Origin of the sequence: Flavobacterium flavipallidum, from assembly GCF_038289905.1 — a bacterium.
Classification (GTDB): Bacteria; Bacteroidota; Bacteroidia; order Flavobacteriales; family Flavobacteriaceae; genus Flavobacterium; species Flavobacterium flavipallidum.
In genome coordinates this window covers 115,343-224,338 of sequence record NZ_JBBYHU010000002.1, presented here as the reverse complement: position 1 = coordinate 224,338, position 108,996 = coordinate 115,343, and the positions used below count along the sequence as shown (strand labels likewise).

General features: G+C 34.0%; 75 protein-coding genes (1 of these 75 running past the window's edge). 54 read left to right on the top strand and 21 right to left on the bottom strand.

What is annotated here, in order from left to right; translation table 11 throughout:
- Positions 1-36: 36 nt before the first annotated feature.
- The gene (locus tag AAEO59_RS02240) at positions 37-336 is read right to left on the bottom strand and encodes a transposase (protein WP_341699118.1); all 300 of its coding nucleotides are present in this window, start codon (positions 334-336) and stop codon (positions 37-39) included.
- Between the two features lie 220 nt (positions 337-556).
- Between AAEO59_RS02240 and xrtF the strand changes: the two genes are divergently transcribed.
- The 8 genes from xrtF to AAEO59_RS02200 all read left to right on the top strand — a co-directional run bounded on the left by xrtF (position 557) and on the right by AAEO59_RS02200 (position 7,524).
- Positions 557-1,093, top strand: a complete 537-nt coding sequence (gene xrtF, locus AAEO59_RS02235) for an exosortase family protein XrtF (RefSeq protein WP_341699117.1) — start codon at positions 557-559, stop codon at positions 1,091-1,093.
- The gene (locus AAEO59_RS02230; RefSeq protein WP_341699116.1) at positions 1,083-1,529 is read left to right on the top strand and encodes an exosortase F system-associated membrane protein; all 447 of its coding nucleotides are present in this window, start codon (positions 1,083-1,085) and stop codon (positions 1,527-1,529) included. Before xrtF ends, AAEO59_RS02230 begins: the two co-directional genes overlap by 11 nt.
- Positions 1,530-1,583: 54 nt before the next feature.
- On the top strand, positions 1,584-2,414 hold the full coding sequence (locus AAEO59_RS02225) for a restriction endonuclease (protein WP_341699115.1): 831 nt from the start codon (positions 1,584-1,586) through the stop codon (positions 2,412-2,414).
- 16 nt (positions 2,415-2,430) lie between these two features.
- Positions 2,431-3,786 (top strand): MBL fold metallo-hydrolase, encoded by a 1,356-nt coding sequence (locus tag AAEO59_RS02220; protein ID WP_341699114.1) that lies wholly within the window; start codon positions 2,431-2,433, stop codon positions 3,784-3,786.
- Between the two features lie 51 nt (positions 3,787-3,837).
- Positions 3,838-4,239 (top strand): HYC_CC_PP family protein, encoded by a 402-nt coding sequence (locus tag AAEO59_RS02215; protein WP_341699113.1) that lies wholly within the window; start codon positions 3,838-3,840, stop codon positions 4,237-4,239.
- Positions 4,240-4,330: 91 nt separating this feature from the next.
- The gene (locus AAEO59_RS02210) at positions 4,331-6,340 is read left to right on the top strand and encodes a TonB-dependent receptor plug domain-containing protein (protein ID WP_341699112.1); all 2,010 of its coding nucleotides are present in this window, start codon (positions 4,331-4,333) and stop codon (positions 6,338-6,340) included.
- 19 nt (positions 6,341-6,359) lie between these two features.
- Entirely contained in the window at positions 6,360-6,704 is a 345-nt protein-coding gene (locus AAEO59_RS02205) for a heavy-metal-associated domain-containing protein (RefSeq protein WP_341699111.1), read from the top strand.
- Between the two features lie 136 nt (positions 6,705-6,840).
- The gene (locus AAEO59_RS02200) at positions 6,841-7,524 is read left to right on the top strand and encodes a DedA family protein (RefSeq protein ID WP_341699110.1); all 684 of its coding nucleotides are present in this window, start codon (positions 6,841-6,843) and stop codon (positions 7,522-7,524) included.
- 62 nt (positions 7,525-7,586) lie between these two features.
- Here AAEO59_RS02200 and AAEO59_RS02195 read toward each other — a convergent pair whose 3' ends face one another.
- From AAEO59_RS02195 to miaB, 10 genes are all read right to left on the bottom strand, one after another.
- Positions 7,587-9,947: a hypothetical protein gene (locus AAEO59_RS02195; RefSeq protein ID WP_341699109.1), complete on the bottom strand. Its 2,361-nt coding sequence runs from the start codon at positions 9,945-9,947 to the stop codon at positions 7,587-7,589.
- Between the two features lie 138 nt (positions 9,948-10,085).
- The gene (gene groL, locus AAEO59_RS02190; RefSeq protein WP_341699108.1) at positions 10,086-11,717 is read right to left on the bottom strand and encodes a chaperonin GroEL; all 1,632 of its coding nucleotides are present in this window, start codon (positions 11,715-11,717) and stop codon (positions 10,086-10,088) included.
- Positions 11,718-11,790: 73 nt separating this feature from the next.
- On the bottom strand, positions 11,791-12,066 hold the full coding sequence (locus AAEO59_RS02185; RefSeq protein WP_341699107.1) for a co-chaperone GroES: 276 nt from the start codon (positions 12,064-12,066) through the stop codon (positions 11,791-11,793).
- A gap of 143 nt (positions 12,067-12,209) precedes the next feature.
- Entirely contained in the window at positions 12,210-12,551 is a 342-nt protein-coding gene (secG, locus tag AAEO59_RS02180; RefSeq protein ID WP_341699106.1) for a preprotein translocase subunit SecG, read from the bottom strand.
- A 6-nt stretch (positions 12,552-12,557) separates the two neighbouring features.
- On the bottom strand, positions 12,558-13,400 hold the full coding sequence (locus AAEO59_RS02175; protein ID WP_341699105.1) for a tetratricopeptide repeat protein: 843 nt from the start codon (positions 13,398-13,400) through the stop codon (positions 12,558-12,560).
- A 66-nt stretch (positions 13,401-13,466) separates the two neighbouring features.
- Entirely contained in the window at positions 13,467-13,970 is a 504-nt protein-coding gene (locus AAEO59_RS02170) for an LptE family protein (RefSeq protein ID WP_341699104.1), read from the bottom strand.
- A gap of 115 nt (positions 13,971-14,085) precedes the next feature.
- Entirely contained in the window at positions 14,086-15,339 is a 1,254-nt protein-coding gene (locus AAEO59_RS02165) for a sigma-54 interaction domain-containing protein (protein WP_341699103.1), read from the bottom strand.
- A 55-nt stretch (positions 15,340-15,394) separates the two neighbouring features.
- Positions 15,395-15,541 (bottom strand): hypothetical protein, encoded by a 147-nt coding sequence (locus AAEO59_RS02160; RefSeq protein WP_341699102.1) that lies wholly within the window; start codon positions 15,539-15,541, stop codon positions 15,395-15,397.
- A 44-nt stretch (positions 15,542-15,585) separates the two neighbouring features.
- A complete protein-coding gene (locus tag AAEO59_RS02155; RefSeq protein ID WP_341699101.1) occupies positions 15,586-15,957 on the bottom strand; it encodes a GxxExxY protein in 372 nt (123 codons plus the stop codon).
- A gap of 57 nt (positions 15,958-16,014) precedes the next feature.
- Entirely contained in the window at positions 16,015-17,460 is a 1,446-nt protein-coding gene (gene miaB / locus AAEO59_RS02150; RefSeq protein ID WP_341699100.1) for a tRNA (N6-isopentenyl adenosine(37)-C2)-methylthiotransferase MiaB, read from the bottom strand.
- Positions 17,461-17,787: 327 nt separating this feature from the next.
- Between miaB and topA the strand changes: the two genes are divergently transcribed.
- From topA to AAEO59_RS02115, 7 genes are all read left to right on the top strand, one after another.
- The gene (gene topA, locus AAEO59_RS02145; protein WP_341699099.1) at positions 17,788-20,289 is read left to right on the top strand and encodes a type I DNA topoisomerase; all 2,502 of its coding nucleotides are present in this window, start codon (positions 17,788-17,790) and stop codon (positions 20,287-20,289) included.
- A gap of 50 nt (positions 20,290-20,339) precedes the next feature.
- Positions 20,340-21,494 carry a formimidoylglutamase gene (locus AAEO59_RS02140; protein WP_341699122.1) on the top strand — a complete coding sequence of 385 codons (1,155 nt, stop codon included), beginning with the start codon at positions 20,340-20,342 and terminating at the stop codon, positions 21,492-21,494.
- Between the two features lie 254 nt (positions 21,495-21,748).
- Positions 21,749-23,164, top strand: coding sequence for a T9SS ring complex lipoprotein PorK/GldK (porK, locus tag AAEO59_RS02135; RefSeq protein WP_341699098.1), 1,416 nt, complete (start codon positions 21,749-21,751; stop codon positions 23,162-23,164).
- Positions 23,165-23,221: 57 nt separating this feature from the next.
- The gene (gene porL, locus AAEO59_RS02130) at positions 23,222-23,872 is read left to right on the top strand and encodes a type IX secretion system motor protein PorL/GldL (RefSeq protein WP_341699097.1); all 651 of its coding nucleotides are present in this window, start codon (positions 23,222-23,224) and stop codon (positions 23,870-23,872) included.
- Positions 23,873-23,928: 56 nt separating this feature from the next.
- The gene (porM, locus tag AAEO59_RS02125) at positions 23,929-25,467 is read left to right on the top strand and encodes a type IX secretion system motor protein PorM/GldM (protein WP_341699096.1); all 1,539 of its coding nucleotides are present in this window, start codon (positions 23,929-23,931) and stop codon (positions 25,465-25,467) included.
- 48 nt (positions 25,468-25,515) lie between these two features.
- A complete protein-coding gene (gene porN / locus AAEO59_RS02120; protein WP_341699095.1) occupies positions 25,516-26,406 on the top strand; it encodes a type IX secretion system ring subunit PorN/GldN in 891 nt (296 codons plus the stop codon).
- 247 nt (positions 26,407-26,653) lie between these two features.
- Entirely contained in the window at positions 26,654-27,703 is a 1,050-nt protein-coding gene (locus AAEO59_RS02115) for an NAD(P)/FAD-dependent oxidoreductase (protein WP_341699094.1), read from the top strand.
- A gap of 2 nt (positions 27,704-27,705) precedes the next feature.
- Here the strand turns inward: AAEO59_RS02115 and AAEO59_RS02110 are convergent, their stop codons facing one another.
- Positions 27,706-28,086: a DUF983 domain-containing protein gene (locus tag AAEO59_RS02110; RefSeq protein WP_341699093.1), complete on the bottom strand. Its 381-nt coding sequence runs from the start codon at positions 28,084-28,086 to the stop codon at positions 27,706-27,708.
- 65 nt (positions 28,087-28,151) lie between these two features.
- Here AAEO59_RS02110 and AAEO59_RS02105 point away from each other — a divergent pair, with 65 nt between their 5' ends.
- A complete protein-coding gene (locus AAEO59_RS02105) occupies positions 28,152-30,059 on the top strand; it encodes an ABC-F family ATP-binding cassette domain-containing protein (RefSeq protein ID WP_341699092.1) in 1,908 nt (635 codons plus the stop codon).
- 15 nt (positions 30,060-30,074) lie between these two features.
- On the opposite strand, the gene AAEO59_RS02100 is transcribed toward AAEO59_RS02105, so the two are convergent.
- Complete coding sequence (locus AAEO59_RS02100) at positions 30,075-31,040, bottom strand: App1 family protein (RefSeq protein WP_341699091.1); 966 nt, start codon at positions 31,038-31,040, stop codon at positions 30,075-30,077.
- 65 nt (positions 31,041-31,105) lie between these two features.
- On the opposite strand from AAEO59_RS02100, the gene AAEO59_RS02095 reads away from it, so the two are divergent.
- Positions 31,106-31,987, top strand: coding sequence for a diacylglycerol/lipid kinase family protein (locus tag AAEO59_RS02095; protein ID WP_341699090.1), 882 nt, complete (start codon positions 31,106-31,108; stop codon positions 31,985-31,987).
- Here AAEO59_RS02095 and AAEO59_RS02090 read toward each other — a convergent pair.
- On the bottom strand, positions 31,980-33,137 hold the full coding sequence (locus tag AAEO59_RS02090; protein WP_341699089.1) for a peptidogalycan biosysnthesis protein: 1,158 nt from the start codon (positions 33,135-33,137) through the stop codon (positions 31,980-31,982). The two genes, AAEO59_RS02095 and AAEO59_RS02090, sit on opposite strands and share 8 nt — an antisense overlap.
- A 95-nt stretch (positions 33,138-33,232) precedes the next feature.
- On the opposite strand from AAEO59_RS02090, the gene AAEO59_RS02085 reads away from it, so the two are divergent.
- Positions 33,233-33,511: a 4a-hydroxytetrahydrobiopterin dehydratase gene (locus tag AAEO59_RS02085; protein ID WP_341699088.1), complete on the top strand. Its 279-nt coding sequence runs from the start codon at positions 33,233-33,235 to the stop codon at positions 33,509-33,511.
- A gap of 44 nt (positions 33,512-33,555) precedes the next feature.
- Here the strand turns inward: AAEO59_RS02085 and AAEO59_RS02080 are convergent, their stop codons facing one another.
- Complete coding sequence (locus AAEO59_RS02080; RefSeq protein ID WP_341699087.1) at positions 33,556-34,041, bottom strand: DUF1761 domain-containing protein; 486 nt, start codon at positions 34,039-34,041, stop codon at positions 33,556-33,558.
- A gap of 180 nt (positions 34,042-34,221) precedes the next feature.
- Between AAEO59_RS02080 and AAEO59_RS02075 the strand changes: the two genes are divergently transcribed.
- A complete protein-coding gene (locus AAEO59_RS02075) occupies positions 34,222-35,079 on the top strand; it encodes a leucine-rich repeat domain-containing protein (protein WP_341699086.1) in 858 nt (285 codons plus the stop codon).
- A gap of 97 nt (positions 35,080-35,176) precedes the next feature.
- Here AAEO59_RS02075 and AAEO59_RS02070 read toward each other — a convergent pair whose 3' ends face one another.
- The 4 genes from AAEO59_RS02070 to AAEO59_RS02055 form a co-directional block, all read right to left on the bottom strand.
- On the bottom strand, positions 35,177-35,989 hold the full coding sequence (locus AAEO59_RS02070; RefSeq protein WP_341699085.1) for an SDR family oxidoreductase: 813 nt from the start codon (positions 35,987-35,989) through the stop codon (positions 35,177-35,179).
- 91 nt (positions 35,990-36,080) lie between these two features.
- Positions 36,081-38,009 carry a glucosamine-6-phosphate deaminase gene (gene nagB / locus AAEO59_RS02065; protein WP_341699084.1) on the bottom strand — a complete coding sequence of 643 codons (1,929 nt, stop codon included), beginning with the start codon at positions 38,007-38,009 and terminating at the stop codon, positions 36,081-36,083.
- Between the two features lie 12 nt (positions 38,010-38,021).
- A complete protein-coding gene (locus AAEO59_RS02060; RefSeq protein ID WP_341699083.1) occupies positions 38,022-39,602 on the bottom strand; it encodes a solute:sodium symporter family transporter in 1,581 nt (526 codons plus the stop codon).
- Positions 39,603-39,634: 32 nt separating this feature from the next.
- Positions 39,635-40,516: an inositol oxygenase family protein gene (locus tag AAEO59_RS02055; RefSeq protein ID WP_341699082.1), complete on the bottom strand. Its 882-nt coding sequence runs from the start codon at positions 40,514-40,516 to the stop codon at positions 39,635-39,637.
- 613 nt (positions 40,517-41,129) lie between these two features.
- Between AAEO59_RS02055 and AAEO59_RS02050 the strand changes: the two genes are divergently transcribed.
- From AAEO59_RS02050 to AAEO59_RS01945, 22 genes are all read left to right on the top strand, one after another.
- Positions 41,130-44,195, top strand: coding sequence for a SusC/RagA family TonB-linked outer membrane protein (locus AAEO59_RS02050; RefSeq protein WP_341699081.1), 3,066 nt, complete (start codon positions 41,130-41,132; stop codon positions 44,193-44,195).
- A 24-nt stretch (positions 44,196-44,219) separates the two neighbouring features.
- Entirely contained in the window at positions 44,220-45,857 is a 1,638-nt protein-coding gene (locus AAEO59_RS02045; protein WP_341699080.1) for a RagB/SusD family nutrient uptake outer membrane protein, read from the top strand.
- 389 nt (positions 45,858-46,246) lie between these two features.
- Positions 46,247-48,559, top strand: a complete 2,313-nt coding sequence (locus AAEO59_RS02040) for a GH92 family glycosyl hydrolase (protein WP_341699079.1) — start codon at positions 46,247-46,249, stop codon at positions 48,557-48,559.
- Positions 48,560-48,571: 12 nt separating this feature from the next.
- Positions 48,572-50,353 (top strand): hypothetical protein, encoded by a 1,782-nt coding sequence (locus AAEO59_RS02035; protein ID WP_341699078.1) that lies wholly within the window; start codon positions 48,572-48,574, stop codon positions 50,351-50,353.
- Between the two features lie 81 nt (positions 50,354-50,434).
- Positions 50,435-51,283, top strand: a complete 849-nt coding sequence (locus AAEO59_RS02030) for a DUF4861 family protein (protein WP_188219638.1) — start codon at positions 50,435-50,437, stop codon at positions 51,281-51,283.
- Between the two features lie 176 nt (positions 51,284-51,459).
- Positions 51,460-53,037 carry a glycoside hydrolase family 28 protein gene (locus AAEO59_RS02025; RefSeq protein ID WP_341699077.1) on the top strand — a complete coding sequence of 526 codons (1,578 nt, stop codon included), beginning with the start codon at positions 51,460-51,462 and terminating at the stop codon, positions 53,035-53,037.
- Positions 53,038-53,121: 84 nt separating this feature from the next.
- Complete coding sequence (locus tag AAEO59_RS02020) at positions 53,122-55,416, top strand: GH92 family glycosyl hydrolase (RefSeq protein ID WP_341699076.1); 2,295 nt, start codon at positions 53,122-53,124, stop codon at positions 55,414-55,416.
- Between the two features lie 26 nt (positions 55,417-55,442).
- Positions 55,443-56,429, top strand: coding sequence for a family 43 glycosylhydrolase (locus AAEO59_RS02015; protein ID WP_341699075.1), 987 nt, complete (start codon positions 55,443-55,445; stop codon positions 56,427-56,429).
- A gap of 24 nt (positions 56,430-56,453) precedes the next feature.
- Positions 56,454-58,688 (top strand): alpha-N-acetylglucosaminidase, encoded by a 2,235-nt coding sequence (locus tag AAEO59_RS02010; protein WP_341699074.1) that lies wholly within the window; start codon positions 56,454-56,456, stop codon positions 58,686-58,688.
- Between the two features lie 2 nt (positions 58,689-58,690).
- Positions 58,691-59,833, top strand: coding sequence for an acyltransferase family protein (locus AAEO59_RS02005; protein WP_341699073.1), 1,143 nt, complete (start codon positions 58,691-58,693; stop codon positions 59,831-59,833).
- Between the two features lie 8 nt (positions 59,834-59,841).
- A complete protein-coding gene (locus tag AAEO59_RS02000; protein WP_341699072.1) occupies positions 59,842-60,918 on the top strand; it encodes a phosphatidylinositol-specific phospholipase C1-like protein in 1,077 nt (358 codons plus the stop codon).
- A gap of 4 nt (positions 60,919-60,922) precedes the next feature.
- Complete coding sequence (locus AAEO59_RS01995; protein WP_341699071.1) at positions 60,923-63,886, top strand: glycosyl hydrolase 115 family protein; 2,964 nt, start codon at positions 60,923-60,925, stop codon at positions 63,884-63,886.
- A gap of 26 nt (positions 63,887-63,912) precedes the next feature.
- Positions 63,913-65,739: a metallophosphoesterase gene (locus tag AAEO59_RS01990; RefSeq protein WP_341699070.1), complete on the top strand. Its 1,827-nt coding sequence runs from the start codon at positions 63,913-63,915 to the stop codon at positions 65,737-65,739.
- A 22-nt stretch (positions 65,740-65,761) separates the two neighbouring features.
- Positions 65,762-69,793, top strand: a complete 4,032-nt coding sequence (locus AAEO59_RS01985) for a two-component regulator propeller domain-containing protein (RefSeq protein WP_341699069.1) — start codon at positions 65,762-65,764, stop codon at positions 69,791-69,793.
- 440 nt (positions 69,794-70,233) lie between these two features.
- Positions 70,234-71,805: an MFS transporter gene (locus AAEO59_RS01980; protein WP_341699068.1), complete on the top strand. Its 1,572-nt coding sequence runs from the start codon at positions 70,234-70,236 to the stop codon at positions 71,803-71,805.
- 151 nt (positions 71,806-71,956) lie between these two features.
- Positions 71,957-72,796 (top strand): 5-dehydro-4-deoxy-D-glucuronate isomerase, encoded by an 840-nt coding sequence (gene kduI, locus AAEO59_RS01975; RefSeq protein ID WP_341699067.1) that lies wholly within the window; start codon positions 71,957-71,959, stop codon positions 72,794-72,796.
- Between the two features lie 4 nt (positions 72,797-72,800).
- Positions 72,801-73,592, top strand: a complete 792-nt coding sequence (locus AAEO59_RS01970; RefSeq protein WP_341699066.1) for a gluconate 5-dehydrogenase — start codon at positions 72,801-72,803, stop codon at positions 73,590-73,592.
- A gap of 18 nt (positions 73,593-73,610) precedes the next feature.
- Positions 73,611-75,020, top strand: a complete 1,410-nt coding sequence (gene uxaC / locus AAEO59_RS01965) for a glucuronate isomerase (protein ID WP_341699065.1) — start codon at positions 73,611-73,613, stop codon at positions 75,018-75,020.
- A gap of 115 nt (positions 75,021-75,135) precedes the next feature.
- A complete protein-coding gene (locus AAEO59_RS01960; RefSeq protein ID WP_341699064.1) occupies positions 75,136-76,158 on the top strand; it encodes a sugar kinase in 1,023 nt (340 codons plus the stop codon).
- An 11-nt stretch (positions 76,159-76,169) separates the two neighbouring features.
- A complete protein-coding gene (locus tag AAEO59_RS01955; RefSeq protein ID WP_341699063.1) occupies positions 76,170-76,841 on the top strand; it encodes a bifunctional 4-hydroxy-2-oxoglutarate aldolase/2-dehydro-3-deoxy-phosphogluconate aldolase in 672 nt (223 codons plus the stop codon).
- Between the two features lie 140 nt (positions 76,842-76,981).
- Positions 76,982-78,424: a tagaturonate reductase gene (locus tag AAEO59_RS01950; RefSeq protein WP_341699062.1), complete on the top strand. Its 1,443-nt coding sequence runs from the start codon at positions 76,982-76,984 to the stop codon at positions 78,422-78,424.
- A gap of 24 nt (positions 78,425-78,448) precedes the next feature.
- Positions 78,449-80,062: a UxaA family hydrolase gene (locus AAEO59_RS01945; protein ID WP_341699061.1), complete on the top strand. Its 1,614-nt coding sequence runs from the start codon at positions 78,449-78,451 to the stop codon at positions 80,060-80,062.
- Positions 80,063-80,264: 202 nt separating this feature from the next.
- Here the strand turns inward: AAEO59_RS01945 and AAEO59_RS01940 are convergent, their stop codons facing one another.
- A complete protein-coding gene (locus tag AAEO59_RS01940) occupies positions 80,265-81,290 on the bottom strand; it encodes a LacI family DNA-binding transcriptional regulator (RefSeq protein ID WP_341699060.1) in 1,026 nt (341 codons plus the stop codon).
- Positions 81,291-81,621: 331 nt separating this feature from the next.
- Between AAEO59_RS01940 and AAEO59_RS01935 the strand changes: the two genes are divergently transcribed.
- From AAEO59_RS01935 to AAEO59_RS01905, 7 genes are all read left to right on the top strand, one after another.
- On the top strand, positions 81,622-83,052 hold the full coding sequence (locus AAEO59_RS01935; RefSeq protein WP_341699059.1) for a glycoside hydrolase family 28 protein: 1,431 nt from the start codon (positions 81,622-81,624) through the stop codon (positions 83,050-83,052).
- Positions 83,053-83,125: 73 nt separating this feature from the next.
- Positions 83,126-84,358, top strand: a complete 1,233-nt coding sequence (locus tag AAEO59_RS01930) for a glycoside hydrolase family 88/105 protein (protein WP_341699058.1) — start codon at positions 83,126-83,128, stop codon at positions 84,356-84,358.
- A gap of 27 nt (positions 84,359-84,385) precedes the next feature.
- Positions 84,386-85,609, top strand: a complete 1,224-nt coding sequence (locus AAEO59_RS01925; RefSeq protein ID WP_407934912.1) for a glycoside hydrolase family 88/105 protein — start codon at positions 84,386-84,388, stop codon at positions 85,607-85,609.
- Between the two features lie 207 nt (positions 85,610-85,816).
- Positions 85,817-87,442: a glycoside hydrolase family 43 protein gene (locus tag AAEO59_RS01920; protein WP_341699057.1), complete on the top strand. Its 1,626-nt coding sequence runs from the start codon at positions 85,817-85,819 to the stop codon at positions 87,440-87,442.
- 7 nt (positions 87,443-87,449) lie between these two features.
- Positions 87,450-89,483, top strand: coding sequence for a pectate lyase (gene pelA / locus AAEO59_RS01915; RefSeq protein WP_341699056.1), 2,034 nt, complete (start codon positions 87,450-87,452; stop codon positions 89,481-89,483).
- Between the two features lie 2 nt (positions 89,484-89,485).
- Positions 89,486-90,217 (top strand): rhamnogalacturonan acetylesterase, encoded by a 732-nt coding sequence (locus AAEO59_RS01910; RefSeq protein ID WP_341699055.1) that lies wholly within the window; start codon positions 89,486-89,488, stop codon positions 90,215-90,217.
- 18 nt (positions 90,218-90,235) lie between these two features.
- Complete coding sequence (locus AAEO59_RS01905; protein ID WP_341699054.1) at positions 90,236-91,597, top strand: glycoside hydrolase family 28 protein; 1,362 nt, start codon at positions 90,236-90,238, stop codon at positions 91,595-91,597.
- Between the two features lie 86 nt (positions 91,598-91,683).
- Here the strand turns inward: AAEO59_RS01905 and AAEO59_RS01900 are convergent, their stop codons facing one another.
- Positions 91,684-92,226 (bottom strand): sigma-70 family RNA polymerase sigma factor, encoded by a 543-nt coding sequence (locus AAEO59_RS01900; protein WP_341699053.1) that lies wholly within the window; start codon positions 92,224-92,226, stop codon positions 91,684-91,686.
- Between the two features lie 351 nt (positions 92,227-92,577).
- Between AAEO59_RS01900 and AAEO59_RS01895 the strand changes: the two genes are divergently transcribed.
- From AAEO59_RS01895 to AAEO59_RS01870, 6 genes are all read left to right on the top strand, one after another.
- On the top strand, positions 92,578-100,485 hold the full coding sequence (locus AAEO59_RS01895) for a pectate lyase family protein (RefSeq protein WP_341699052.1): 7,908 nt from the start codon (positions 92,578-92,580) through the stop codon (positions 100,483-100,485).
- The gene (locus AAEO59_RS01890; RefSeq protein WP_341699051.1) at positions 100,482-101,186 is read left to right on the top strand and encodes a hypothetical protein; all 705 of its coding nucleotides are present in this window, start codon (positions 100,482-100,484) and stop codon (positions 101,184-101,186) included. The genes AAEO59_RS01895 and AAEO59_RS01890 overlap by 4 nt, the downstream gene beginning before the upstream one ends.
- A 208-nt stretch (positions 101,187-101,394) precedes the next feature.
- Positions 101,395-102,534: a FecR family protein gene (locus AAEO59_RS01885; protein ID WP_341699050.1), complete on the top strand. Its 1,140-nt coding sequence runs from the start codon at positions 101,395-101,397 to the stop codon at positions 102,532-102,534.
- A gap of 163 nt (positions 102,535-102,697) precedes the next feature.
- The gene (locus AAEO59_RS01880; RefSeq protein ID WP_341699049.1) at positions 102,698-106,222 is read left to right on the top strand and encodes a TonB-dependent receptor; all 3,525 of its coding nucleotides are present in this window, start codon (positions 102,698-102,700) and stop codon (positions 106,220-106,222) included.
- A 10-nt stretch (positions 106,223-106,232) separates the two neighbouring features.
- Positions 106,233-108,032, top strand: coding sequence for a RagB/SusD family nutrient uptake outer membrane protein (locus AAEO59_RS01875; RefSeq protein WP_341699048.1), 1,800 nt, complete (start codon positions 106,233-106,235; stop codon positions 108,030-108,032).
- An 89-nt stretch (positions 108,033-108,121) separates the two neighbouring features.
- Positions 108,122-108,996: the 5' portion of a DUF5123 domain-containing protein gene (locus AAEO59_RS01870; protein WP_341699047.1), read on the top strand. The gene runs 670 nt beyond the window's last position; only the first 875 of its 1,545 coding nucleotides appear in the window; its start codon is at positions 108,122-108,124; the stop codon falls past the right edge of the window.

Below are 108,996 nucleotides of genomic sequence, written 5' to 3'. Positions count from 1 at the left end.
GAAATTGGCTTTCATGATTCTTAACGAATCGGTATTTCATCGACCGCTCTTGGAGAAAATGCTGATTGCTTTTTTTAATATATCTCGTTCCATTTCAGCATCTTTTAATTTCTTCTCCAATTCGTGAATACGTTCCTGTTCAGGCGTTAGTTTTAAATTCCCTTTACCAGGAAAACTACCCTCACCATATTCCTGGTAATCTTTACGCCATTTATATAATAAAGAAACTTTAATACCAAGTTCTCTGGCTAGTTCTGAAAGATTGCTTCGCTCTTCACTCAATTGAACGGCTTTAATTTTGAATTCTGGATCGTAAATTTTTCTTTCTTGTTTCATGTGTTAAAATTAAGATTTTAGTCTTAACTTAAACTGTACGCTAAATTAGTATATCCAAATGGCTAAAAGTTTTTCGTCTCTATTAAGGTTTGTGTTTTCAATTATCGAAGTGATATCAGGTTGTAGTTTTGATAAATCCATTTTTACGGTTTTAAAGTTTTGGTAAAATTATTTCAAAATAGCATTTGAAAAAGTTATAGTTTTGATAAAAATCATACAATTGAAAAAATACTTTATTCTATATCGTCCTTTTTTAGTTTTTCTGGCCAAATTTTTCCTGACGTATTTAGTTTTGAGTTTGGTTTATCAAGGTTTTTTGTATCGTTTTAGTCAACATTCCGTAGATGCAATAACTCAATTTGTGGCGGCTAACACGGTTCAAATGTTGAAGTTTTTTGGGTTAGATTTTGATAATCAGGTGATGCCTGATGCTTCTTTTGTTATGCTTTTTTATAAACAACAACCTATTGCACGAATGATTGAAGGTTGTAATGCTATTAGCGTAATTATTTTGTTTGTTTCGTTTGTAGTTGCTTTTTCGGGAAAATTAAAGGCTACTTTGTTGTTTATTTTGGGCGGAAGTGTACTGATTTATATTTTAAATCTTGTGCGTATTGCTTTACTATGTCTTGCTTTGTATCATTTTCCGGAACAACAGGAATTACTGCATACGATAATTTTTCCTTTGTTTATTTACGGAGTTGTTTTTTTGTTGTGGGTAATTTGGGTGAATAAATTTTCATTGTATGCAAAATAGATTTTTTCCTTATGTATTGAAGTTATTCGTTGTTGCAGCCTTAGTGCTTTGCTTTATTATGATTCGCTATTATGAGAATGTCTTGTTTTACGATCCTTTTTTAGACTATTTTAAAGGTGATTTCAATAGTATGCCTTTGCCTGAATATAACCCCTTTCGATTCACTTTAGGTTTGTTTTTAAGGTATACTTTGAATACAATTATTTCTTTAGGATTGCTTTATGTGATTTTTAGAGATGTATTGATGTTGAAGTTTTCTCTACTATTATATTCAATAGCTTTTGTGTTTTTTTTGGTAGCATTGTTTTTAGTTATTCAAATCTACGGTTCACAGAATAATTTTCTACTGTTTTATATTCGTCGCTTTCTTATTCAGCCCATTTTTGTTTTGCTTTTTATACCAGCATTTTACTTTCAAAAACGTAATTCCGGATAATTTTTTGTAACTTTAAGTAAGTGATTTCAGTTTGTAATTAGTTATTAAGGTGATATGAAAATAATAAAACATTCCGGTGCCGTTGTTAATTTTAATCCCGAGAAACTTACAGCATCATTGTTAAAATCTGGTGCTGATGCTTTTACGGCTGAATCTATTATGAAAGAGATTGCTGGAGAAATATACGACGGAATTTCAACTAAAAATATCTACAAAAAAGCATTTGCTTTACTAAAAAAGCATACTCATTCACATGCAGCCCGTTACAATTTACGTGCTGCTATAGAAATGCTGGGGCCTGAAGGTTTTTATTTTGAGAAATATATTGCTCGCCTTTTTGAAGCCGAAAAGTATGAAACTAAAACTAATATCGTTTTACAAGGCAATTGTGTCATGCATGAGGTAGATATTTTGATAAAGAAAAATAATCAGATTGCAATGGTGGAATGTAAATTTCACGGTGGAAAGGAAGCTGCTTCGGATGTCAAAGTGCCTTTGTATGTTTTTTCCAGATTTAATGATTTGAGAGAAAATAGTTATTCACTTTTTTTAAATAAGGAGAAAATTAATAGTTGCTGGATTGTTACCAATACTCGTTTTACAGCAGATGCAATAGCTTTTGCAGAGTGTTCCGGAATTCATTTGTTAAGTTGGGATTATCCTGAAAAACACAGTTTGAAGTCCCGGAATAATCATGATTGTTTGTATCCTGTTACTTGTTTAACGACTTTGACCAAAGCAGAAAAAGAAAAGTTATTGTTGCTTGATGTTATTTTGGTAAAAGAATTAATTGAAAATAGGGCTGATTTAAAAGAGATAGGTATCAGTGCGGGACGAATAAAGAATGTACTAAAAGAAGTCGCTGAGTTGTGTAAGTGTTATTAATTAAAAAGACTGCTTTATGAAAATTAAATTTATTGGAGCGGCGGGAACCGTTACGGGCTCGAAGACATTAGTTGAGACAGAAGAAGTTCGTTTTTTGATTGATTGTGGTTTGTTTCAAGGAATAAAACCTTTGCGCGAACTCAATTGGGGGCCGATTCCTGTTTTGGCTTCAACTATTGATTTTGTATTGTTAACTCATGGGCATCTGGATCATTGTGGTTGGTTACCAAGGCTAGTTGAGCAAGGATTTACAGGCAAGATTTATTGTACAGCACCTACAATGGAAATAACCAAATTGATTTTAATAGATAGTGCTAAAATTCAGGAAGAGGACGCTTTGAAGGCTAATCAGGAAAATAGTTCTAAACACGAATTGGCAGAACCTTTGTATACTGTAGATCAGGCTAAGGATGTTTTTCCTTTATTAACGGTTGTTCAGCCCAATACAATAGTGAAGCTGGAAGGCGGAATAGAAGCTACTTTTTTTCTGGCAGGACATATTATTGGGGCTTGTAGTATTAGTGTTCAGGTGGAAGGAAAAACATTAGTTTTTTCAGGAGATATTGGTCGGGATAATGATGTTTTGTTAGCGCCTCCGGTTAAACCTCAAAAAGCCGATCTGGTTTTTTTAGAAAGTACTTATGGCGACCGATTGCATCCAGAAACCGACCCCAAATTAGAATTAGAAAACTATATTAAAGAAACTTATAGAAAAGGAGGGACGGTTATTATTCCCAGTTTTGCTGTAGAAAGGGCACAAAGTATTATGTTTTTACTGTGGGAATTAAAAAAAGAAGGCAGACTGCCGGAAATTCCTTTTATAGTTGATTCGCCTATGGGTGTTGGTGCTTTTGAAGTTTTTTTTAATAATACCCAATGGCATAAATTAAAGTTTGCCGATTGTCAGGAAATGAGTAAAATGTTTATCATTAATTCTGATTATGAGGCAACTTTAGCTGCAATAAATAATAAAGGTCCCAAAGTTGTTATTGCCGCAAGTGGAATGATTACCGGAGGTAGGGTTTTAAGTTATTTGGAAAATTATATCGGTATTCCTGAAACTACCATTCTTATTGTAGGTTATCAGGCTGAAGGAACCCGGGGAAGAAAATTAATTGAAGGAGCAAAATCAATTAAAATTTTTGGTGAATATTATACTGTTAGAGCCAGGGTTTTTGAAATAAATGGATTGTCGGCTCATGGTGATCAGGCTGACTTGATTGACTGGCTGTCGGAATTAAAAAATAGACCGTATAAGGTGTTTTTAGTTCACGGAGAATCGGCAGCAGCTGATGAGTTGCGGATAAAAATGAAAGAACATTACGGTTTTAAGTGTTCGGTACCATTAATGGGGCAGGAATTTGAATTTTAGTTTTAACATACTTTTGATGTTTTAGTCCGTATTAATTTTTACTTTTGCAAAATGATAACAAGAAAATGCATCGGTTTGATTTTGGCTTTTCTACTATTGGTTTCCAATGTAGGTTTAGCTTTTGAGGTGCATTATTGTGGTAATAAAATTGCCAATGTAGAGGTTAAACTAGCTAATTCTAATTTCAAACATTCGAAAAAATGTTGTGAAAAAAAGTTAAAAGTTGCTTCTTGTTGTTCTAATAAGGTAATTAATTTTGAAAAAAAATCAGAAGATGCTACTGTAAAAACATTCTTTTTTCATTTTGATGCTCCCTTAATTATCACCGAAAATCCAAGTTTTGTTTTTAAATCTGTTTCCAATTTTAAAAACAAACAAATTATTTCTTACCACTGTGAGGCAAATGCCCCGCCATTGTTTAAGTTATATAATCAATACCTTTTTTACGCCTGATTTTAATGTTAATAATTGAATCGTCTTAACGATTCAAAAGTTCTATTTGTGTTTTTTCAAATAGTTTATTTAAACATTAAAATCATTTTTTATGCAAAAAAATATCATATCCTTGGTACTTTTTTTACTAAGTTTTACACTGTTTTCTCAAGAAAATTTGAAGGAGGTAAAATTGGTTAAGAAGAAAAGAGGAATTCAAAAATCGTTTACTGTAACAGCGAATACTTCATTGATTACCAGTAAAGAGTTGCTTAAAGCAGCTTGTTGTAATTTAGCTGAAAGTTTTGAGACTAATCCGTCAATTGATGTCAATTTTTCGGATGCAATAACAGGAACCAAACAAATTAAAATGTTAGGTTTGACTAGTCCTTATTTAATGATAACCGAAGAAAATATTCCTTCTGTAAGAGGTGCTTCTCAGGCCTATGGTTTGTCTTTTACGCCCGGAACTTGGGTTGAAAGTATTCAGGTTACTAAAGGGGCTGGTAGTGTAGTGAATGGTTATGAAAGTATATCAGGACAAATTAATGCTGAGCTACTTAAACCATTCAACGATATCCCGTTTTTCTTAAATATGTACGGGTCTACTGATTCTCGATTTGAATTGAATACACATTTTACAAAACAACTTTCGGATAAGTGGGCAACCAGTTTATTGCTGCACGGAAATGCCAGAGTGGCTAAAAACGACATGAATAATGACGGTTTTTTAGACGGGCCTTTAGGAAAGCAAATTAATGTAATGAATCGTTATCAGTATAATAATGCTGAAAAAGGTTTGGTGAGTTTTATCAATTTCAGATACATGAATGATAAAAAACAAGGAGGTGAAGTTGCTTTTGATAAAGATAGAGATAAAGGAACGATGAATCATTGGGGGTCAGAAATTAATACAGAACGTTTTGATGTATCAACAAAAATAGGTTATGTTTTTCCTGAAATGCCTTTTCAAAGTATCGGTTTTCAAAATGCCTTTAATAGTCATAATCAAGAGTCTTATTATGGTTTGAATTTATATAATATCAAGCAAAATAGCTACTATTCTAATTTGATTTTTAATTCCATCATAAATAATACAAAGAATAAGTTTGCTGCAGGTTTGAATTTTACTTACGATAATTATCAGGAATTTCTAAATGCAACTGATTATAGTCGAAATGATAACTCAGTGGGTGCTTTTTTTGAATATACTTATGATAATGCTGATAATTTTAGTTTGATATTAGGTGCCAGAGTAGATAATCACAACAGATTAGGAACTTTTGTTACTCCAAGATTACATGCTCGATACAATCCTTGGGAAAAAGCAGTTATACGTTTCTCTGCCGGTAGAGGAAAGCGTTCGGCTAATGTTTTTGCAGAAAATCAACAATTATTGGCTAGTTCTAGAAGTTTTACATTCTTAGATTCAACGGGTAAAATTTATGGATTGAATCCTGAAATTGCTTGGAATTATGGTTTGAGTTTTTCTCAAAAATTCCAATTTTTAAATAGAAATGTCGAAGTTGTCTTGGATTTATACCGAACAGATTTTACAAATCAGGCGGTTGTTGATGTTATGCAAAGTCCACAAGCTGTTTTATTTTATAATTTAGAAGGAAAATCATATGCTAATAGTTTGCAATTTGAGTTTAATTACGAGTTACTGAATAGTCTGAATTTGCGTACGGCTTATAAATTTTATGATACACAAACACAGTATTTGTCAGGCAATTTTCAAAGACCTTTTCAGGCAAAACACCGTTTTTTTAGTAATTTAGAGTACGAAACGCCACTTACTGAAAAAGGAAGTCAATGGAAAATGGATTTTACTTTCAATTGGATTGGTCAACAACAATTACCAACAACGGCAACCAATCCAGAAGCGAATCGTTTGCCAGATTTCTCGCCAAGTTATGCTTTAATGAATGCACAACTTACTCGTGTTTTTTCAGATACTTTCGAAGTGTATGTAGGGGGAGAAAATATTGGGAATTATAGACAAATGAAGGCAGTATTAGGTAGCGATGACCCTTTTGGAACTAATTTTGATGCTTCTATGTTGTATGCTCCAGTTTTTGGACAAATGTATTATGCCGGATTACGATTTAAAATAAAATAACTTAAAAATTAAAAAAAAGATGAAAAATATTATTATCACTATTGCATTTCTAATCATTGGATTGTCGACACAAGCCCAAGAGAAAAAAAATAAAAATTTAAAATATTCTACAGAAGTAAATGGAAATTGTGAGCAGTGCAAAAAAAGAATTGAAAAAGCAGCTTATGGAGTTCCTGGGGTAAAATCAGCTAGTTGGAATATTGGTACGCACCAATTATCAGTTATCATGAATGAAGAGAAAAGTTCTGCTTTTGATTTAAAGAAAGCCGTTGCTAAGGCAGGTCATGATACTGATGCTATAAAAGCAACTAAGGAAGATTATGATAATTTACATTCTTGCTGTAAATATGACAGAAAGGAGTAAGAAGGATAAAATTTTAAGAATCTAATTCGAAGCTGTTTTTTTCGTTAATTAAACTTTAAATGAATTGAATAAATTGTAGTTAAAGTAATTTATTCTTACTTTCACGCTCAAAATATTTCTAATAAAATCCGTAGGAATGAACAACTTTGATTGGAAGAATTTAATTGATCCTCTTTTTTATATACACTTTGATGTAAATGGAATAAAACTGGGAATCTTTATAGTATTATTTATTGTTTTTGCCGAAACAGGTTTATTTGCGGGTTTCTTTTTGCCGGGAGATAGTTTGCTTTTTCTTGCCGGAATTTATAATAGAGAATTGATTGAGAATATATTGTTTATTGATAGTGATTTTGTCAATGTAACTTTGCTTTCAACATTGGTAGCTTTCGCTGGAATTTTGGGTAATATGATTGGTTATTGGTTTGGTGCTAAGAGTGGTTACTATTTGTATAATCGAGAAGATAGTTTCTGGTTTAAAAAGCATTATCTCATCCAGTCTAAAGATTTTTTTGAAAGACATGGTGGAAGAGCAATCATTTTTGCACGTTTTTTACCAATTTTCAGAACTTTTGCTCCTATAGTTGCAGGTATTGTTACCATGGAAAAAAAGAAATTCATGTTTTATAATATTCTGAGTTCTTTCCTTTGGTCGTTTACCTTGATATTTTCCGGACATTATTTGTATGGTTTCCTTCTAAATAATTACGGAATAGATTTAAAAGAGCATATTGAAGTGATTGTTATTGGATTAGTGGTAGTTACTTTATCACCGGTAATTCTTAAGTTGACGAAGAAAACAGTTGCCCCTAAAGATTAGTTTTCTTTAAAAATGATAATATAAAAGGTCTTGTTAAAATGTTAATAAGACCTTTTTTTTTGTTAAGGAGTTTCAGTGGTAGTCAGGTGTTTGATTTCTGAAATTAACTGACCATCATTCGAATAGCCTTCAATTTGTACTATTACTTCCTTTTGATTTTCTTTTGCAAATTTAATTTCAAAGTTAGAATTGTCTTTTAAAATAATATTTGGTGACCAATCAAGAGTTCCAAAATAATCAAATTCTTTTTTGGTGCTAAATTTTGAATTTTTGTATAGTAATACTTTTGAAAAACCATTGGTCAAAATGAAAGTATTAAGTTTTGATTTTAAATAATCTTTGTTTGTTCCAGGTTTAAGATAGATTTTTATAATGCCATTTCCTCCATTAGAAAAGCCTGACGAACCCATTTTGTCAATATATATTTCATCAACTTCTTCTATGCTGTAATTGTTTATTAAATTCAAATCAAGAAGTATTATATCATCAATAAAAACATCGGGTGAATTATCCGTATTTCTAACAATATCACCTAAACGATTTTTTATAAATACAGAGTTATCTGTAGGGTTAAAGCCGGTTCTATAGCCATTTCGTCCTAAGAAATCTAAAAGGCTTCCAAATTCTTTATCGCTTATTTTAAAAGCGGTTGCAAAATTATTTCCCTCTTTGTGGATGAGCTTTGTTTTTTTGTAGTTGTTTTGAATCACCACATTGTCAAGGTTGATAGCGTTTTTGTTTGAGCTACTAAAAGTAATTACCTCTTCACTATTTTGAGATGGAGAGCAAATGATGTTGGTCCAGCTTTTAGCAAAGTTATTGTCTGTTTTGGGATTGAAAACATTTACAGATATTTTTGAAAAAACAGCTTCGTTTTTTTCATTCATCAATTGAATAAAAAAAGTGGTTGAGTCTGTAGCGAATATGTTTTCGAATTTATATTCGTTTTTGTCATTAAGAGTTGTTTCTAAAAAGATTTTGTCTTTTAAGGACATTAATGAGACTTTATATTTAGAAGGAGTGTTTATTTTTTTTTCAACAATTCCACTTATAGTTGTACCTTTTAAAGAAGGGTAGAGAAGTTTTGGTGGATGCATTTTGATGTTGTCCCATTTGTACTTATTTTCGGCTTGATTTAACATTAATAGCTCTAAATCTTGTTTTTGAGTCTTGTTTTCAGAATCGAAATAAAGATAAGTTTCGGTTTCAGGCTTTGCTAGATAAGAGTTTAAGGAAAATGTTCCAATGATGGAATTGCTTTGAGTTGTTTTTATGTTGTCTTTTGGAAGAATACTAACGCTAAGGCTGGCATTATTTAAATTAATTGTACCAGTCAAACTCAAGCTGTCGTTTTTTATGGGTTTTAATTCAAGGTTTGTGATTGGTTTTGTTGAAGTGTTGATGTAAATTAATCTTTGACACACTTCATTTAAATCTTCGTCAATAACACGAATGGTATTTACACCATTTGATAAATTAAGTTTGCTAAAACGGATTAATTGTTCTGGTTGATTGTTTTCGAAAGTAAACTCTTTTTGAATTAAGTTTTTGTTTTGGTGGACAATAAGATTGAATTTCTTGTTTTGATATAATTTAAGGCCGTTTTCATTTGTTTTTACAACAATGGCTAGTGTGTTGTTGTTGAGGTTGTTATTGTATCCAATAGTTATTCCGGAGTTTTGAATAGGCGGTAGTGGTTTTGAAAGGTTTTTATTGTCGACTTTAATGTTTACAGTGTATTTTTCATTGGCAACCGGTATAAAGTAAAAGAAACCATTTCCCATTGTATTTGTGTTGAATCGGGAAATGATGTTTGATTTAGAATCGGTTAGAGTGCCATCGGTGATTTGAATGCCTTTTTGGTGACAATCGGTTATTCTGATACCAATTTTGTTGCTAGTTTCATTAATAATTATTCCGCTTTCTGGAAATAAATCGATCTTTGCTGTTTCAAAATTTGGTTTGTTTGTCTTTATTTGATAAGGTTCATCTTTATTGATTATTTCGATTGTTTGTACAAAAGATTCATCTTCAACGAAATTGTTCATCCAGTTGGTGTAGAAATGAAAATAGTAATTTCCTGAAGTGAATTTGTCGTTTAATCGCATCCCGCCTTCAAAATAACCATTATAGGCAAAGAGCAGTTGTTTTTGTATAATTTCTTTTTTATCATTATAGATGACAACTTGTATGTTAGTTGTTTTAGTATTTGGTAGCTGAGTTGTTTTATTGGATACGTATCCTTTGAAAACCAATTGTTCATCATTAACATAGATTGATTTGTTGAATTGGACATGAATATTTTCTCTGTCGTAATTAAAATAGTTTTCTATGACTTCGGTGATCTTGTTTTGGCTAGCTGATGTTTGTGCTAAAGATGTAAATAAGGATAATAAACAATAAAGGGATAGGTTAAATTTCATTTTTTAATAAGTTGGTTGGTTATGAGAAAAGCAAATATAAGTTTTTTTAAGTTTTTTCTTAGTTACAACTAGAGGGATTGTAAAAAAAAACGTCCCACTTTTAAGTGAGACGTTTTTTTTATTCAAAATAGAATGATATTACATCATTCCAGGCATTCCACCACCCATTGGCATTCCGCCTCCGGCATTTTCTTCTTTAACATCGATTAAAGCACATTCAGTGGTTAAGATCATTCCTGAAACTGAAGCAGCGTTTTCTAAAGCTACACGAGTTACTTTCTTAGGATCAATAATACCTGCTTTTAACATGTCAACGTATTCGTTAGTTTTTGCATTGTAACCAAAGTCGGCTTGTCCTTCAGCAACTTTTGCAACTACAACTGAACCTTCAAGTCCTGCATTTTCAACAATAGTTCTTAATGGAGCTTCAACAGCACGGGAAACGATTTGGATTCCGGTAGCTTCATCAGCATTGTCAGCAACAAGGCTTCCTAAAACCGATTTTGCTCTTAATAAAGCAACACCACCTCCAGCAACAATTCCTTCTTCAACTGCTGCGCGAGTTGCGTGGAGAGCATCATCCACACGGTCTTTTTTCTCTTTCATTTCTACCTCAGAAGCAGCTCCTACATAAAGAACAGCAACACCTCCGGCTAATTTAGCCAAACGCTCTTGAAGTTTTTCCTTGTCATAATCAGAAGTGGTTACTTCCATTTGACCTTTGATTTGGTTCACACGGTTTTTGATCATTTCAGCATCACCAGAACCGCTTACGATTGTTGTATTATCTTTGTCGATAGCTACTCTTTTAGCTTGACCTAACATTTCGATAGTAGTGTTTTCAAGAGTGTATCCTCTTTCTTCAGAGATAACTGTTCCGCCAGTTAAGATAGCAATATCTTCAAGCATTGCTTTTCTTCTGTCTCCAAAACCAGGTGCTTTTACAGCAGCAATTTTTAATGCACCACGTAATTTGTTTACTACCAAAGTTGATAAGGCTTCACCATCAACATCTTCAGCGATAATTAATAATGGTTTTCCTGATTGAGCCACTGGCTCAAGAACCGGTAGTAATTCTTTTAATGAAGAAACTTTTTTATCGTATAATAAAATGTATGGGCTGTCTAATTCCACTTCCATTTTTTCAGAGTTGGTAACAAAATATGGAGAAAGATATCCTCTGTCAAATTGCATTCCTTCAACTACGTCAACAAATGTATCAGTCCCTTTTGCTTCTTCTACAGTGATAACTCCTTCTTTTCCTACTTTTGCGAAAGCAGTAGCAATTAATTCACCGATAACTTCGTCATTGTTAGCAGAGATAGAAGCGATTTGTTTGATCTTGTCAGAGTCACTTCCTACTACTTGAGATTGTTTTGCAAGATCTGTAACAATAGCATCAACAGCTTTATCGATACCGCGTTTTAAGTCCATAGGATTTGCTCCTGCAGCTACGTTTTTCAAACCTTCTTTTACGATAGCTTGTGCTAAAACAGTTGCAGTAGTAGTTCCGTCACCCGCTAAATCATTAGTTTTAGAAGCCACTTCTTTTACCATTTGAGCTCCCATATTTTCTAATGGGTCTTTCAATTCTACTTCTTTTGCAACTGAAACTCCGTCTTTAGTTACTGTAGGTCCACCAAAAGTTTTTCCAATGATAACATTACGACCTTTAGGTCCTAAAGTTACTTTTACTGCATTAGCTAATGCATCAACTCCACGTTTTAATCCGTCACGTGCTTCAATATCGAATTTAATATCTTTTGCCATTTTAATTTCTTACTTTTTATTGTTGAGTTTTAAAAATTTGAATACTTTGTACTTAATTCTTAATACGTTTTTTTTAGATGATTGCAAGAATATCGTCTTCACGCATAATCAAATAATCTTTTCCTTCTAATTTTAATTCGGTACCTGCATATTTTCCATAAAGTACAGTGTCACCTACTTTTACAGTTATTTCATGATCTTTTGTGCCATTTCCTACGGCTACAACGGTTCCTTTTTGTGGTTTTTCTTTGGCAGTATCTGGAATAAAAATCCCTGACGCTGTCTTAGTTTCTGCTGCAACTGGTTCAATCAGAACTCGGTCTGAAAGTGGTTTAATGTTTAATGCCATGATTTTTTATTTTTATAATTGAGTTAAATTAAATTTTGCATTGTTTATTCAGAAATTGTGCCAGTCCAATTTTACTGCCATTTTTTCTTAATAAAAATGCCAGCTTTGACAGGCTGGCATTTTATATAAATTTCTATGAAGAATTATTTTGCTGGTGCAGGAGCTACAGGTGCAGCTGGTTGAGCAGGTGCAGTTGGAGCTGCAGGAGTTGCGGCTTCAGTTTGATCAATAATTTTAGAACTATTGTCGCTTGTTGATCCAGTAAAGCTTAAGCTAGATAATAAAATTAATGCGATTAAAACGATACCTAAAGTCCAGGTACTTTTGTCTAAAAAGTCGGTTGTTTTTTGTACACCACCCATGTGAGTTGATCCACCTAATGAAGAAGATAAACCTCCACCTTTAGGGTTTTGAACCATGATTACTACAATCAGTAGGAAACAAACTATAGTTATTAAAACTAAAAAAATTGAAAATGTGCTCATTATTACTTAATTATTGTTTTGTTGTAAAATCTTAATATCCGCTATGCGGTCTGCAAAGAAACTACTTTTTTCCGGATATTTCAAAATTAATATTTCATAAGCTTGAATTGCTTTTTGATATTTTTTTTGTTCCAAATATACTTTGGCCAAAGTTTCAGTCATTAGCGAAGTAGTATCGTCTTTGTTGATGTCAATACTAAAGTTAGAACTAGTTCCTTGTTTAACTGGTGAGATCTTGGGATTGTTTTCTATAAATCGATCAATGATTGCCTCTTTTTTCTTTTTTGATACTTCTTCAGTATTTAAAATGCTAACTGATTCTTTGGTTTCAGATTCTCTTACAATCGGTTGAATTCTGGATAGTTGTAACCATTCCTGGAACGAATGGGTTTCGTTTTTAGAAAAAGCCAACGGTTTACCTATTTCAAGGTTTTCCTCGGCTGTTATATGGGTTTCATTTTCTTGTGTGGCTACTTCAGAAATAGTGGTTTCCGTTTGAAAATCATTCGAGACGGTTTCTAATTTAGGTGGAATAATTTCAATACTGTCTACTACATTGATAGCCAGTAATTCATTTGTTTTCTTTTCAAATAATCCTTTTTGAATAGCATTAAATTCATCTGAACTAATAAAATCAAATAAAACAGTTCTATCAGTTGTATGTGCCGCAGTGATTTTAAGTGCCGCATTATATTTAAAACTGCTTTCGTTGTATAATCCTTTTAAGCGTAAGGCTCTGGCACTTTGAAAATAAGGAAACTCATCCAATACTTTTTCTAAAGCTATTGTTTGCTTTTCAGAAATTGTTCCTGGATGGTTGATTAAATAAGTATAATCGGTTACATTCATAAGTTAGTTTGGTTATTTGGTTATTGTTAAATGAATTTGCGAATCAACAAATAACCGAATCAATATTTACCATTTAGCTAGCGATTCATTGAAAATATCCTGAGTGATACGGTCAAAAATTTCTTTTAAAGCAGTGCTTAAAGTGGCTCCCTGCAATTGTGTAGTTGCGGGATAATCATAATAGAATTCGAATGTTTTTTCAAAATCATCCGATTCTTTGTTTTTGTTTGTGAAACGAACGTTAACTCTTATTTTTAAACGGTTTTGTGCGGCCTGTTGATCGGCGGTAGCTGTCATTGGGCTTATTCGATAATCTACAATTTCTCCTTCGTAAGTTAAATCAGCTCCGTTTTTAACCAAATTTAAATTGGTTTGATTTTGTAGAATATCCTGCAAGGCAAGGGTGAAAGTTCTGTCAATTCCAGGTTCTACAAGATCGGCATTGTTTTGAAAGAAATTAACCTGAAAGGTTTTAGCATCAATTTTTCCGGTTCCTGTAAAGTTGTAAATACCGCAACTGCTCAACATTAAAAGGCAAATTAATGCAAAAAGAGAATGTGTTTTTTTCATAAAATTTGTAGTAAATCCCAATTTTTTAAATTCCAAATTCCAATAATCGAAATTCAAAAAGTCTATCAAAGATAGTAAAATTGGAATTTAGGATTTTAATATTGTTTTTTTCTTTTTAAAGGTCGAATTGTTTAATTTTTCGGTAAAGTGTTCTTTCCGAAATTCCTAATTCATCAGCGGCTGCTTTTCTTTTGCCTTTATTTTTCTCTAAGGATTTTTTAATCATTTCGATTTCTTTTTGCTCTAATCGCAATATTTCTTCCTCTTCGATGGTTTCTGCAAAAAGATAATTGTCATCAGAATTGCTGTAAGTTTCCGTGTGAGTTGGTGTCACCACTGTACTTACGGGTTGTTCTTCAAATTCTATTTCGCTATCTTCTTTAGAGCCGTATATTTTTTGAATCAAATTCGGGTTAATATCCTGTGTTTTTGCAGCGCCACTTTTCATAAGTTCAAGCGTAAGTTTCTTTAAGTCATTCAAATCACTTTTCATGTCAAAAAGTACTTTGTACAAAATGTCCCTTTCAGTACTAAAATCACTTTCACTTTTACCGCTGTTTATTACCGAAGGAAGATTGCTTCCTTCTGTAGGTGGTAAATATGATTGTAGTGTTACACCCGAAATGTCACGATTGGTTTCTAATACAGAAATTTGTTCGGCTACGTTTCTTAATTGACGAATGTTTCCGCTCCAACGGTATTTTTGTAAAAGCTGTACGGCATTATCGTCTAATTTTAATGGAGGCATTTTGTATTTATGAGCAAAATCGGCAGCAAATTTTCTAAACAATAAATGGATATCTTCTTTTCTTTCTCTTAGTGGGGGTAAAGCAATTTCTACGGTGCTCAAACGGTAATATAAATCCTCACGAAATTTGCCTTTTTCAATAGCATTGAACAAATTGACATTCGTAGCAGCTACAATTCTCACATCGGTTTTTTGAACTTGAGAGGAACCTACTTTTAGGAATTCTCCATTTTCAAGAATTCTTAACAAACGAACTTGAGTCGTTAGGGGTAGTTCACCAACTTCATCCAGAAAAATAGTTCCGCCGTTAGCTACTTCAAAATAACCTTCACGCGTACTTGTTGCTCCGGTAAAAGCGCCTTTTTCGTGACCAAAAAGTTCACTGTCAATAGTTCCTTCCGGAATAGCTCCACAGTTTACGGCAATGTATTTACCGTGTTTTCTGTGGGATAGGGAATGAATGATTTTTGGGATATTTTCTTTCCCAACACCACTTTCACCTGTAACCAAAACGGATATATCGGTCGGTGCTACCTGAATGGCTTTTTCTATCGCACGATTAAGCTTTGGGTCATTCCCAATAATCTCAAATCGTTGTTTTATATTTTGAACTGTTTCCATGATTTTATTGCGAGGCACGAAGCAATCTCATTATTGTTAAACGTAAATTCGCAGTTTATTCTTTATCGTTTGTCAAAGTATCTTTGGCGGTATTGCTGTTTTCTACTTTATGTTTTGGAAAATAAGTCTTAATAACATAGAATGTTACTCCAAAACCAAGTATGAATGTCGCTATTTCTATATATAATTGTCGTCTAGTCATAGTTTTTTTGCCACAGATTAAAAAGATTAACACAGATTTATTTTTTATAAAGTATATCTTTTGTACTGTAGAGATTTGGTTTGAAAATTAATTAATAATCCAATTTCTGAATTAGCTAGTTTTAAATAATTTAATATTTGTGCCGTGTGTTCGGTTGTAAATTCTTTTACAGCTTTTACTTCAAGAATAATATCTTCATTCACAATAAAATCAGCGTAAAACTTATGAGGTAAAATTTTACCTTTATATTCAATCGAAAATTCTTTTTCCCTAATAAAGGGGATGTTGTTTTCTTTAAATTCAATTTCTAAAGCATCTTTATAAACTATTTCTAATAAACCTGGACCAAGATTTCTGTGAACTTCCATACATATTCCAATGATTTTGTATGTTTCTTCCTCACGGTATCCTTCCATAATTTTTGAATAAGTAAATAAAATCCTTTAAATCTTTTTAATCTGTGGCCATTAAAATTAATTCATATCACTCAAACCTACCGCTTCACCAATTAAAGTTCCGCTAGTACAAGAAGTGATTTTTACATTGACAAAATCACCGATTTGATAGTTTTCTTTAGGGAAAACAACCGTCATATTTTGTGAATTTCTTCCTGAAAATTCATTAGCTGATTTTTTGGAAATTTTATCAACTAATACTTCAACTGTTTTTCCTATAAATTCCTGACAAGTTATTAAAGAGTGTTTTTGTTGTAAGTCTACAATTTCCTGAAGACGTCTCAATTTTGTTTCTTCTGGAACGTCATCTTCCATTTTTCTCTCAGCTAAAGTTCCCGGTCTTTCAGAATAAGCAAACATATAACCGAAATTGTATTTTACATATTCCATTAAACTCAAAGTATCCTGGTGATCCTCTTCTGTTTCTGTAGGGAAACCAGTAATCATATCTTGTGTAATAGCACAACCAGGAATGATATTGTAAATTTTGTCAACAAGTTCCATGTATTCTTGGCGGGTATGCAAACGATTCATTTCTTTCAAAATACGATCGCTTCCTGACTGAACCGGTAAGTGGATGTGTTTACAAATGTTAGGATATTTAGCAATTACGTGTAAAACGCTTTCGTGCATATCCTGTGGATTTGAAGTAGAAAAACGAATTCTCATCTTAGGGAAAGCCTGCGCAACCATTTCTAATAATTGATCAAAATTTACCGCAGTAGCTTTTTGCATTTCGGATGCTTTGTCGAAGTCTTTTTTCAAACCTCCGCCATACCATAAATAACTATCTACATTTTGACCTAACAAGGTAACTTCTTTAAAACCTTTTTCATGCAAATCCTGAATCTCTGCCATGATACTTTGAGGTTCACGACTTCTTTCACGACCTCTGGTAAAAGGGACTACACAAAAAGTACACATATTGTCGCAACCACGAGTGATCGAAACCAAAGCGGTAATTCCGTTACTCATTAATCGAACTGGTGAAATATCACCATAGGTTTCTTCTTTGGATAAAATAACGTTTATGGCATCCCGGCCTTCTTCTACTTCGCTCAATAAGTTTGGTAAATCTTTATATGCATCGGGCCCAACCACCAAATCAACAATTTTTTCCTGTTCCAAAAATTGACTTTTTAAACGTTCAGCCATACAACCTAAAACGCCCACTTTCATTTTAGTGTTTTTACGTTTTACTGCATTGTATTTTTCTAATCGTTTACGGATAGTTTGTTCGGCTTTGTCACGAATCGAGCAGGTATTAACCAATACTAAATCTGCTTCTTCCAGAACTTGAGTAGTGTTGTATCCATTAGTAGATAAGATGGAAGCAACGATTTCACTGTCTGAGAAGTTCATGGCACAGCCGTAGCTTTCTATGTATAATTTTTTATTGTTTTCAGGTTTATTTTCTAAAACAAGGCTTTCTCCTTGTTTACTCTCAACGATAATCTTTTCCATTCTTTGTTATTTCAGACTACAAAGATAAGTGAAATCAAACAGATATGACAAGATGTCAGATGAAGAATTAACAGTATTTTTTGAATTTGAATATCCTTAGTTGTTAGCTGTTTACTTAAGGAATAATTTTATTCTTCATTTCTAAAGATGCTTCCTTTAATAATATGTCATAGATGTTTGGTTTTTTAGGCCTATATTTTGGAGTTTGTTCACTGAATTGGTTTTGTTGATTGAATCAGAAAGTTTGAGTTGAATACTTTTAAAAAAAAAATCTAAATTCTTTGTATTTAAAAAAAATAGATACTTTTGTCTGAGAAAAATTAAGTAATGGCAAAGAATTTAGTAATAGTTGAGTCACCTGCAAAGGCGAAAACAATAGAGAAATTTTTAGGAAGTGATTTCCAGGTGGAGTCAAGTTATGGGCATATTGCCGACTTGCCATCAAAGGAAATAGGAGTAGATGTAGAACATGGATTTAAACCTAAATATGAAGTTTCTCCTGATAAGAAAGCCCTAGTAAGTAAACTCAAAACCTTATCTAAAAATGCCGAAACGGTTTGGTTGGCTTCCGATGAGGACCGCGAGGGAGAGGCTATTTCATGGCACTTAGCGGAAGAACTAAAATTAGATAAAAAGAAAACTAAAAGAATTGTTTTTCATGAGATTACAAAGAACGCTATTTTAAAAGCTATTGATAATCCACGTGAAATTGATTTTAATTTAGTAAATGCACAACAGGCGCGCCGTGTATTAGACCGTTTAGTGGGGTATGAATTGTCTCCGGTATTATGGCGAAAAATAAAAGGAGGGCTTTCTGCAGGACGTGTACAGTCGGTTTCTGTACGTTTAATTGTAGAGCGTGAACGTGAAATTCAGGATTTTAAAGCTGTTGCTTCTTATTCGGTTGTGGCAGAATTTACCACAGAAGCTGGAAAAACATTCAAGGCTAAATTGCCTAAAAACTTTAATACAAAAAAAGAAGCCGAAGATTTTTTAAATAAAAACATCGGTTCCACATATAAGGTTTCAGATTTAGAAACGAAACCAACAAAAAAATCACCTACAGCTCCGTTTACCACTTCTACTTTACAACAAGAGGCTGCACGTAAATTGTATTTGCCTGTTGGTATCACCATGCAATTAGCGCAACGTTTGTATGAGGCGGGATTGATAACCTATATGAGAACGGACAGTGTGAACTTATCTAAAGAAGCAATGGATGCCGCTCAGGCTGAAATTATTAAATCTTATGGTAAGGAGTTTTCTAATCCAAGAACTTTTGCTAATAAAAGCAAAGGAGCGCAGGAAGCACACGAGGCAATTCGTCCTACGGATATGTCACGTCATACGGTAGATATTGACAGAGATCAGGCGCGTTTGTATGATTTGATTTGGAAAAGAACTTTGGCTTCTCAAATGAGTGATGCTCAATTAGAGCGTACCAATGTTAAAATTGCAGCGAATAATCATAATGAATTGTTTACGGCTTCAGGTGAAGTGTTGCTTTTTGAAGGTTTCTTAAAAGTATATTTAGAAGGGCATGATGATGACGAGGAAGAGCAGGAGGGTATGTTGCCAGCTTTGAAAGTGAATGAAAATTTACAAAATAATTACATCACTGCAACTGAGCGTTATTCACGTCCCGCTGCAAGATATACTGAAGCTTCATTGGTTAAAAAATTGGAAGAATTAGGTATTGGACGTCCATCTACTTATGCGCCAACAATTTCTACAATTATCAATAGAAATTATGTGGAGAAAGGCAACCTGGACGGGCAAGAGCGAAATTATACGCAATTGACATTGCAATCCGGAAAAGTAGGTGAGAAATTGTTGAAAGAAAATACCGGTTCAGATAAAGGAAAATTAGTACCAACAGACATTGGGACTATTGTAACGGACTTTTTGGTGAAAAATTTCGGGAATATTCTTGATTACAATTTTACTGCGAAAGTAGAACAGGATTTTGATGAAATTGCCGAAGGAAATATTGAGTGGGCTAAGATGATGCAGGAGTTTTACGATCAGTTTCATCCAACAGTTAAAGATGTTGAAGCCAATGCTGACAGAGAAAGCGGAGAGCGAATTTTAGGGGTTGATCCTGCAACGGGCAAACAGGTTTCTGTTCGTTTAGGGAAATTTGGTCCTATGGCTCAAATTGGTGACGCAGAAGATGAGGATAAGAAATTTGCCAGTTTGATGAAGGAGCAAAACATTGGTAATATCACCTTGGAAGATGCTTTGAATTTGTTTTTGTTACCAAAAGCTTTAGGGACTTATAAAAATGAGGAAGTTGAAGTAAATAATGGTCGTTTTGGTCCATATGTGCGTCACGGAAGTGTTTTTATTTCATTGCCAAAAGGGGAAGATCCACTAGCTGTTACTAAAGAAAGAGCGCAGGAATTAATCGATGAAAAATTAAAAGCCGATGCTCCAATTGCAAGTTATAAAGGAGAACCTGTTCAAAAAGGAACCGGACGTTTTGGTCCATTTATCAAATGGGACGGTATTTTTATTAATGTGAGTAAAAAATATGATTTTGACAATTTATCTCAAGCTGATATTGAGACTTTAATTGAAGATAAGTTGCAGAAAAATATTGACAAAGTTATTCATAACTGGGAAGAAGAAGGCATTGTTGTGGAGAAAGCAAGATGGGGACGATCGGTAATCTTGAAAGGAAAAATCAAAATTGAATTGAGTAAAGATGTTGATGCTTCTAAATTAACATTGGCTGAAGTTCAGGAAATGATTGCTCAAAAAACGCCAGCTAAAAAAGCGCCAGCAAAGAAAACTGCAGCCAAAAAAACGACAACTAAAAAGAAATAATATTTTTCCTTTGATTCTAAGGGAGAATATAGTAAGCATAACTGAATATGATAGGATTTGATTTTCTGGAACCTATAAATGATGAATTGTTAGCGGTTATCCGATCGTTAAGTAGTCAGCAGCTTGGGAGTAAAGTGGTTTTTCATACTAAGGATGAATTTCCGGATTTAAATAGGGTAAAAATTGCTTTAATAGGAGTTTTAGAAAATCGAGGTAGTGTTTTAGAAACCGAAAACATAGGAGATTTATCGGGTGTAAGAAAAGAATTGTATAATATGTTTCCCGGAAACTGGGATGCTACAATTGCAGATTTAGGTGATATTTTACCAGGAAATTCTAAAGAAGATACTTATTTTGCTTTACGTAAAGTAGCATCTGATTTAATCAAACAAAAAGTAATTCCCATAGTTATTGGTGGTTCACAGGACTTGACTTATAGTTTGTACCGTGCTTATGATGAGTTGGAACAAATGGTAAACTTGGTTGCTATTGATAGCAGATTTGATTTTGGAAAAGAAGAGGAAGAGATGTCTTCTAGTTCCTATTTGAGTAGTATAATCATTGATGAACCAAATAATCTTTTTAATTTTTGCAATATTGGTTATCAAACCTATTATAATTCTCAAGAAGAAATCGATTTGATTGAGAAATTATTTTTTGATGCATATCGTTTAGGTGAAGTTTCAAATAATATAGCGATAGCTGAGCCAGTATTTAGAGATGCCGATATTGTGAGTTTGGATTTAACTTCAGTAAAGTCTTCGGATTCAGGTAATTTTAATTCTTTTGAACCAAATGGTCTTAATGGTAAAGAGATTTGTGCGTTGGCTAGATATGCAGGTATCAGTGATAAAGTTTCTATGTTTGGATTGTTTAATCATTGTAATTCCACTAAAGAAGCTATTTTGATTTCTCAAATAATTTGGTATTTTATCGAAGGTTATCATTATCGTTCTAATGAATATCCATTTGGTAGTAGAGATAACTATATTAAGTACAGTGTACCTATTGATGATGAAACTTTGGTTTTCTTTAAAAGTGATAAAACGGATAGATGGTGGATCGAAATTCCTTTTATTACTAATGGTAATAATAAATTGAAAAGAAATACGTTATTACCGTGTTCTTATGAAGAGTATTTAGGAGCTTGTAATCAGGAGTTGCCTGAAAGATGGTGGAAAGCACAAAGGAAGAATGTGATTTAATTTTTTTATAAAATAAACTAAGTATATTGTTAAATTATCATATGATTTTTTTGTAGTTTAAAACTTATATAATAAATAAAAAAGCGTTTTTAATCGCATTTTTTGGTATTTTGTCGATAAAATATTTTTTTTATAATTTATTTAACGCTACTTTTGATTACGTATTTAATTATAAGAAAAAAATATTGTTTTATTAATAAATAATAAATAGGTTTACAAACGAAAAAAATAAAGAATAAATAACCCGAATTTGTATGAAGAAGTTCATTTCGTTTATGGCAATTTTGTCACTTTTAGTAAGCTGTGGTAAATCTAGTGATAAAGGTGAATTGGTTGGTGTTAAAGGAGCAAAATGGCATCCGGAAAAGCCTTATGGTATGGCCTTGGTTCCTGGTGGTGCTTATATAATGGGTAAATCTGATGAGGATGTTGCTGGGGTACAGGATGCTCAAACAAAAACGGTAACAGTTCGTTCTTTTTATATGGATGAAACTGAAATTACTAATAGTGAATACCGTCAATTTGTGGAATGGGTTAAAGACTCAACTATTAGAATGAAGTTAGCAATTCTTGCAGATGAGCAAGGTGTTAAGGCAGGAGATTCTAACGGTAAAGGTAAAAAAGGTGGTAGCATAGGAGATTTTGCTTTTAACGATGCAGATCCTGAAAAAATGACTGCCTATGATAAGTATATGTATGATAATTATTACAGTGTTGGTACTTCAGATGATATTTATGCAGGTAGAAAGTTAAATAAAAAAGTAAAGTTAATTAAAGATCCGCAACAGTATCCAGATGAATATTATGTAGAGGTAATGGATTCTATGTATATTCCGCTAGAGGAGGCTTACAATGGTTTGCGTACAATTGATGTAGAGAAACTAAAGTTCCGTTATTCATGGATGGATATTCAAGCTGCTGCAAAAGCTAAAGTTGGAAAAAGAAAAGATTTTATCCGAAACGAAGAAGTAAAAGTGTATCCTGATACTACAGTTTGGATTAAAGATTTCGCTTATTCGTATAATGAGCCAATGCACAACGATTATTTTTGGCATAAAGCCTACGGAGATTATCCAGTTGTAGGTGTAAAATGGACTCAGGCAAAAGCATTCTGTGCTTGGAGAACTTTGAATAAAAACAGTTATATCAAATCTAAAAAGTCAGGTCGTGATTTAATTAATTCTTTCAGATTACCTACCGAAGCTGAGTGGGAGTATGCGGCACGCGGTGGTCTGGAATCAGCTACTTATCCTTGGGGAGGGCCATATACTAAAAATGATAGAGGTTGTTTCTTGGCGAACTTCAAGCCTAATAGAGGTGATTATGCAGCAGATCAGGCGTTATATACTGTTGAGGCTAAATCATATGAGCCAAATGGTTATAACTTATACAACATGGCAGGAAACGTTTCTGAATGGACAGACTCTTCCTATGACCCAAATGCCTATGAATATGTTTCTACAATGAACCCAAATGTTTTAGATGTATCTAATAAAAGAAAAGTAGTTCGCGGTGGATCATGGAAGGATGTATCTTACTTCTTGCAGGTAAGTACTAGAGATTTTGAATATGCTGATTCAGCAAGAAGTTTTATCGGATTTAGAACAGTTCAGGATTACATGGGGGTTCAAACAACTGGTAATGGAACTACTAATAGAAAAGGTAGATAATCAAAGACCCTTAATTTAATTAATTATAACCTACACAAACACTAAAAACTTAAAATTATGGCATTACTAGGAAAAAAAGCAATGAATTTTGCATACGGAATGGGAGCAGCAGTAGTAATTGTTGGAGCTCTTTTTAAAATTACTCACTTCGAAATTGGTCCATTAACTGGAACATTAATGCTTTCTATTGGATTATTGACTGAGGCATTTATTTTCGCGCTTTCTGCATTTGAACCTGTAGAACATGAATTAGACTGGACATTGGTTTATCCTGAATTAGCTAATGGAACTCCAAATACTAACAGAAAACCTAAAGCAGAATCTGCATCGGAAGCTCAAGGTCTGTTATCTCAAAAATTAGATAATATGCTTAAAGAAGCTAAAATTGATGGTGAATTAATGGCTAGCTTAGGAAATAGTATTAAAAATTTCGAATCGGCTGCTAAAGGAATTGCACCTGCTGCTGACGGAATTGCTGCGACAAAAAAGTATAGTGATGAATTGTCTATGGCTGCTGCTCAAATGGAAGCTTTAAACAGTTTGTATAAAGTACAATTAGAAAGCGCTTCAAGAAATGCTGAAGCTAACAAAGAAATTGCAGAAAATGCTTCTCAATTAAAAGAGCAAATGCAATCAATGACAGCAAATATTTCATCTTTGAATCAAGTTTACGGAGGTATGCTTTCTGCAATGAGCAATAAAGGATAATAATTAAGTTATAAGACTATTTTAAAAAATTACCCCACAACTAATTATTAGAAAATATGGCAGGAGGAAAACTAACCCCTAGACAGAAGATGATTAACCTGATGTATTTGGTTTTCATCGCTATGTTGGCAATGAATGTTTCAAAAGAAGTGATATCAGGTTTTGGATTAATGAACGAAAAATTTGAAAGTTCAAATGCAAGTTCTAAACAAACAAATGATCAAATGCTTCTTGCTTTAGATAGTAAAGCAGCAGAGGCAAAAGGAGAATTTGCTATTGCATCTCAAACGGCTCACAAGGTTAAAACAATTACAGATAACTTTTATAACTATATCAACTCTTTAAAGGAGCAAGCTACTAAAGGTTTTGAAACGAATCCAGAAACAGGAAAACTACCATATGAAGATATGGATAAAGGTGATAATGTTGATGATTGGTTTACAGGAGAAGGTTACTCTAACAAAGGAAAAGAAATAGTAGCAACTATTGAAAAATATAAAGCTGATATTAAAGCAACTTTAGGTACTGAAAAAAAATACAGTGGTATTATTAAAGAGGTAGAAGAAAAGTTTGATTTATCAGATGTAAAAAACAAAGAAGGTTTAAAAGATAAATACTTAGCATATCATTTTAAAGGGTTTCCAGCTATCGCTACTGTAGCAAAACTTTCTTCTTGGCAAAATGATATTAACAAAGTAGAATCAGATGTTTATAGTATTGCTTTAGGTAAAGCGGCAGTTGAAGCTGCTTCATTCAGTAATTACGAAGCCATTGTTGTTTTAGAAAAAAATGCTTATTTTCAAGGAGAAGCGGTTAAAGGAAAAGTAGTTTTAGGTCGTTTAGACGAAAATACAAAACCTACTTCTTTTTCAGGTCCTGGTAAAATTGTTAATGGTCAAGCTATGATTTCATTAACAGCTGGAGGTGTTGGAGAACAAACTATCGGTGGTCAATTTACATTTACTGAAGACGGAAAAACGATTCCATTAAAATTCTCCGGTAGATACGTTGTAGTTCCTAAACCAAATTCTGCTACTATTTCTGCTGATAAAATGAATGTGGTGTATAGAGGGGTTACAAACCCAATCTCTGTTTCATTTGCAGGAATATCTGATAAAGATGTGAATGCATCAGCGCCAGGTTTAGTTAAAGTTGGAAATGGAAAATACAATATGAGTCCACAAGGTGGAAATGAGGTTGTGATTAACGTTTCTGGTAAATTACCAAACGGACAAACAGTTTCTGATAAAAAAGTATTCAGAATCAAAGGTATTCCTGGACCTACAGGTACAATTAGAGGAGAAATGGGTGTAGTTAAAGGACCTAAATCTAATTTGGAGATTGCTACTGTTGGTGCTAAATTAGTAGACTTTGATTTTGATGTTAATTTAGATGTTGTTGGATTTAATTTAAAAGTAACTGGTCAGCCTACAGTGGTTGTACAAGGAAACAAATTAAATGCACAATGTAAATCGGTTCTTTCTAAAGCGGGAAGAGGAGATCAGGTTACTATTTCTGAAATTAAAACAAAATTAGTTGGTGCAGGTAGTTATTTATTACCAAGAACGGCTCCGGTTATTTTTGAAATTCAATAATACAATTTTTTACCCACAAGGTATACATCACATATTAATGTTACTAAGATGAATATGAGAAATTTTTTGATAATGGCAATCGCCTTAGTTGGAGGAGTGGCTTCTTATGCTCAGTCAAATTTGCTGAATGCTAGAATTCCGGAAGAAATTGGTTTGAAAACAAAAGCTCAGCAGATTTCAGACAACGATAAGCCTTTAGCTTATGGTTATGTACATGATAGAGATGTATTGATGGGTAAAATGGTTTGGGAGATTATTGATTTAAGTGAAAGAATTAATTTTCCACTTTATTTCCCAATTGACACTGCTAATATTGGTTCAGACAGACGTTCTTTGTACGATGTTTTGACTAGAGCAATAAAAGAGGAAAGAATCACCGAAGTGTATGCTGATAGTTATTTTAATACTAAAAAAACTTACAAAGATATTCAGGCTTCTTTAAGTAGAATTGATACTACTGATGCGGGTAGAGAGCAAATCAATGCCGGACAAAAGGTGTCTGAAGAATACATTATGAGATCTGATTTAACGGCTCAAGATGTTACTCAATATAAGATTAAAGGTTTTTGGTATTTTGACAAACGTCAGAGTGAATTAAAATATCGTTTACTAGCTATTTGTCCTGTTACGCCAGATGTGTACACGATGAACAGTGATGAGAAAGATTATATTGAGTTGTTTTGGATTTTCTTTCCGGATGCGAGAGAAGTCCTTCATGAAGCTAAGTCTTTCAATAATAAAAATTCAGCAATGCCGATTTCTTTTGACCAACTTCTCAATTCTAGACATTTTAATAGTGTCATTTATAAGGAAGAGAATGTTTATGGTGATCGTGAGATTAAAGAATATATGAAAGACAATGCACAAAATCAACTGTTAGAAGCCGAACGTGTTAAGGAAAAAATACGTGATTTTGAATCTGATATGTGGAATTACTAATTGTGATACAAACAATAAACAAAAAAACTCTTACCTATTGGTAGGAGTTTTTTTTTACTAAATATCTTTAGAGTTTTTAAACCGAAAATTTATAAATTTTGATATAATCTTTTGCTTATCCTATCGTATTTGGATTATATCTATTGATAAAGTTGGATTAATCCTAAAGATTTAATTTGTGTATTTGCGGTAAATTTCCTCAAAGTCTGGATGGCTTTTCCGTACTTTTGCACTTTATTTTAATAGTATGATAGATTATTTAATTGTTGGTTGTGGATTAGCCGGAATTTCATTTGCCGAAATTGCCTTAGCAAATAATAAAAGTATTTTGGTGGTAAATGATGATTCGCAAAATTCCTCCAAAATTGCCGGAGGCTTATATAATCCGGTTATTTTGAAGCGATTTAGCGAAGTTTGGCAGGCACAGGAACAATTGGAATTGATGAATAAATTTTATACTCATTTGGAGCAAAAATTAGCAGAGAAAGTTGATTTTAAAATGCCCATTCTTCGCAAATTTTTTTCCATCGAAGAACAAAATAATTGGTTCGCTGCATCTGATAAGCCTTCTTTAGCTCCCTTTTTATCTACTTCAATAATTACAAAAAAGTACTCAGGAATTGATTCACCGTTCAATTATGGTGAAGTGTTGCATACTGGCTATGTGGACACAGCGTCTTTATTAGACCAGTATAGAGAATATCTTTTGGATCAAGATTTATTGTTGCAGGAAACTTTCGATTATGAAGATTTGGAGATTATAGAAAAGGGTATCAGATATAAAAATATTGAAGCCAAGCATATCATTTTTGCAGAAGGTTTTGGTATGCACTCAAATCCATTTTTTAAGCATTTGCCTTTGGATGGAACTAAGGGTGAGCTTTTTGTTATCAAAGCTCTGGATTTGGATTTAGATGTTATTGTAAATACAAGTGTTTTTATTCTTCCCATAGGAAATGATTTGTATAAAGTAGGTGCAACCTATAATTGGAAAGATAAAACCGATTTACCCACCGAAGAAGGAAAACAGGAATTAGTGGATCGAATCAAAGAAATCATTAACTGCGAATTTGAAATTGTGTCGCATTTTGCAGGAGTACGTCCCACAGTCAGAGACCGTCGACCAATTGTAGGTACACATCCAACTATTGATTCTATCCATATTTTAAATGGTTTAGGAACCAGAGGAGTGATGTTGGGGCCGGCAATGGCCAAAGCTTTATTTGAAAATATAGAACAAGGTATTACTTTAAACAAAGAAATCGACATCAGGCGTTTTGAAAAGCGTAAAAAATAATTTTACGCTTTGAAATTAGGATCGTAATGCACAAACATATTGATATAAATGTTTCTGGACCATCTTAATACCAATGGGCCTAAAATTATAAGTGTGGCTACAATTGCAATAAATGAATTTTTCATCGATGCTCCGCAAAACACATTAGAAATAATAAATGTTGCGATGCCAATTGCAACATTGAGTCCGTAACTTACATACATAGCTCCGTAAAAGAAAGAGGGCTCAATTTGATAAGTTAGTCCGCAATGCGAACATTTTTCATTCATTTTTAAAACTTTAGCCAAATTGTATGGATTTTTGTCTATATACATGCTTTCCTTTTGGCATTTAGGACAACTTCCTGTTAAAATGCTATTTAGTTTGGATCCTTTTTTTAACATTTGCAAAAATTTTTATCAAAGGTACATTTTTAAGGAAATTACCACTGTAATAATAGTCACAAAATATGCTTAATATACACAATTTATCGGTTTCATTTGGGGGTACTTATTTGTTTGAAGAAGTTACTTTTCGCTTGGGAGCGGGAGACAGAGTTGGATTAGTTGGAAAAAATGGCGCTGGAAAGTCTACCATGCTTAAAATGCTTGCCGGAGATTTTAAGCCTGATTCGGGAGTGATTTCTCAGGAGAAAGATATAAGGATGGGATTCCTGCGTCAGGATATTGATTTTGAAAGAGGAAGAACCGTTCTTGAAGAAGCCTACGAAGCTTTTACCGAAATTAAAATTGTAGAAAAAAAGCTGGAAGAAATCAATCATCAATTGGTTACCCGAACCGATTATGAAAGTGAAGAATACACCAAAATCATTGAAGATCTATCCGATTATACCCATCGTTTCGAATTATTAGGTGGTTACAATTATGTAGGAGATACCGAAAAAATTCTGTTAGGATTAGGTTTCAAAAGAGAAGTTTTCAATAATCAAACCGAAACTTTTTCGGGAGGTTGGCGTATGCGTATTGAGTTGGCCAAATTATTATTGCAAAATAATGATGTGTTACTACTGGATGAACCTACAAACCACCTGGATATTGAAAGTATCATTTGGTTAGAAAACTTTTTGCGTAATTATCCGGGAGTAGTTGTGATTGTGTCACACGATAAAATGTTTTTGGATAATGTAACGAACAGAACCATTGAAATATCCTTAGGAAAAGCTTACGATTTCAACAAACCTTATTCGCAATACTTAGAATTACGTGAGGAGCTTCGTGAAAAACAATTGGCAACTCAAAAAAATCAGGCTAAGAAAATAGAAGAAACTCAAAAACTAATTGACAGATTCCGATATAGTGCTACTAAATCTTCGATGGCACAATCCTTAATCAAAAAGTTGGATAAGGTAGAGCGAATTGAAGTGGACGAAGATGATAATTCGGTAATGAATATTTCGTTTCCGGTATCCAAAGAACCTGGAAAAGTGGTTATTGAAGCCGAAAATGTAACCAAAGCTTATGGTGATAAAACCATTTTAAAAGATATTTCTTTGCTAGTTGAACGCGGTAGTAAGATTGCTTTTGTGGGACAGAACGGTCAGGGGAAATCTACTTTTATCAAAGCTTTAGTGAACGAATTTGATTATGACGGAACGATCAAATTAGGACATAATGTACAATTAGGTTATTTTGCGCAAAATCAGGCAGAATACTTAGATGGTGAAATTACTTTGTTGCAAACGATGGAAGATGCTGCATTAGATAGTAATCGTTCTAAAGTACGCGATATGTTAGGTTCGTTTCTGTTTCGTGGCGATGATGTAGAGAAAAAGGTAAAAGTACTTTCGGGAGGGGAGAGAAACCGTTTGGCGTTATGTAAATTATTGTTGCAGCCTATTAATGTGTTGCTGATGGATGAGCCTACCAACCACTTAGATATTAAGTCTAAAAATGTGTTGAAAGCTGCTTTGCAAAAATTTGGCGGAACTTTATTGTTGGTTTCTCACGATAGGGATTTCCTTCAGGGAATGTCAAATATCGTATATGAATTCAAAGATCAAAAAATAAAGGAATATTTAGGAGATATCAACTTTTTCCTGGAGCAACGCAATATGGAAAATATGCGTGAAGTAGAGAAAAAAGAAGTGGTAAAAACTGCCGCTCCTAAAGAAAATAAAAAAGTCTCCTACGAAGATCAAAAGAAAGGCAAGACGTTACAAAACCGTTTGAGTAAAATTGAAAGCCAAATCAGTCAATTGGAAAAAGACATTCAGCACGACGATAAAATGCTGGCTTCCAATTATGATAAACACATCGAAGATGCCGCTTTCTTTAAAGCTTATAATAAAAAGAAAGAAGATTTAGACCAATTACTAATCGACTGGGAATTGGTTCAGGAAGAAATAGATAATTTGTAATATAGAAAAATAGGCTTAAGTAATTAAGCCTATTTTTTTTGAGTGCGTAATAGCCTCCTTACTTTTCTTAAAATAGCACACTTCTACCGAAAGGCTTTCTAAATTTTGAAGGGTTTTAATAACTTTCGTTTTTTTCTCTTTAGCAGTTTGTCGGATATAAATGGCCTGAATGGTCAAGGGGAAAATTTTAGCAATGGCTTCGTATAAAAAAGGATCTTCCTGTGAATCATCACCAATAAGCACATATTTTAAGTTAGGGTAAAATTCCAAAATGTGTTTAATTTTTTCAAACTTATGATTGTGTCCGCCTCTGCCAGTCCAGAAAAACTGGGACAAACTGGTTTTAATATCTTTTAGCAATAAAACCGCTTTGGGCAATTGGTGAATTTCGGTGAATTTTACAATAAACCGGTATAAATTCCATTCGCTGCTGGAAACATAAAAAAAAGTATTCAGCTCCTTGTGGTCTTCACGACCGGATTGGCTCAGTGCCTGATAATGTACAGTTACGTCCTCAAATATTTTGCGTCGATTGACGTTATGAAATAAAAGGTTGTAGAGCTTTCGTAGCGGATTCAGGGTATAGGAAACCAAGAAAGTGTCGTCAATGTCCGAAATGATGCCTAAATGGTCAATTCTAGGACGAAGATAACTTTCTTTGGCTGAGATTGTCTGGTTGTTGTATGTCAAGCTTACTTCATATTCCACCCAGCCGTAATCTTTTTGATGTAAAGGGATGCAAAATTTAAAATAGCCATCTTTTAAAGTTCGTGTGTGAATAGTATTTTGGTGGTGTTTCAGGTAAATATCGGCATTTCCCCAAGTTTTCATACGGTACATTCCAATGATGGAACTGGCGTTTTTAAAATTTTTGTCCTGAAAATCGTATTCTGCTTTTTTGGTAGGCAAAAATACATGTCCCATTACAATCAATTCCTGTTCATTGGCATAGCCACGGTATAGTTTTATAATAGGTTTCATGGGTAGATTTTTCTTTTGTAGCGTATTTTAAATTTAATTAATTTTAGAGTAAATAGGAAGTAAAAATGAATAAAAATAATGTGATGCTGGTGGTGAATCCCATTTCTGGAGGGGTTAACAAGGTTGCTTTAATTGAGCAACTAACTCAATATGCGCAAAATTTACAATTGAATTTATATAGTATTGCAACTTCGGGAGATAATGATTTGGAAAATATAAGAGATTTTTATCATCAATACCATCCTGAGAGAGTGTTGATTGCAGGTGGTGACGGAACGATAAAATTAGTTGCCGAGGCATTGGAACATGAAGATGTGATTTTTGGAATATTGCCTGTGGGCTCAGCTAATGGTTTAGCTACCGATTTGGGCTTAATTAAATCCGAAGAAGAAAATATTGCTATTGCATTTCAAAATCATTTTGTAATTGTTGATTGTATCGATATTAATGGAAAAATGTGTTTGCATTTGAGTGATATAGGTTTAAACGCTAAGTTAATTAAGAATTATCATAAGAGCGCCATTCGCGGAAAATTAGGTTATGCATTACAGCTTTTCAAAACCTTAATTTATTCTGTAAAACCTTTTCATGTTAAAATTAATATCAATAATCAAACAATAGAAAGTAATGCTAGAATGATTGTGATAGCCAATTCTCAGAAATATGGAACAGGAGTTGTGATTAATCCTATTGGAATTATGAGCGATGGGAAATTTGAATTGGTGATTTTAAAGCGCATTACATTCGGTGTTTTTATGGAATTTGTTCTGCGTAAAATTTCAGTTACTTCTAAAGATGTAATTGTTATTTCTACGAATAGTGCTGCTATTCATGTTAATAAGCCTGTTAGTTTTCAGATTGATGGGGAATATTGTGGCCCAGTAAAGGATTTGAATATCAATATCATCCCAAGAAAATTAAAGATAGCTTTACCAAAAATCAATTAACTTCTTTAAAAGGATTGCGAGCTTGCCATTCCAGTTTAGGTTCAAAATAGTGAAATGTTTTAGCCACGAATAAATTTAAAAAAGCATTGTTGTGCTTGATTAGGCCATACATTTCTACAGCCTGAGCTCCCACTGAACTTTTGATTTCCAAAGCTGTTCTTGCAAAAATAATTCGTTTGTATTTCTTATTAATCGAATAGCCAATCATGTCATATAACATGTTAAGATATAGCATTTTCTCTTTTTGGCAGTCTTCGCTGTAACCCAGAAAGTAGGTGTCAATATCGTTACCGTTTTTAATCAAGGTGTTGAAACCTATTAATTTATTTTCTTCGAAATAACCATAAAATAAGAAATGGTCTTTTAGGTTTTTCTTAAAAATTTCAAAATGATTTTCTCCTAAATAAAAGGTGTTGAAAGGTGCTTTTTCTGCCACATTCATGTACAGGCTATGAATTTCTTTTTCATGATTTTGAATTTCAGAAAGACTCATTTTTTGCTTATGTAAGGAATCCGATTTTTTTCGGGCTCTTTTGTATTGATCGCGGTATTTTTTGTTGAGATCAGCCAGATAATTATCAAAAGTTTCCCAAGAATTCTTGATGTTAAAAATCATATTAGGTTGTGTAGAAAACCTATAGAAAGAATCGAATTCTGGAACGTCAAAATTTTTAATTTGTATTTCTGAAAAATCTTTAAAAATAGTGAGGTGTGGTTTATTGCCTTGTTTTTGATATAGGTTTTCCAAAGCATTAGAAACTTGTTTTAAAAGCTTGACGAGCGAAGTTTTGGGGTGTTTTTTGCTTAACGCAATTCCGTTTTGTCCAGTAAACATGTTGTTTCCAATGATTAGAACTTTGGAACCAAATTTTTTAAATACAAAATTCCTTATTTTGGTTCTCAGGCAATGATCACGTTCTCCAAAAGAAGGAATTTGACTTAAATTTAAAAATTGCGAAATACAAATTCCAATAATTTCCTGTTTATGGAATAAAGCAATAAAACAGCAACTCATATTTTGCGGAGCAGCTGTTTCTAAAATTCTTAAATAATCTCTGGAGAGGAAAATGTTTTTTTGGGCCAAAATATCCCAATCGGCCGGAATATCCTGAACAGTGTTGTAAATTTTAAATGAAAATAATGGATTCAAGTTGGGTATGATTTTTCGAAGACGAAGGTACTATTTTAAGTTAATTTGAATGTTAAAAGCTTCAAAATAACTAATTTTATATAAAAAGAAAGATTATGAATACTTATGATGAAATAACAGCAGAATCTCTTTTGTCAGAATTAGAAAATTGGATTTTTCTCAATGATGGTTTAGAGAAAAAATTTGAATTCAAGAATTTCAATCAGGCTTTGGCTTTCATGGTTCAGGTAGGTTTATTAGCTGAAACGCGAAATCATCATCCGGAATTGCATAATATTTATAATAAAGTTTCTGTGAGATTGTCCACGCATGATGCTAATGGAGTAACCAACAAAGATTTTGATTTAGCCCAAGCAATTGATAAATTGTTGTAAAGAAACCTCCTCTTTAATGTTGTGTAAAGAGGAGGTTTTTTATTTTATTGCCAGGCACAGATAATACCGCCCATAATCGTAAAACATACTGCCCAATAGCCAGTATTTATAAAAGTATATTTCCAACTTTTTCTTTCAAATAAAGCATTATTAGCAATCATAGGAAAAGCAAAGAAAAGCCCCGCTAGAAAGCCATGAAATGCACCATGTTTGAAGGTTCTAAATGTTGTGCCATAATCTGCCATAAAAGCAGCATAAGATGGTTTAATATCCGCAGCACCTCCACCGCCAATCATGCTAAAAGCTCCCCATTGATGAATAGTAACAAATTGTAAAAACATTGCGATGAGGAAAGCAAAGAAAATGGCCATAATAAAAATTACAGGCATATTAGCTCCTTTCATTTTTTCTTCGGTTAATCCAGATTCTTTCATCCATACAGTTCCAAAAACTTTTGGATTATACCAGATAAATCCAATAACTAAAGTTGATAAAGCTGCTACGATTAATGCTAAAAAATTAATTTCCATAATAATTTGGTTTACAGGTTGGTTCACCAAATATAAAAATATATTTTAACAATTCACAAAACATATATTGTGTAAGAAAAAATTACAAAAACACAATAAAAAGTGTATTTCATCGATTTTTTTGTGTTTTTAATCGACTTTTGTATTACTTTTAATCTTGTTAAATAAAAAAAAGGAATTATGAAAAATATCATTACTTCATTACTAATTCTTTTGTCTTCATTTTCAATGATTGCAAATGTGACACTTGCTGACAAAGAAATCCTTGTAAAATTATATCAAGCTACCAATGGTGCCCAATGGAAAGCTCAATGGGATCTTTCAAAACCGGTAGCGACTTGGACAGGAGTAAAAGTTGTGAATGATAAAGTAGTGGCTTTAGATTTACAGGATAATAATTTGGATGGTCAAATACCAGCAGAGCTAGGAGACTTGAAAAGTTTAGAAGTTTTAAATTTGCATAAAAATCATCTATCAGGTGGTATTCCGGTAAGTTTAGGGAATTTGTCAGCTTTGACAGTTTTAGATTTATCTTTCAATAGTTTATCTGGAGCAATTCCTGCCTCAGTATGTAATTTGAGTAATTTAAAAACGCTTGAATTGTATATGAATAGATTTAATGGTCAATTACCATCAAATTTAGGGAATTTACAAAAATTAGAAACTTTGGCTATTTTTAATAATGAAATTGAAGGTGAAATTCCAGCTTCATTTTATCAAATTAAAACATTAAAAACTGCTTTGTTAAACAGTAACAAATTAAGTGGTTCTTTGAGTCATGATGTAGCTAATTTGACCGAATTGACAAATCTTAGTTTGTTTGAGAATAATTTACAAGGACAAGTTCCTTTAGCAATTGAAAAATTGAACAATTTGAAAGAAATGAACATTTCATATAATAAGTTCAATGGTTTAGTTACTAGAAAATTAGCAATGTTAGATACGCTTAATATGACAATGATTAATGAAAGTGGTGTGGCTTATTTAATGAATGTTGCCGTAGAAGTTGATAAAAGACCGATCGTTTCAGAGGAATAATTTTTTTGGTTAGAAAATTGTTTTTTTATATTAAGTTAGTTTTATAATAAGTTTAGTGTTTGTAAACCTGTGAATTTTATTCACAGGTTTTTTGTTTTTATACACCACTAAAAGCACTAAATCCACCATCAATGGGTAGTACAATTCCGGTAACGAATTTTGATGCATCACTGCATAAAAAATGAATAGCTCCTGCTAATTCATCTGCCTCGCCAAATCGTTGCATTGGTGTGTTGCTGATGATTTTGTGGCCTCTTTCGGTATAGGTTCCGTCTTCGTTAGTTAATAATTTTCGATTTTGATTACCAATAAAAAAACCTGGAGCAATGGCATTTACTCTAATTTTACTGCTAAATTTTGTTGCCATTTCTACTGCCATCCAACGAGTGAAATTTTCCATGGCTGCTTTAGACGCTGAGTAGCCCACAACTCGGGTTACAGCTCTTTCTACCGTCATCGATGAGAAATTGATAATGATACCTTCTTTTTGAAGCGCCATTTGTTCACCAAAAACAATCGATGGAAGTACCGTTCCGTTTAGGTTTAAATCAGTAACGGTTTGAAAAGCATCCATGGATAAATCAAAGATAGTTTGATCCGGACTTATAGTAGCGCCAGGCATATTACCGCCAGCAGCATTTAATAAAATGTCAATTCGTTTATATTGAGTAAGGATTTTTTCTTTTGCTTCTGTTAATGATTCTTTGTCAAGTATATTGGCTGCGATTCCAATAGCCTCATGCCCCTTGTTTTTTAGATTATTTACCGATTCGTTTATCGTTTCTTGGTTTCTGCCAATAATTACAATTTTTGCACCGGATTCAGCTAAATGTTCTGCAATTGAACTGCCTAAAACCCCAGTTCCGCCTGTAATTACGGCTACTTTATTTTTAATATTAAATAAGTTCATTTCTAGTTTAGAATTTAGTTTTAATTTAAAAGCTGTGGAAAATTAGAGTTAATTTCCACAGCTTCATTTAAAAAAGTATTAGGGTTTGGTATTAAAATTTCCACCTAACAAAGGCTTCCATAGCAGCGTAATTAGACAAACCTAATTGGTCGTATAATTCAGCTGTTTCTTTGTTACGGTCTTCGGCTCTTTGCCAAAATTCTCTGGCGTCAGTTCCTTGAAATACTACACCGTCTTTTTGAGATTGGTGCTTAAATATTCCATGTCTTTTAGCTAAAACCTGATCCGGACTCATTGGAACAGCCATTTCGATTTCGTCAATTCCCCATTCCTGCCATGCTCCACGATACAGCCATAGCCAGCAATCTTTCATGAAATCCTTTTCTTTAAGATTTTTTACGGCTTCGAAAATTGCATCTAAACAAACTTTATGTGTTCCATGAGGATCGGCTAGATCACCTGCAGCAAAAATCTGGTGAGGTTTTATTTTTTCGATAAGATCCATCGTAAGTTGGATGTCAGCACTTCCTAATGGTTTCTTTTCAATCGTTCCGGTTTCATAAAAAGGCAGGTTCATAAAATGTATTTGTTCGTCAGAAAGACCAACAAAATGAGCTGTAGCTCGCGCTTCTCCTTTTCGAATTAAACCTTTAAGATGTCTTACTTCAGGAATATCAATTTGACTGTTTTTTTTATGAATTAAAAAATTATGCGCTTTTTGGTAAATCAAATCAGCTTCAGGACTATTTATTCCAAATTTTTCATTGTAATCGCATACAAAATGAGCAAAACGTTCCGCCTCACTATCGGCAACAGCTATATTCCCTGAGGTTTGATAGGCAACATGAACCTCGTGTCCCTGTTCCTGTAAGCGCATAAATGTTCCCCCCATACTGATGATGTCATCATCCGGATGCGGACTAAAAATCAACACTCTTTTCTTGATAGGTTCTGCACGTTCTGGTCGGTTATTGTCATCTGCATTAGGTTTTCCTCCCGGCCAACCGGTGATTGTATGTTGTAATTTGTTGAAAATTTCAATGTTAATGTTGTAAGCAGGACCTAAATCAGCTAATAAATCGCTCATTCCGTTTTCAATATAATCCGCATCAGTAAGTCTTAAAATTGGTTTTTTTAATTCTAATGCCATTCCTAAAACGGCTCTTCGAGTTAGTTTATCAGTCCAGACAATTTTTTCAACTAGCCAAGGTTTGTTGATACGGGTAAGTTTTGAAGCGGCTTCCTTATCCAATACAAAAACAGCATCATTATGTTCCTGTAAGAAAGATGCGGGTACAAGATTAGTAACTGTGCCTTCAGCAGAAGCTTTTACAATGTTTGATTTTCCTTCTCCCCAAGCTAATAAAATAACTCTTTTGGCTTCCATAATTTTTTTAACACCTAAAGTAATGGCAGTTCGAGGTGTGTTGTTTAAGCCTGAGAAATCTTTACTGGCTGCAACCCTTGTAATATGATCTAGTGCTACTAGTCTTGTTTTAGAATTTTGCAGGGAACCTGATTCGTTAAATCCGATGTGTCCGTTTCCACCTATTCCAAGTATTTGTAAATCGATGCCGCCCAAGGCTTCTATTTTTTCTTCGTATTGTGCACAATATTCTTGGATTTTCTCCTTAGAAAGAGTACCGTCAGGGATATGGTAATTTTCAGGTAAAATGTCAATTTGGTCTAATAGTAATTCTTTCATGAAACGAACATAACTATTGATGGAATCAGGTTCCATAGGGTAATATTCGTCAAGGTTGAAAGTGATTACGTTTTTAAAACTAAGCCCTTCTTCTTTATGCATTCTAACTAATTCAGCATAAAGACCTTTTGGTGATGAACCTGTAGCTAAACCAAGAACACATTGTTCGTTTTGTTCTTGTTTTAGTCGAATTAATGCTGCAATTTCTTGTGCAACGGCTATTGAAGCTGTTTTTGAATTTTCGAAAACTACGGTATTGATGTTTTCAAATCGTTTTTCAAATCCAGTCGCTTTATCAATACTGCTTTTTATCATTGTGTTTTTTATTTAAGATAGTATGATGTAAATTAAGATTGTCAAGCATATTAAAATGCTTCCGGCCAAGTTCATACCTGACCAAGGTTTTTCATTTTCAGTTGTTTTTATTTCAGTGACAATAGCATCTGTTTTTGCATTAGCGTAATATTTTGAGAACAAAAACATGATTAGGAAGTTTAAAACAAACTCGATTCCCCATAAATGTACAAAATGAATATTTAGCTTAAGTATAAATGAGGTTAAGATGTAAAAAATTAGTCCAAAAAATAGACCTGCTTTAGCACCTACAGCATTGATTTGTTTAAAAAATAATCCGGCGATTAAAACAGAAGATATAGGAATGAAAAAGATTCCGTTTAATTGCTGCAATAAGAAATAGAGTCCTGAAGGAGCATATGCCATTAAAGGAGCAACAGATATGGATAAAACAGCAAGTATTGCTGCAGCAATTTTACCAATATGAGCCAGTTTTTCATCGGTTGCATTCTTGTCGAAAGTTTTTTTGTAAATATCGATGCAAAAAATGGTATTTGCCGAATTTAATATGCTGTTAAATGTACTTAGAACAGCGCCAAGTATTACTGCTGCAAAAAAGCCATAGAGGTAACTTGGGAGTATTTTTTTGACTAATAAAGGGTAAATTAAGTCGGGCTTATTGTAATAGTCTTCCTGAAAATAGTAGAAGCCAATTAATCCAGGAAGCACAATAACAAGGGGCATCAATAATTTGAAAATTCCAGTTATAATTAGGCCTTTTTGAGCTTCTTCTAAATTTTTAGCCCCTAATGCCCGTTGGATTATTGTTTGGTTCATTCCCCAAAAATAGATTTGGTTAATCATTAAGCCTGTAAAGAGTGTTGAAAAAGGTAGGATAGAGTCTTCGCTACCGATGATATCAAACTTCTTTGGAGCAAAATGATAAATATTACTTACTCCTGTAAAAATATTACCTTCCCCAATTTGGTACAAAGCAATTACGGGAATTAATAAACCTCCTAATATCATTCCTATACCGTTTAGGGAGTCTGAAAAAGCGATTGCTTTTAATCCTCCAAAAATATAGTATGCAGAACCTAATGTTCCTATTGCCAGTATCGTATAAATTAAGGATTCCTTTTTAGAAATTGAAAATACACTTGAAAAATCAAATATATTTTCTATGTTGATAGCACCCGAATATAAGATAATTGGTAAAAGGGTAACTACAAAAGAACTCATTAATAATACTGCTACAACTGAACGTATGCTTGCATCAAAACGTTTTTCAAGAAACTCAGGAATCGTGGTGAGTTTCATTTTCATGAACCGGGGAATGATATAAATCCCGGCAATGACAATTGCGATGGTAGAGGTAATTTCCCAAGCAATCACAATGATACCATTTTTATAAGCGCTACCATTCATTCCTATTAAATGTTCTGTCGAAATGTTTGTCAGTAGCATAGAACCAGCAACAACTGGAGCAGTTAAACTTTTGCCAGCAAAAAAATATCCATTTGAAGTGTCCAGATTATCTTTTCTGAGTTTATAGCTTGTGTACAGTATTACAAGCAGAGTGAAACCAAAAAAGCCTAAGTAGCTGTACAACATTTCAAATGGATATTTAGTTTATATAGTGTTTATTAGAATTTTAATTTGGCAGGCAAATATTTGGCTACTAATTCTTCGTAATAAGGTCTTAAAGCTTTAGAATCTGGTTTAACAGGAGCTTTAGTGTATAAATCGTAAGGGTTGAATTTTTTAACCCATTCAAACATTTCAATATCATGCTCTGTCATTAAATGAGCATAAGCATTCTCTCTGTGTTGTGAGTAAAAAGAATGGTAACGAATCATATATAAAGCAGGTTCAGGAAGATAATCTTTCATGATTTGGTATAAATATTCGTCATGACCCCAGCTCATTTTTACTTTATCTAATCCGCAATTTGGTGAATATACACCATATTTTGTGTTGTATTTTTCGTTAGTGTTGTCAGGATTGGCCTCAAAAAACTCTGGATAAACTATTTTATCCGAGAATTTACAACCTACTGGGAAGGTATCTCCTACAACAGCCCATTGTGGTTCTCCAAATAAACATAAAACTTTTCCAATATCATGAAGGAATCCGGTAAGTACAAACCAGTCAGGGTGACCATCAGCACGGATAGCCTCTGATGTTTGAAGTAAGTGTTGGAATTGATCTAAATCGATATCCGGATCACTATCATCAACTAAGGTGTTTAGGAAATCGACAGCTTCCCATAGTGACATTTCTTTACGGTCAAATTTTAAAAACTCTTTTTCCTTTTCACAAACAAAATCATAAGTTTGAAAAGTATGGTTGATTCTGTAAAATTCTCTTACTGTTTCTACTCTTTCGGAGTCAACATAATTTCTGAATTCTTCTTTTTCTTTTTTCTCAACAGCAGGGTCAGGGTAACGTTCGATTAAATTTTCTTCCCAATCGTCAATTTGATGCATCGGATTATTGAACTTGTCGGTAGCATTAGCATTTTTCATCTGGTTCTTTGTTTTATTTTATGAATTAAATAAATAATAATTTGTTTGGTAGCATTGTCGCTGTGATTATTAGTATGATTCAAAATTACGCAGTTATGCTTTTTTTAAAATGGATATATGGTTCAAAAACATGGATAAAATTTTCATTCTACTAATTTTCCATCTTGTAAATTAAATAATATGTATTGATTGTTTGTTGGTTGAATTTTTTAATACAGGAGTTTTTGTTTTTAAAAAGCAATTTACAATGTTATAGAGAGGTAAAAAATTAAAATAAAGTCCATGATTTGTTTAGGAGTCTTTTTTTTATTGCTGCTTAATGCAAAATATGTCCTTGTTTTTAACTTTTAATGTTAAAAAAGCAGTGAAAAATTAACTTAAAGCTTTGCTAATAGAGTTAGGGTAGTTAATAATGCTGAAACGCTGTTAATTAAGGAGTTTATTAAGGATAGTTTAAAAAAATACAGCTTAAAAAGTGTAAAATGCATTTTTAACACCCTTTTTTTAGGGTTGAATTGGTCGGATTTTATATGTTTTTGACGAATTTGTCCATTTCGAACAGCTTTTGAACTGTTAATTTTACCATAATATTATTAACTAATACTAATTAAAAATGAAAAAAACCAAATTCAAATTATTGGCGTTATTTTTTCTGATAGCGTTTTCAATTAATTCGTGGGCGCAAAAAACGCAGGTATCTGGTGTGGTAACAGATCAAACTAAACTTTCAGTTCCGGGAGTTAATGTTTTAGTAAAAGGAACAAAGGATGGTGTATCGACAGATTTTGATGGGAAATTTAAAATTAGTGCAAAACCAGGTGATGTAATTGTGTTCTCTTTTTTAGGATACAAAACTTTAGAAGTTCCTTATAAAGGAGGAGCTACACTAAATGTTACTTTGAAAGAAGATAGTGCACAACTTGACGAAGTGGTAGTAATTGGTTACGGTACTGTTAAGAAAAATGATTTAACAGGTTCTGTAGCTACTATTAGTGCGAAACAAATTGAACAGGCAAATAAGGTTGATGCGATTTCAGCACTTCAAGGTCAATCAGCGGGTGTTGTTATTCAGCGTACTGATAATAAGCCTGGTGGTGGTGGATTTAATATTCGTATTCGTGGTGCTAGTACAATTAATTCTTCCCAAGCTGCAAATGCAAATGGAGGGTTTACACCAGGGCAAAATCCATTATTTATCGTGGATGGGATTTTCTTAGATGATATTTCCTTTTTGAATCCCGCAGATATTAGTAGAATGGACATTCTTAAAGATGCTTCGGCTACTGCAATTTATGGTTCCAGAGGTAGTAATGGGGTAGTTTTGATTGAAACTAAACGTGGTAAAACCGGAGAGCTTAAAGTGAATTACTCAAATTATGTAGGGGTAAAGCAAGCTTATCATATGCCAGAAATGCTTAATGCTACAGAGTATGTTGAATATCTTAAAGATGTTGTTGTAGGTAATAAATTTGCTGCCAATCAATTGAATTACAGAAGAGATGATGTTGTTTTGTCTGATTATTTAGATGCTGAAGAAAGACAGAATATTGCAGATGGTGTTAATACGGATTGGGTTGATTTATTATTAGTTAGAGGTTTTCAAACTAATCATACTTTCAATTTAAGTGGAGGAACTGAGAAAACGGTTTATGCAGCTGGCTTGGCTTACACAAAAGACGAAGGAACAGTTGAAGGAGAATCTTTTGATAGATATAATATTAGAGGTAGTATAAAAAGTGATTTGACTAAATGGTTGAATTTTAGTCTTAATAATTACATTACTAGTGCTATTAATGATTCAGGTAGCTGGGAGGCATTTAGAAGTGCTTATAGATTAAAACCAATTGGTAGACCTTATAATGAAGATGGTTCTTTGAAATTCTTTCCAACAGCTAAAGAAACCCAAATTACAAATCCTTTATTTGAGTCAGATTATCAAACTAAAGAAACAAGATATCTACAGTATTTAGGTGATATAGCATTACAAATTAAACCGTTTGAAGGATTAAGTCTTACAACTAAATTCTCACCAAATATTAAATATTCACGTTATGGAGAATACAGAGGATTGTATTCTAAGGATGTTGTTGGTCAAGCTGCTTTAAGAAGAGCTGTTGTCGATAATTCAAATTATTTTTCATATTCATGGGATAATATCTTGAACTATAAGTATGAAAAAGGAATTCATGCGCTAGATGCAACTGCAGTTTTTTCTAGATTTATGGAACGTAGTGAATTTTATCATAATCAAGTAAGAAATTTTACAACTGATGATTTCTCGTTCTATAACTTAGATGCTGGGACAAATATCGTTGAAGTTACAAGTGATTTTGTGAGACAAACATTGGAATCTTATACTGGAAGATTGAATTATACTTTAAATAATAAGTATTTATTTACAGTTACAGGGCGTTATGATGGTTCTTCAATTTTAGCAGCAGGAAATAAATGGGCTTTCTTCCCATCGGCTGCCTTTGGATGGAAATTAATAGATGAGGGTTTCATGAAAAATCAAAAGATTTTTAGTAATGCAAAGGTTAGATTGAGCTACGGTCAAACGGGTAATAATGGTCAAGGTGGAGGTTTAGCTCCATTAGCGTCACAGTCATTAATTGCTAATGGGGCAACAAATATTGGAGGTACATCTGTTGCAACGGCTTATTTAACAGGTTTGGCAAATAAAAACCTTACATGGGAGAAAACATCAGAGGTAAATCTTGGGTTTGATTTTGGAGTTTTAAATAATAAAGTTACAGGTTCTATTGATGTTTATAATAGAAAAATAACAGGTATTATTTTCTATACAGGATTACCATCAACAACTGGATTTGGTGGAACATTTGATAATATTGGAGAGTCTACAAATAAAGGAATAGAGGTAGGTTTAAATACTACCAATGTTGATAATGGGCGTTTAAAATGGACTACAAGTTTTAATTTTGCTGCAAATAAAAATACAATTGATAAGCTTTATGGAGGTTTAGATGTTCTTTATTATTCTGCATCAAGTAATAATTTAGTGCATAAAGTTGGATCACCTATTGGAGCTATCTATGATTATGTATTTGATGGTATTTGGCAATTAGATGAAGCTACTGAAGCAGCTACTTTTGGACAAACACCAGGACAGGTTAAAGTTAAAGATATTAATGGTGATGGATTAATTACTGCTGACGCTGACAGACAAGTTATTGGGCAAGTTACTCCAAAATGGACAGGAAGTATTGTTAGTAACATGAATTACAAAAATTTTGATTTTTCATTTTTAGTTAATACAAGTCAGGGAGCAACAATGTCAAGTAATTTCCATAATAATACAATTTTTCCTTGGGATGGAGATCCTGCAAGACTATTTAACGCTGCAAAAGTAGATTATTGGACACCTGAAAATGCATCTAATTCTATGTATCAGCCAGGTAATGCTGGAAAATATGGGCATTTAGTAAAATATAAAAACGTATCATTTACTAAGGTTGGTTATATAACACTTGGTTATACAATTCCACAAACAGTGTTACAAAAACTTAAAATTAGTAGTTTAAGAGTATACACTACGGTACAAAATCCGTTTGTTATTTCTAGCTATGATGGTTGGGATCCAGAAAATGCTGGAAGAAATGCTTGGGGAGCTGCTTTTATGTCTCGTACTTACATGGCAGGAATCAATTTGAACTTTTAGAGTATAAATTTAAAATTTAAGAAAATGAAATATATAAATATAAAATTATGGCTAGTCCTACTTTCTGTTGGTATTCTAGGCTCTAGTTGTGAATCTTATTTGGAAGAAGAAAATAAGTCGACCATAACGATAGATGCTGCATTGTCTAAGACAGAAACATTTGATCAATTAGTTGCAACTGCATACTTAAGAGCTAGAGAAACAACTACTCGTTACACTGCTGATTTATATTATGCTCTGGAAGATTTAGGTACTGATATCGTTACAAGAGGCGGTGTAGTCTCAGGTACTAATGATCTTAATGATTATGTAAACTTTACATCAACAAACTGGGCTGTTGATGTATATTGGGGAAATCAATATAGTATTATTTCTGCAGCAAATGTTGCTATAGAGTATTCTGATAAAATTTCAGGACTTTCTGAAACTGCCAAAAATACTGGATTAGGAGAGGTTAAGTTTTTTAGAGCTATGTCTTATTTTAATTTAGTTGAAAATTATGGTGGTGTCCCATTAGTTTTAAAACCTATTACAACAGCCGAAAGAAATTTTGTTCGTAATTCTGAAGAGGAAGTATATACTCAAATTGTGAGTGATCTTAATGATGCATTGACAGGAGTTCCTGAAACGACAACGGTTTTTGGAAGAATAACTAAAGATGCGGTAAGACATTTATTGTCAAAAGTGTTATTGACTAGAGGATACAAAACTTTTGGTACTACAGCTGATTTTACTCAAGCTGCTTCATTAGCAGATACAGTAATTGCCAATCATCCATTAGTTTCATCATTTGCTTCTTTAACAAGTATCTCTAATCAAAGAAATTCAGAGGTTATTTTTTCTTATTTATTTGGAAATAATGCTGCAACACGTGGTTGGGGGAATTCAAGACATATGATGTATAAGTTTTCATTCTTCGATTATCCAGGTTTATCTCGGACTGTAAAAGGCTTAGGACCTATGCCAACGCCATTTTATTATTCGCTATTTTCTGACGATGATCAAAGAGCAGACGCTACATTTAAAAGAGTTTTATATGCTGATAAAGCTTTTGTGGCTACTGTTGCAGGAAATCCAGTAAACGTGGCTGTAGGAGATACAGCAATTTATTTCCCAAAAGTAGCTTGGTCAGATTCTAAAATTGCTTCAAAACCATATAAAGTTATTAATCCTGATAAATATTTAACAAGTGACGGTACTACTCCTGTGCATTATCCAATTTTCAAGAAGTTTGACGATCCTACCGTTGCTTTTACACAGCCAGATCAACCATCTTTAGGAGAAAGAGACATGGTAATTATGAGAAGTGGTGAAGCGTACTTAATAGCGGCTGAAGCTTATTTAAAAGCATCAAACGCTACTACTGCTGCTGCTCGCCTTACCACTTTGAGAAGTAGAGCTGGTTTAACAACTGCAGTAACTTCAGGACAGGTAACTATCGATTTCATTTTAGATGAAAGAGCCAGAGAATTGACCGGAGAAGTGAATAGATGGATGGATTTAAAGCGAACAGGTAAGTTGCTTGAGAGAGTTTATGCTCATAATCCTCATGTTGCGTTTAACAATGCTCTTAAAGCGTATCATTTGTTAAGACCAATTCCACAGGGTGAAATTGATGATTCAGGTAATAGTATTACACAAAATCCTGAATATACAAATTAAGTTAAAGATTGTTTATTGTTAAGTTGGTTGGTGATTTATTTACCTATGAAAGGAGAAGAAGCTTTGTCTTCTTCTCTTTTCTTTCTTAAAGTGTGTTTTTTCAATTTTTAATAATTACAATTTTTTCGATTAAGTGAACCTGGTTTGAATAAGATACTATTTCAATAGTTGCATTTTTTTTTAGAAAAGAAATCCAACTGTTTTTAGAAGTTTAGAAAACTTTAGTGTTCATTTTTTTAATAGAAAATTGTGGTTTTTATTCCACTCGAAAAACATCTTTAACATTAAAATCAAAAAAACATAAAACAGATTTAAATTCAATTTCAATTTCAAAAATTAAGTTTAGAGCCTAAATTAATTCGTTTTATAAAAAACACAAACAGATAAATATGAATTTATCCCGTTTATTAAAATATAGTTCCATTCCAGTTGCTTTAGTTTTTGTTTTTTCCTGTTCTGTGAAGTCTAAAGGAGCCAGATACGTAGATTTTGTCAACCCTTTAATAGGAACTGCACCATCAACAACTCTAAGTGCCTTACAACACGGTGAGGATGAAAAAGAGAATAATGCGCAGGTAGTACCTTATGTAACGGTTCCTTTTGGAATGACCAATTGGACAGCTCAAACCAAAGGAACAGAAACCAAATGTATTGCACCATATTACTATACCGACAAAAAGATTTCTGGTTTTAGAGGCAGTCATTGGCTAAGTGGTTCTTGTGTGCAGGATTATGGAAGTATGACTATAATGCCAGTAAGCGGTAAATTAAAATGTCAAACAGAAGACAGAGCTTCTCATTTTTCACATGATACCGAAAAGACCACTCCGTATAATTATAATGTAAAGCTTGCTGACTATAAAATTGATGTAAACATGACGGCTACTAAGCGTTGTGGTTTGTTCCAATTTACATTTGAAAATTCAGGTGAGGCACATATTGTTGTGAATCCGAATAGTGATGAAGCTGAAGGATTTATTCAAATAAACGCCGATAAAAATGAAATTGTGGGCTACAATCCAGTACATCGAATTTATCAGGGCTGGGGCGATAAAGCAGGATTTAGTGGCTATTTTGTAGTGAAATTGAGTAAAAGTTCAAGCAAATTTGGTGTTTATCAAAATGATAAAATCTTAGAAGGAAATACACAAATTTCGGATTTAGAAAACATAGGAGGGTATATTTCTTTTAATGTAGAAAAAGGAGAAACAATTGAAGCAAAAATCGGAACTTCATTTACCAGCATTGAACAAGCCAGAAAAAATTTAGAAGCTGAAACCAAAGGTTTGGATTTTGCTAAAGCTAAAGATAATTTAAAAAATACCTGGGAAAACTTACTTTCCAAAGTAAAAGTAGAAGGTAATAATCAGGATGATAAAGTAAAGTTTTATACAGCGATGTATCATAGTTACTTGCAGCCAAGAACCTTTAATGATGTTGATGGAACTTATGTGAGTTTTAACGGAGGAAATCAATTAATGAATAGTGGTAAGGAAGATTATTTTACTGATTTTTCGATGTGGGACATTTACAGGTCTTCGCTTCCATTGTTTAATATGTTAACGCCAAAAGTAAACGGTCAAATGATGCGCAGCCTGTTTTCTATGGCTGAGCAAGGTGGATGGATGCCAATTTTTCCTTGTTGGAACAGTTATACTTCGGCTATGATTGGGGATCATTCTGTAGCAGCAATTGCCGATGCTTATATGAAAAATAACATTGAAATTTCGGATAAAGAATACAGCTATTTATTGCAAAATGCCTTTCAAACGCCTGAAAATGTTGATTATGTAAATGGCAAAGGACGTCGGGCTTTAGCTTCCTATTTAAAATACGGTTACATTCCGCTAGAAGATGAGGTTAAAGAATCTTTTCATCAGGGAGAACAGGTTTCCAGAACCTTAGAATATGCTTTTGATGATTTTGCGCTTTCGCAAATTGCAGCTAAAAAAGGTGATACTATGAATGCCCGATTATTGAAAAAAAGAGCTTTGAATTATCAAAATGTCTATAGCGTAGCCGATTCCTGTGTAAGAGGACGTTTTGCCGATGGGACTTTTACAAAAGATTTTGACAAGTTTATCAGAAAATCATATATAACTGAAGGAACGCCTTATCAATACACTTGGTATGTTCCGCAGGATATCAAAGGATTAATGAATTTAATGGGAGGAGAAAATGGTTTTAATGCCAACTTGGATCGTTTCCATGCCGCTAAGCAATATTGGCATGGAAATGAGCCGGGTCACCAAATTCCATTTCTATACAACTATTCAGGTCAACCTTGGAAAACACAGGAATTGGTCAATCAAATTATGAAAACTGAGTACAGTAATGAAGTAGGTGGATTAAGCGGTAATGATGATGCCGGACAAATGTCGGCCTGGTATGTGTTTTCTGCTTTAGGATTTTATCCTGTGGCTCCGTCTGTGCCTCAATATGTGATTTCAGGACCACATTTTGATAAAATTACGTTGAGTTTTGAAAATGGGAAAAAGTTAATCATCAATGCAAAAGGTGCCTCTTCAGGGAATAATTACATCCAAAAATTGCGATTTAACGGAGTTGAATATGATAAAAATTATTTAGACCATTTTTCTGTCATGAAGGGTGGAAAGTTGGATTTCGAAATGGGTAACCAACCTAATAAGACTTGGGGAACTACTCAGGAAAATAGACCCTTTTCATTGTCTAAAAAGTAAAAAACAAAAGAGATGAATCCTATTAGTCGTGGCGAATTTTTAAAACTAGGAAGTCTATCATTGCTTGGTGCATTGGTTAGCGACACTGTTTTGGCAAATGATGGATTTTTTAGTGCCGCGGCAACTAAGGTGGATGAAGCTTTGATGAAAAAACTCATTCTGCATAATGATGCTTTTGTGAAAAATATTTTTCAAAAACCTCTTGTAAATTCGGATGTTCGTTTGAGTAATTTTCGGCCTGTAGCAGCCGATATAGCCGCTATGACGGCTTCGGTATCTCACCAGAAATCAGAGTTTTATAAGTCTGAAATTGTAGTAGAACGTTTGAATCAGGCTGCTGATATTATGCTGAAAGGACAATACGGTGATGGTACTGTTGATGCCGGCGGAAACCGACAATCACCACCAGATACGGCTTTTGTTTTGGAATACCTTTGTTCGGCTGCGATGGTTTTGAAACACAATAAGCTAAAAAATTTAAATTCAGTAAAAGAGAAATTAAAGAAGTTTATTCAAAATGCCGGCGAAGCCATGATAACGGGCGGTGTGCATACTCCCAATCACCGATGGGTAGTAAGTGCCGCTTTAGCCAATATCAATTCGCTGTATCCAGATGTTAGGTATACTAACAGAATTGAGGACTGGTTGGCCGAGGGGATTTATCTTAATCAGGATGGACATTATTCAGAACGAAGCGGAATTTATTCGGCAGTTATAGACAAAGCCTTAATTACGTTGGCTCGTTTGTTAAATAAACCGGAGTTGTTAGACAAGGTTCAAAAAAACCTGACCACTACTTATTATTATACAGAAGCTAATGGTGATTTGGTTACAGTAGATTCCAGAAGACAGGATCAGTTTATGAATATTACGGTGTCTAAATTTTACTTGCAATACCGTTATATGGCTATTCATACTCAAAATCCAAAATTTGCTTATATGGTCAATCTTATCGAAAATATTCCTGATTTTGAGCAGGATGCTTTGGTAGAATTTATGACCAATCCGGAATTGCAACAGACTATTTTGCTTAAGCCTAAGATTAAAAATGATTTTGAAGAATTTTTTGCGGTTTCTAATTTAGCCCGAATCCGACGTGGAAATACATCGATAACGCTTTTTGGCGGAAACGACAAACCTGTTCTGATTGTATCAGGAAGATCATCAAACCCAAATTTCCTGATGTACCGAAAAGGAGATGCCATTTTGAAATACATGCGAATGTCATCTTCCTTTTTCAGAATGGGCTATTTCAGCAGTGATGGCATTGAAAAAGTGGGAAACAAATACATTTTGAGAGAAACCAAACAGGGCGATTATTATCAACCTTTGGCATCGGAATTTCAAAAAGCAGATGGCGATTATCAATTATCAGAATCGAAAGACGGACGATTTTGGAACAAAATGGATTTTGAACATAGAGTTGCGAGTAATGTCAAAAAACAAACTACGGTTATTGAAATTGAAGAAAATAACGGCAGTTTGAATTTGGATTTTAAAGTAGATGGTCCGCCAAATGTAGAAATTACAATCGAAATGTGTTTTAAAGAAGGAATTCAAATAGAAGGCGCAACATTGGGAGAAAAAGGAAATTATTTCCTGAAATCAGGTTTTGCCAAAGCAAATACGGGAACCGAAACAATTGACATAGGTCCCGGTTTAGTCGAACATCAAAACGTGAATAATTTAGATAGCGAAGAATATACCTATCATCAGGGAACTTTACGTACCGATGGCGTTCATGTGTATATTACCGGATTTACACCTTTTCATCATAAAATGACCATAGGTTAATTCTAAAATAAAACTTCGGGCATTGCAGAAAGTTTACTTAATTTTACGAAAATTAAGTTTAATCTATAAATAATTGAAATTATGAAATTATCATTTATGGCTGCTTTGCTGTTTGGAGGCATTTGTATCGGACAGAATAATACAGACAATAGTTTGTATATGAAAGCTGATAAAATAAGTTACCTGACAGATATTGGTTCTGAATCAGGAGATTTATACAGTACAATTGGTCATCATGGGCCAGCTGTAGAGAATGAATGGATGGCATTGCGAATTTATTTTAGTGATAAAGTAGCTATTGATGTTTATAATAAGGCCAAAAAAGGTTTGGAGTTGAAAGCCGCACATTGGTATCCAACTCCGGAACAACAAAAAGAAGGTTGGGGAGCCGATTATTATAAAGTAGGATCCACCGTAGGTTTAGGAGGAGTACGTCTTTGGGATGGTGAAAAAGTAGTTCCGTTGAATCCGGTAACGAATCGTTTGGCTCATGTAGGGAAAACGGAAAGCAGTTCTTATATGGAAATGATTTCCAGAGGAGTGCCTTACAAAGGGAAAAAAGTTGATATCAAAGTACGTGTTACGGTATTTTCCGGAAAAAGAGAAGCTAAAGTGGAAGCTTTTAGTTTGAATGGCGAAAAAGTACAGTTTGTAACCGGAGTGAATTATTTCAAAGGTTGCGGAACCAAGAAAGGAGCCAATTATATTGCCGTTTGGGGAAAACATCCGGAAGACGTAGCTGCTGAGATTGTAGAAGTGGGTGGTGCTATTAAATACAATCCGAAAGATTATGTAAAAAGTACCGATGACGGAACCCAATACTTATTGATTTCTAAACCAACGAAACATTTGGAAACGGAAGTGGTTTCGGCTTGCGCCAGAGAAAAGGAGATTAATAATTTGGATAAGTTAGAAGCTTACATGAAATAAGATCTACATAGTAGTGCTTATTTTTTGTGAGATTTTGAAATTTTGAATTACAAAAAATAGTGCACAGTTGATACATGAAAATCAATCGGTGTCAACTGTGCGCTTTTTTTTTGTCTTTTTTTAAAACGGAAATATTTTATAAATAATTGATTTTTAGTATTTTAAGTGAAAATAAAATGATAAAAGTAAAGTCGAAACTGTTTTATGTTAACATATTAGTAAGCTTTTTTCTGTTTGCTTGGAATAGTCCTGCACAAAATAAAGCCAAAGCTCTAAAAGAGTTTTTAATTACTAATTATGGAGCCAAAGCAGATGGGAAAACACTCAATACAGTCGCTATTCAAAAAGCTATTGATGCCGCTTTTAAAAGTAAAGGCGGGATTGTAGTTTTTCCAAAAGGGGAATTTTTATCAGGAAGTATTCAATTAAAAAGCAATGTGAGTGTTCGTCTGGAAGAAGGAGCTGTTTTATTAGGAAGTACCAATCCAAAAGATTATTATAAAATGGATTTTCCTGGTCGACCTGATTCTCCAAAGAAAGATGATAATTCACAAATTGCTTTAGTTTTGGCACATAAAGCAACGAATATAAAACTGTATGGTAAAGGAAAAATTGATGGACAAGGTTTGCAATTGGCTTTAAATATTGACAGTTTGCATCATGCCGGAATTGCGGTTGATCCTAATTATACGATTAAAAGAAACCGTCCAAATGAAACCATGAGACCGAAGTTGTTTCGTTTTTCTCAATGTGAAAATGTTGAAATTCAAGGTTTAGAAGTGGGTGCTGCATCCTGCTGGGGATTGTCTTTTGAATTGTGTTCGAATTTGATAATTGATAATTTAAAAGTGGTCAATCGTTCGTACTGGAATAATGATGGAATCGACATTACCGATTGTAAAAATGTAAAAGTTGCCAATTGTGATTTGAATACTGCCGATGACGGAATTTGCTTGAAATCCTATTATCCGGGATATGCTAATGATGGCATTTTTATCGCTAATTGTACGATAAAATCCAGTGCTAGTGCCATAAAATTTGGAACCGCTTCTTATGGCGGATTCAAAAATGTGGTTATAAAAGATATTCAGGTTTTTGATACGTTTCGTTCAGCTATTGCTATCGAATCTGTTGACGGAGCCGTTATCGAAAATATTGAAGTTTCTAATATTAATGCGGTAAATACCGGCAATGCGATTTTTATTCGAATAGGACAACGAAGCGGTGATAAAGCGGGAAGTATCAAAAATGTGAGTATTAAAAATATGAATGTACAAGTGCCTTTTGGACGTCCGGATATCAATTATGATTTAAGAGGTCCTGAAGTAGATTTTTTCCATAATCCGTTTCCTTCTTCGATTGTTGGGATTCCGGGTTACCAAATAGAAAATGTCAATCTTGAAAATATCACTATTTCTTATCCTGGAAGAGCGACAAAAGGAATGGCATATGTACCACTAAATCGATTAGATTCCGTTCCGGAAAAAATACAGGATTATCCTGAATTCTCCATGTTTGGCGAATTGCCGGCCTGGGCATTTTATGTGCGTCATGCCAATGGAATTCGTTTTAAAAATATCAAAGTTAGTTTAGACGATACTGATTTTAGACCCGCATTTGTTTTTGATGATGTTCAAAATCTGAATATGGAAAATATTGATTTACCGGAAGCTAAAAATGAACAAGTTGTTTTGGAAAATGTGACAGAATCCAAATTAGATTTAAAAGAAACGAATATAAAAACGATACCTTAAAAATTGCCTCAAGAATCATCAAAATTACACCCTTGTGGGAAGGGGAATTAATTTTGATGATTCTGAGAATTAAAAATAGAAATTATGAATAAACTCCGAAATGCCACTTTTATTTCTTTAGCACTGTTGTTACAGTGTTGGAATTTGAGTGCACAAAATCACCGTTTTGTTGATCCTATGATTGGCTCGGAAGGTCTTGGAAATGTTTTCATTGGACCCTCATGTCCTTACGGAATGATCAAACCGGGGCCCGATAATGATTTGCATGCCAATAGTGGTTTTACAACTGATATGTCGAAACCTATTTACGGTTTTAGTCAGGTGCATGTGAGCGGAACTGGTGGTGGAGCTAAGTACGGAAATGTTTCTATCATGCCTATTTCGGGTGATTTTGAAACCATCAAACAGGAATCGCTCCGTGAAAACGAAAAAGTAGCCTTAGGTTATTATGGTGCTTTATTGAAAAAATGGAATATTCAAACAGAAATTACGACTTCTGACAGAGCCGCTTTTTACAAATTTGTTTTTAATTCGAATACTAAAAATGCAATCAAAGTTGACTTAGGAAGATATCTGGATGAATCCATTATTCCTGATGGAAGAGAAGCGCAGCAATTCGTGGGGTCGCAGGTAGAAGTAATTTCAGATACCGAAGTTCGCGGTCATACTAAAGTTCGTGGTGGTTGGAATAACGGAAGTACTTATACGGTTTATTTTTCGGCAGTATTTGATCAGCCGTTTACCAATTTCTCTACTTGGAAAGGTGAGCAATTTTTTCCAAATGAAAAAAATCAGGTGGATAACGGGAAGAAAACCGGAGCAATGTTGTTTTTTGAAAGCTTAGCCAATAAAACACTGAATATGAAAATTGGAATTTCGTTCATCAGCAGTTTAAAAGCCAGAGATAATATCGATAAAGAAATTCCGCATTGGGATTTCAAAAAAGAATTAGCAGAAACCCAACAAAAATGGGAGAATTTATTGCAAAGAGTTGAGGTTGAAAAAGAAGCTTCTACAGAAAAGAAAACCATGTTTTACACGGGTTTGTATCATACGATGTTGATGCCGGTAGATCGTACAGGCGAAAACCCGCTTTGGGAAAATGATTCTCCTTATTATGATGATTTTTATGCTATTTGGGATACTTATCGTTCTTCAAGCCCATTAATTACACTTTTAGATCCTAAACGTGAGATTGATATTGTAAATGCGATGTTACAAATTTATAAACGCGATGGCTATTTGCCGGAAGCCAGAAGCGGAAATTCAAATGGACGTACACAAGGTGGTTCCAATGCAGAGGTAGTTATTGCAGATGCTTTTGTAAAAGGATTGGAAGGTATTAATTATAAGTTGGCATTGGATGCCATGTTGAAAGATGCCTTATTTCCTCCTGGTGGCAATGAAGAAAAAGAAGGTCGTGGCGGATTAGTTGATTATAATAGATTGGGTTATGTTTCTACCGATTATGTCCGTTCCGGAAACCGAACTTTAGAATATTCGTATAATGATTATTGTCTGGCAATTGTTGCCAAAGGAACGAAACGCAAAGGCGAATACTGGCGTTTTATCAAACAATCGGATAACTGGCAAAACCTTTGGAGAGATATTGAAGACAACGGTTCCAGAGGATTTATCATGCCGAAGGATTCCAATAAAAAATGGGTAGACAGTATTCAGTGTGCGGCTACTAATGGTAAAATTTCTTATGTGCCTTACACGCCTTTAGCGCAGGATTGGCCTAATTGTGTTTGCTGGTGGTGTGGTGTTTTTTACGAAGCAAGTTCTTGGGAATATTCACTTTCCGTTCCTCATGATGTGGCCATGTTAATTAAAAAAACAGGTGGGAATGAGGCTTTCAAAAAGCGCTTGAACACACTTTTTGATAAAGAATTTTATAATGTGGCCAATGAACCTTCTTTTTTGAGTCCGAATTTATACCATTGGATTGGTCGACCTGATTTGAGTAACGACCGCATTCATCAAATTATTGATAAAAATTACAACAGTTCCAGAAACGGAATCCCAGGAAATGATGATTCAGGGGCGATGTCTTCATGGTTGGCTTTTCACATGATGGGATTATATCCTAATGCGGGACAATCCTATTATCTGATTAATTCACCTTATTTCAAACAAACGGTAATTCATCAGGAAAACGGCAAGGATTTCACTATCAAAGCGAAGAATCTTTCGGATAAAAACAAATACATCAAATCTGTTTTGTTAAACGGAAAACCATTTGAAAATGCTTTTATTGAGCATCAGGATATTGTAAAAGGTGGTGTGCTGGAATTTGAAATGGGAGCAACGCCATCTAAAACCTGGGGAACAAAACAGCTTCCGCCTTCTAAATCAGACGAAGTAATTGAAGAATAATTTTATAGAAGATTAATATAATAAAGATGAAGAATTTGAAACTGGGTGTTTTTATTTTGTTGATGACTACGTTTTTGATTTCGTGTAAACTTCCTGTCAAAAAGGAAAATTTACAAGCAAAATCAAAAATCACAAACCCAATACTACCGGGATATTTTGCAGATCCCTGTATTGTAAAAGAAGGAGATACTTTTTTTATTTATGCCACTATTGATCCTTGGGGTGGAGAGGAACTGGCGGTGTTTTCAACAAAGGATTTTATACAATTTGAACGCCATCATTTAAACTGGCCAACGAAAAAAGCCTGTACAAGCCCGAATTCTAAAGATTCTATGGTTTGGGCACCATCGGTACGAAAAGCAGCAAACGGGAAATATTATATGTATGTTTCAGTTGGGAGTGAAGTTTGGGTTGGGGTGAGTAATACTCCGTTAGGGCCTTGGAAAAATGCCAAAGAAGACCAGTCGCCTTTGATTTCAGCAAAAGATTATCCTTTGGTACACAATATCGATGCCGATTGCTTTATTGATGATGATGGTCAGGCTTATTTGTACTGGGGTTCCGGATTTAATTGGGTAAATGGAACTTGTATGGCAGCCAAACTGAATTCGGATATGATTTCATTTGATGAAAAACCAAAAGCAGTTACGCCTAAAGATTATTTTGAAGCGCCTTATATGATAAAACGTTTCGGGAAATATTATTTAATGTTTTCGTCAGGTAAAGCAATTGATGCGACTTACAAAGTAGGATATGCTGTTGGAAATTCTCCTTTAGGACCATTTGAAACAGCCAAAAACAGTCCTATTCTGGAAACTACTGCAGATAGTATCACTTATGGTCCGGGACATCATTCGGTTTTCAAGGAAAAAGGACAGGATTATATTTTATACCACCGAATTCTTCCGCAAAAAGAAAAATATGTGTTGCGTCAAATTTGTATTGACAGTTTGAATTTTGATGCCAATCATAACATATTAAAAGTAAAACCAACTGGTATTTCCAGTTTCTAATCAGTATAATATAATTTTAAAAAGATGAAAAGGATCCTTGAACTAGCCATATTCTTTACTTTTTTTGTTTTTGAAACTGGTATTTGTCAATCAACAAAACCGGAGACAGAAATAAAGAATGCTTCGAGTCAGCTTATTACTCGTATTTTACCTAATCATGCTTCACAATTTAGTATCGAAATTGATTCTTCAGCAAAAGAGGATTGGTTTGAAATTGTTTCCAAAGGAGACAAAATTGTGTTGAGAGGAAACAATGGTGTTTCGGTTGCATCTGCATTATATTATTATCTCAATAATGTTACACATTGCCAAATAACATGGAATGGAACCAATTTGAATTTGCCTAAAAAATTACCAGCAGTTCCTAAATTGATTCATAAAAAAACACCTTACGAATACCGCTATTATTTGAACTATTGCACCTTTAATTACAGTATGAGCTGGTGGGACTGGAAACGTTGGGAAAAAGAAATCGACTGGATGGCTTTGCATGGAATCAATATGCCGCTTGCTATTACTGGAGAAGAATACATTTGGGACGAAGTGTATAAATCCTATGGTTTTACAGATGCAGATTTGGATACATTTTTCAGTGGACCGGCTTATTTTGGTTGGTTTTGGATGGGCAATTTAGACGGATGGGGAGGCCCTTTATCTAAAAACTGGAAAGAAACGCACCGTGATTTACAGCTTAAGATATTAAAAAGAGAACGCGAACTGGGGATGAAAACCGTTTTGCCTGCTTTTACAGGACACGTTCCAGCTTCATTTAAAAAGTTTTTCCCAAATGCGAAATTGAAAGCAACCAACTGGGAAAATGATTTTGAAGACACCTATATTTTAGATTCGAGTGATCCTTTGTTTGCCGAAATTGGGAAGAAATTCTTAGAGATGCAATCTAAGATTTATGGAACGGATCATTTGTATTCAGCGGATACTTTTAACGAAAATACACCTCCTTTAAGCGATCCTGCTTATTTATTTGATTTAAGCAAAAAGATATTTGAAGGAATGAAATCGGCTGATGAAAAAGCAGTTTGGGTCATGCAGGGCTGGCTTTTTTACAGCCACAGAGAATTTTGGGAAGCGCCACAAATCAAAGGATTATTGGATGCTGTTCCTGACGACCGAATGATTATTTTGGATTTAGCTGCCGAGATTGAACCGGTTTGGAAACGTACCGAAGCTTTTTATGGCAAACAATGGATTTGGAATATGTTGCACAATTTTGGTGGAAATATTTCGATGTTTGGTCGAATTGAAACCGTTGCCAATGCACCTGCAAAAGCTTTAAAAGATCCTAAATCAGGAAAACTAAAAGGTATTGGTTTAACAATGGAAGCTATTGAGCAAAATCCGGTTTTATATGAATTAATGACCGACAATACCTGGAGAGATACGCCAATAGATTTGAATTCTTGGTTGGCTAATTATACCTTAAATCGCTATGGCAAATCAAACGCTGATATTGCAAAAGCCTGGGATGTATTGGTAAAAACGGTTTATAACGGACAAGTAATTCGTGATGGTGCGGAATCGATTATTGTTTCCCGACCTACATTTGAGGGTTTCCGCCGTTGGGCGAGAACCAAACAAAATTATGCTTCAGAAGATTTATTACCGGCTTGGGATCTTTTCATAAAAGCAATTCCGGATTGCCAAAAATCAGATGGTTTCCAGTATGATTTAGTGGATGTTACCCGTCAGGTTTTGGCTAATTATGCATTGCCTTTGCAGCAGCAAATTGCCAAAGATTATCAAAACAATGACAAAGTAGCATTTGAAAAAAACGCAAAAGAGTTTATTGAATTGATAGATGATATGGATCAATTATTGGCTACGCGTTATGACTTTCTTTTAGGTCCATGGATTGCCGATGCTAGACGTTGGGGAATTGATGAGAAAGAAAAAGCGTTGTATGAGCAAAATGCCCGTGATTTAATTACTCTTTGGGGTGGAGCTAATAACAGATTGCATGAATACAGTAATAGGCAATGGAGCGGATTGTTTACTGATTTTTATAAACCAAGATGGCAGCAATTTTTTGCAGATGTAAAAGCCAATTGGGGAACTTTCAATCAGGAAAAATTTGATGAAAAAATTAAAGAATGGGAATGGAAATGGGTAAATGAGAGAAAAGATTTTCCGGTAAAAGCAAAAGGTAATCCAGTTGTGATTGCTAAAGCTTTGCATAAAAAATACCGCTCTCGCATTATACCTGTAACCGAAAAAATGGCGCCAATTAAATACGATTATTAACTATGGGAGCAATTTCTAACCAAAATTCCAATCGTTTCCTCTCGCTAGATGTGTTTAGAGGATTAACGATTTGTTTAATGATTGTGGTCAATACACCGGGAACAGGAGCCCATCTCTATCCTTATTTGGTACATGCCGAATGGTTTGGGTTTACACTGGCTGATTTGGTTTTTCCATCTTTCCTTTTTGCAATGGGAAATGCGATGAGTTTTTCGATGGGAAAAATGAAAGAAATGGCGTCTGATGTATTTTGGAAAAAAGTCATTAAGCGTACGCTTATTATGTTTCTTTTAGGATACTTAATGTATTGGTTTCCCTTTTTTCGTCAAGGGATTGATGGTATTTGGGAATTAAAACCTTTTGCCGAAACACGTGTCATGGGCGTTTTGCAACGTATTGCATTGTGCTATTTATTTGCGTCGGTAATTTTTTATTATTTATCAGAGAAAGCAGCAATCGTTTTGTCTGTAATTTTTCTGTTGGGCTATTGGGCCATATTATATCTCTTTGGACAGCCGGGAGCCGAACTGGAAATGGCTACAAATGCGGTGACTCGTATGGATTTATCTATTTTAGGAAACGGACATATTTACAAAAGAGACAGTATGCCATTTGATCCAGAGGGAATTTTGAGCACATTGCCATCGATAGTAAATGTAATTGCCGGTTTTATTGCCGGAGCATTTATTCAAAGAATAGGAAAAACATTTGAAGGGATAGCTAAATTATTGCTAGTAGGTTTTCTTTTAATGGCTTTGGCACGTTGGTGGGATTTGGTTTTTCCAATTTGTAAAAAGCTTTGGACTGGTTCTTTCGTGTTGTATACTGTTGGAATCGATTTATCAATTATGGCAGTTTTAATTTATTTGATTGAATTAAAACAAAAACATTTTGGTGTTGAGTTTTGTACCATTTTTGGCAAAAATCCTATGTTTATTTATTTGTTCTCAGAACTTTTCTTTACGTTATTGAGAATAATACCTGTAAATTCTGAACAAGATGTTTTTGAATGGTTTAGCGAAAGTGTCATTCAAACTGTCTTTCCGGGAAGTTTAGGATCTTTTGTTACGGCTATTTTGTTTATGCTGCTTTGTTGGAGTATTGGATGGTGGTTGAACAAAAAGAGGATTTATATTCGTATTTAATGTAAAATATGGCATCAAGAAATAAAATAGCGGCTTTGTTTTTCTTGACTTTTTTTTCATTGGTTTCTTTTAATGAAAAAAAACAAGACCCTGTAAAAATGAACCAAATTCAGGTGATTGGTAGTCATAATTCCTATAAAATAGCTATTGAAAAACCGCTCTGGGATTATTTGTATCAAAAAGATTCTGTTAGTGCCAAATCACTGCAATATACTCATATTCCCCTAGAAGCACAGTTGGATTTAGGCCTTCGAAATTTGGAGATGGATGTGTTGTATGACCCTAAAGGTGGTTATTATTCGAATCCAAAAGGTTTGACAATTGTAAAAACCCTGGGTAAAAACCCATTAGAATTTGATCCTGAAAAAAAGTTAGCGCAACCCGGATTAAAGATGTTTCATATTCCGGATATCGATTTTAGAAGTCATTATCTCCTTTTCAAAGAAGGATTGCAAGCCCTGAAAAAATGGTCAGATGAACATCAAAATCATTTTCCTATTTTTATATTAATTAATGCCAAAGACGGTATTAGTCAAAATCTGAAAGCGCCTTTACCATTCACAAAAGAAGCTTTAGAAAGTATCGATAGTGAAATTCGTTCCGTTTTTGACGATACACAATTAATTACACCCGATTTGGTAAGAGGAAATTTTGCTACTCTGGAAGAGGCTATTTTAAAAAATGGCTGGCCAGATTTAGAAAGTGTTCGAGGAAAGATTTTATTTGTGTTGGATGAAAATGAAATCAAGAATAATCGTTACATGGACGGTCATCCAAGTTTGAAAAACTGCGTTTTATTTATAAATGTTAAAGAAGGAACTCCAGAGGCAGCTTTTAGGATTGTGAATAATCCGGTAAAAGATTTTAATTATATCAAAGAGTTGGTCGCCAAAGGCTACATGGTTCGCACCCGTGCCGATGACGGAACAACCGAAGCCAGAGTAAATGATTATACTAAGTTTGAAAAAGCAAAAGCATCGGGAGCACAAGTAATTTCAACGGATTATTATGTTCCGTCCACGCTTTTTAAATCGTCTTACAAGGTGAGTTTTGAGAATAATCGTTTCGAAAGAATTAAAAAATAAAATCATGTTCAAAAATAAGTTTAATATCATTTTTCTAGTTTTTATTGCTCTTTTTGCCAATGTTGTAAAGGGGCAAAACAATGATTTTGCTATTGTTTCAGCCAATCAAAAAGCCGCTGTTTTAGTAGAAGAAAAAGAGCCAAAAGTGGTTCACATTGCAGCTAAAATTTTGGCTGATGATGTTTTTTCAATTACAAATAAGAGGTTGATAGTTTCGAAAAATAATTCTGAAATAACAATTATGGCGGGAACTATTGGGCAAAGCAAATGGATTGATAATTTGGTTTCGAAACAAAAAATTACTGTTGCTGATGTAAAAGGAAAATGGGAAACTTATAAAATTCAAGTTGTTGAAAATCCAACAGCAGCCATCAAAAAAGCATTGGTAATTGTAGGTTCTGACAGAAGAGCGACGGCTTACGGATTGCTGGAAATTTCCAGAATGATGGGGGTTTCTCCATGGGAATGGTGGGCTGATGTTACACCGGATAAAAAAGACAATCTGGTTTTAAATATTCAAACTAAAGTTTATGGTTCGCCATCGGTGAAATACAGAGGAATTTTTCTAAACGATGAAGATTGGGGATTGCAGCCCTGGGCTGCCAAAACATTCGAACCGGAAACGGGGGATATCGGACCTAAAACTTATGCGAAAGTTTTTGAACTGTTGTTGCGTTTGAGAGCCAATACGATTTGGCCAGCGATGCACAAAAGCACCAAAGCCTTTTATTCTTTTCCAAAAAATAAAGAAGTTGCTGATGATTATGCTATTGTTATTGGAACTTCACACGCAGAGCCGATGTTGAGCAACATTAATGCGGAGTGGAACCACAATACGATGGGGGAATACCGTTATGATACGAATTCAGGGGTGATTAAAAATTTCTTTAAAAAGAGAACTAAAGAAACAGCTCCTTTTGAAAATATTTACACCATCGGAATGCGTGGCGAACACGATTCGCCAATGATTGTGGGGGAAGACGATTCGGATGCACAGGTAAAATTATTGGAACAGGTGATTACCGACCAAAGAGCGATTTTGAAAAAGGAAACCAAAAAAGAACCGAACAAAATTCCGCAGGTATTTATTCCTTATAAAGAGGTTTTGGATTATTACCAAAAAGGACTAAAACTACCTGAAGATGTGCAATTGGTTTGGACCGATGACAATTACGGTTACATCCGTCAGTTGAGTAATCCTAAAGAACAAAAACGTCCTGGAGGAGCAGGGATTTATTATCATACCTCGTATTGGGGACGTCCTCATGATTATTTATGGCTGAATTCATCCAATCCGGTTTTGATGTGGGAAGAAATGGAAAAAGCATACGAATTCCAGTCTCGTGATTTATGGATTTTGAACTGTGGCGATATCAAACCTCATGAGTACAATATCGAATTATTTTTGGATATGGCCTGGGATATGACTCCTTTTGATAAAAGCCAAAGTGTAAAAACACATATGCAGAACTGGGCTTCGAGAGAATTTGGAACACAAAACGCTAATTCGATAACTGATTTGTTTTTTGATTATTATCACTTGGCTTTTCAGCGTCGTCCAGAGTTTATGGCTTGGAATCAGGTAGAACCGGAAACAAAGTCAAAACCAACTGAACTGACTCAAATTCATTACGGAGATGAGGTTTCTAAAAGAATAGATGCTTACCAAAAATTAATGGATACTGCCGAGAAATTGAAAACGGCTATTCCGGCGAATCGTCAAGATGCTTTTTACGAATTGATTGAATATCCAGTTATTGGCGCAGCCAGTTTAAATCATAAATGGTTGTATTCGTATAAAAATAAATTTGTTGCTGAACAGGGAAGAGGTAGTGCTGCATTTTTTGCGAAGAAATCAGCAACAGCTTTTGAAAGAATTCAGAAAGAAACCCAATATTTTAATAACGAATTGGCCGGCGGAAAGTGGAAGCATATCATGAGTATGTCGCCACGATTTTTGCCCGTTTTTGATCAGGCTACGTCAACGAATGCTGTTGCAGGAAAGAAGCCAGAATTGAAATTAGCGTTAGAAAGTTATGAAATGGAAGTCAATCACAGAACCGAGAATTCCTATGCCGATGTGTTGCCGGTTTTTAATGCTTATGTGAAGAATCAGTATTATATTGATGTTTTTATGAAAGGCGAGGGAACGGTAAATTGGCAGGCGAAACCGAAAGCCGATTGGATTAAAATTTCGCAACAAAATGGGACTTTAGATAGCAAGGAAAGTAATCAACAACGTCTTTGGGTAAGTATTGACTGGGATAAAGTACCAAAAGGCGAAAATAAAAAAGAAGCACCTTTAGGGCATGATTACCAATTGATTCCGCCAAGTTATAAGGTGAATTCGGCAATAGAATTTGTTAGTCAAGATACTTTAATCACTGTTGGAGTGAGTGCTTTTAATCCGAAATTTGCTGAACTTGAAAATTACAAAGGTTTTGTAGAAGACAAAGGTTATGTTTCGATAAATGCGGTGAATTATTCGAATAAAAAAGATGGTGTAACCGCTAAATGGGAAACTTTTGAAGGTATTGGTTATGCCGGAAAAGTGAGTGTGGCTTTGCCTCGAACAGCAAATTCGGAAGTAGATTTGAAATCTATAAAAAATAACAGTCCTGTAATGGAATATGATTTTTTTACCTTTAATTTTGGAGAGGCTAAAATAAATGTACAGGTTGTTCCTACTCATGCTTTTTATGAAGGAAAAGGAGTGCGATGTGCGGTAGCCATTGATGATGCTGAGCCGGTTATTTTGAATTTTCAAACTTTTGGACGTAGTGATGAATGGATGCAAAATGTGTTGAAAAATGCTGCTGTAAAATCGGCGAAACAAATTGTTAATAAGGCCGGAAAACATACTTTGAAAGTTTGGATGGTCGATCCGGGAGTAATGATTGATCAAGTTTTAATTGATTTAGGCGGATGGAAAGATTCGTATGCTTTCCCACCGGAAACTAAGATGTAAATATGGGAAAAAAGCAGAAGAATATTTTGAAGCATATAGTTGTAAGTTTTTTTGTTTGTTTAAGTTTTATAGGAATTGATGTTTTTGGTCAATCTAAAATTAAAAACACGCAAATTGCCTTCTTATCTGATGTTCATTTGCTTGATTTGTATGGCGGATTTTCAGATTCTGATTATAAAGGAATTCGAAATCCTGCCGATGGGAAATACACTTTGTTACGAACAATGAAATCTCAGTTAGAATCCACCCGATTGTTCAACGAAAATTATTTTGCTTTTATTGCTGCTTTGGAAGATGTTGTAAAGCGTAACATAAAAATAGTAGCACTTCCCGGAGATTTTAGTGATGATGGTCAGCCATTAAATATCAGGGGATTAAAGAAAATATTAGATGAGTATTCCAATAAATACGGCATTCGTTTTATAATTACTACCGGAAACCATGATGTGGCCAAGCCTTATTTGACAGATTCCGGAAAAACTGATTTTTTAGGTAAAGACGGTAAGAATCAGGTAATCATGAGTAAGGATGGGATGTATAAATCTAAAACGGATGATGAACTCCCGGTAGTAATTGCCAAAGATATCGGGACAATGGGTTATGCTGAGGTTTTGGATGAATTAAAAGATTTTGGTTTTTACCCTAAAGCAACCGATTTGTATTGGGAAACACCTTTTACAGCATATACTCCTGAAAAATATAGTTTTCAATTGGCTATGGAAAATGCTACAATTGAAAAAAGAAAATATGCTATACCGCCATATCAAAATCCGATTCCTGATTTAAGTTATCTAATTGAACCTGCTGAAGGCGTTTGGCTATTGGCTATTGATGGCAATGTTTATATCCCAAAAGAAGAAGCTAAAAATCATCCTGAAAATTCGGCTAATTATAATAGCCCAAATGTTGGCTATAATCAGGTTTTAACCCATAAAAAACACTTGATAGATTGGGCAGCTAAGGTTGCCAAAGAGGCGAAAAAAAGAGGAAAAACGCTTATTGCCTTTAGTCATTACCCGATGGTGGATTTTAATGATGATGCTTCGCCAATGATGAGAAAATTATTTGGGGAAGAGAAGATGCAATTGCATAGAGTTCCTGTAGAAGAAGTGAGCGCTCTTTTTGCAGAAGCGGGAATCCAACTCCATTTTGCCGGACATATGCACATTAATGATACGGGAGTTAGGAAATACAAGAACGGGAAAGCCTTGTTTAATATTCAGATTCCGTCATTGGCGGCTTATATTCCGGGATATAAAATCCTGACGCTTCACAATAAAAACAAAATGGAGATTAGTACGGTGACAATTGATTCGGTTCCGGGATTCAAAACCCTTTTCCCTTTGTACGAACAGGAATATGGTTATTTGAAAACTATTGGTGACCCTGATATTTGGGATAAGGGTATTTTAAATGCTCAAAATTACCGTGAATTTACTAATTGGCATCTGAAGGAATTGGTTAGAGTTCGATTCCTAAAAAAAGATTGGCCAGCAGAATTGAAAGGTTTTCTGTTAAAAGCTACTGCCAAAGAGTTGTTTGCTTTCGCTAATGTTTCACCTTCGAAGCAACTGGAATTTAATAATGAGCATTGGACTGGTTTTGATATGATTTTCGATTTTTACCGTTTGTATTCAGCTGATGAATTGGCGTTGAAAGATATTGGGAAAAATCGAATTCATCAATATAAAAATATTATTGATTCTTGTATAGCGCATTATAAACAAAATATAAAGCCAACTGTAAATGAAACTTCATTTTATGAGTTTTGTTCCATCTTTAAAAGTTTTCTAAATGGTGCGCCATCAGATAATTTTATCCTAAATTTGAGGAAGAATTCCATTTCAAATTAATTCTGCTATAAATTATTTTTCCATGAAATTTAAACTAACCCTAATTTTCATTTTTTTATTTTCAATGTTCAGTAGTATAGGACAGAATATAAAGTTTGAACATTATAATGAAAATAATGGGCTTTCTTATAATTCCGTTAGACATATTGTTCAGGATAAAAATGGTTTTATTTGGTTAGGGACTTTTTTTGGACTCAATCGTTTTGACGGCTATCAGTTTAAACCTTACATGAGTGCCGAATTTGGAAAAAATAAAATTTTCAATGATGATATTACAGCATTAGAACTCGATGAGGCATCAAATAGCCTGTGGATAGGAACTAGAAAAGGGCTTACCCTGTTTAGAATGGATACGCATGTTTTTAGTACTTTTTTTAACGAAAAAACCAATCCATATAGTTTGCCTGAAGACGAAATTAGATCGGTTCATGTAGATAAGTTTAAAAGAGTTTGGGTGGGAACAATGAATAAAGGTTTGTCGTATTATTCGCCTACGGATCAACGATTTTATAAAGTTAATATTAAGGGTTTTGAATATATTAAAGCTATTTTTCAGGATAGAAAGGGTAATATATGGGTAGGAAGTTTTGGTAAAGGTTCTATTGCTAAAATTATTCTGGGGACTAAGGGGGAAATTTTAAAAGTGATTACTTACACGTTGAAAGTTCCCAATTCGAATCTTAAAAATCCTTATGTGAATTTTATTTATGAGGATTTTAAATCAGATATTTTTGTAGGTACTCGAGAAGGTTTATATAAATTAAATAAATCTCAAAATACATTTGAAAACCTCTATATACAAGATGGGATTTTAAGAAATAAGTTAGGTCCCTATTTTATATCGATTGCACGTGGTCCTGATGGGAAATATTGGTTAGGAACTTTAGGAGGACTTTTGGTTTGTGACCAATTAGAAGACGTTGCAACGGGTAAATTTCAAAGGTATTTTTCTAAACTGACGGATGATAATTCTTTGGTAGGGAATATTGTGAATTCCCTATATTTTGATAAGTCGGGTATTTTATGGATTGGTACCGAGGATGGTTTGGATAAGTATGACCCATATGGAAATCAATTTAAAATTAGCAAGGACATCTCTTTGTATAATGATAATCAAAAACCAAGTATAAGAGGTTTTGCAAAAACCTATGATGGAAAAGTAATAGTTGCAACAAGATATAATGGTCTTTTTATTTCCAGAGATAAAGCTTTTGCTCCGTTATATAATAATTCTAATGATATAGCGAGTATTTATTCACGTGATGGTAAAGTTTTTTACTGTGGATTATGGAACGGAAAAATTTTGGTTTATAATTATTTAAACAATAGTTCCAGATTAGTTGATATAGGAATTAAGAATTCTCCTTTGATTTCTTTTTTAGTAACCGACGAAAACACCTTAGTGGCTGGTTCTTTTGGTGAAGGAGCCGTGATTTTAGATGCCAAAACATTTCAGATTAAAGTTTCAAGAGGTAGTTTATTGCCCGATTTTCAAATTAATAAAATAAAGATTGATCGATTCAAGAATTTGTGGTTTGCCACCGAAACCGGAGTGGCAAAGTATAATATAAAGACCAGAAAAATCAAAGTTTATTTAGAGGCACCCCATAATAAAGCAGGTTTACCTGCAAATCATGTTAGTGATATTTTAATTGATGATAATGGAGATATTTGGGTAGCAACAGTAAAAGGCCTAGGATTTTATGATGCAAAAAAAGATCAATTTCTGCCTGTTTTAGAACCAAAAGATCTTCATGGTAAATGGATTACCGATTTAGAAATGGATAATGATGGTTATTTATGGTTGAATATTAATAATAACAGTATTGCAAGATTTAAGAAAAAATCAAAGAAAATAAATGTTTATTATGTTGACAGCGGTAACCGATTAGATGTTTTTAGTTCGAAAGGTTTTTTTAGCTTAAATAATTCTACGATATATCTAGGAGGGAAAAATGGTGTTATTTATTTCTCAGCCGATAAAATTAAAGAGAATAAAGTAGCTCCACCACCAATTATTACTGAATTTAAAGTACAAAATGAAGAGGTTACTCCTGGTTCAGAAGTTAATGGGCAAATTCCTTTTTTTAAGGATATTAACATCTATAAAGAAGTAGAACTTAATTACGATAATCGCAATTTTTCAATTCAATTTTCTACACCATCCTATAGTAATGAAAGCCTTAATATATATGAGTATATGTTAGAGGGGTTTGATGAAAAATGGATTACGACAACAAGTTATGCCAGAACTATTCAGTATACGAACTTGAATCCTGATGATTATGTTTTTAAAATAAGAGCAAGAAATAGCGACGGTATTTGGAGTAAAACGACAGCCTATAAAATTACTGTTTTGCCACCTTTTTGGACTAATACTAAGATTTTTCTTTTATTAGTTATGATACTTACTGTTGCATCGTATTATGTTAGAAAAGAAATTAAATCCCGAATTAAATTACGACAAGCACTTCTTTTAGAAAGAGTAAAAAGAGATAGTGATGAACGTTTATCAAATGAAAAATTACAATTTTTTACTAATATTTCTCATGAGTTAAGAACTCCCTTGACATTAATATTAGGTCCTGCGAAACAATTATTAGAGCAAAAAGATGATTTTGAATATGATAGAACAAAATTGCATTTGATTTATCAAAACGCAAGCCGATTATTGTTGTTAGTAAATCAGATTTTGGATTTTAGAAAGGCACAATCAGGAAAGTTGAAATTAAAAGTTTCTAAGACAGAAATTGTTGCTAATACTCAAACAGTTTTTGATTCCTTTACACAATTGGCCTTGGAAAAAGAAATTAACTTTAATTTCAATTGTGAATTAGAAAGTCTTGAAGGTTGGATAGACGTTGATAAGTACCATAAAATACTATACAATTTGCTTTCAAATGCTTTAAAATTTACTAATAATTTTGGTACGGTAGATTTATATGTTGGTACTAAAGAAGAAGATGGCGAAAAGAAACTTATTGTTGAAGTAGGTGATAATGGAATAGGAATTCCTCTAGAAAGTCAGAAAAAAATATTTTCCAGATTTTATCAGGTGAAAACCAGTAAAAAGAATAATACCGGATCAGGAATTGGTTTGTCATTAGTGTTATCATTGGTTGAAGTTCATAGAGGAATTCTGAATTTAAAGAGTGCTCCTGCTCAAGGGAGTGTTTTTACTTTAGAATTACCAATTTCTAAAGAAAGTTACAAGAAAGATGAGGTTTTTGATATCGAGTACAAAGAGGAAGAGGTGGGTTATGTGGCCGAAGAGAAGATAAAAAGAGGTCATCAAAGTACGGAACTTAAACAAAGTGTTTTAGTTATTGAAGATAATGCCGAATTGCGTTTTTTTATAGTTGAATATTTATCTGAATTTTATAAGGTTTACCAAGCTGAAAATGGAGACGAAGGATTGAATCTTTGTAGAAAAATAAAACCGGCACTTTGTGTGGTTGATGCAATGATGCCTGTTATGGGAGGATTCCAGTTTGTAGAAGCGTTAAAAAATGATGATGATATAAGTCATACTGCATTAATTATGCTTACAGCATTATCTGAAAATGAAAATAAGATTAAAGGTTATAATTTAGGGGTTGATGAATATATGGTAAAACCATTTGATCCTTCCTTATTAAAAACCCGTATTGATAATATTATAAGAACCCGAACTGAATTAAAACAGCGTTTTTCTGGTGAAATTGAAAGTGATGTTTCTTCTTTAACGCATTCCCAATTAGATGTTGATTTAATTTCAAATATTACCGACTTGATTGAGAAAAATATTAGTGATCCTGAACTTACGGCTAACTTCCTGTGTTCTGAATTAGGGATGAGTTCGTCTAAATTATATCGAAAAATTAAACAATTAACGGATTTGTCACCTAATGAGTTTATAAGAACGGTACGTTTGAAAAAAGCCGCTCAATTGTTAAAATTAAAAGTGAATAATGTTTCGGAAGTGGCTGATAAGGTGGGATTTAATGATCCGTTGTATTTTAGTAGATGTTTTAAAAAGCAATTTGGTTACTCACCTAGTAGATTGATTAAGTAATTGTTTTGTAAGATTTGAGGATTTCGGTGTTTGACTTTTATATATTTCTTTATTCAAATTCCTATTTAACGAATATTCAATAAAAATCATTTTTTGGCATAATTTTGGTTTGTCGAGTTGGCTGATTTTAGAATTTAATACATAAATTAGCGGAAGTTAAATTTTAATGTCTAATTTTTAAAGTAATTTCTATTTTATGTTAGATTTTTAAAATTTTGAATAAAATTGTTGCGATTCGATTATTAAGAATTATATTTGTGCAATCGATTACATTTAAGGTTGCATTTTTAAATGTATTCGTGTTAGTCGATAATCAATGATGTGTTGCGCTTTATTTTTTGGATATAGCGCTAATTTTTTTGTCTTTTTCTATAACGATTTCGGTAGAAAAAATAATAAAAAGAATACTTAACATTAACTAAATAAATAAAATTATTATTATGAACCAAACAAACAAAGCTGTTGGAAACTATCGTTGGACAATTTGTTCATTATTGTTTTTTGCAACAACTATTAATTATTTAGACAGACAGGTTCTTTCTTTAACATGGAGTGATTTTATTTCTCCTGAATTTCATTGGACAAATAACGATTATGGGAATATTACTGCTTTATTTTCAATATTTTACGCGGTATCTTTGTTATTTGCAGGGAAGTTTGTTGACTGGATGGATACAAAAAAAGGATTTCTTTGGGCAATTGGAGTTTGGTCTATAGGTGCTTGTTTGCATGCATTTGCCGGTATTGCAACTTCTGGTATCATTACAGGTAATTGGTTTGTTGGTTTTGGTGGTGCTAAGGAAGTTATTGAAACAATCAGTGATACTGCCTTAGTGATTAATGTGAGTGTGACTTTATTTATTTTTGCTCGATTTGTATTAGCAGTAGGTGAGGCTGGAAACTTTCCGGCAGCGATTAAAACTACAGCCGAATATTTTCCTAAAAAAGACAGAGCTTTTGCTACTAGTATCTTTAATGCTGGGGCAACTGTTGGGGCTTTAGCTGCACCTATTACAATTCCGTTTATCGCTAAATCTTTTGGGTGGGAGATGGCATTTATCATTATTGGTGCATTAGGTTTTGTTTGGATGGGCTTTTGGATTTTTATGTATGATAAGCCAGAAAGACATTCTAAGGTTAATGCTGCAGAATTAGAGTATATTCAACAAGATGTTGTAGCTGATAGTAAAATTGAAGGCTATGTTCCAGAGACAACTGCTAAAGTTTCGTTGAAAGATTGTTTTAAATACAAACAAACTTGGGCATTCGCTTTTGGTAAATTTATGACAGATGGGGTTTGGTGGTTCTTTTTGTTTTGGACGCCTGCTTATTTAAGTTCTGTTTATGATATGGATTCTACTGAGGCAGCGTTTCCTTTGTTTATTTTGTATGTGATTACCTTATTATCTATCATTGGAGGTTGGTTGCCAACTTATTTTGTTGAGAAAAAAGGAATGAATCCATATGAAGGAAGAATGAAAGCGATGTTGATTTTCGCATTTTTTCCTCTACTGGCCTTAGTGGCACAACCATTAGGTTATATTTCTTACTGGGTTCCGGTTATTATTATTGGTATTGCGGGTGCTGCTCATCAAGCTTGGTCTGCTAATATCTTTACTACGGTAGGAGATATGTTTCCTAAGAAAGCTATTGCTACCATTACAGGTATTGGTGGTTTAGCTGGAGGTTTAGGTTCTACTTTAATTAATAAAGGTTCGGGTGTTTTGTTTGATTTTACCCAAAGAAATTGGAGTATGATTAATGGACAGTCATTATTAGAAAAATATCCTCAATTCTTAAATTCAGATGCTGAGAAAGCATTTTTGAAAGAAAAGGGAGTTGCTAATATTGGAGAGTTTTTGAAAATGTTATCGGAATCTGGGGATACTGTGGTTAATGGAATAAATTCAGGATATATGATAATCTTTTCTATTTGTGCTGTTTGTTATTTGATAGGATGGATGGTTATGAAATCATTAGTGCCTAAATATTCACCTATTACAGATTTGTAGTAAAAAATTATAAAAGTTCTCTTGTTTGAAATTCAAGAGGGCTTTTTTTCTTTTTTTAACTTTTTATGGATAAGTTGTTTTCATAAAATATAGATGTAAAATAAATTAAATTTATACCTTTGTAATCGATTACACTAAATACAAAATAATTATGACAAAATATAGTTCAAGATATGCTTCGAGTCCTAAGGCAGTGAAAAATTATGATACAAAACAATTAAGAGAGGAGTTCTTGATTGATGATTTAATGCAGGAAGATGAAGTTGTATTAGTTTATTCTCATTATGACCGATATATTGCAGGTTCAGCGGTTCCTGTAAATAAAGAGTTGGTTCTTGAGACCATTGATCCACTTAAAGCACCTTATTTTTTAGAAAGAAGAGAGTTAGGAATCATTAATGTTGGAGGAAATGGTTCTGTTATTGTTGAAGGTGAAGCTTATGAATTAGGTTTTAAAGATGCTTTATACGTAGGTGCAGGAAATAAAGAAGTAGTGTTTAAAAGTGCGGATGCTAAAAACCCAGCTAAATTCTATATTAATTCTGCTCCGGCACATACGACTTATCCAACTGTAAAAGTTAGTTTAGCTGAAGCTAATAAATTACATTTAGGTACTATGGAAACGGCAAATCACCGTACAGTAAACCAAATGATTATCGGAAGTGTGGTAACTACTTGCCAATTGCAAATGGGAATGACCGAGTTAAAACTAGGTAGTGTTTGGAATACTATGCCTGCTCACGTACACGATCGTCGTATGGAGGTTTATTTTTACTTAGATATTCCGGAAAATCAGGCTGTTTGTCACTTTATGGGTGAGCCACAAGAAACAAGACATATCTGGATGAACAATCATCAGGCGGTAATTTCTCCACCATGGTCAATCCACTCAGGGGCAGGAACATCTAATTATACTTTCATCTGGGGAATGGCAGGTGAAAACTTAGATTACGGAGATATGGATGTTTGTAAAATCACTGATTTAAGATAATAAAATGACAAATTTATTTGATATACAAGGAAAAGTTGCCCTTATTACAGGAAGTACACACGGACTGGGGATGGCAATGGCTAAAGGATTAGGTCAGGCCGGAGCAACGATTGTTGTAAACGGAAATTCTTCTCAGGAAAAAATTGATGCTGCTGTAGCTGAATTAAAAAGCGAAGGAATCAATGCTGTTGGTTATAAATTTAATGTAACTAACGAGCAGGAAGTAAAAACTGCAGTTGCTAAAATAGAAACAGAAGTTGGGCCTATTGATATTCTAATCAATAATGCCGGAATTATCAAAAGAATTCCATTATTAGAAATGGAAGTTGAAGATTTTAGAGAAGTAATTGATATTGATTTAGTGAGTCCGTTTATTGTTTCTAAGCATGTTGCTAAAGGAATGATTGATAGAAGAGCTGGAAAAATCATTAATATCTGTTCAATGATGAGTGAGTTGGGTAGAAATACAGTTTCTGCTTATGCTGCCGCAAAAGGTGGTTTGAAAATGTTGACTAAAAACATGGCTACAGAATGGGCTAAATATAATGTTCAAATCAACGGAATTGGACCTGGATATTTTGCTACAGAACAAACAAAACCAATTAGAGTTGACGGGCATCCGTTTAATGATTTTATTATTAGCAGAACACCGGCTGCTAAATGGGGTGATCCAGGAGATTTAGCGGGAGCAGCTATCTTTTTGTCTTCTAAGGCAAGTGATTTTGTAAATGGTCACATTTTATATGTTGATGGTGGAATTTTGGCTACCATTGGTAAACCATCAAATGAAGATTAATATTTTAAGAAAATTATAATGAGCACTTTCATAAACGATAACTTTTTATTAGAAAATAAATTCGCAGAAGAATTATATCATAATTATTCTAAAAATCAACCTATTATTGATTACCATAATCACTTAAATCCTCAGTTTATTGCTGAAGACAAAATCTTCAATAATATTACTGATGTTTGGATCAAAGGAGATCACTACAAATGGAGAGCGATGCGTACTTTAGGTATCAACGAACAATTTGTAACTGGTAACGGTTCTGATAAAGATAAATTTTTAAACTGGGCAAAAACAGTTCCTTATACAATGCGTAACCCATTGTACCACTGGACACACTTAGAATTGGCTCGTTATTTTGATATCTACGATTTATTAAACGAAAAATCAGCTGAAAGAATCTACGACGAAACTTCTGCTAAAGTGAATTCTGCGGAATACAGTACAAGAAATTTACTTCGTAAAGTAAATGCTGAATTAGTTTGTACAACTGAAGATCCTATCGATAGTTTGGATTTTCACGAGCAATTAGCTAAAAGTGATTTTAAAACTACTGTAAGTACAGCTTTCCGTCCTGATAAAGCCATCTTAATTGCAAATGATGGTTATAACGAATATTTGAATGCATTAGGACAAAAAGCTTCCATCGAAATCAATACTTATGCTGATTTGCAAGCGGCTTTAAGAAACAGAATTGAGTATTTTAATGCGAATGGTTGCCAACTTTGTGACCACGGATTAGACCAAATTTATTTTGAAAATTATACTGAAAGCGAAGTGGCTGCTATTTTCAAAAAGAAAAGAGAAAACCAATCGATCAACAATGAAGAAGCATTGAAATTCCAAAGTGCTATTTTAGTGTTCTTATGTGAAACGTACCATGAATTTGGATGGGTTCAACAATTTCACTTAGGAGCTTTGAGAAACAACAATGCTCGTATGCACCGTGTTTTAGGACCTGATACAGGATGGGATTCAATTGGTGATTATCCACAAGCTCAAAAATTATCTGCATTCTTAAATGCTTTAGATAGTAAAGATAAATTGACTAAAACTATTATCTATAACTTAAATCCTGCTGATAACGAAGTGATGGCTACTATGATTGGTAACTTCAACGACGGAAGTGTTAGAGGAAAAGTGCAATTTGGTTCAGGATGGTGGTTCTTAGACCAAAAAGACGGAATGACAAAACAATTAAACGCTCTTTCTAATATGAGTTTGATTAGCTGTTTTGTTGGAATGTTGACAGACTCAAGAAGTTTCTTGTCATTCCCAAGACACGAATATTTCCGCCGTATTCTTTGTAATCTTTTAGGAGATGAAGTAAAAAGAGGTGAATTGCCTGCTTCTGAAATGGAATGGATTGGAAAAATGGTTTCTGACATTAGCTATGGTAATGCCAAGGAATATTTCAAATTTCCGGTAAAATAATTAAAGTATAATTTATAAAAATATATTTCACTTGAAATCGTCATGATTCAATTATTAAGAATATAAACGAAGAATGACGATTACATATTCCTTATAAAAAAAATATTAACTACATATGAAAAAAGTAGTCACTTTTGGAGAAATTCTACTGCGTTTGTCTACAGATAGACATTTGAGGTTTGCTCAGGCTGAGTCCTATAAAGCGACCTATGGTGGAGGAGAATTTAATGTTGCTGTTTCGCTTGTAAATTACGGGATGCAGGCAGAATTTGTTACTAAAGTACCTAATAATGAATTAGGGAATTGTGCTATTCACGAAATGCGCAAACTGGATGTAGATTGTCAAAATGTAATGAAAGGTGGGGATCGTTTAGGGATTTATTTCCTTGAAACAGGAACCAGTACTCGCGCAAGTAATGTAATTTACGATAGAGCTAACAGTTCAATGTCTACTTTGAAAAAAGGAGAATTTGACTGGAAAGAAATTTTAAAAGGAGCTACCTGGTTTCACTGGAGCGGAATTACTCCGGCTCTTTCTGAAACAGCAGCTGAAGCTTGTTTTGAAGCTATTAAAGTAGCTCACGAATTAGGTTTGACTATTTCAACCGATTTAAATTACCGTTCAAAACTTTGGAATTATGGTAAACAACCTAAAGATGTGATGCCGGAAATGTTAAAGTACAGTAATATTATCTTAGGAGACATAGATACTGCTAACTTTATGTTAGGTTTGGATAAGGTTGATCCTGATTATCAAGAAGTTCATACATTGCCTGCTTTGTATAATGAGATATTTAAACTTTGTCCTGAATTAAAATACATGTCAACTACTTTACGTTATTCTGTAAGTGCTTCTCACCAACGTATCGGAGGAATCCTTTATGATGGAAAAGAAGTATTTAAAGCAGCTGTTCAGGAAGTAACACCTGTTGTAGACAGAGTTGGTAGTGGTGATGCTTTCATGGGAGGTTTAATCTATGGTTTAAACGAAGAACCATTGGATAAACAAAGAGCTTTAAACTTTGCAGTGGCAGCTTGTTGTTTAAAACACACGATTTACGGAGATTATAATTTAATTACTAAAAGCGAAATTGAAAAATTACTTGATGGTGATTTCACAGGTAAAGTTTCAAGATAAAAAAAGATAAAATGGCTCAATTTACACGTATAGAAGTTGCAACTGCAATGAAAGAAACAGGGATGATTCCTTTGTTTTTTAGCAATGATTTGGAATTAAGTAAAAATGTTTTGAAAGCTTGTTATGATGGTGGCGCCCGTTTGATGGAGTTTACTGCCAGAGGAGATTTTGCTCATGAAGTTTTTGCTGAATTGACTAAATATGCTATCAAAGAATTGCCTGGAATGATTATGGGAGTTGGTTCAGTAACGGATGCCGCTGCTGCTTCATTGTATATGCAATTAGGAGCTAACTTTATTGTTACTCCGGTATTCAGAGAAGATATTGCTATTGCTTGTAACCGTAGAAAAGTATTATGGTCTCCTGGTTGTGGAACTTTATCTGAAATTGCCAGAGCTGAGGAGTTAGGATGTGAAATCGTGAAATTATTCCCAGGAGAAATCTACGGGCCACAATTTATCAAAGGAGTTAAAGGTCCATGTCCTTGGACTAATATCATGCCTACCGGAGGTGTTTCTACTGAAAGGGATAATTTGAAATCTTGGTTTGATGCCGGTGCTTATTGTGTGGGTATTGGGTCACAATTAATTTCTGCTTCCGTTTTACAAAGCAAAGATTATGTTGGTTTAGCTCAGAAAGTAAAAGAAACATTAGCAATTATTAAAGATCTTAGAAATAAATAAAAGAATAAACATTGATTTGGGACTTAATTCTGAGTATATTTAAGTCCCTGATTAATGTTAATATATATTTTTAATTGATCAAATAATGTAATCGATTGCATTGTTTGGTCAAATTTTCAAATAATTTTATTAGTATAAAAATGGAAAAATTAAATAGAAAAAATAGAGGATTAGAAAAATTAAACCCGATAAAAGTAGTTCAGTTTGGTGAAGGTAACTTTTTAAGAGCTTTTGTTGATTACGCTTTTCAAAGATTAAACAATGAAGTTGATTTCAATGCCGGTATTGCAATGGTTCAGCCATTAGCAGGTGGTATGGTAAACATGATAAATGAGCAGGATGGTCTTTATACTCTGTTTATGAATGGAATCAAAAAAGGAGAAAAGATTCAGGATATTCAATTGATTTCTAATGTTGTAAAAGGAATCAATCCTTATACTGATTTTGCTGATTATTTGGCTTTAGCCAAAGAAGAAGAATTACAATTTATTGTTTCAAACACTACTGAAGCAGGAATTGAATTCGTTTCAACGGATACTCCGGATATGCAACCACCAGCTGCATTCCCAGCAAAGTTGACTCTTTTGTTATTGGAAAGATTTAAACATTTCAACGGAGATGCTTCTAAAGCAGTTACAATTATTCCTTGCGAATTGATTGATTATAATTCAGAAGCCTTGAAAAAATGTATTTTACAATATTGTGATTTATGGAATTTAGATCCAGCATTTAAAAAATGGGTTTCAGAAGATTGTACGTATCACAGTACTTTGGTGGACAGAATTGTTCCTGGGTATCCAAGAGCTGAAATTGAAGAATACAACAGCAAATTAGATTATCAAGATAATTTAATTGTTGCTGCTGAGCCATTCTTCCTTTGGGCTATCGAAGGAGGTGACGATTTAAAAGCAAAATTACCGTTCCATAAAACAGATTTGAATGTTAAGATTGTTGACGATATTCGTCCTTTCAAAATGATTAAAGTTCGTATTTTGAACGGTGCACACACGGCAATGGTTCCCGTTTCTCTTTTATTTGGTAACAAATTAGTTATGGAAACTGTTAATGGTGATTTTACTGGTCCATTTGTAGATAATGTAATCAGTGAAATTAGCGAAACGCTTCCGATGGATAAGAATGAAATCACTGCTTATGCTGAAGAGGTAATGGATCGTTTTAAAAATCCATTTATCAAACACGCTTTGGCTGATATTGCTTTAAATTCGATTTCAAAATTCAAAGTTAGAGTTTTACCAAGTTTATTGGGTTATTATAATAATACAAAAACACTTCCTACTAGTTTGACTTTCTCATTAGCTTGTTTGATCCAATTCTACAAAGGAATTTGGAATGATGAAGCTTTACCAGTTAAAGATACTCCTGAGTTAGTAGAAGCATTCAAAAAAGCTTGGGAATTAGGAAGTTTAGAATCAGTAGTACCAACAGTGTTAGCTAATACGGATTTCTGGGATCAGGATTTAAATAAAATCGATGGATTGTCACAAGCTTTAGTGCTTGCATTAACTGAAATTGAAGCCAACGGTATTCAACAAGGCTATATCAATTTTTCTCAAAAAAACTAAGAAATAAAAAAATCAAGTTAGAAGATGCAAAAGAAATTAATAAAAGTAAATCCTGCCGATAACGTAATTGTCGCTTTAACCGATTTGGTACAAAACGAACAAATTTCGTTTGAAGGAACTATCGTCACACCAATAACTGATGTTAAAGCAAAACATAAAATCACAGAGAAAGATTTTAATGTTGGTGATGAGATAATAATGTACGGAGTTTTGGTAGGAAAAGCGGTATTGCCAATAAAAAAAGGTGAAGTAATTACTACTGAAAATGTAAAACATCTAAGTGAAAAAGTTTACGGTAAAACCGGAAATTTAGGTTGGACTCCACCAAACGTAGATCGTTGGAAAGACAAAACTTTCAACGGATACCACCGTGCTGATGGGCAAGTAGGAACTAAAAACGTTTGGTTATTTATTCCATTGGTTTTTTGTGAAAATAAGAATATCGAAAAACTAAAAGATATTTTCGAAAACGAGTTACTACCAAAGAAAGAAGTTTCATATAAAAAATTGTTACGTTCTTTAATTGAAGAGAAAAGTGTAGAAGAAGTTTCCGATAGATATAGAGATGAAAATCTATTAGATAATGTTGAAGTGAAATTTATCAATCACCAAGGTGGTTGTGGAGGAATTCGTCAAGATTCGGAATTGTTAGCAAAACTACTTGCTGGATATGTAAATAATCCAAATGTTGCCGGTGCAACTATTTTAAGTTTGGGTTGTCAAAATTTACAGGTTAGTATTTTTCAAGATGCTTTGAAAAAAATGAGTCCTAATTGTGATAAAGAAATCTTGATCTATGAACAACAACAAATTGGAACTACTGATCAAATGTTTCAAATGGTGATTAAAGATTCTTATGAAGCGATTAAAAGAGCTAACAAAATTGAACGTAAACCTGCTCCAGTTTCAAAACTAAGTATTGGTTTAGAGTGTGGTGGATCTGATGGATTTTCAGGAATATCTGCAAATCCTGTATTAGGAGTTGTTTCAGATATTTTTGCAGCTTTGGGAGCTAAATCTATTTTGGCAGAGTTCCCAGAATTATGTGGTGTTGAGCAAGAATTGATGAACCGCTGCGTGACCGAAGAAAAAGCAGATAAGTTTTTATCATTGATGAAAGCTTTTGAAAAATCAGTCGTTGATGCAGGTTCAGGATTTGATATGAACCCATCTCCGGGGAATATCAAAGACGGATTGATTACTGACGCTATGAAATCGGCTGGAGCTTCTAAAAAAGGAGGAACTGCACCTATTGTTGATGTTTTGGATTACGGTGAATACATTTCACAACCAGGATTAAACCTTTTAAATACGCCAGGGAATGATGCCGAGTGTACTACAGGATTAGTTGGTTCAGGAGCAACGGTTGTTTTATTTACCACAGGTTTAGGAAATCCAATGGGTAATCCGGTAGCGCCTGTTGTAAAAATTGCTTCAAATACAGCATTAACTAATAGAATGTCGGATATTATCGATTTCAATGCTGGGACTGTAATTACTGGAGAAAAAAACATCACCGAAGTTGGTGAAGAATTAGTAGATTATATTATTGAATTGGCGAGCGGAAACGTAGAAACAAAAGCAGACCAGTTGAAACAAGACGTATTTATTCCTTGGAAAAGAGGAGTATCTTTATAAAGATTGTTTTTAGATTTTGTTTTTAGTTGAAAAGGGAGGTTGTTTTTTTAAAACGCCTCCCTTTTTTTATGTTTTCTTTTTAGCTTTAAGAAAAAGACCGCAGATTACTTCGTCTATTCGCTATCGCTCAGGTCACCGATTATAAAATTAAAATAAGCGAATTTGCGGTAAATTTTATCGTATTTGGATCAAATTAATGGTATTATGCAATTCTTGTCGAAGATTGTCTAATCAACAATTTCGGCATTAAAACCACTTTGTTTTCTGATTTTTTGTTGTCGCTGTTGTTGATTTTTTCTAAAAATACCTGAGCAGCCATTTTTCCCATTTCTAATGGAGATTGGTCAACGGTAGAAATAGACAATTCCATGAATTTGGTAAAAGGTTCGTTTCCGAAACCAAAAACACAAAAATCTTCCGGGATTTTGATGCCGTGTTCTTTTAATCTTTGAATGGCTCCTAAAGCGGCAAAATCACTGGTAGAAAAAATAGCGTTTGGCGGATTTTCCAAGGCTAATAATTTTTCTACAGCATCTCTTCCTTCGGTAACATTACTTTTTATAGAAATAATATAATCCGGGTTAATGGGGATATTATTATCAAGTAAGGCTTTTTCGTAACCTCTGTAGCGGTCTTCGTAAATTTCTAACGAACGGTCTCCTGAGAAATAAGCTATTTTTTTGCAGCCTTGTTCTATAAGGTGTTGGGTTGTTTGGTAAGAAGCCAGATAATCGTCAATAGTTACCGAACTCACATTCTTCATTTCTTTTTTTCGATCAAAAAAGATTAAAGGAATGTTTTTTTGGATAACACGTTCTATGTAGTGATTGTCTTCTTTTGGTAGATTAGAAATAGACATAAAAATGCCATCAACCTGAGCATTTAATAAGGTGTTGACGTTTTCAACTTCACGATTTTCGTCTTCATGGGTTTGACAAATGATAACCTGATAACCCTCAGGATGTAAGCCTTCTTCAATCCCCCGGATTACTGATGCGAAAAAATTAGTATTAATGCGAGGAACAATAACGCCTACATTGTTGCTTTTTCCGCTTCTTAATGCTAGTGCTAATTTGTTTTGCTTGTAATTCATCTTATTAGCCGTTTCAAGGACTAATTTTCTGGTGCTTTGACTGATTTTTGGGTTATTATTCAAGGCTCTCGAAACGGTTGCAGCAGTAATATTTAGCGCTTTGGCAATGTCATAAATTGTTGTTTTTCCACTCATTATTATTCGTCTATCTCGGTAAAAATACTATATTTTTTTATATAATTATTGGTTTGCTATTGATATTGATTTCATTTTAAAATCAAATTCAAGTTTTTACTTTTGTTTTTTAACTAAAATACAGTTTTGTAATATTTTACGAATTAAAAGTATATTTTTTTATTAAGTAAAATAATTACTCTTTTTTTTATGTAAATCTATTTTTTTTAATCAATTTTATAGTTTAAATAAAAAAATAAGTATAGCTTTGTGCAATCGATTACATAAAAACAACCGATTTTCGACAAAATAACTTTTGAATTTCAATTTAAACTTTTTTAAAATTTTAACCATGATGAATAAATATTATAGTTTTCTTATTTGTTTTTCTATGTTTTTGATTTTTTCAACTAATTGTTTAGCACAAAAAGGAGATAAAGCCATTTTAGCAAATCCGTGGAAAGTTAAACAGCAAATTGAGAAAGTTGTCGTTGTTCCTGTCTTTGCAAATAAAAACTATAGTATTATTGATTTTGGAGCAAAAAGTGGCGGTGTCGTAAATAATTCAGAAGCTTTCAAAAAAGCAATCGAAAGCTGTTCTAAAAATGGAGGAGGTAAGGTAGTTGTTCCGGCTGGAAAATTTTTAACAGGTCCCATCCATTTGGATAATAATGTGAATTTGCATTTAGAAGACGGAGCTGAAATTTTGTTTAGTACAAAATCTTCTGATTATCCTTTGGTGAAAACTACTTTTGAAGGAACAGAATGTATGAATCATTCCCCCTTAATTTATGCTTATAATAAAAAGAAGGTAGCTGTTACCGGAAAAGGTGTTTTGAATGGTCAGGCTGATAATGACAATTGGTGGTACTGGTGCGGAGCAAAACAATATGGATGGATTGAAGGGAGGGGTAATCAAAATGATCCTCAAAATCGAATTCGTTTAGTAGAATCGGGTGAGCAAAATGTTCCGGTTGAACAAAGAATTTATGGAGAAGGCTCTTATTTGAGACCCAGTTTTGTAGAGTTTTTTGAATGTACGGACGTTTTAATAAAAGATGTGAAAATTATTAATGCGCCTTTTTGGGTGATTCATCCGATGAAATCCACTAATGTAACGGTAGATGGTGTTACGGTGGAAAGTCACGGTCCTAATAACGACGGTTGTGATCCGGAATATTCTAAAAATGTAATCATTAAAAATTGTACATTTAATACTGGGGATGATTGTATTGCAATAAAAGCGGGCAAAGATGGTGATGGAAGACGCGTAGCAATGAAAAGCGAAAACATTATTGTTCAAAACTGTAAAATGCTAGATGGTCATGGCGGAGTGGTAATGGGAAGTGAAATGACGGGTGGAATTAAAAATGTTTTTGTTGAAAATTGCACTATGGATAGTCCTAATTTAGACAGAGCCATTCGTATCAAATCTAATTCCAGAAGAGGAGGAATTGTAGAAAATGTTTTTGTTAGAAATATTAAAGTTGGTCAGGTAAAAGAAGCTGTTTTGAGAATCAATATGTTTTATAATGTGTATGGAAATCAAACCGGTAATTATATTCCTCAAGTCAAAAATGTAATTCTGGAAAATGTAAAAGTTAAAGATGGAGGTAAATTTGGTGTTTTGGCCAAAGGTTATGCCGAGTTGCCTATTGAAAATGTTTTGTTGAAAAATGTAACAATTGATAAAGTTGGAGAGGCTTATTCAATCGAAAATGTTAAAAATATCCAATTTGTAAATACGTTTATCAATGGTCAAAAAGTAGAAAGTCCTCAATAATTTTGAAATGAGGATTGGCTGTTGACCACAGATGGTTCAGAAGAATTGAATGTTCACAATAAAATATAGTATGATGAAAAAACTTTCTTTGTTTGTGTATTCGGGTTTTGGGATATTTACCATTTGCATTTTGTTTTTATGTTGTAAACCAATTGAGAAAACAAAAGTAGCAGCAGTAAATAAACAAGAGCAATTCATTTCTGATAAGCTAAAATGGTCAGAAAGAATGGCATTGTCAATTATGAAACGTCATCCTAAAGCCTGGCAGATTGATAATCATGAAAAACCCAAATGGGATTATAAGATTGGCATGATTTTAACGGCTTACGAAAAGTTGTATGCAAAAACAAAAGACCCAAAATATTTCACTTACATAAGAGACTATGCCGATACATTAATTGACAGTACAGGATCTTTTGCAAATTTTAATCCGAAGGATCATAATATTGATTTTATAAATGCCGGAAAAATTCTTTTTGGTCTTTATAATAAAACGCATAATCAGAAGTATTTAAAGGCTTTGCAAACATTGCGAAACCAGTTTGTGGATTATCCACGAACGGCTTCGGGGGGATTTTGGCATAAAGCAATTTATCCTAATCAAATGTGGTTAGATGGTCTATATATGGGGCAACCTTTTTATGTAAGATATACTGTCGAGTATGAAAAAGGTCAAAAATTAGACGATGTGGCGCATCAATTTGAGTTGCTTCGTAATCATGCTTACGATACAACAACAGGGTTGTTTTTTCATGCCTGGGATGAAAGTAAAAAAATGCCTTGGGCAAATAAAGAAACAGGTACAGCTCCGCATATTTGGTTAAGAGCTTTGGGTTGGTACGGCATGGCTTTGGTGGATGTGTTGGATTATTTTCCAAAAGACCACCCAAAACATAAACAATTAGTGGGTTATTTGAATGAGTTAGCCAGTGGAGTGACTAAATATCAAGATGTTTCGGGATTATGGTATCAAGTGCCTAATTTACCAAATAGAGCAGGTAATTATTTAGAAGCATCTGGTTCTTCAATGTTGGTTTACGCTATTGCTAAAGGGGTGCATAAAGGCTATTTGCCTAAAAAAATGAAAAAAGTGGCTCTTAAAGGTTTTGATGGATTGACATCAAAATTGATAAAAGTGGACCGCAATGGCGAAATACATATCACGCAAGTGTGTGCAAGTGCAGGTTTAGGTGGGAATCCATATCGGGATGGTTCGTATGAATATTATATGAGTGAAAAAATTAAAGTGGACAATTCACACGGATTGGGTGCTTTTTTATTGGCAGCAATCGAATTAGATAAATAATAAAACAACAAATTAAAACATAACATGATGAAATTAATGAGAGTAAAACAATTTTTATTTACGTTTATTTTGATAGGTGCATTAGGATTGACGAGCTGTAAATCGCAGTCAAATGCAACTTCGACAACAAAGGATTTGACATCTTCAAAACTAAAATGGTCAGAAAAAATGGCTTTGACGTTAATGATGCGTCATCCTAAAGCATTTCAAATTGATGATAGAACTACTGCAAAATGGGATTATGTTCATGGTTTAGTAGCTAGTTCTATAGAGGAATTGTACAAAAAAACTAAAGACGAAAAGTACTATGAGTATGTAAAAGGATATGCAGATGCTTTAATAGACGAAAATGGTAAGATTGCTACTTATGAAATGGATAAGTACAATATTGATATGGTTGTAGCAGCTACTATCTTGTTTGATATTTACGATAGAACAAAAGAGAATAAGTATTTAGTTGCTATGCAAACCATCAGAAAACAATTGGATAATCAACCAAGAACGGCGAGTGGAGGCTTTTGGCACAAACAAATTTATCCTAATCAAATGTGGTTAGACGGTTTGTACATGGGACAACCATTCTATGCACAATATACAACTACGTTTGAAAATGGTAAATATCTTGATGATGTAGCTAAACAGTTTGAATTACTTGAAAAAAATGATAAAGATCCTAAAACAGGATTGCTATACCACGCTTGGGACGAAAGTAGAAAAATGCCTTGGGCAGATAAAGTTACCGGAAAATCACCTAATTTCTGGTCACGTGCTTTAGGATGGTATGCTATGGCTTTAGTGGATGTTTTGGATAATTTCCCGAAAGAACATCCAAAACAAAAAGAATTAGTAGGATATTTGAACGAATTGGCGGTAGCCTTGGAAAAAGTACAAGATAAAAAAACAGGATTGTGGTATCAGGTAACAGATATGGCGGGTAGAGAAGGGAATTATCTGGAAGCTTCAGGTTCTTCTATGTTTGCTTATGCTTTAGCCAAAGGGGTTAACAAAGGTTATTTACCGGCTAAATTTAAAAAAGTAGCTAATTTTGCTTTTGACGGATTGACTACTAAATTAATCAGAGTAGATGCCGATGGAGGAATTACCTTAACACAGTGTTGTCAGGTGGCAGGTTTAGGAGGAACTCCATATCGTGATGGTTCTTATGAATATTATGTAAACGAGAAAAAGAAAGATAACGATCCTAAAGCTACAGGTCCATTTATCTTAGCAGCAATCGAATTAAACCGATAATTTCAACACCATAAAACTATATTTACCATTAGGAAAATAAGAGCGTTTAGACTTAATTCTCTTAATTTCTTAATGGTTTGTTTTAAATTGTCTTTACTTATATGAACCTGAATTAAATGTAGTTATAAGCCAATAAAACTTCAGTTTTAAACTTATATGACATATTTGGTAAAGAAAAAGATAGTACTTAATATTTAATTTTCTTCTATGAAGTTTCTAATTAATGGACTTGCAGTAGGTTTAGTTATTTTTTCGAGCCATATAATTGTTGCTCAAAAGACAAATGAAATCTCTAAAGTTTGGATAGCCGATAATGGCGACGGTACTTATAAAAATCCCATTTTACATGCCGATTATTCTGATCCCGATGCCATTTGTGTGGGAGAGGATTATTATATGACAGCTTCTTCTTTTAACTGTATTCCCGGATTGCCTATTTTGCATTCTAAGGATATGGTAAATTGGGAATTGGTGAATTATGCACTACCAAAACAACCTCCTTTTGACGTTTTTGATAAACCGCAACATGGAAACGGAGTTTGGGCGCCTTGCATTCGCTATCACAACGAAGAATTTTATATTTATTATCCTGATCCTGATTACGGAATTTATATGATTAAGACTAAAGATCCAAAAGGACTTTGGTCAGCACCATTATTAGTAAAAGAAGGAAAAGGGATTATAGATCCTGCTCCATTTTGGGATGAAGACGGAAAAGCCTATTTAGGATTTGCTTTTGCGGGAAGCAGGGCAGGAGCTAAGAGTTTGCTGGCTGTTTGTACGATGAATCAGGAAGGTACTGTCGCTAACGATGATGCGGTTATGGTTCTTGATGGCCATCTTGATGAAGCAACTGTTGAAGGGCCTAAGTTGTACAAACGCAATGGTTATTATTACATTTTTGCGCCGGCAGGAGGTGTTCCTACAGGTTGGCAAACCGTTATGCGTTCAAAAAATATCTTTGGACCTTATGAAAAACGAAAAGTAATGGACCAGGGGAAATCGCCTATTAATGGTCCACACCAAGGAGCATGGGTGGATACACCATCCGGTGAAGACTGGTTTTTTCATTTTCAGGACAAAGGGGCTTACGGAAGAATTGTGCATCTGCAACCTATGAAATGGGTAAATGACTGGCCTGTTATAGGAATGGATAAAGACAAAGACGGAAAAGGAGAACCTGTTTTGACGTACAAAAAACCGAATGTTGGCCAAACATATCCAATAAGGACTCCGCCGGATTCGGATGAGTTTAATGCAACAAAATTAGGCTTGCAATGGCAATGGCATGCTAATTATCAGGTGTATTGGGGAATGCCTACATCAATGGGATACTATACTATGTTTTGTCGTCCAATGCCTGAAAAAGCAGTGAATTTATTTGATGTACCAAATATTTTATTGCAAAAATTCCCTGCTGATGAATTTACCGCTACTGCAAAAATGACTTTCAATGCACGTTTTGACGGTGAAAGTGTTGGTTTGGTAATCCTTGGTTTAGATTACAGTATGTTGAAGGTAAAACAACAAAAAGGGGAGTTATATATCTCTCAGGTAACTTGTAAAAATGCCGATAAAAAAGGCGTGGAAACCGAAAATAAAGCCGTGAAATTAGGGGATAAATCATTTTATCTTCAGGTGAAAGTAAAAGAAGGCGGAATATGCAGTTTCTTTTATAGTTTGGATGGTAAAAAATTCCAGCCATTAGGCGAAGATTTTAAATCCCGTGAAGGAAAATGGATTGGAGCCAAATTAGGTTTTACGGCACTTAGAGAAGGAACTATAAACGATGCCGGAAGTGCAGCAATTGATTGGTTTAGATTTACAAAATAAATAAACGATGAATAATTTTTTTAAGGCAATTATTGCCCTTTTTCTGGGTTTAGTTTCGATTATAAATTTACAGGCTCAGGTTTTGGATAAATCCTGGAGCAGTATTACAAGTATGAATAATGATGCTTGGTATGCTTCGGTCGAAGCCAAGGCAGTTGCCGAAAATGTATTACTGTATCAACGAAACATTGGAGGATGGCCAAAGAATATTCAAATTCAAAAACCGCTTTCTGATGCTCAAAAGAAAGAATTGCAGGTTCTTAAATCTTCAACAGAAGGTTGTACTACCGATAATAATGCCACCACTCAGGAAATGCTTTTTCTTTCAAAAATCTATAAACAACAGCCTGATGAAAGATATAAGAAAGCTTTTCTTGCTGGATTGGATTATTTGTTAGAAGCGCAATATGCTAGCGGTGGATGGCCACAATTTTATCCTTTGAAAAAAGGCTATTATACCCATATTACCTATAATGATGATTCGATGGCGAGAATTCTAATGGTTTTGAAAGCGATTAAGGATAAAACCGATTTCTATTCAATAAAACCATCTGATGAAATTGTTGCCAAAGCTAAGATAGCTTTTGATAAAGGAATTGATTGTATTATAAAAACGCAATACAAACAAAATGGGGTTTTAACTGCTTGGTGTGCTCAGCATGACGAAACCACTTTATTGCCGGCTAAAGCACGTGCTTATGAATTACCGTCTTTGAGTGGGAAAGAATCGGCTAAGATTGTGTTGTTGTTAATGTCAATCGAAAATCCGTCAAAAGAAGTAATTACTGCGGTTGAAGCGGCAGTGGTTTGGTTTGAAAAAGTAAAAATCACCGGTTTTAGAGAAGATAAGGTTTTGAAAGATGGTAAAATAATTGACAAAAAAATGATTCCAGATGCTACAGCTCCTGATCTGTGGGCTCGTTTTATGGAGTTAGATGATAATAAACCATTTTTTTGCGACAGAGACGGAGTTAAGAAATATTCGTTATCTGAAATTGGAGATGAGCGCAGAAATGGTTATTCCTGGTACACTAATGAGCCTAAAGAGGTTTTGAAAGCTTATGATAAGTGGAAAAAAAAGCTTTCAACTGAAATGAAATCGGCACCAAAAACGGGAATGAAAGCTCCCAAGGATGAATACAATATAATTGTTGCCCAAGATGGCAGCGGTGATTATAACAGTATTCAGGAAGCGATATACAATTCGCCTGCTTTTCCATACCAGCGTGTAACGATTACGGTTAAAAACGGAATTTATCATGAAAAAGTGCGAATTCCGGAATGGAACACGAAGATTTCTTTAATTGGCGAAAGCAAAGAAAACACTATAATTACTTTTGATGATTATTTTGGAAAAATCAATTTAGGTCGCAATAGTACTTTTTTGACACCAACAGTTTTAGTTGAAGGAAATGATTGTAAAATCAGTAATTTAACGATACAAAATACTGCAGGTCCTGTAGGTCAGGCTGTAGCTTTATCTGTAGAGGCAGACAGAGTAGTAGTTTCTAATTGTATTTTGTTAGGAAATCAGGATACATTGTATGTTTCGGGAGAAGGATTTAAGCAATATTTTAAGGATTGTTTTATTGAAGGAACGGTAGATTTTATTTTTGGCAGCGCGACAGCGGTATTTGAAAATTGTGATATTCATGCCAAAAGTAATGCTTATCTAACAGCTGCGTCTACACCTGAAAGTTCTAAATACGGTTTTGTATTTATGAATTGTAAATTGACTGCGGGTGAAAAATCAACCGAAGTTTATCTAGGACGTCCTTGGAGGATCAATGCTAAAACGGTCTATCTGAATTGCGAAATGGGTAAACATATCAGGAAAGAAGGTTGGAACAACTGGTCTAAAGCCGATGCTGAAAATGCTTCTTTTTATGCAGAATACAATTGTACTGGTCCCGGATTTCAACCTGAAAGTAGAGTTGCTTGGTCACATCAGTTGACAAAAACAGAAGCTAAAGAATATACTTTAGATAAAATTCTGGGAAATACAAACAGTAAATCAAATTGGTATTCAAATTTTAAATAATTATGAAAATTAAATTATTCTTTTTCTTGTTGCTAACTACAGCTTGTTTTGCTCAAAAAATAACCGTTTACACCATTGGAGATTCGACAATGGCTAATAAATCCAATCCAACGGAAAATCCGGAACATGGATGGGCTCAGGTTTTACAGCAGTATTTTGATGATAAAGTGGTAATTGATAACCGAGCTCAAAATGGTAGAAGTACCCGAAGTTTTATCAACGAAAAACGTTGGGATGCTATTTTGCAAACTTTGAAAAAAGGAGATTATGTTTTTATCCAATTTGGGCATAATGATGAAAAAGAAAATAAACCCGGCGTTTATACTAATCCGCATACGGCTTATCGCCAAAATTTGATTCGTTTTGTAACCGAAGCTCGTGCTAAAGGAGCAACTCCCGTTTTGTTCTCGTCTATTGTGAGAAGAAATTTTAATGCAGAAGGTACTTTGGTAGATACGCATGGTATGTATCCAATGGAAGCGCGATTAGTCGCTACCGATTATAAAGTGCCGTTTATTGATTTGCAATATTTAACCGAGTTATTGGAGGAATCGTATGGTATTGAAGGTTCTAAAAAACTGCATTTGCATTTTAATGCTGGAGAAAGTGCTTTTTATAAAACCGAAAAACATGACGATACCCATTTGTCATTATTAGGAGCAACAGAGATTTCAAAATTGGTTATTGCCGAATTGAAAAAAACCGATTTGGATTTGAAAAAACACATTAAGTAAAAACTAATACTGAATAACATGAAAAATAGTATTCTTTATTTCGTCACGATTTTGTCATCTTTCAATATGCTTTTGGCGCAAACAGCTCCTAAAAATACGGCAGTTGAAATAGAAAAAATCGTAAGTGGTATTCAGTTGCCTTCAATTCCAAATTATAAAATTGATGTGACGCGATTGGGAGCCAAAGGTGATTCGGTGACCAATTGCAAAGCGGCTTTTGATAAGGCAATGAAAGCCTGTTTTAAAAAACAAGGCGGAACCATAATTGTTCCTAAAGGTGTTTATACTATTAATGGTCCAATTCATTTTGTGAGTAATGTGAAATTACATTTGGAAGCTGGGGCTAAAATTCGTTTTGGTTCCAATCTAAAAGATTATCCTTTGGTATTAACCAGTTGGGAAGGAACCATGTTGTATAATTATAGTCCGCTGATTTATGGAAATAATGTAGAAAATGTTGCCATAACCGGAAAGGGAATTATTGATGGAGAAGCTAAGAATACCTGGATAAAATGGAAGCCATTGGAAGAAAAAGACAAGCAGTTAAGCAGAGACATGAATCATAGAAATGTTCCTGTAAAAGAACGTGTTTTTGGTGATGGACATTTTTTAAGACCGCAATTGATACAGTTTGTCAATTCTAAAAATATTTTAATCGAAGATGTAAAAATCGAAGATTCTCCGTTTTGGTGTGTTCATTTATTGAAATCCAGAAGTATCACTATTCGTGGATTAAAATATGATGCTCAGAACAATAATAATGACGGGATTGATCCGGAATATTCGAGTGATATTTTAATTGAGAAGGTTCAGTTTGATAACGGTGATGATAATGTTGCTATAAAAGCAGGACGCGATGATGAAGGTCGTTCTAATGTAGATACTCCTTCGGGAAATATTGTTATCAGAAATTGCGAATTTAAAGGATTGCATGCTGTTGTTATAGGCAGCGAAATGTCAGCGGGAGTTCGCAATGTGTATGTTGATAATTGTAAAGCCAGAGGTTATTTAAAACGAGGGATTTATATTAAAACCAATTCTGATAGAGGTGGTTATGTAAAAGATCTCTATTTTTCTAATATTGCTTTAGGAAAAGTAGAAGATTGTATTTATATGACTGCTAATTATCACGGCGAAGGTAGTGGGTTGTATCCGTCAAAAATATCAGATATTTCAATATCAAACCTGAGTTGTGAAGCAGCTTCTAATGCGGCTATTATTATTGAAGGTTTTCCACAGCAAAAAGTGGAGAATGTAATTTTGGACAGAATTACTGTAAACTCAGCTAAAAATGCAATGACATTGATAAATACTAAAAACATTAGTGTTAATGAAATTGTAATTGGAGACAAAATAGGTGTGCCAAGTTCAGTGAAATAGTTTTTTCAAATGTTTTAAAAAATAAAATCGGGATGTGACATGTGTGACATCCCGATTTTATTTTTTAGAATAAATAGTTTACAAGTTTAATTTTTAAATAAGAAATACAATATTGTTGTTATTGAGCCTGTATTTTCAAACTCTCTTAAGAAAGCATAAGCCCTTTTCATTTGTGTTTTTACTGTATTAACCGATATGTTGTACATTTCTGCAATTTCGGCATAACTGTGACCTTCTACTACATGCGATACAAAAATTTCTCTTCTGGCTTGGGGAATTTTATCGACTAAAGTAAGGATTTTAGGTTTTTTATTTTCTTCCCCTTTTTCAAAAACTATTTGTTCTTCCATTTTAGGAAGTACTATTTTTTTGTTGTCTTCTAAACTTATGGTTTTGTGTTTTTCCAGATATTGAAGGCTTAAATTTTTTACTGCTCTTGTTGCATAAGCCTTAAATGATACGGTGAAATTTAAAGATTCCTCTTTTTCCCATAAATAAATAAAAAAGTCCTGTACGACATCTTTCGCCGCATCTTTGTCCTTAGTTATGTTAAAAGAAACTAAAGATAGATAGACAAAATGCTCTTTGTACAGGCTTTCAAAAATATTTAAATCCTTATCAAACGACATTTGGAAATTTGATTTATTTGTTTTGTAATGGATTACAATGAGTCAAAAGTAAAATAAAAAGTTTGTTTTTTTTTGATATATGTAAAAATAAGTAAAAAAAATTAAGAATGCTGTCACCCTAAAATATTTTTTTTCTAACATAAGTTTAACATCATTCTAATTATTAAAGTTTATGAAGGTGTGTTTAAAAAAACAAAAAAGGAATAGTAACTGTTAAATCAATGTAAACATGAGATGAAAAGTAATTAAGAGTAGGAACAAAAAAATCGGAAAATAGTACCAGTATTTCCCGATTTAGTAAGCTGTTTCAAACGACGTATCGAGTTAAATCATTTAAAACCAACCAAAATTATGAAAAAAATTTTACTTTACTTGACCATCCTATTTGCTTCTCTGCAAATGTGTGCGCAAACAGTAACTATTACTGAATCCGTGGGATGGTTAGAATCTGCTTATGTGAAATGGCAACCCGTTTCCGGGGCGCAGAGTTATAATGTATATTATAGCGGTAATAGTATAACTAATCAAAAAATCGACAACCAATTAATTCGCAGTTACGGAACTTATTTTCGTGCTGATCTTTTAGGACTTGCAGCAGGAACTTATACTGTTACTGTAAAACCTGTAGTTTCAGGAGTTGAAGGTGCAGGTGCAACAACATCAAGTCTTACAGTACTTGCCCATGACCGAAATGGGTTTGCTTTTCAGGGTGGGCGTATCCCGGGAGGATACAATATGGATGGTACTCCAAAAGCAAATGCTGTAATCGTTTATGTGACAGAAAATACCAAAAATACAGTTTCGTTAAATGTTACGGGTGCGACAACCAATCCATGTGTGGGTATTCAAAATATTCTTTATGGTTTTAAGAAAGGTATGGATAATAGACCATTAATAGTGCGTTTGATTGGTAATGTTACTGATATGAGCGTAATGGATGGTGGTGACATGGTAATTGAAAATAAAAATAATGCATCAGGTTCTATTACAATTGAAGGTGTTGGAAATGATGCTGTTTGTAATGGATGGGGAGTGCGATTGAAATCGGCTTCTAATATTGAAGTACGAAATCTGGCTACTATGAATGTTAATAGTACTGCCGGAGATAACATAGGAATGCAGCAGGATAATGATCATATCTGGATACATAATAACGATTTGTTTTATGGTAATGCAGGTAGTGATGCAGATCAAATAAAGGGTGATGGTGCGTTAGATAATAAAACTTCTACTTATTGTACATTTTCCTATAATCATTTCTGGGATAATGGGAAAGCGAGTCTTTTAGGATTAAGTGAAAATACTACTACTGGTTTATATGTAACTTATCACCACAACTGGTTTGATCATTCGGATTCACGTCATCCGCGTGTACGTTTTTATTCGGCACATATTTATAATAATTATTACGATGGTATTGCAAAATACGGAGCGGGTTCTACAATGGGATCTTCGTTATTTGTAGAAGGGAATTATTATAGAAATGCGAAACACCCGATGATGATTTCTTTGCAGGGTACTGATGTTTGGAGTAGTTCAAAACAAGCTAATGACCCTGCTAATATGGGAACTTTTTCAGGTGAAGACGGAGGTATGATTAAAGCATTTAATAATACTTTTGATGCTGATTTAGGTACTAATGATATGCGATTTGTAGCTTACGGTGATACAAATTCTTTATATAATATTTCAGGTAAAATAAGTTCGACAATTGATTTTGATGCTTATGTAGCTGCTACAAGAGGTGAGCAGGTACCAAATACGGTAAAATCATTTGCCGGAGCTAATGTTTATAACAATTTCGATACTGATGCGAGTTTATATGTAAAAAACCTGGTTACGGATGCTCCTGCGGCAGCTAAAGCTAAAGTGATGCAATATGCAGGTCGTGTAGGAGGAGGTGACTTTAAATGGACTTTTAATAACAGTGCTGATGATTCGGCTTATTTGATTATTGATGCTCTTAAATCGGCTGTTACTAATTATGTTACTAGTTTAGTGGCGGTACAAGGAGAGACTGTAGTTTCTAGTCAAACTTTAACATCGACTTCAAATACCAATCAAACTGTTAATACAGGTTCGGCAATTGCAAATATTGTATATACCTGGGGAGGGGATGCAACAGATGCAACCGTTTCTGGTTTGCCAGCATCAGGAATTACTTTTGTAAAAGATGCAACTGCCAAAACTATAACTGTTTCAGGAACACCAACAGCTAATGTTTCTTTTTCAATAACAACAAGTGGTGTAAATGGAAATCCTGCAATTGGTTCAGGGAATATTACAGTTGTAACACCGGGTACAAGTTCGGGTGGTGAAATTCATAATTTTACTGTTTCTGGTAAAACGAGTTCTTTCTATACCATTGTTGGAAATATGAATTCAACAGACGGAGTTCAGTCTTACGATGGAGTAGATTTGACGGCTCGCTTGAAAATTGAATCAGCTACAACTATTAGTTATACAACTACAGGAGTTTCTACTTTGACCTTGGTTTTTGATCCTACTTTTGCAGGAGCAATTAAACTTAATGGAACTTCTTATACAGCAAGTTCCGGAATAGTTTCAATTCCTAATCTTGCTGCAGGAAGTTATACCATTACAAAAGGGGATACTGCCAATCTATATTATATAAAAACGGCTTATGCAACTTCTTCATTAATAACACCAACACTATCTAATTTTACTGTGCCAAATAAGACAGTTGGAGATGCAGCTTTTACATTGACAGCTCCAACATCTAATAGTTCTGGTGCATTTACTTATACAAGTAGTAATACAAGTGTTGCAACTGTTAGTGGTAATACAGTTACAATTGTTGGAGAAGGTATCGCTACAATCACAGCCAATCAGGCTGCAACTTCAACTTATGCAGCTGGAAGTATAAGTGCTACTCTATCGGTGGCACCTGGTGCAGCTAATCCGGCACCATCGTTGTCTAATTTTACGATTCCAAATAAAACGGTGGGTGATGCTGCTTTTACAATAACAGCTCCTACTTCAAACAGTACAGGTGCATTTACTTACACAAGTAGTAATACGGCTGTAGCAACTGTTAGCGGTAATACTGTTACTGTTGTAGGCGCAGGTACAGCTACGATTACAGCCAATCAGGCGGCGACTTCAAATTATGCTGCCGGAAGTATTGCTGTAGGATTTACGGTTACAGCTGCAACTGCAGGTAAAACAGAAGTTTGGGATTTTGCTGCAGAGCAATTAGATACTTCTATATACAATAATAAATTGGATGTAAGTACAATTAATGGATGGTATCCTGTTACTACAGTTGCAGGTTCAATAAGTACTACCAATACTATGCCTACAAGTTTTACTGTAGGAGCATTGTCATGGGTTGGTAATACAAGTGACCGACTAAGAACTACCAATACAAGTATAACACGTTATGATGAAAATATTGCAGGGGTAACGGGTTATAGCGGAAGGGTTTATTGCAATGGTACATCTACGCTTTCCTCAGGAGTGCCAACTAATAGATTTATGAGAATTGCATTGGATAAAGACGATGAAGTAACTATCATCACCAGAACAGATGCTGATGCAACGCTTAGTTTTGTTGACGAAGCTAATCCGACAACACAAACAGAAACCTTAAGTGTCTTATCTGCCAATCCGACTACAACAGCGGTTTTCGTAGCTAAAAATACTAGTACGTTCAAAATATATTCAAATGGTAAAACCAGTTTCTTTAGAATTTTAAGAAAAGCTGCTTCTGCATCAACAGTTAGTTTAACTGCTCCGACTTTATCCAATTTTAGTGTGGCTAATAAAAAAGTTGGTGATGCTGCTTTTGCATTAACGGCTCCAACTTCAACAAGTGATGGCGTATTTAGTTATACAAGTAGCAATACAAGTGTTGCCACAATTAGTGGTAATACCGTAACGATAGTAGGTGCTGGAACAACAACTATTACGGCAAATCAGGCGGTGACAGCAACCTATGCTTCTGGAAGTATAGCTGCAACTTTAACGGTTACTACACCGCTAACGACTCCAACACTTTCTAATTTTACCATTCCAAATAAAACAGTAGGAGACGCAGCTTTTGCATTGACAGCACCTGTGTCGAATAGTGATGGTGCTTTTACTTACACGAGCAGTAATACAGCCGTGGCAACCATCAATGGAAATACAGTTACAATTGTAGGTGAAGGTTCAGCAACAATAACAGCCAATCAGGCGGCTACAGCAAGCTATACTGCAGGAAGTATTACGGCTGATTTGACTGTTGCTGCAGCACCAGTTACAAGTTCTGTTATTTATGATTTTAGGGATGGGGTAATTATTGCTGCCGGAAAAAGTGCTGATAATGTAGTTACTTTGAGTGGAGGAAACTACAAATTACACGGTGCAACTTATGGTCTTAACATGAAAGTTGATGGTCAAATTGATATTGCTGTAACCGGAAGTTGTACGGTTCGATTTCTAGGGTCGCAATATTCTTCATTACAAATGGAAGGTACTGCTACTTCGACAGGAGATTTAGGAACAAAAGCGACTAAAGTGGTTGTAGATCGCGTAGATACTTTTGAATTTGCATATATTGGCGGACCTAGAACTTTACGCTTTAAACTAGTGGCTCCAGGGACTGATTTGTACTTGCCATTACTTGAGATTATACCAAATAATGTTACTATTGCCAAAGCCGATGTTTGGGATTTTGGAGGGGTACAACTTGACGAAGTTTTGTATAATAATAAATTAGATGTAAATACCATCAATGCCTGGTATTCCAGTACGATTACAGCAGGAAGTTCAGGAATTGTATTGCCTTCTTCGTTCACTGCCGGTGATTTAGGATGGGTTGGTGGAACCAATGACCGACTTAGAACTTCTAATACGGCAATTACCAGATATGATACCAATATAGGTTCAGGAGCAGCTGCGGGATTTACCGGAAGAATTTATGTAAACGGAACGGCTCAAACAGGGCGTTACTTAAGTTTTAATCTGAAAGAAGATGATGAGTTAACCGTTTTTGCCAATAGTGATGCAGCTGGAAAATTGAACTTTGTTTTTGTTTCAGATGCAAACGTACAATCGGATTTAGTTGCAACTACGACTACAACAACGGAATATAAATTTGTAGCAAAAAAAACAGGTTTATACAAAATATTTGATCCGGTAAATAAACCAAGTTATTACCGTGTGTATAGAAAGCCTGCCACTTATGTTGCTGTTTCGGGTACTATTGATATCACTAAAGCCGCTGATATACCTGCAGGATATACAGTTGATTTGACCAATCAATCTGGTAAAACCTGGAGTGCTACAGTTTCAAACGGAAAATATAATGCGATTGTACCAGCGGGATATACTTACACTTTAAGTGTTGGTAATGCAAATGGGTATTTGATTACATCGGGGGATACTTTTGCAGTAACAGTAGATGCTAAAGTTAATAATATTGCTATTGCTAAAATTACGTTATACACTGTAACAGGAAATGTAACTGGACTAGGGACTGATATTACTAAATTAAGTTTGAAATACACTCCAAATCCTGCAGCAAATAGCGCATATATTCCTGCGCCAACAATTAATACAACTACAACTCAGTACTCTGTAAAATTAGAAGCAGGAGTTGCCTATACAATTTCAGGTATCGGAGTTAATGAATATGAAGTTTTGGCTAATTCAATTACGGCTAATGCTAATGCAACTGCAGATGTTGCCTTTACTTTGAAACCTAAATACAAGGTTACAATTACAGCACCAACTTTGGATGCGACACAATTGTCTAAATTAGGATTGAAGTTTACAAATACCAATGAGGCAGGAGTAAGTTATACGTTTACTGATATTAGTAATATTAATTTGCGTAACGGGACTTATTCTGTTGCGGCAATTGGTTTGGATGAATATCCTTTGGAATTGGCATTGACTTCTAATTTGGTAGTTTCAAATGCAGCAGTTTCTAAAGAATTAACTTTTAAAACCGTAACGAACTGGTCGTTTGATGATAAAGTAATTACTAGCGCAACAACCAGTTATAAAGGAATGTTGTTTACGGGTTCTGTTGCCAACGAAATTGCGAAAGGTCATTTGAATGCATCGGCTAGTTCAACATTAAGTGTGCCTGTACAGCCAAATCAAAAAGTGACAGTTACTTATTATTATGCGGCTAATTTTTCAATTGCCGGAGGGACTGCTGTTACGACAAGTAGTAACAGTACAACACTTTTAGAAAAAGTAGAATATGTGTATACAGGAACCGTTCCAGGAAATGTGGTAATTGCTGTTAATGGCACAACTTATTTTACAGATGTTAATGTGGATGTTATTGTACCTTATGCACCGGTAATCACAGTTGGTATTGACAAAGATTATCAAACTATAAATGCAGCTTTGAAGGCTATTTCAAAAATGGTACGTACCTCATCTCAAAGAGTTACTGTGGTAATTGATCCAGGAAACTATGAGGAAATGATCGTAGTAAATAGTCCAAATGTGACTTTCAAAAATGCATCGAGCACACCAAGTATTGCGCTAAAAAATAAAGGAGTAGATATTGATGCAAATGCAGTTCGTATTACATCTTACTACGGATATGGGTATAGCTACTACAGCCAAGGGAATGATAATAAATGGAACGCTGAGGTTTTAGCTGTCAATAAAGCAAATAATAGTTATACCTATGAAAATGTAAGTGGTACTACTAATGGTTCTTATTGGGATGCTACAGCGGTAATTGCGGCCAATGGTTTTGAGGCTGAGAATATTATTTTTGAAAATTCATTCAATCAATATATTTCTAAAAAAGAATCACAGGACAAAGCGGTAATGTGGGCGGTAGGAAATAAAGGATTGCGTCCTACAGATTACGGAAATACTGCAGTTCAAAATAGAAGCTTTGTTGAAAGAGCGGCTGCAATTGGAATTCCTAATGGAGTTGATAAAACCATTCTGAAAAACTGTAGAGTAGTGGGTCGTCAGGATTCTTTCTATGGAGGTCAAGGTTCCAGAGTTGCTATTTACAAAGGAGTGATGATGGGGGCTGTTGATTATATCTTTGGAGGAATGACAGCTGTATTCTATAAAACTGATTTCGCTATGAATGTGAGTGATGTAGCGGGAGATGCGGCTTATTTAACAGCTCCACAACAAAGCAGCGGAAGAGGGTATTTATTGTATGAATGTAAAGTAACTTCTGCTGAACCTGGAGTTGAAACAGCTTCGGCTTACAGAGCTAAACCGGGTTATTTTGGGCGTCCTTGGGCGGCAAATACTAGTGAAGTTGTGGTTTACAAAGCGACTATCGAAACTTCCAATTATACCGGTTCAGAAGGTTTGTCGTTGATCGCACCAGAAGGATGGACTAATTCTTTAAGCGGAACTTCTGATAATATTTATGAATTTGGAACCATTGAGAAATCAGGTGTTAATAATGCTGGAAGTCGTGCAAGTTGGACAAAAGTGATAACTACTCCGGTGCTAACTGATGGTACTGAAATTAAACCATTTAACTTTACCAAAGGAGCTGACGGTTGGGATCCATTCCCAATTTTGGAAACTATTACCAGTTTGCCAAATAATAATTTTACTGTAAAAGTAAATAGTGCTACTTGTAATGGTATGCAAAACGGCTCTATTACAGTTGCTTCTAATGAGCAAACATTAAACTATACGGTTTCTATCAATGCAACTTATGTAACTCTGGATACGGCTTCAGGTTATTCGAAAACAATAGATAATTTAGCTGCCGGAGTTTACAATGTATGTTTTTCAACTCCGAGTATTCCTGGTTTCTCACAATGTTTTGAAGTGAAGATAGAGGAGCCGGAGAAAATAAATATTAGTTCATTTGTTTCTAAAAATGCTAATACTGTTAAACTAATAATGACAGGGGCATCGACTTACAAGGTAACTATTAACGGATTAGAGGAAATTGTAACAGCTTCTGAATATAGTGCTAAGTTAACATCTGGATTAAATACTATTTCTGTAAGTACGGATTTAGTATGTCAGGGAACATTTGATGAAACTATTTTCCTTTCGGAAGATGTTCAATATTTTCCAAATCCTACAACGGGGACTCTTAATGTTTATTTAGCTGGTGATGACTCTCAGCTAACTGTAAGGGTTTTCGATATGGCAGGGAATAAATTGTATGATGGTGTAAAATCTATTGAAGAAAATAGAAATATTGGTTTGGACTTGACATCATATGTTTCAGGTGTTTATATGGTGCAATTAGAAGGAAAAACAATTAGCAAAACATTTAAAATTGTAAAAAAATGAGAAAATCATTAATATATATTGTGCTTTCATTGGTGATGCTAAATACTGCCTGTACTAATGATAATAATGAAAATAGTGTTCCGGTAATTGGTGAACTTGACTTAGCAACTCCTCTTGATAATTCGACTTGTGAAGGCGTTTCGACTTCAAGTACTAAATGTGAAGTGACTTTGAATTGGGTGCCAACAAGTGATAATGAAAGTTATGTTTTAACTATAACTAATTTAAATACTAATAAAGTAGTGCTAATTAAAAATGATATTAAGACAACATCATATAAGATCATTTTAGATAAACAAGTGCCTTTTTCATGGACAGTAGCTTCCAGAGATAATGTTACTAGAAAAATCAGTAATAGAAGTCCTGTTTGGAAGTTTTACGCTTCGGCAGGAGTAAGTGTTGCTAATTTTGCTCCGTTTCCGGCAGATTTATTGACTCCTATTCAGGATAAAATAGTAACAGCAGTTGATGGTAAAATTATTTTAAAATGGTCAGGTTCAGATACAGAAGGGGATAGTTTGAAATATACTGTTTATATTGATAAGGTTGATGGCAAGCAAACTCCAGTTACCGAATTGACGAATATTACAGCTACTCAGGCTACGGTAAGTGTTAGTAGTGGTGTTTATTATTGGAGAGTTAAAACTTCCGATGCTAATAGTAGTTCGTTTTCTCAAATAGTTCGATTTACGGTAAACTAGTAAAAGTTAAATTTATTTTTTTCAAAAAAGCCTGAAGAGATTCAGGCTTTTTTCGTTTTTGGTAAAAACTAAAGTGTTGGTAATCATTAAATATGAAATAAATGCTTGAGTTTTTTTAGATATGTGAAAAAAAAGTCAAAAAAATAAAGAATCTTGTCACCCCAAATCTGTTTTTTTATAACATATCATTAACATACCTAATAAACATATGAAATCGAACTCTGAATTGGTTACTATCCTAAAAGAAATTGTAAGTAATGGAAGTATTGATGCCTCCAGAATAAAATTATTGCCTCCGGAAGAACAGGAGTTGATAAAGGAGTTAGAAAAGAATCATTTACTTGATGAAGCCTTGTCTCTTATTGATTCATTGGATGAAGAACAAAATTGGGAAGAATTAAAACAAAAAATTAATTCTAAAAAGAAAGCTATAGTTGTTCATTGGAAGACCGTTTTTCAATATGCTGCCGTGTTTATTACATTATTAGGTTTGGTTTATGTGTTTCAATATAAAACTGCTAAAGCAACTACAGTTGTAATACCGGACGACGCAATCCAATTAGTTCTTGAAAATGGAGATATTCAAGTATTAAATCCAAACGGGACAAATCAAATTATTAAAAAAGACGGGACTGTTGTAGCATCTCAAAATGAAAACCAAATCAGTTATAGTTCCAATAAACCAATGGATAAGTTGGTCTATAATGAAATTAAAATCCCTTACGGGAAAACTTTTACAGTGACTTTGTCTGATGGGACAAAAGTAAGTATGAATGCTGGTTCATCTTTAAAATATCCGGTTCAATTTATTAAAGGTCATACTAGAGAAGTTGTTTTAGATGGTGAAGCATTTTTTGATGTAACTAAGGATAAAAAGCATCCATTTATCGTAAAAACAAGAGGTGTTGATGTTAGAGTTTTAGGAACAAAATTCAACGTAAGTTCTTATAAAGAAGATGTGGATATTAATACCGTATTGGTTGAAGGTTCTGTAAGTTTATCAAATGCCGCTAAGCCAAATGAGAAAGCAATTTTAGTTCCGGGTGAAAAAGGCACTTGGAATAATGGTCAAAAAGAGATTGTTGTTGAAAAGGTAGATACAAGTTTTTATACCCAATGGATGACAGGAGAATTAGTTTTTAGAAAAACAGCTTTTAAAGATATTATTCTAAAATTAGAACGTTGTTATAATGTCACAATTGATAATAATAACAAAGAACTGTTTGATAAAAAATTCAATGGTAGTTTTAATAAAAATATTGAATCTATTGATGATGTTTTAAAAGCCATGGGTAAAATTCAGGATTTTACTTTTAAGAAAGAAGGCAAACAAATAACGATAAATTAATTTACTAACAGATAAAACTAAACAAATTTATGAGGTGAGCATGTAATTTTTTAAGAAAGAAATACATGAAAAAAAAATCGGAAAATAGTACCAGTATTTCCCGATTTAGTAATGTGTTTTAAACGACGTATCGAATCAAATCATTTAAAATCAATCCAAAAGTATGAAAAAAATAATTAACGGAAGATGGCTCTATCCGTACTTACCTAAAATAAGCCTTAAAATGAAACTAACCACAATATTACTGATACTGTCTTTGGTTAAAATTCAAGCGAGTAGTTACTCTCAAAACACGAAGCTTTCTTTAAAACTCAAGGAAGCAACTGTGGAGCAGGTATTTAATAAAATTGAATCTGTATCTGAGTACAGATTTCTTTTTGAAAGCAACCAGATAGACCTTAATAGAAAAGTTAATTTGAATGTTGAAAAACAAAAGATCAACGACATTTTAAGTATTCTCTTTAAAGGGACTAACACTGCATACTATGTTAATGACCGCCAAATAATCCTGAAAAAAGAAAAGGAGGTTTTAGAAAAGGAAGCTATTTCAGAAAATAAAAAAAAACTGCAACAAAGCATTCAGGTTACTGGTGTAGTTACGGATGCTAATAATATGCCCGTTCCAGGAGTAAATGTCTTAGAAAAAGGAACTAAAAACGGAATTCAAACTGATTTTGATGGAAAGTTTTCTATAAAAGTAAATAGTACAAGTAGCGAATTAATTTTTTCATTTATAGGATATGAAACCGTAACAAAGCTTGTTGGAGCCAACAAGACAATGAAAGTCGTTTTAAAAGATGAGAGTTCTACTTTGAATGAAGTAGTTGTAATAGGTTACGGTACTGCAAAAAAAGGAGATTTAACAGGTTCAGTTGCTTCTGTTGGCGGAGAAGATTTGAAAAAAACCAATATGAATAATGTTGCAGAGAGTTTAACAGGTCGCGTCGCAGGGGTTCAGGTAACTTCTTCGGAAGGATCTCCGGATGCAGCCATTAATATTCGAATTAGAGGAGGTGGCTCCTTAACTCAAGATGCTGCGCCATTAATTATTGTTGATGGTTTTCCAATTGCTAATCTTAATGATATCGCACCATCAGACATTGAAACTATTACCGTTTTAAAAGATGCCTCTTCAACAGCAATTTATGGTTCCAGAGGAGCTAATGGTGTTATTTTGGTAACCACTAAAAAAGGAAAAGACGGAAAAATTTCAGCCACTTTTAATTCGTTTTATGGATTTAAAAAGATTGCCAAGACTATTGATGTTTTAAATCCAGAAGAATATGCAAGATTGCAGTATGAGTATGTAAATCGTTTTAAAGAAAATGACGGTTCCTATCAACAATATTTTGGACAATGGTCTGATCGTGATCTTTATGCCGGAATGAAAGGGAATAACTGGCAAAAACAAATTTATGGTCGATTAGGCGAGGTTAGAAACCGTGATCTAGGGATTCGTGGTGGGACTGAAAAGATGAACTTCAACTTTAATTATGCTCATATTGACGAGAAAACTATTATGATTGGTTCTGAATACAAAAGAAACAACTTGTCTATGGCTGTAAAAAGTAAAGCAACAGATAAAATAGATTTGTCTTTCACAGTGCGTTATTCGGATACTGAAATAAAAGGGGGAGGAACCAATGAGCAAAATGCTAAATCGGTTTCAGCTGATGCCCGTTTGCGTAATAGTGTGGCTTATGCGCCAATTCCTTTAGAAGGTTTAACTTCTGATAATACTGATGAAGCTGATGCGAGTTTCTTAGTGCATCCTTTTGTGGCAGCTGCTGATAATGATCGCCTTCAGTTAAGAAAAAATTTCAATGTTTTAGGAGGTATATCTTATAAAATATTGCCAGGACTTCAGTTAGGTTCTGATTTAGGACTTGATAATTATTACAATCAGGATTACCGTTTTTATGGACGTTCCACTTTTTATGTTAGAAATCAGGTAGCAGCAGAGAACCAAGGCAAGCCGGCTTTAGCTTTATCTGATAAAAAAAATGTTACTTTTAGAATAGCTAATACGATTAATTATGATTTCAAGAAAGTTTTGGGAGAAGATCATAGCTTAAAAGTACTGGCTGGTCAGGAATTAATTAAAACGAAAAGTACTGAATTGACTAGTGAAATTCATGCTTTCCCTTTGTTTTTTGACTTCCAGAGTGCTAAAAATCTTTCTTCTCAGGGAGATGCGCAGTTCACACAAACTTCTTATGCTCCTGAAGATAAATTATTATCCTTTTTTGGACGTTTAAATTACGATTATAAAAACCGTTATTTATTTACAGCAACCTATCGTGCTGATGGTTCTAGTAAATTTTTAGGGAATAATCGTTGGGGCTATTTTCCTTCAGCTGCTCTAGCATGGAAACTTTCCGAAGAAAATTTCTTGAAAAATGCTTCCTGGTTAAAATTATTGAAACTAAGAGCCAGTTATGGTCAGGCTGGAAATAATAATATTCCTGTTGGTCAAACCAGCTTGTTGTTTAATCCAAATGTTACAACTTGGGTTGAAGGAGTTTCCAGTTTTTGGGCACCTTCGAAAACAATGCCTAATCCAGACTTAAAATGGGAAACAACCATAACCCAAAACTTTGGTTTAGATTATGAATTGTTTAACGGTAAGGTTAGTGGTAGCGTGGAAGCGTATAAGAATATTACCAGAGATTTGTTGATTAATTTTATTGTTCCTGGTACTGGTTATGATACGCAGTATAGAAATATGGGAGAAACTCAAAATACGGGTATTGAGGCTTCCTTAAATCTTAACATTATCAATAAACCGAATTATGGTCTGAGTTTGTCTATGAACTTTGGAATGAATAAAAACCGTATCAATTCATTAGGAGTGATGAATGATTTCTTCTGGTCAACTGGTTGGGCATCTACCGCATTTGCAGATGATTACGCAGTAAGAGTGGGACAACCCTTAGGAATAATGTATGGTTACAAGAACGATGGACGCTATGAAGTATCTGATTTTGATTATAATGGAACTAGTTATACTTTAAGAGAAGGAGTTCCTACTACTACACTTTTAGGTACCCTTGCTCCTGGTGTGATGAAATTAAAGGATATTAACGGAGATGAAGTAGTAGATGCCAAAGATTTAACAATAATTGGTAATGCTAACCCTAAACATACAGGAGGTTTTGTATTAAATGCTAATGCTTATGGTTTTGATTTATCGGCAGCCTTTAATTACAGTTTTGGTAATGATGTTTATAATGCTAATAAGATTGAGTATAGTACAGCAACTGAAAATACTCAGTATAGAAATTTAAGTACTATAATGGCTTCCGGCAACAGATGGACTAATTTGAATGCAGCGGGAGAAATTGTTACTGATCCGGCCGAATTAGAAGCTCTGAATGCCAATACTACTTTATGGTCTCCATTTATGAGAAATTATGTGTTTAGTGATTGGGCTGTAGAAGATGGTTCTTTCCTGCGATTGAACACACTTTCATTGGGGTACACCATCCCGGCAGATGCACTTTCTAAATATGGTATTGCTAAATTAAGATTTTATGCTACGGCTAATAATGTTTTTGTTATTACAAAATATTCAGGTTTAGATCCAGAGGTTTCTACCATCAGAAGAACACCGCTTACACCTGGAGTAGATTTTGCACCATTCCCTAGAAGCAGACAGGTTTCTTTTGGTTTAAATCTTAATTTTTAATTTTTGAAAAATGAAAAAAGTACTTTTATATATATCAATAATTACAGTTGGATTTTTAAGTTCATGTAATTCGGAGGATTTTTTAGACGCTCCGGCAAAATCAACTTTAGATGAATCGGTTATCTTTTCTAATGCAGGTTTGGCTAAAGGGGCAGTAGATGGAATTAAAGTTCCATTTGGAGAAACTAACTCTTACCGTGGTCGTTTTTTACCATGGTACGGTTTGAATACTGATGTAGAGTGGTTTAATACATCTCAAACAATAAATGCTAATACGGAACTGGTTAATTACAATACAAAATGGGATAATACAAATATGAATACGACTAACAATGCCTGGGCAATGATGTATTCGGGTATTGAACGTGCTAATATTTGTATCCGTGGTTTGCGTACCTATGGTAATCCGCAACCAGGTACTGAATTGGGTTACCTTTTAGGGGAATCCTTAGCATTGCGAGCGGTATATTATGCTGATTTGTTGAAAGCCTGGGGAGATATTCCTGCCCGTTTTGAACCAATAACTTCAGCAACAATTTACATTCCAAAATCAAGTCGTGATGTAATTTATAAGCAGCTAATACAAGATTTAGGAGAGGCCGCTGATTTAGTGCCTTGGCCTAATGGAAGTGTTGCTACTTCCAGTGTACATCGAATCAATAAGGCTTTCGTAAAAGCATTGAGAGCCCGATTAGCAATGGCTGCTAGTGGATTACAGCAATATCCTGATGGAATAAGAAGAAGTACTGATGCTGATCTTTCGGTTAGTAAAATGTACAAACTGGCGTTAGATGAATGTAGAGATGTGATTAATAGTGGAACAGCACGTTTAGAACCTTCTTTTGAAACTTTATGGCGAAAATACAATCAGGAAGATGTGACTGCCGGAGGTGAATCATTATGGCAAATTCCTTTTGCTGATGGGCGTGGTCGTATGTTGTTTACTTTTGCGGTTCGTCATAATAGTATCGATCAATTTCAGGCAAATGGTAATAACAGAGGTGGTGCTGCTGGTCCGCTTCCTTTCGTATTCTATGATTATAACCAAGCCGATACCCGTAGAAATGTAACCTGTGTGCCTTATAAATATGGTACCGCAGTTAATGGAATTTCAAAACAGGAATTGAACGATTTAGATACTTGGTATTTTGGGAAATACCGTTACGAATGGATGTCACGTTATGTTACTTCTACTAATGATGATGGAGTGGATAAATTGTACATGCGTTATGCCGAAGTGCTTTTGATTGCTGCCGAAGCAGCTAATGAATTAGAAGGTCCTTCAGCTGCTGCTCCATATCTAAAAACAATCAGAAACAGAGCCTTTACCACAAATCAGGCAACTATGGTTGAAGCTTATGTGAATGCATTAACTACTAAAGAAGCGATGTTCAATGCGATAGTAGACGAACATAAATTTGAATTTACCGGGGAAATGGAACGTAAACAGGCTTTGATTCGTTGGAATTTGTTAAAAGCAAAACTGGATGAAGCTAAAGTGAAAATGACAAATCTTCAGGCTCGTACTGGCGAATATGCCGATGTGCCTTCAACTTTATATTATAAAACTGCTGCCGATAATGTTTCGTTAGATATTTATGGATTGAATCGAGGAGAAACTACTAATCCGGGAGCAGAATATACTGCAAAAACATGGCTTAAGTTGGAACCACTTAAAATCAGCACGCTTTATGACGCTACTATTAATCCTGATACAAGACAATTTTGGCCTATTTGGCAAGTATTTATTAGTGGTAGTAATGGTCAGTTAGTGAATGATTACGGATATGGAAATCTAATAGTAAACTAAAAGAATGTTTTACAGCCATAAAATAGCTAATTGATGTTTTCATCATTTAGATGAATTTTTAGTCTGTGAGGTTCATTATATAAGAAATTATGAAAAAATTTATAATTAAAATAGTTTTAGCTTCCTTATTTGTTACAGGAACGCTAATTAGTTGTACAGGTTACAATGAAGATGTAATTGATATGCTGGAAGTCAATAGAGCATTTGCTCCAATACAACTTACAGCAACTATTAGAACACAAACTACAGTCGAGTTAAACTGGACTCCACGTGATAACGTTGATCATTATGTGGTCGAATTTAGTGCCGACGATCCGAATTTTACGAGTATAGTAAAAACGGTAAATGTTGATGCCTCTGAATTGCCAATAAAAATACCGATGGAAGGAGAAACAGTGTATTCTATCAGAGTAAAAGCAATAGTAAATGGTTTAGAAGATTCTAACTGGACAACAATAACCGCCACAACACTTACCGAGCAGATTTTTACCGGAATTATTGATGGTGATATTTTAGGAACTCAGGCCACACTTCGCTGGATACCTAATAGTAATGTAACTCAAATTAAACTTTCTCCAGGTGATATTACACATGTAATTACAGCTCAGGAAAAAATGGATGGTATGGCAACAATAACTGGTTTGTCAGGTGAAACAGCTTACACAGCTACATTGTATAATGGAACAAAAGTGCGTGGAGTACAAACTTTTACAACAGGTGTTGATGTTGGTGATGCAACATTAGTAAAACCAACAGATGATTTACTTCAAAAAATTGCTGATGCTACTTCAGGAGCTGTTTTAGTTTTGGAACCTGGAGATTATACCGCTCAAACAGCTACAATAACTTTGGCAAAATCTATAACATTAAGAGGTTTGAGAAGTTTTAATAAGCCATTGTTGAAATTGAACTTTCTTTTAACTGCCGGTACTGTCAATGTATCTCTAATTGATTTAGATTTATC

What these genes read in the sequence shown, in the direction of transcription:
- AAEO59_RS01925 (WP_407934912.1), top strand. Translation starts at nt 84,386, where the DNA reads ATGAAATTAATGAGAGTAAAACAATTTTTATTTACGTTTATTTTGATA.
- AAEO59_RS01955 (WP_341699063.1), top strand. Translation starts at nt 76,170, where the DNA reads ATGGCTCAATTTACACGTATAGAAGTTGCAACTGCAATGAAAGAAACA.
- AAEO59_RS01930 (WP_341699058.1), top strand. Translation starts at nt 83,126, where the DNA reads ATGAAAAAACTTTCTTTGTTTGTGTATTCGGGTTTTGGGATATTTACC.
- AAEO59_RS02075 (WP_341699086.1), top strand. Translation starts at nt 34,222, where the DNA reads ATGAAAAATATCATTACTTCATTACTAATTCTTTTGTCTTCATTTTCA.
- AAEO59_RS01950 (WP_341699062.1), top strand. Translation starts at nt 76,982, where the DNA reads ATGGAAAAATTAAATAGAAAAAATAGAGGATTAGAAAAATTAAACCCG.
- AAEO59_RS02080 (WP_341699087.1), bottom strand. Translation starts at nt 34,041, where the DNA reads ATGGAAATTAATTTTTTAGCATTAATCGTAGCAGCTTTATCAACTTTA.
- AAEO59_RS01995 (WP_341699071.1), top strand. Translation starts at nt 60,923, where the DNA reads ATGTTCAAAAATAAGTTTAATATCATTTTTCTAGTTTTTATTGCTCTT.
- AAEO59_RS02085 (WP_341699088.1), top strand. Translation starts at nt 33,233, where the DNA reads ATGAATACTTATGATGAAATAACAGCAGAATCTCTTTTGTCAGAATTA.
- AAEO59_RS02025 (WP_341699077.1), top strand. Translation starts at nt 51,460, where the DNA reads ATGATAAAAGTAAAGTCGAAACTGTTTTATGTTAACATATTAGTAAGC.
- AAEO59_RS01905 (WP_341699054.1), top strand. Translation starts at nt 90,236, where the DNA reads ATGAAAAATAGTATTCTTTATTTCGTCACGATTTTGTCATCTTTCAAT.
- AAEO59_RS02240 (WP_341699118.1), bottom strand. Translation starts at nt 336, where the DNA reads ATGAAACAAGAAAGAAAAATTTACGATCCAGAATTCAAAATTAAAGCC.
- AAEO59_RS02040 (WP_341699079.1), top strand. Translation starts at nt 46,247, where the DNA reads ATGAATTTATCCCGTTTATTAAAATATAGTTCCATTCCAGTTGCTTTA.
- AAEO59_RS02115 (WP_341699094.1), top strand. Translation starts at nt 26,654, where the DNA reads ATGATAGATTATTTAATTGTTGGTTGTGGATTAGCCGGAATTTCATTT.
- AAEO59_RS01920 (WP_341699057.1), top strand. Translation starts at nt 85,817, where the DNA reads ATGAAGTTTCTAATTAATGGACTTGCAGTAGGTTTAGTTATTTTTTCG.
- AAEO59_RS01895 (WP_341699052.1), top strand. Translation starts at nt 92,578, where the DNA reads ATGAAAAAAATTTTACTTTACTTGACCATCCTATTTGCTTCTCTGCAA.
- AAEO59_RS01875 (WP_341699048.1), top strand. Translation starts at nt 106,233, where the DNA reads ATGAAAAAAGTACTTTTATATATATCAATAATTACAGTTGGATTTTTA.
- AAEO59_RS02230 (WP_341699116.1), top strand. Translation starts at nt 1,083, where the DNA reads ATGCAAAATAGATTTTTTCCTTATGTATTGAAGTTATTCGTTGTTGCA.
- AAEO59_RS01940 (WP_341699060.1), bottom strand. Translation starts at nt 81,290, where the DNA reads ATGAGTGGAAAAACAACAATTTATGACATTGCCAAAGCGCTAAATATT.
- pelA (WP_341699056.1), top strand. Translation starts at nt 87,450, where the DNA reads ATGAATAATTTTTTTAAGGCAATTATTGCCCTTTTTCTGGGTTTAGTT.
- AAEO59_RS01880 (WP_341699049.1), top strand. Translation starts at nt 102,698, where the DNA reads ATGAAAAAAATAATTAACGGAAGATGGCTCTATCCGTACTTACCTAAA.
- AAEO59_RS01910 (WP_341699055.1), top strand. Translation starts at nt 89,486, where the DNA reads ATGAAAATTAAATTATTCTTTTTCTTGTTGCTAACTACAGCTTGTTTT.
- AAEO59_RS02060 (WP_341699083.1), bottom strand. Translation starts at nt 39,602, where the DNA reads ATGTTGTACAGCTACTTAGGCTTTTTTGGTTTCACTCTGCTTGTAATA.
- AAEO59_RS02195 (WP_341699109.1), bottom strand. Translation starts at nt 9,947, where the DNA reads ATGAAATTTAACCTATCCCTTTATTGTTTATTATCCTTATTTACATCT.
- AAEO59_RS01935 (WP_341699059.1), top strand. Translation starts at nt 81,622, where the DNA reads ATGATGAATAAATATTATAGTTTTCTTATTTGTTTTTCTATGTTTTTG.
- AAEO59_RS01890 (WP_341699051.1), top strand. Translation starts at nt 100,482, where the DNA reads ATGAGAAAATCATTAATATATATTGTGCTTTCATTGGTGATGCTAAAT.
- AAEO59_RS02005 (WP_341699073.1), top strand. Translation starts at nt 58,691, where the DNA reads ATGGGAGCAATTTCTAACCAAAATTCCAATCGTTTCCTCTCGCTAGAT.
- AAEO59_RS02020 (WP_341699076.1), top strand. Translation starts at nt 53,122, where the DNA reads ATGAATAAACTCCGAAATGCCACTTTTATTTCTTTAGCACTGTTGTTA.
- AAEO59_RS02110 (WP_341699093.1), bottom strand. Translation starts at nt 28,086, where the DNA reads ATGTTAAAAAAAGGATCCAAACTAAATAGCATTTTAACAGGAAGTTGT.
- AAEO59_RS02100 (WP_341699091.1), bottom strand. Translation starts at nt 31,040, where the DNA reads ATGAAACCTATTATAAAACTATACCGTGGCTATGCCAATGAACAGGAA.
- AAEO59_RS02095 (WP_341699090.1), top strand. Translation starts at nt 31,106, where the DNA reads ATGAATAAAAATAATGTGATGCTGGTGGTGAATCCCATTTCTGGAGGG.
- porM (WP_341699096.1), top strand. Translation starts at nt 23,929, where the DNA reads ATGGCAGGAGGAAAACTAACCCCTAGACAGAAGATGATTAACCTGATG.
- nagB (WP_341699084.1), bottom strand. Translation starts at nt 38,009, where the DNA reads ATGATAAAAAGCAGTATTGATAAAGCGACTGGATTTGAAAAACGATTT.
- AAEO59_RS02170 (WP_341699104.1), bottom strand. Translation starts at nt 13,970, where the DNA reads ATGAAAAAAACACATTCTCTTTTTGCATTAATTTGCCTTTTAATGTTG.
- porK (WP_341699098.1), top strand. Translation starts at nt 21,749, where the DNA reads ATGAAGAAGTTCATTTCGTTTATGGCAATTTTGTCACTTTTAGTAAGC.
- AAEO59_RS02225 (WP_341699115.1), top strand. Translation starts at nt 1,584, where the DNA reads ATGAAAATAATAAAACATTCCGGTGCCGTTGTTAATTTTAATCCCGAG.
- porL (WP_341699097.1), top strand. Translation starts at nt 23,222, where the DNA reads ATGGCATTACTAGGAAAAAAAGCAATGAATTTTGCATACGGAATGGGA.
- AAEO59_RS02030 (WP_188219638.1), top strand. Translation starts at nt 50,435, where the DNA reads ATGAAATTATCATTTATGGCTGCTTTGCTGTTTGGAGGCATTTGTATC.
- AAEO59_RS02105 (WP_341699092.1), top strand. Translation starts at nt 28,152, where the DNA reads ATGCTTAATATACACAATTTATCGGTTTCATTTGGGGGTACTTATTTG.
- kduI (WP_341699067.1), top strand. Translation starts at nt 71,957, where the DNA reads ATGACAAAATATAGTTCAAGATATGCTTCGAGTCCTAAGGCAGTGAAA.
- AAEO59_RS01885 (WP_341699050.1), top strand. Translation starts at nt 101,395, where the DNA reads ATGAAATCGAACTCTGAATTGGTTACTATCCTAAAAGAAATTGTAAGT.
- AAEO59_RS02155 (WP_341699101.1), bottom strand. Translation starts at nt 15,957, where the DNA reads ATGGAAGGATACCGTGAGGAAGAAACATACAAAATCATTGGAATATGT.
- topA (WP_341699099.1), top strand. Translation starts at nt 17,788, where the DNA reads ATGGCAAAGAATTTAGTAATAGTTGAGTCACCTGCAAAGGCGAAAACA.
- AAEO59_RS02045 (WP_341699080.1), top strand. Translation starts at nt 44,220, where the DNA reads ATGAAATATATAAATATAAAATTATGGCTAGTCCTACTTTCTGTTGGT.
- AAEO59_RS02070 (WP_341699085.1), bottom strand. Translation starts at nt 35,989, where the DNA reads ATGAACTTATTTAATATTAAAAATAAAGTAGCCGTAATTACAGGCGGA.
- AAEO59_RS01970 (WP_341699066.1), top strand. Translation starts at nt 72,801, where the DNA reads ATGACAAATTTATTTGATATACAAGGAAAAGTTGCCCTTATTACAGGA.
- AAEO59_RS02205 (WP_341699111.1), top strand. Translation starts at nt 6,360, where the DNA reads ATGAAAAATATTATTATCACTATTGCATTTCTAATCATTGGATTGTCG.
- miaB (WP_341699100.1), bottom strand. Translation starts at nt 17,460, where the DNA reads ATGGAAAAGATTATCGTTGAGAGTAAACAAGGAGAAAGCCTTGTTTTA.
- AAEO59_RS02215 (WP_341699113.1), top strand. Translation starts at nt 3,838, where the DNA reads ATGATAACAAGAAAATGCATCGGTTTGATTTTGGCTTTTCTACTATTG.
- AAEO59_RS01945 (WP_341699061.1), top strand. Translation starts at nt 78,449, where the DNA reads ATGCAAAAGAAATTAATAAAAGTAAATCCTGCCGATAACGTAATTGTC.
- AAEO59_RS01985 (WP_341699069.1), top strand. Translation starts at nt 65,762, where the DNA reads ATGAAATTTAAACTAACCCTAATTTTCATTTTTTTATTTTCAATGTTC.
- groL (WP_341699108.1), bottom strand. Translation starts at nt 11,717, where the DNA reads ATGGCAAAAGATATTAAATTCGATATTGAAGCACGTGACGGATTAAAA.
- AAEO59_RS02220 (WP_341699114.1), top strand. Translation starts at nt 2,431, where the DNA reads ATGAAAATTAAATTTATTGGAGCGGCGGGAACCGTTACGGGCTCGAAG.
- AAEO59_RS02035 (WP_341699078.1), top strand. Translation starts at nt 48,572, where the DNA reads ATGAATCCTATTAGTCGTGGCGAATTTTTAAAACTAGGAAGTCTATCA.
- AAEO59_RS02210 (WP_341699112.1), top strand. Translation starts at nt 4,331, where the DNA reads ATGCAAAAAAATATCATATCCTTGGTACTTTTTTTACTAAGTTTTACA.
- AAEO59_RS01960 (WP_341699064.1), top strand. Translation starts at nt 75,136, where the DNA reads ATGAAAAAAGTAGTCACTTTTGGAGAAATTCTACTGCGTTTGTCTACA.
- AAEO59_RS02175 (WP_341699105.1), bottom strand. Translation starts at nt 13,400, where the DNA reads ATGAATGTAACCGATTATACTTATTTAATCAACCATCCAGGAACAATT.
- AAEO59_RS02050 (WP_341699081.1), top strand. Translation starts at nt 41,130, where the DNA reads ATGAAAAAAACCAAATTCAAATTATTGGCGTTATTTTTTCTGATAGCG.
- porN (WP_341699095.1), top strand. Translation starts at nt 25,516, where the DNA reads ATGAATATGAGAAATTTTTTGATAATGGCAATCGCCTTAGTTGGAGGA.
- AAEO59_RS02200 (WP_341699110.1), top strand. Translation starts at nt 6,841, where the DNA reads ATGAACAACTTTGATTGGAAGAATTTAATTGATCCTCTTTTTTATATA.
- AAEO59_RS02015 (WP_341699075.1), top strand. Translation starts at nt 55,443, where the DNA reads ATGAAGAATTTGAAACTGGGTGTTTTTATTTTGTTGATGACTACGTTT.
- uxaC (WP_341699065.1), top strand. Translation starts at nt 73,611, where the DNA reads ATGAGCACTTTCATAAACGATAACTTTTTATTAGAAAATAAATTCGCA.
- AAEO59_RS02000 (WP_341699072.1), top strand. Translation starts at nt 59,842, where the DNA reads ATGGCATCAAGAAATAAAATAGCGGCTTTGTTTTTCTTGACTTTTTTT.
- AAEO59_RS02165 (WP_341699103.1), bottom strand. Translation starts at nt 15,339, where the DNA reads ATGGAAACAGTTCAAAATATAAAACAACGATTTGAGATTATTGGGAAT.
- AAEO59_RS02055 (WP_341699082.1), bottom strand. Translation starts at nt 40,516, where the DNA reads ATGAAAAATGCTAATGCTACCGACAAGTTCAATAATCCGATGCATCAA.
- AAEO59_RS02010 (WP_341699074.1), top strand. Translation starts at nt 56,454, where the DNA reads ATGAAAAGGATCCTTGAACTAGCCATATTCTTTACTTTTTTTGTTTTT.
- AAEO59_RS01900 (WP_341699053.1), bottom strand. Translation starts at nt 92,226, where the DNA reads ATGTCGTTTGATAAGGATTTAAATATTTTTGAAAGCCTGTACAAAGAG.
- secG (WP_341699106.1), bottom strand. Translation starts at nt 12,551, where the DNA reads ATGAGCACATTTTCAATTTTTTTAGTTTTAATAACTATAGTTTGTTTC.
- AAEO59_RS02185 (WP_341699107.1), bottom strand. Translation starts at nt 12,066, where the DNA reads ATGGCATTAAACATTAAACCACTTTCAGACCGAGTTCTGATTGAACCA.
- AAEO59_RS01980 (WP_341699068.1), top strand. Translation starts at nt 70,234, where the DNA reads ATGAACCAAACAAACAAAGCTGTTGGAAACTATCGTTGGACAATTTGT.
- AAEO59_RS02160 (WP_341699102.1), bottom strand. Translation starts at nt 15,541, where the DNA reads ATGACTAGACGACAATTATATATAGAAATAGCGACATTCATACTTGGT.